The following is a 115,343-nucleotide window of genomic DNA, read 5'->3' on the forward strand; positions in this document are numbered from 1 at the left end:
TTGTTGGTAAAGGCGACACCCTCTCTACCCTGTTTGCAAAGGTCGGCCTGCCCGCCGCCTCAGTGCATGAAATTTTGGCCAGCGACAAGCAAGCCAAACAGTTCAGCCAACTCAAGCATGGTCAGAAGCTCGAATTCGAACTGAACCCTGAAGGCCAGTTGACCAACCTGCACAGCAAAGTCAGCGACCTCGAAAGCATCACCCTGACCAAGAACGACAAGGGTTATGTGTTCAACCGTATTACCGCCAAACCGACCGTACGCTCCGCCTACGTTCACGGTGTGATCAACAGCTCGCTGTCGCAGTCCGCGGCTCGCGCCGGCCTGTCCTACAGCCTGACCATGGACATGGCCAGTGTGTTTGGCTACGACGTCGACTTCGCCCAGGATATTCGCCAAGGCGACGAATTCGATGTGATCTACGAACAGAAAGTCGTCAACGGCAAGACTGTCGGCACTGGCCCGATCCTGTCCGCACGCTTCACCAACCGCGGCAAGACCTACACCGCCGTGCGTTACACCAACAAACAAGGCAACAGCAGCTATTACACGGCTGACGGCAACAGCATGCGCAAGGCATTCATCCGTACTCCGGTAGACTTCGCCCGCATCAGCTCGAAATTCTCCATGGGCCGCAAGCATCCGATCCTGAACAAGATCCGCGCGCACAAAGGTGTCGATTACGCAGCACCACGCGGTACGCCGATCAAGGCAACCGGTGACGGCAAAGTTCTGCTGGCCGGCCGCCGTGGTGGTTACGGCAACACCATCATCATTCAGCACGGCAACACCTACCGTACGTTGTACGGCCACATGCAAGGTTTCGCCAAAGGCGTGCAGACTGGCGGCAGCGTCAAACAAGGCCAGGTGATCGGCTACATCGGCACCACCGGCCTGTCGACCGGCCCGCACTTGCACTATGAATTCCAGGTCAATGGCGTGCATGTCGATCCACTGGGCCAGAAGCTGCCGATGGCTGACCCGATTGCCAAAGGCGAGCGCTCGCGCTTCCTCGCGCAAAGCCAGCCATTGATGGCTCGGATGGACCAAGAGAAGGCCACCATGCTCGCGTCGAGCAAACGCTAAGTATGGCGCTCTATATAGGCGTGATGTCCGGGACCAGCCTTGATGGCCTGGACATTGCGCTGATCGAGCAAACCCCGGCGATCAAACTGATCGCCACGCACTACATCCCCATGCCTGAATCCCTGCGCGCCGAGCTGCTTGGCTTGTGCGCCAGCGGCCCGGACGAGATTGCCCGCTCCGCCATCGCCCAACAGAACTGGGTGAATCTGGCAGCACAGGGCATTCACACCCTCCTCGATCAACAAAACCTGAAAGCCGAAGACATTCGCGCGATTGGCAGCCACGGCCAGACCATTCGCCACGAACCGGCACGCGGGTTCACGGTGCAAATCGGCAACCCCGCCCTGCTGACCGAGCTGACTGGCATCACCGTGGTCGGTGATTTCCGCAGTCGCGACGTCGCCGCAGGCGGCCAGGGCGCGCCACTGGTTCCAGCCTTTCACGAAGCCTTGTTTGAAGAACAGCCAGGCAACCGAGCAGTATTGAACGTCGGCGGTTTCAGTAACTTGAGCCTGATCGAGCCTGGCAAACCCGTAGCCGGTTTCGACTGCGGCCCGGGCAATGTGCTGCTGGATGCCTGGATTCACCAGCAACGCGGCGACAATTTCGATCGCGACGGCCGATGGGCAGCCAGCGGCAAGGTTGAACCCACCTTGTTGAGCGAGCTACTCAGTGATCCATTTTTCGTGACCAAAGGCCCCAAGAGCACCGGCCGCGAAGTGTTCAACCTGCCTTGGCTGACGCAGCACCTCTCGCACTTGCCCACCTTCGCTCCTGAAGATGTACAGGCGACCCTGCTCGAGCTGACCGCCCTGACCATTATTGAGTCACTGCAAAGTGCCCAATCAGATACCCGTGAATTACTGGTCTGCGGCGGCGGCGCCCACAACGCTACGCTGATGGCCCGCCTGGCGAGCCTGCTACCGAATGCCAAAGTCAGCAGCACCGCCGCTTACGGTGTCGACCCGGACTGGGTCGAAGCCATGGCCTTCGCCTGGCTGGCCCATTGCTGCCTCGAAGGCATCGCCGCCAACCGCCCAAGCGTCACCGGTGCCCGCGGCTTGCGCGTACTCGGCGCCATCTACCCTGCTTAAAGGCCAGACAGCAAAACGCCGCAGGGCTGTGAAACCCTGCGGCGCCTTGTAATTCGGTGATGCGCGATCAGATCGAGAACGAAGAACCGCAACCACAGGTGGTGCTGGCGTTCGGATTCTTGATCACGAACCGCGAACCTTCCAGACCTTCCTGATAATCCACCTCAGCACCTGCCAGGTACTGGAAGCTCATCGGGTCTACGACCAGACTCACACCTTCGCGCTCGACGATGGTGTCGTCATCGGCCACTTCTTCATCGAAGGTGAAGCCGTACTGAAAACCTGAACAACCACCGCCCGTAACAAATACGCGCAGCTTCAAGCGATCATTCCCCTCTTCATCGACCAGGCTCTTCACCTTGTGCGCGGCACCGTGGGTGAATTGCAAAGCCGTGGGGGTGAAGGATTCGACGCTCATGCTAACTATCTCCCGGCGTTACGCCGCCATAATGCGTGATGACGGGCATTATCCGCTTCTCCTAGAAAATTGGTCAACTATTAGAAGGAGCAGCGGCAAGCTTCAAGTCGTTAGCTTTAAGCTTAAGGCTTACAACTTGAAGCTTGTGGCTGCGCTTAAGGCAGCATGCCCGCGTGGGACAGACCCAAGCGTTCATCCAGCCCGAACAGGATGTTCAGGTTCTGCACCGCCTGGCCCGACGCGCCCTTGACCAGGTTATCGATCACTGACAACACCACCACCAGGTCACCATCCTGTGGACGATGCACGGCGATACGGCAAACGTTGGCACCGCGCACGCTGCGCGTTTCCGGATGGCTGCCGGCCGGCATCACATCGACGAACGGTTCGTTGGCATAACGCTTTTCAAACAGCGCCTGCAGATCCACTGAACGATCGACGACGGTCGCGTACAGCGTCGAGTGAATGCCGCGAATCATCGGCGTCAGGTGCGGAACGAAAGTCAGGCCGACGTCCTTGCCCGATGCGCGACGCAGACCCTGGCGAATTTCCGGCAGGTGACGGTGCCCTTTGACCGCGTAAGCCTTCATGCTTTCCGACGTCTCGGAGTACAAGGAACCTACCGCTGCGCCCCGACCGGCACCGCTGACACCCGACTTGCAGTCAGCGATCAAACGGGAAGTGTCCGCCAGACCGGCTTCGAGCAATGGCAGGAAACCCAACTGGGTTGCGGTTGGATAGCAACCCGGCACGGCGATCAGGCGCGCTTGCTTGATCTGCTCGCGATTGACTTCCGGCAGGCCATAGACCGCCTCTTCCAGCAACTCCGGCGCACCGTGCGGCTGGCCGTACCACTTGGCCCATTCATCAGCGTCTTGCAGACGGAAATCCGCCGACAGATCGATGACCTTGGTGCCGGCGGCCAGCAACTCACCGGCCAGGGCATGGGCAACACCGTGCGGCGTGGCGAAGAACACCACATCGCAGGCGCCCAGGGTCTTGATGTCCGGAACGCTGAACGCCAGGCCGTCGTAGTGGCCTCGCAGGTTCGGGTACATATCAGCCACGGCCAGACCGGCCTCGGATCGGGAAGTGATCACTACCACCTCAGCTTGCGGATGCTGTGCCAACAGACGCAGCAGTTCGACACCGGTGTAACCCGTGCCGCCGACGATACCGACCTTGACCATAAACCTGCCCTCAACGAACCCACTGGAAAGCCGTCGATAATAGGGCCCGTATCGTCCTGCGACAACCGGCAAGGTGACGTGCGGACGCTCAAGCCTCTACTATCCGGGCTACCGTGAACCTGGGAATAACTAAAAATGCTTTATCTGTGGCTCAAAGCGCTTCACATCGTCAGCATGGTCTGCTGGTTTGCCGGCCTGTTTTACCTGCCGCGACTGTTCGTCTATCACGCGCAAAGCGAAGACACCGTCAGCAAGGAACGCTTCAGCCTCATGGAGCGCAAGTTGTATCGGGGCATCATGGGCCCGGCGATGATCGCCACCCTGGTCTTCGGCCTTGCCCTGATCTACCTCAACCCGAGCATCTTCAGCCAGGGCGCCTGGATCCACGCCAAGTTGACCCTCGTGGTGATCCTGATCGGCTACCACCACATGTGCGGCGCCCAGGTAAAACGTTTTGCCCGTGGCGAAAACACCCGCAGCCATGTCTTTTATCGCTGGTTCAATGAAGTGCCGGTTCTGATATTGCTGGCTATCGTAATTCTGGTCGTCGTTCGACCGTTCTAATCCAATAAGCAAACATCTATCGGGGTACTTCCAATGTCGCTGCCCGCTCTGCTCGAACAACGTCTGCGCCTGCCGGTAGTGGCCGCGCCGATGTTCCTGATCTCCAATCCTCAGCTGGTGCTGGCCTGCTGCCGAAATGGCGTAGTGGGCAGTTTTCCTGCGCTGAACCAGCGCGAGAGCAGCGGCTTCAAGGCCTGGTTGGAAGAAATCGAAGCAGGCTTGGCGACACTGGAAAACCCGGCGCCGTACGCGGTGAACCTGATCGTCCACAACAGCAACCCGCGCCTGCAAGCGGATCTGGATATCTGCATCGAGCACAAGGTGCCGATCGTGATCACCAGCCTCGGTGCCGTGAAAGAACTGGTCGATGCTGTGCACAGCTATGGCGGCTTGGTGTTTCACGACGTGACGACGCGCCGTCACGCGGAGAAAGCCGCCGAGGCGGGTGTCGACGGTTTGATCGCGGTGGCGGCGGGAGCCGGCGGACACGCCGGAACCTGGAGCCCGTTTTCGCTGATTGCCGAGATTCGCCAGTTCTTTGACAAGACCCTGCTGCTGGCCGGCTGCCTGAACCATGGCCACGAGATTCTCGCCGCACAATTGCTCGGTGCGGATTTGGCCTACTTCGGCACGCGATTTATCGGCACCACTGAAAGTCACGCGCCTGACGCCTACAAGGAGATGTTGCTGACATCCAGAGCGGCGGACATTGTTCATACTCCAGCGGTGTCGGGTGTACCGGCGAGTTTCATGCGTCAGAGCCTGGAGGCCGCCGGCTTCGACATGGCCGCCTTGCAGGGCAAGGGTGAAGTGAACTTCGGTTCCAAGCTCAAGCCCATCAGCGATGAAGCCAAAGCCTGGAAAACCGTGTGGTCTGCCGGGCAGGGTGTAGGGGAAATCGATGACCTGCCGAGTGTCGATCAATTGGTCGCACGGCTGGACGCGGAATACCGCAAGGCGCTGGAGCTGGCGGCACAACTGCCAAAACGCTGGCCGCGCTGAGATGAAAATTTTGGCCAGCCCACCCGGCTGGCTTTACACTCCACACCTGTAACGTTTCCTAACTTAATTTCTCGCGACAAGGATGCCTCGCAATGAGCGACAACCGTTTCAAGATTGTTTTCGACGGCGCTCTGCTGCCAGGTGTTGATGTCACTACCGCCAAGTTTAATCTCGCCGAGCTGTATAAAAGCGAAGTGGCTGCCGTTGAACGGCTGTTCACCGGCAAGACGGTCACGCTCAAGCAAGGCTTGTCGCAGATCGACGCGCAAACCTACCTGCAGGCGCTGACGAAAACCGGTATCGATGCCCGAATCGAAAGCGAACCGTCGATAGAGCTCAATCTGGCCGATGCTCACGAGCATGTGCCCGCCAGCAGCCCACCAGTTTTCGCCGAGCCCTCCTCCCCTTACGCGCCGCCCCGAGCCGCTGTCGGCGAAAGCCTGCCGGCGTTTTCCACGCTCAAGCCCTTCGGCGTCGAAGGCCGCATCGGCCGCTTGCGCTATCTGGCGTGGACGATGGCCCTGACGCTGGTCATGCTGGCCGTAGGTTCCGTAGCGGCCCTACTGGCCATCGCGATCATCAGTGCCGATTCCACCGCAGGCTTGATTATTGGCGGCCTGATAGCGGTCATCCTGTGCTTCGTCCTCGCGGTCGTCAGTATTCAGATCAGCGTCCAGCGCCTGCACGACATCGGTTGGTCCGGCTGGCTCTGGCTGCTGAACCTTGTGCCGCTCCTGGGCAGTTTCTTCCCGTTCGTGATCATGGCGGTGCCCGGCAGCAACATTGCCAACCAATACGGTCCACCGCCTCCGCCGAACTCTACGGCGGTCAAGGTGCTGGCTTCGCTCTGGGTGGCCTTTATCGCGATCATGTTCGTTGGCGCACTGGCCGGCGGTTTCGCAGCTGTCCAGCAAGAGTACGAAACTGCGGCGCAAACCAGCTACGACAGTGGCTCGGTAACCACTGACGAGGTCGAAGCCGAGCCAGCTGACGAGGCCGTGCAAGCACCCGATTCCGCAGACGATGAAGCCGAAGAGGCCGAAGAAGCCCCGGCCCCTGTAGACTCTGCGAAAGAATGAACAGCGCTCCCCGCCCGTGACACCTGCGTCGCCGGCGCGGAGCTGTTGCGATGGAGAACTGCATGACCCGTTACGCTCTGATCACTGGCGCTTCCAGCGGTATCGGCCTGGCGATGGCCGAAGCGCTGGCCCGCCGTGGCCGCAGCCTGATTCTGGTGGCCCGACAGCGTGATCAGCTGGAAAGCATTGCGATTGAACTGACTCAGCGTTTTGGCGTGGAAGTGCTATTCCGCGCCTGCGATCTGGGCGAGCCCTTGAGGCTGTCTGGGTTCCTGCTGGAACTGGAAGAAGGTGATCGCCAGATCGATCTGCTGGTCAACTGCGCCGGTATCGGTACGTGCGGCCCATTCCTGGCCCAGGACTGGATGACCGAGCAGGACTTGATCGAGGTGAACATCCTCGCCCTCACCCGCCTGTGTCACGCCATCGGTAACAGCATGGCGTTGCAGGGCGGCGGGCAGATTCTGAATGTCGCCTCGGTGGCGGCGTTCCACCCCGGCCCGTGGATGAGCACTTACTACGCGAGCAAAGCGTACGTGCTGCACTTTTCCGAAGGCTTGCGCGTCGAGCTGAAGAAATGTGCGGTCAAGGTGTCAGTGCTGTGCCCAGGTCCCACGCGCACGGCGTTTTTCCACACGGCGCAACTGGACACCGTCAAAGTCACCGACAGTAGACTGCTGATGAGCCCCGAAGAAGTGGCGCTGTATACCGTGCGGGCCCTGGCCAAAAATCGCGCCATCATTATTCCTGGCCGACTTAATCGCTGGTTCGCCGTCCTGCCGCGATTCGGTTCGCGATGGCTGACCCGGACAATCGCCGGTATGGTCAACAAGGCTTACTGCCCGCGCTGAAACCCTTGAAGGTAATAAGCTGGGCTCGCGCCCACCCCATGGGTACACTCAGGCCAGCCCAAACAACGGAGAAAACAGCTGTGGATACTCTGTTCACCAAGATCATCAACCGGGAAATCCCGGCCAGGATCATCTACGAGGACGACCAGGTACTGGCCTTCCACGACATCGCCCCACAGGCACCGGTGCATTTTCTGGTCATCCCGAAAAAAGCGGTGCGCACCCTCAATGACCTGACCGAAGAGGACAAGGCATTGGCCGGGCATATCCTGTTCACCGCCCAACGCCTGGCGCTGGAGCTGGGCTGTGAAAAAGGTTTCCGCGTGGTCATGAACTGCAATGAAGACGGTGGGCAGACTGTCTACCACATTCATATGCATGTGCTCGGTCAGCGCCAGATGACCTGGCCGCCGGGCTGATTCAACACCTTCCCTTGTAGGAGCGAGGCTTGCCCGCGAAGAACGATAACGCGGTCTATCTGAATGACCGCGTCGCCCCTTTCGCGGGCAAGCCTTGCTCCTACAGGTCGCGGTGCTGCAATGACCCAGCGCAAACCTTCCCCGGCCGATTCGGTTAAACTGGCCGCCGAGATTCCCCCCCGGAGGTCAGCATGACTACCCAGCGTCACTACTCGCCGATTGACCGCCTTCTGCTGCAAGCCGATGCCGCGATGCGTACCCTGCTGCCGTTCAGTGGTCAGCCGTACCGTCCGTCGCCAGCCATCGTGCAGCCCGAAACGCAAATGAGCGATGAAGACACCCGGCACGTGGCCGGCCTGATGCGCATCAACCATACCGGCGAAGTCTGCGCCCAGGCGCTGTACCAGGGCCAGGCCCTGACCGCCAAGCTGCCGCACGTGCGCGCCGCGATGGAACATGCTGCCGAAGAAGAAATCGATCACCTGGTGTGGTGCGAACAACGTATCCACCAATTGGGCAGTCACACCAGCATTCTCAATCCGCTGTTTTATGGCATGTCGTTCGGGATTGGCGCTGTCGCCGGCTTGATCAGCGACAAGGTCAGCCTGGGGTTTGTGGCGGCTACCGAGCATCAGGTGTGCAAGCACTTGAATGAACATCTTGAACAGTTGCCGGCCGAGGATGAAAAATCCCGGGCGATTCTTGAGCAGATGCGCATTGATGAAGAACATCATGCGGAGAGCGCGCTGGACGCTGGCGGATTCCGCTTCCCGGCGCCGGTGAAGTTCGGAATGAGTTTGTTGGCCAAGGTGATGACCAAGAGTACGTATCGGATTTGATCCCTGCGAAACCCATAAAAAAGGCGACTACCCCGAGGTAGTCGCCTTTTTTTGTACTCGAAAATCTTAGCTCGGCATGTTGCGCGCGTAGAAGATTTCCAGCATTTCGTGTTTCACACGTTCAGTCACCTGGGCACGTTGCTCAGAGGACAGGCTGTTGGTCGCGTCGCCGAACAGGTAATCGTCCAGTTCGAAGTTCTTCAACAGCATTTTGGTGTGGAACAGGTTTTCCTGGTACACGTTCACGTCAGTCATCTGGTAACTGTCGCGGGTGTCTTCGGAGAGGTAGTTCTGGATCGAATTGATCTCGTGGTCGATGAAGTGCTTTTTGCCTTCAACGTCACGGGTGAATCCGCGCACGCGATAATCCACGGTCACGATGTCCGAATCGAACTGGTGAATCAGGAAGTTGAGCGCTTTAAGCGGTGAAATGACACCACAGGTCGACACGTCAATGTCCACACGGAATGTCGCGATACCGTCCACCGGATGGATTTCCGGGTAGGTGTGCACCGTAATGTGGCTCTTGTCGAGGTGGGCCAGGATAATCTCGGGCAACGGGCCCGGGGACTCTTCGATCTGGCTGTCGGTCGGGGTGACCGGCTCTTCAGAGATCAGAATCGTGACGCTGGCGCCCTGTGGATCGTAATCCTGACTGGCGATGTTCAGGATGTTGGCACCAATGATATCGACAACTTCTGTGAGGATCTGCGTCAGGCGCTTCGCGTTGTACTCTTCATTGATGTACTCGACGTAAGCCTGCTGGTCTTGCGGGGTTTCCGCGTAGCAGATGTCATAGATGTTGAAGCTCAAGGTCTTAGTCAGGTTATTGAACCCGTGGAGCTTGAGTCTGCTTTTCACCGTTAAAAACTCTCTATGTATTGCGGCCCGGGCCGCGTGATCAAGCATGCCCGTCAGATGCGAACAACGCAGCTGCGTAGGACGGTTAACACCTCTTCGCGATGGCGATTTTGGTTGTCTGTTCGGATCAGCGGCCTGTCGGTTGACGGGCCACGACCCTGAAAAAAGTGGCGCATTATGCAGACGTCAGCTATGGATCGCCAGAGTTTGCACTGCTTTTATGATAGTTGAATGTCGAATCAACCGAGTTCGATGATCTCGTAGTCGTGGGTAATCGCCACGCCAGCCGCGCCGAGCATGATCGAGGCCGAGCAATACTTCTCGGCGGACAGTTCGATAGCGCGTTTGACCTGGGCTTCTTTCAGGCCCCGGCCCTTGACCACGAAGTGCATGTGGATCTTGGTGAACACCTTGGGATCTTCGGTCGCGCGTTCGGCTTCGAGGAAGGCTTCGCAGCTTTCGATGGCCTGCCGGGACTTCTTGAGAATGCTGACCACATCGAAATTGCTGCAACCGCCGACACCCAGCAGGAGCATTTCCATCGGGCGTACACCCAGGTTGCGACCACCGGCGTCTGGCGGGCCGTCCATGACCACGACATGACCACTGCCGGATTCGCCGAGGAACATGGCTTCGCCAGCCCATTGGATGCGTGCCTTCATCGCCAAGACTCCACTGTATAAAAAAGGGTCGCCAGCTTAGCACAGGGTCTCGCAATGACAGCGCCTCGCCTTACTAGGACGGACGTGCCAATCTCCCACGTAAATTCTCGAATCCTGAAGGAATGTGTCTGTTAAGCTGGCGCCAATTCGCTGGCGCTTAGCCAACCCTGCAGCGTCGTCATCAGCAATTCATAAAAAAACCAACCACACCGTGCAGTCTTTTCGGGATACAACCATGGTTGCTATTACCCCAACACCCAAAATCAAGAACCTCGACAAGCTGTTGATGCACTGCCAGCGCCATCGTTATGCGGCCAAGAGCAACATCATCTGTGCCGGCGATCGTTCGGACACGCTGTTCTTCATCATCAAGGGCTCGGTCACCATCCTGATCGAGGACGATGACGGCCGCGAGATGATCATCTCCTACCTGAACGCCGGGGACTTTTTCGGCGAGCTCGGGCTGTTTGAACAGGCCGGCATGGAACAGCAACGCAGTGCCTGGGTACGCGCCAAGGTCGAATGCGAAGTCGCGGAAATCAGCTACGCGAAGTTCCGCGAACTGTCCCAGCAAGATCCAGACATTCTTTACGTACTGAGCGGACAAATCGCACAGCGCCTACGCAATACCACGCGCAAGGTCGGCGACCTGGCCTTCTTCGATGTGACCGGCCGTGTCGCCCGCTGCCTGCTGGAACTGTGCAAGCAGCCAGACGCCATGACCCACCCGGACGGCATGCAGATCAAGGTGACCCGTCAGGAAATCGGGCGGATTGTCGGGTGTTCCCGGGAGATGGTCGGTCGCGTGCTCAAGGATCTTGAGGAACGCAACCTGGTGGATGTCAAAGGCAAGACCATGGTGGTCTTCGGCACGCGTTAAGCCTCGAACATCTCTGCCAGCAACTGGCGGTACAGCGCATGGAGGCGCTCCAGCGCATCAGGCGCAGCGAACTTTTCATGCAAGGCGATGTGGCTTTCGGCACGAACCCGCTGTTCCAGGCCGCACGCTTCATTGAAGCGGTTGACCGCCGCGACCATCGATTCTCGTTCGTTATCCAGCAACAACGCCCCGTGCACCAAGCCTACCGGACGCGTTCCACCCTTGCTCTGACGCCAGCGCTGGGCGGTGCCGACCATCTTGCGCCCGTCGAGGTTGACGTTGAAGCGGCCATCACAGAAGGCGCCGTCGACCTCCCCCAATGACGAGACGCCGCCCAACTCATCCAGCAGCTGACACATCGGGTTGCAGAGTCGGCGGTAAGCGGTTTCGATGCGGTTTTGGTCACCTTCGCTGCGCGGTGCTGCATAGACCAGGGCAATGTTGATCGTTGCGGCCGATTGCGGCACCGGTTCACCGCCGGTTTCTCGCAGCAGCACCGGCCAGCCCGCCGCCGCCGACACCTTGCACGCGGCGTCGAAACCCGGAAGGCGATTCAACCGGCGCGGCATGACCAGCGCTCGATCGCTTGGCTGCCAAAACAGCAGGCCAAACTCTGAATCGCCGGTGCACACATGCGCCAACAGATCCTGCTCGGCAAGCAGGCCGGCTTCGACAGTCAGGGCAACGGGCTGGGTCATGGCAGCAAAATCCTTTGTCGGGGCTATAAAAAAGCCGGCATCGCCGGCTTCTTCATTGAATCAGGTTCAGTCGAGTGTAGAACCGCTGACCGCAGTACCGCGCTCTGGAAAGAACAAACGTTGCAGCTCGGTGCCCGGGCTTTCGGCGCGCATGAACGCTTCGCCAACCAGGAACGCATACACGTCGCTGATTTCCATCAGCTCGACATCGGCGCGATTGAAAATGCCGCTCTCGGTAATCACCAGGCGATCACGGGGGATGCGCGGCAACAGGTCGAGGGTGGTTTCCAGATTCACGTCGAAGGTGTGCAGGTTGCGGTTGTTCACGCCGACCAACGGCGTGTCGAGGGTTTTCAAGGCCCGCTCCAGCTCGTTGCCATCGTGGACTTCCACCAGCACATCGAGGCCGACGCTCTTGGCCACCGCCGCCAGTTCGGCCATTTTCACGTCGTCCAGAGCGGAGACGATCAACAGCACGCAGTCGGCGCCGAGGGCACGGGCTTCAACGATCTGGTAAGGATCGATCATGAAGTCCTTGCGGATCACCGGCAGCTTGCACGCGGCGCGCGCTTGTTGCAGATAGGCATCGGCACCCTGGAAAAAATCAATATCGGTGAGCACGGAGAGGCACGTGGCGCCGCCCTTCTCGTAGCTCTTGGCGATGTCGGCCGGCACGAAGTTCTCGCGGATCACGCCTTTGCTCGGCGAGGCCTTTTTGATTTCAGCAATCACCGCCGGCTGCTTGAGCTTGGCCTGGGCGATCAGTGCCCGGGCAAAACCACGGGGGGCATCGGCAGCCTTGGCCAGGCTTTCCAGCTCGGCCAGGCTGACACGGGCGCTACGCTCGGCAACTTCCTGGACCTTGCGGGCCAGAATGTTTTCCAGAACCGTCGGTACACTCATCCCTCATTCTCCACTCGAAATACCGCGGTAAACGCACCCAACTCCTCGAGTTTTTCCCGAGCGAGGCCGGTGTGCAGCGCGTCGTGCGCCAGGGCAACGCCCTCTTTCAAACTTGTTGCGTGGTCAGCGGCATACAGTGCGGCACCGGCATTGAGCACGATCATCTCGGCGGCTTTCTGGCCGTTCTCGGTCTTGCGTTTGCCCAGGGCATCGCGGATCAGTTCGAGGGAAGCGGCCGGGCTGTCCACCGCCAGGCCGTGCAGGCTCTGGCTCTTCATGCCCAGGTCTTCCGGCTCGACCCAATACTCGGTGATCTGATCGTTCTTCAGCTCCGCGACGAACGTCGGCGCTGCGAGGCTGAATTCGTCCAGGCCATCCTTCGAATGCACCACCAGCACATGTTTGCTGCCCAGACGCTGCAAGACTTCGGCCAATGGCCGGCACAGCGCCGGGTTGAACACGCCCACCACCTGATGCTTCACGCCGGCCGGATTCGTAAGCGGGCCGAGCATGTTGAACAGGGTACGCAGGCCAAGGTCCTTGCGCGGACCGGCGGCGTACTTCATGGCACTGTGGTGCGTCTGGGCGAACATGAAACCGATGCCGACGTTATCGATACAGCGCGCGACCTGAATTGGCGTCAGGTTCAAATAGATCCCGGCGGCTTCCAGCAAGTCAGCGCTGCCGCTTTTGCCCGAGACGGCACGGTTACCGTGCTTGGCCACCGTGCAACCAGCCGCTGCAACCACGAAGGAAGACGCGGTCGAGACGTTGAAGATATTGGCGCCGTCACCGCCGGTGCCGACCACATCGACCACGCCGTCGAGGGTCTTGAGTTCGACTTTGTCCGCCAGCTCACGCATGACCGATACCGCACCGACGATTTCGTCGATGCTTTCGCTCTTCATGCGCATGGCCATCATGAACGCGCCGATCTGCGCGTCCGAGCATTGCCCGGTCATGATTTCACGCATGACATCGCGCATTTCATCGGTGCTGAGGTCGAGGTGATCGACGATACGGCCCAGGGCTGTCTTGATGTTCATGAAAAGTCCTTAGCGCGTGCCGCCGGTTTGTTTGAGGAAGTTGGCGAACAGCTCGTGGCCCTGCTCGGTGAGGATCGATTCCGGGTGGAATTGCACACCCTCGATGTTCAGCGTCTTGTGGCGCAGGCCCATGATTTCGTCGACCGAGCCGTCTTCGAGCTGGGTCCAGGCGGTCAGCTCCAGGCACTCGGGCAAGGTTTCACGCTTGACGATCAACGAGTGGTATCGGGTGACGGTCAGCGGACGGTTCAGGCCTTCGAAAACACCCTTGTCCTCGTGGAATACCGGACTAGTCTTACCGTGCATCACCTGACGGGCGCGCACCACATCTCCGCCAAAGGCTTGGCCGATGGACTGGTGGCCGAGGCAGACACCGAGGATCGGCAGTTTGCCGGCGAAGTGTTTGATCGCTTCGATGGAGATGCCAGCTTCGGTCGGCGTGCAAGGACCGGGGGACACGACGATGCGCTCAGGATTGAGGGCCTCGATTTCGGCGATGGAGAGTTCATCGTTGCGCACGACTTTGACCTGGGAGCCAAGCTCACCAAGGTACTGCACAACGTTGTAAGTAAAAGAGTCGTAGTTATCGATCATCAGCAACATGGCGCTGGGAACCTCTTGAATTCACTGACTTTTAATACAGCCTTCGAATGATTACCCGCAGTGTGCTGCGCTTTGTCAGGTGCTGGAGTGGCGCCAGCAAAGCGGCATTTCAAACAGGTACAGAAGGCGAAGCGGGTACAGGTCCGGCGGGGCCGGCAAAAGAATTCAGGCGCGCCAACGCCAGCGGGCGTGTGCCTTGATGACTTGATCCAGGAGTTTGCTGATGATCAACACGGGAAAGGTCTCATTCATACGTCTCGGCACAGTAACTTAGCTGGGCAGAGCGTGCAATAAGGCGCACACCAAGGCTGGCGAAACAAATGAAGGCTTCGCGACAGATGGCAAAAGGCCGGAAGTTTTTGGTACTGTCGTTTCGTTCTCTACAACAATAATTAAACGGACTTGCACATGATCAAACAGACGTTGTTTGTACCGCTCGCCAGTTGCCTGCTCGCCATGGCCTGCGCCCAGGCGAATGCGGCGCCCAATCCTTACACGAGTTTCATCGTCTTCGGCGACAGCCTCAACGACGCCGGGACCTTCGCCGACACCGGCGGGCCTGCCGGGTCCACCCAGCGCTTCACCAACCGCACCGGCCCGGTCTACCTGGACGGCAGCGGTGAAGAACGCTCGCTCAACGCCACGCAAATTCTTGGGGGAAAACTGGGGTATTCGGCGGACCAGACAGCGTCCTCGTCTTCGGCAGTACGCGCCAACGAAGGCCAGCCCGACGGTAACAACTGGGCGGTCGGCGGTTATCGCACCGACCAGATCCTCGATTCGATCACCAGCACTTCCGCCACTGGCGAACGCACCCGCGCGGGCTATCTGCCGTCGAACGGCTTTCGCGCCGACCCGAATGCACTGTATTACCTCTCGGGCGGTGGTAACGACTTCCTGCAAGGTCGCGTGACCAGCCTGCCCCAGGCCAGCGCCGCCGCCGATCGCCTGGCCAGCAGCGCACAAGCCCTGCAACAGGCCGGCGCCCGTTACATCATGGTCTGGCTGCTGCCGGATATCGGCTTTACCCCGGCGTTCAATGGCTCGCCGTTGCAAGACTTCACGTCCCAACTGAGCAACCAGTTCAACACCGAACTGGTGAGCCAACTGCAGGGCATCAACGCCAACATCATCCCGCTGAACATTCCGGTGCTGCTCAAAGAGACGTTTGCCAACCCGGGGCAGTTCGGCCTGGCCACTGACCAAAACCTGAGCGCCACCTGCTTCAGCGGCAACAGTTGCACCGAGAACGCCCGCTACGGGATCAACAGTGCGACGCCGGATCCAACCAAACTGATCTACAACGACTCGGTGCACCCGACCGAAGCCGGGCAACGCCTGATTGCCGATTACGCCTACTCGCTGTTGTCCGCGCCATGGGAGGCGACCCTGTTGCCGCAAATGGCCCAGGGCACCTTGCGCTCCCACCAGGATGAACTGCGTAACCAGTGGCTGGCGGATTGGGAAAACTGGCAAGGCGTGGGTCAATGGCGGGCGATTGTCGCCGGTGGCGGCCAGCATCAAGACTTCGACAGCCAGCGCAGCGGCGCCAGTGCTGACGGCAATGGCGCCAACCTGAACATCGGTGGCAGCTACCGGCTGAATGACGCATGGCGCGTCGGCCTGGCTGCGGGTTTCTACAACCAGAAGCTGGAAGCCGGTGACAACGATTCGGACTACAAGCTCAACACCTACATGGGTACGGCGTTCGCTCAGTATCAGCAGAATCGTTGGTGGGGTGATGCGGCCGTGACGGCCGGGCATCTGGACTACGACAGCCTCAAACGCAAATTCCAATTGGGGGTCAACGAGCGCGGGGAGAAAGGCGATACCGACGGTTACCTGTTGGCTTTCAGTGGTCGCGTCGGTTACGACATCGCGCCACTGGCGAGCAGCCCATGGCACCTGTCGCCGTTCGTCAGCGCCGACTTCGCCAAGGTAGAGGTCGACGGTTACTCGGAGGATGGCGCCGACTCCACCGCCCTGACGTTCGATGACCAGTCACGCATCTCCCGGCGTCTTGGCATTGGCCTCCAGGGCAAGTATCAGATCACCTCGCAGACCCAGGTATTCGGCGAACTGGCCCACGAGCGTGAGTACAACGACGATACCCAGGACGTGACCATGAACCTCAACAGCCTGCCGGGCAACCGCTACACCCTGGCCGGCTACACCCCGCAAACCAATCTGAACCGTTTGAACCTGGGTGTGAGTCATAACCTCACCAAGGATTTGGCGTTGCGGGCGAGTTATGACATTCGCAAGGATGATGACTTTACCCAGCAGGGCGTGAACCTTGGGGTAAGCCTGGACTTCTAAATCGCTAGATCAAAAGATTGCAGCCTTCGGGGGGCGCGATCTTTTGGTGATCTGAATTGGCAGGCCATAAAAAACGCGGCGCCCTCACAGGCGCCGCGTTTTTTTATGCTGAACACTTATTGTGACGAGGGGGCTTGCCCCCGTTCGGCTGCGCAGCAGTCGCAAATCCAGACCGCTCGATAAACCTGAAAGAATGCAGGGGGCCGCTTCGCGCCCCAACGGGGGCAAGCCCCCTCGCCACACAAGCCAGCTCCCACAAGTTTTGTGTGAACTTAACTGTCCGGGGTTTGCTCGGCCAACGCGACCGCGCGGAACATCGCACGCCGTTTGTTCAGGGTTTCTTCCCATTCCAGCGCCGGCACCGAATCGGCGACGATGCCGCCACCGGCCTGCACGTGCAGTTCGCCGTCCTTGATCACCGCAGTGCGGATCGCAATCGCAGTGTCCATGTTGCCGTTCCAGGCGAAGTAACCCACCGCCCCGCCGTAGACGCCACGCTTGACCGGCTCCAGCTCGTCGATGATTTCCATCGCGCGAATCTTCGGTGCGCCGGACAAGGTGCCCGCCGGCAGAATCGCCCGCAGCGCGTCCATCGCCGTCAGCCCGGCCTTCAATTGCCCGGTGACGTTGGAGACGATGTGCATCACGTTCGAATAGCGCTCGATCACCATCTTCTCGGTGAGTTTCACCGAACCGATTTCCGAGACCCGGCCAGTGTCGTTGCGGCCAAGGTCAATCAGCATCAAGTGCTCGGCGATTTCCTTGTCGTCGGACAGCAGGTCTTTTTCCAGCGCCAGATCCGCTTCTTCGTTGGCCCCGCGTGGGCGGGTGCCGGCGATCGGGCGCACGGTGATCAGGTTGTCTTCGACCCGCACCAGCACTTCCGGCGAACTGCCGACGACGTGGAAGTCGCCGAAGTTGAAGAAGTACATGTAAGGCGTCGGGTTGAAGCAACGCAGCGCCCGGTACAGATCGATGGGCGCCGCCTTGAAGTCGATCGACATGCGCTGGGACGGCACGACCTGCATGCAGTCACCCGCCAGAATGTATTCCTTGATGGTGTCGACAGCTTTTTCGTAATCGTCCTGGGTGAAGCTCGAACGGAACACCGGGTCAGCCGACTGTTGCTTGCTGAAGTCCAGGCCACGACGCGGGGTGATTGGCTGGCGCAGTTTCTCCAGCAACTCTTCCAGACGTGCCTGACCTTGCTCGAAGGCATCGGCTTGCGCCGGGTCGGCAAGGACAATCGCGTGCATCTTGCCGGCGAGGTTGTCGAACACCACCACCGCGTCGGACACCATCAGCAGAATGTCCGGCACGCCCAGTGGATCGGGGTTCGGGCATTTGCCCAGACGCTTTTCCACATAACGCACGCAGTCATAACCGAAGTAACCCACCAGCCCGCCGTTGAAGCGCGGCAGCCCAGGGATGGTCGGGACGTTGTAGCGGGCTTTGAATGCTTCGACGAAGGCCAGTGGGTCTTCGGCCTCAAGGCTTTCGATCTCGACGCCGTCGTGGGTCACGCTGATGTGGTGATCGTGAACCCGCAGCACGGTGCGGCACGGCAGGCCGATGATCGAGTAACGGCCCCACTTCTCCCCGCCCTGCACCGATTCCAGCAGGTAGGAATTGGGCTCGTCGGCCAGTTTCAGGTAGATCGACAGCGGCGTGTCGAAGTCGGCCAGGGTTTCACAGGCCATCGGGATACGGTTATAGCCGGCAGCGGCCAAACGCAGGAATTCTTCGCGGATCATGGGGTAGCCTCGTGGCTTGAGGGTCTAACAGTCAGGTATGCAAACGCGCCGGGATGCCGGCCAGGAACAAGTCAGGCGCGCCAACGCCAGCGGGCCAGGGCCTTGATGACTTTCATCCAGAGTTTGCGAGTGACCACCACGATGGCGTTTCCAGAAGGGGGTTGAGCAGCGTCGGGCAACGTTATCTCAGCCGCCGGGTCCAGGCAACCGGGAATTAGCTTGCGCAGATCGTCGATCACCAGCGCCGGTGACTCTTCGGCAATCGGCCGGCCATGGTTGTAGCCATAACTCAGCGCCACGCACTTGACCCCCGCCGCTTTCGCCGCCAGCACATCACTGCGCGAATCGCCGACAAACAACGATTGCGACGCCGGAATGTTGGCCATTTTCATCACGAAAAACAGCGCGGCCGGGTCGGGTTTCTTCTGCGGCAGGGTGTCGCCGCCGATGATCCATTTGAAGTAACGGCCGATCTTCATCTGATCCAGCAGCGGCGCGACAAAGCGCTCCGGCTTGTTGGTGATCAGCGCCATCTCGACGCCCTGCTTGTGCAGCCATTTCAGGGTGTCGCGCACGCCGGGATAGACCACGGTCAGTTCATGGCTGCCACCGTAGGCTTCCATAAAAATCTCCAGCGCACCTTCGGCCTCACCGTCATCGACCGCCGAATGGTCGATGCCACCGGCCAGCGCGCGGCGAACCAACACCGGCGCACCGTTACCGACCCACTCGCGCACCGACTCAAGGCCGGCGGGTTCACGGCCCATTTTGAGCAGCATGTTATCCACGGCAACCGCGAGGTCGGGGACCGAATCGATCAGCGTGCCATCCAGATCGAACATCACCAGCCGCGGCAGACGCCCCGGGAACAGCTGCTCAAAGCCACTCATGGACGAGCCAGCGCCAGTTCGGCACGCATCTTCTCGATCACTTCCTGGTAGTTCGGCGCATTGAAGATCGCCGAGCCGGCCACGAAGGTGTCGGCGCCGGCAGCGGCGATTTCACGGATGTTGTTCACATTGACCCCGCCGTCGATTTCCAGGCGAATGTCGCGCCCCGAAGCATCGATCAGCGCACGGGCCTGACGCAGTTTGTCGAGGGTGCCAGGAATGAACTTCTGCCCGCCGAAGCCCGGGTTGACGCTCATCAGCAGGATCATGTCGACCTTGTCCATCACGTACTCAAGCACGCTCAGGGGAGTGGCTGGGTTGAACACCAGGCCCGCCTTGCAGCCGCCCTCGCGGATCAGTTGCAGGGAACGGTCGACGTGCTGGGTAGCTTCCGGATGGAAGGTGATGTAGGTCGCGCCGGCTTCAATGAAGTCACCGACGATGCGATCCACCGGGCTGACCATCAAGTGGGCGTCGATCGGCGCGGTCACGCCGTACTTGCGCAGTGCCGCGCAGACCATCGGGCCGATGGTCAGGTTGGGCACGTAATGATTGTCCATGACATCGAAGTGCACGAAGTCGGCGCCAGCGGCCAGGACGTTGTCCACTTCTTCGCCCAGGCGGGCGAAGTCGGCGGAGAGAATCGACGGAGCAATTACGAAGGGCTGCATGACGCACCTTTTCTGAGCAGAATCACGATGGCGCGCATTGTATACCTCATGCTTTGACGCGCGCGACGTGACCGCGATGATCAGTAGGCCGCTCGGTAGATCTTCTCGATATCGACGGCGCTCAACTTGCGTGGATTGTTGCGCATCAGGCGCTCGATCCCCGCCGCTTCCACGGCCATGGCCGGGATCGCGTCTTCGGGCACGCCGAAGCTGCGCAGGCCCAGGGGAATCTCCACCGCCAGGCACAACGCGGTCATCGCCTCCACGGCTTTGTCCGCGGCATCGATGGCGCTCAGGTGCGCGGTTTTCACGCCCATGGCCTCGGCAATATCCTGCATGCGCTCGACGCAGGCCAACTTGTTCCAGGTCATCACATACGGCAGCAGCAACGCATTACTGACGCCGTGGGCAATGTTGTAGCGCCCGCCCAGCGGGTACGCCAACGCATGCACCGCGCCGACCCCGGCATTGCCGAACGCCATGCCGGCCATCAGGCTGGCGGTGGCCATGTCTTCGCGGGCTTGCAGGTTGGCCGGGTTGGCGTAGGCCTTGGGCAGCGCCTGGGTAATCAGCTTGATCGCACCAATCGCCAAGGCATCGGTGATCGCCGAGGCATTCAGCGACAGGTAGGACTCGACCGCATGCACCAGCGCATCGACGCCACTGGCGGCAGTGACACTGCGCGGGCAGGTCAGGGTCATTTGCGGGCTGACCAGCGCCACGTCCGGTAATAGATAGTCGCTGACGATGCCTTTCTTCAGCTGCGCGAGCTTGTCGGAGAGGATGGCCACGTTGGTGACTTCCGATCCGGTGCCGGCGGTGGTCGGGATGGCGATCAGCGGCGGGCCTTTGCGCGGCACCTGATCGACGCCGAACAGATCTTCCAGCGCGCCGTGATAACCGGCATAAGCTGCGACACTTTTGGCGATATCGATGGCGCTGCCGCCACCCAGGCCAATCAACCCGTCATGCCCGCCTTCGCGGTAGACGCGCATGCAGTCTTCGACGATGGCGATTTCCGGGTCGGGCAGCACGCGGTCGAACACCTCATAGGTGCGGTCGCCCAGGTGCGCCAGCGCCAGCTCGACCGTGCCGGACTTGACCAGCGCGGCATCGGTGACGATCAGCGGGTTATCGACATCCAGGCGGGTCAGCTCGGCGGCCAGTTGCTCGATGGCACCGGCGCCGGTGATCAGTTTGTGGGCAATTTTGAAAGAGGAAAGACTCATGTGCGCAGCCTCTTATCGTTAGGGGAGCTGGGCACAATAGTAGCTGGGGATTGGGGTTTGTCGTTTATTCACGACGCGAATGATTGAGGTGACCTGTAGGAGCGAGGCTTGCCCGCGAAGACGGTGAGTCAGTCAACATAGATGTTTAATGTGCTGACGCCTTCGCGGGCAAGCCTCGCTCCTACAGGATTAGGTCCGATCATCCCCAAGGCATTCCCACGCAGAGCATGGGAACGATCAGCGGTGCAGGTCAGACCTGGGCGGTGCGCAGTTTTTCGCTGCGGCCACGCAGCCATTCCAGGGTCAGCAGCAGGATCACCGAGAAGGCAATCAGCAACGTCGCGGCGGCGGCAATCGTCGGGCTGAGGTTTTCGCGGATGCCGCTGAACATCTGCCGTGGCAGGGTCGCTTGCTCGGGACCGGCAAGGAACAGTGTCACCACAACCTCATCGAACGACGTCGCGAAAGCAAACAGCGCCCCGGAGATCACACCCGGCGCGATCAACGGCAAGGTCACCCGACGGAACGCGGTCAGCGGCGAGGCACCGAGGCTCGCAGCGGCACGCACCAGGTTGTGGTTGAACCCCTGCAACGTCGCCGACACCGTGATGATCACGAACGGCACGCCCAACACCGCATGCACCACGATCAGCGAAAAGAAGCTGTTACCCAAACCCAACGGCGCAAAGAACAGATAACTCGCCACACCAATGATCACCACCGGCACCACCATCGGCGAAATCACCAGCGCCATCACCAGCGCTTTGCCGGGGAAGTCGCCACGGGTCAGGCCAATCGCCGCCAGCGTGCCGAAAACCATGGCCAGCACCGTGGCCGCCGGGGCGACGATGATGCTGTTCTTCAACGAGCGCATCCATTCGGCCGAGGCGAAGAAGTCCTGATACCAGTGCAGCGAGAAGCCCTGCAGTGGGTACACCAGGAAACTGCCCGAGTTGAACGACAACGGAATGATCACCAGCACCGGCAGGATCAGGAACAGCAAAACCAAGCCGCAGAGAATCCGCAAACTGTAGAACCACACCCGCTCAATGGGCGACATATAAGGACTCAGCATTTCGTTCTCCCCTTAGCTCAGGCGCAGGCGACTGGCGCCCACCAGCCAGCTGTAAATCAGATAAAGCACCACGGTCGCCAACAGCAGCAGCCCACCGAGTGCGGTCGCCATGCCCCAGTTGATGCTGGTGTTGGTGTAGAAGGCGACGAAGTAACTGACCATCTGATCGTTCGGGCTGCCCAGCAACGCCGGAGTGATGTAGTAGCCGATGGCGAGGATGAACACCAACAGGCAACCGGCGCCGATACCGGCATAGGTCTGCGGGAAGTACACCCGCCAGAAACTGGCGAACGGATGGCAGCCGAGGGAAATCGCCGCCCGCATGTAAGTCGGCGAGATGCCTTTCATTACGCTGTAGATCGGCAGAATCATGAACGGCAGCAGGATGTGCACCATGGAGATGTAGACCCCGGTGCGGTTGAACACCAGCTCCAGCGGCTTATCGATAATGCCCATGGCCATCAGGCCGCTGTTGATCAGCCCGCCGGATTGCAGCAACACGATCCATGCGGCGACCCGCACCAGGATCGAGGTCCAGAACGGCAGCAGCACCAGAATCATCAACAGGTTACTTTGCCGTGATGGCAGGTTCGCCAGCAGGTAGGCCAACGGATAGGCCAGCAACAGGCAGATCACGGTGATGACCAGGCCCATCCAGAAGGTGCGGGCGAAGATGTCGAGGTAGATCGCCTGGTCCGGGGTGGCCGGGGCCACTTCGCCGAGGTCGTCGATCCGGTGATCCACCGCCGCCAGCAAGTAGTACGGGGTGATGCTGCTGGTGTTGCGGCGCACGGCCTGCCAATAGGCCGGATCGCCCCAGCGCTCGTCGAGCCCTTCCAGCGCTTCTTTATAAGAGGTCGGCTCGGTGGCGAACGGCAAGGCGCGGGCGGTTTTGGTCAGCAGGCTGCGGTAGCCGGCCAGTTCCATGTTCAAGCGCTTGGACAAGTCACCCAAGGTCTGGTTTTTGCGCGCTTCAGCGAGGTCTTCGCTGGCGGCCTTGTAAACCGGTTCAGCGGGCAGGCCACGGCCGTCCCAACTGGCGATAGCCGTCACGGTGCGCGGCATGCCGCCGACCACTTCCGGGTTACCGACACTTTTGTAGAGCAGCGCCACAATCGGCACCAGGAACACCAGCAGCAGAAACAGCACCAGCGGCGCAATCAAGGCCTGGGCCTTCCAGCGATTGATCCGCTCGGCGTGCTTGAGCCGCTGCTTCAAGGTGGGGTCAGTGCCCGCGTTCAGGGGAACGGCGATAGCCATGGCGTACTCCGGAAATCTTTGATCGTTACAGAGGCAGACAGGCCACCTCTGTTCTTCTTATCGATACATCACCCCTGTAGGAGCGAGGCTTGCCCGCGAAGGCGGTGTGTCAGTCAGCATTAATGTTGAATGTGCCGACGTCTTCGCGGGCAAGCCTCGCTTCTACAGGGTACTGAACGTTCCCACGCTCTGCGTCACAGGGACGCGGAGCGTCCCGGGCGGCATTCCCACGCAGAGCGTGGGAACGATCAATAAGCCCACGAGGTGGGCTTATTTCGCAGCCCAGGAATTGAAGCGCTGTTCCAGTTGCTCGCCGTTGTCAGCCCAGAAGCTGACGTCGATCTGCACCTGGTTGGCGATGTTTTCCGGGGTGGTCGGCATGTCTTTCAACACGTCCTTGGCCAGCAACGGAACGGCTTGAATGTTGGCCGGGCCGTAAGCGATGTTTTCCGAGTAGGTCTTCTGCTGCTGCGGGGCCACCGAGAACGCGATGAATTTCTTCGCCGCTTCGGCACGGGTTTTATCCAGGCCTTTTGGAATCGCCCACGCGTCGAAGTCGTAGATCCCGCCGTTCCACACCACTTTCAGGTTGCTTTCTTTCTGCACGGCGGCGATCCGACCGTTGTAGGCCGAGCTCATGACCACGTCACCGGAGGCGAGGTATTGCGGCGGTTGCGCGCCGGCTTCCCACCACTGGATGCTTGGCTTGAGTTCATCGAGTTTCTTGAACGCGCGGTCCTGGCCATCCTTGCCGGCCAGCACTTTGTAGACGTCTTTCGGCGCCACGCCGTCGGCCATCAGAGCGAATTCCAAGGTGTACTTGGCGCCTTTACGCAGACCACGCTTGCCCGGGAATTTCTTGGTGTCCCAGAAGTCCACCCAGCTAGTCGGTGCGGAAGCCAATTTGTCGGCGTTGTAGGCCAACACGGTCGACCACACGAAGAAGCCCACGCCGCACGGCTGGATCGCGCCTTTGACGTAGTCTTCAGTCTTGCCAAACAACTTCGGATCGAGCTGCTCGAACATGTCTTCGTCGCAACCACGGGACAGTTCTGGCGATTCAACTTCTACCAGGTCCCAGGACACGCTCTTGGTGTCGACCATGGCTTTGACCTTGGCCATCTCGCCGTTGTATTCGCCGGCGACGATCTTGCCGTTGCCCGCCGCTTCCCACGGTGCGTAGAACGCCTTGGTTTGCGCGGCCTTGTTCGCCCCGCCAAAGGACACCACGGTCAGGTCCGGGCCCGCAGCCATCGCGTGTGCCGCACCGATCATGCCCATGACCAAAGCGGTGAATTTCAGGGATCTCAACATTTATTGTTCTCTCCACGTGCAGGGTTGGTGTTGGTATTGCGGGGGGCGATCAATGCGCCTCTAAAAGAGGATCGAGCGCGCGAACGTGCTCGACCTGCCAGCCAAGCGGTACCACATCGCCAACCGCCAGCTCGGGATCGAGCTCGGCAATCGGCTGTTTCACGAAGAAGTCGGTCTTGCCGCAGACTTCCAGGCGCACCCGGACGTGGTCGCCCAGATAGATGAATTCCGCCACCCTCCCTGAGAAGCGGTTGACGCAGGACTCGCTCGAACCATTGAGGCTCACGCGTTCCGGGCGAATCGACAGGGTGACGGGCTCGCCGGTCTGGCCGACGTTGACCGCCAGGGCTTCAACTTTTTCACCACGGCCCAGTTCAACGATGCAGCGGTCGCCGGTGTGGCTGTGCAGGCGGCCGTTGAGGCGGTTGTTCTCGCCGATGAAATTGGCGACGAAAGTGTTTTTCGGTTCTTCGTAGAGCGTGCGCGGCGGCGCGATCTGCTGGATTTCGCCCTGATGGAACACCGCCACACGATCGGACATGGTCAGGGCTTCACCCTGGTCGTGGGTCACGTAGACCACGGTCACGCCGAGACGCTGGTGCAGGTGTTTGATTTCCATCTGCATGTGTTCGCGCAGCTGTTTATCCAGCGCGCCGAGGGGTTCATCCATCAGCACCAGTTGCGGTTCGAACACCAGGGCACGGGCCAGGGCCACACGTTGTTGCTGGCCACCGGAGAGTTGCGCCGGGTAACGCTGGGCGAACGCATCGAGCTGGACCATGCTCAGGACTTTCTTGACCTTGTCGCTGACGTCGCTCTTGTTCAAGCCGCGCACGGTCAGCGGGAACGCCAGATTCTCGGCCACGGTCATGTGTGGGAACAACGCGTAGTTCTGGAACACCATGCCGATGTCGCGCTTGTGCGGCGGCACGTTGTTGATGGAACGCCCGGCCAGCAGGATCTCCCCGGCGGTCGGGGTTTCGAAACCGGCGAGCATCATCAGGCTGGTGGTCTTGCCGGAGCCGGACGGCCCGAGCAAGGTGAGGAATTCGCCTTTGCGAATGTCCAGGTTGAGGTCTTTGACGATCAGGTTCTCGCCGTCGTAGCTTTTCTGCACTCCACGAAAGCTGACCAGAATGTCATTGGCCCCTGCACTTGAATCGACCTGGCTCATACCCACACCTTTGTTATTGATGACTGCTTGTGGACTAAGCCTAGTGGACGCTGGGGACCGCGCAAATCGGGGCGCAGGAGAGAATCGCCTCAGCGGGATGGAAGGTTGGGGGTAGGGATTGCCCTACAAGGATGGCGCGTTTGGGCAAACGCAGCGGCAGGCGGTCAGCTGCAAGCAGCAAGAACAGGCAAAAGCAGGTTTACGGGGTGTCGCAAATGGACATGCCACCGAGATCCCCGTGGGCGCGGGCTTGCTCGCGAAAGCGGTGTGTCAGGCAATATTGATACGACTGACACGCCCCCTTGTAGGAGCGAGGCTTGCCCGCGAAGCTTTTAGCGTCAGTGAGGACGCCTTCGCGGGCAAGCCTTGCTCCTAAAGGGTTCGTGGCGGGGTTTTAAAGGAGTTTATGTTCCATCGCGTACTTCACCAGTTCCGCCAGGGAGGTGATGTTGAGTTTCTGCATCAGCCGCGCCTTGTGGGTGCTGATGGTTTTGCTGCTCAGGGCCAGTTGCTGAGCGATGTCGTTGACGTTGGCGCCTTGGGCCAGGCGTTCGAACACCGAGAATTCGCGTTCCGACAATAACGAGTGCAACGGCCGGGAGTCGGTCAGACCGACCTCGAAGACCATGCGGTCGGCCAGGTCCGGGTCAATGTAACGCCCGCCCGCCGCGACTTTGCGGATCGCGGTCAGCAGCAGCGCCGGATCGCTGTCCTTGGTCGCATAACCAGCGGCGCCGACCTTCAACGCCCGGGCGGCCATTTGCGCTTCGTCGTGCATCGACAGCACCAGGATCGCCGGCGGATTGTTCAGCGCGCGGATCCGTGGAATCGCCTCCAGGCCATTGACCCCGGGCATGGAGATGTCCAGCAACACCACTTCGCAGGGCACGTGACGCAGGGTTTCGAGCAACTGCTCGCCGTTGCTCGCCTCCCCCACCACCAGCAAATCCTTGGCCAGGCCGATCAATTGCTTGATGCCTTCACGGACGATGGTGTGGTCTTCGGCTACCAGTACACGGATCACTAGCCTCTCCTCATTAAATGCGATCTTTCAGCGATCCAAAGGCACCCGCACACTTAGCGTCGTGCCCTCCCCCGGCTCACTTTCAAGCGACAACTGCCCGCCCATGATCAACACCCGCTCGCGCATACCCACGACACCAAAGGATGTTGACCGGCCAGTAGCGGGAACAAATCCTACGCCATCATCGCTGACGGTCAGGCACAACTCGTCGCCTTCCAGCGCCAATGTCAGTTCGACAGTATGCGCCTGGGCATGGCGCATGACATTGGTCAGCGCTTCCTGAAGGATGCGGAACAGGCCAATCGCCTTGGCATCACTGAGCAGCGGCAGGTTCTCCGGCACCTGCACCAGGCACGGGATCTGCGTACGCGCCTCGAAACGCCGGGCCTGCCACTCAATAGCCGAGGCGATCCCGGCATCGAGAATCGGAGGCCGCAGCGCCGTGGCCACATCCCGCACCAGTTGGAATAACTGAGCAATCAACCGCTTCATGCTGTTCAAGCGTTCCTGCAACCCAGGATCGAGCTGGGCGTACGCCAATTCACACATGGAGGTTTCAAGTTTCAACACGGTCAGCATCTGCCCCAGCTCATCGTGCACTTCCCGGGCAATGCGGGCCTTTTCCTCTTCCCGCACGCTTTCCAGGTGCGCCGACAACTCCCGCAGTTGCGCCCGGGAGCTGGCCAGTTCCAGTTCGATGCGCTTGCTTTCGCTGATGTCCCAGACGATCCCGTCCCACACATACGCGCCATCTTCCAGCCGCCGGGTGATGGCCTTGATCTCGGCCCAGCGCTGCTCGCCCGAACGCGTGAGGATTCGGCCCTGCCACGACCAGTCGCTGTCGGTATCCAGCGCATGATCCTGGGTCTGGTGATAACTGGCCTTGTCGTCCGGGTGCACCAGGCTGCGCAGACCTTTGTCCCGGTGGGCCAGGGTCGCCGGCGAATAACCAACCAGGCTCTCGCTGCCTTCACTGATGTAGGCAAAGTCGATCTGCCCGGTCACCGGCGCCCGCTCCAGGCGAAAGACCAATCCCGGCACGTTGGCTGCGATCCCTTGCAACCGCGCCTCGCTTTCCTGCAACGCGGCCAGGGCACGACGGCGTTCGGTGACGTCATTCAGGTACACCACCAAATATTCGCCATCGCGAAACCGCAGGAAGCTCAACGAAACATCCGCCGGCAAAACGCTGCCGTCGGCGCGAACGCAATTGGTTTCGAAACTTTGCGGCCCTTCTTCGCTGGCGCGGGCGCGTTTCCACAGGTTGAGCCAGCGGTCCATGTGCAGGCCGGGCTCGAAGTCGATCAACGGCCGGTCAATGATCCCGCCAGATGGATAGCCGAGCATGGCTTCGGCAGCGCGGTTGGCGTAACGCACATGGCTGTCCCAGTTGACCCAGAGGATGCCGACGGTGCTTTGATCGATGGAAAACTGGGTCAGGCGCAGGGCTTCCTCACTGGCCTGGCGCAGGGCGATGTCTTGCCGCGCCGCCAGCAGCCGTTGCTCCAGGCTGTGTTGCTGGCGCCGCTGCCAGAACACGATGGCCATGCTGCTCAGCAGCAACACCGCCAACAACAGGCACAGGTTCTGCCAGAATCCCGGCGACTCGGACAGCCGCGGGTATTTGGGTTGCAGCCATTGGTTGTGCAGTTGTTCCAGGTCCTTGGCCGGGATCGCCCGCAACGCGCTTTCGACGATGCCGGCCAGCTCCGGCCAGTCCCGGCGCGTGGCCACCCGCAGCAGTTGCGGCAGGCCGATATCACCGACCACCACCAGTCCGGCGAATTCAGGTTCGGCGGACAAACGCCCCAACTGTGCTTCATCAACCACCGCGTAACCGGCCTGCTGACTCAACAGCAACTGCAACGCCTGACGCTCGATCGGCACGCCTTGCAGGTTCAGGTGGGGAAAGTTACTGCGCAGGTAATCGGCGGTGACGCTGGGCATGCGTACGGCGACGCGGGTCTGGCTGTCGAGTTTTTCCAGCTCCACCACACCGGCGCCCTTCTGGTCGCTGACCACCAGTTGCGGCACGCGCATGTACGGGTCGGAAAATTGCCAGAGCTTGAGCCCGCCGGGAGTTTGGGTCAGCCCCGGGGCGATATCGACTTCGCCCTCGCGCACGGCTTGTTCCAGCTGTTCGACGTCGGGGAAGTTGCGCCAGCTCAACTCGATCTTGAGCGACTTGGCCAACCACTTCATCAACTCGACATTGACCCCGGACAAGCGCTGCAAGCGTCGATCGTATTGCGCATACGGCGCCTGCAACACCAGACCGACACGCAGTTCGCCATGCTCGGCCAGCCACTGCTGCTGGGCCGTCGACAACTGTGCAACGTGCGCAGGAGGCGCGGGCGCCGCCCAACTCATCAAGGGAAACCACAAACAGCCGATAACCCACAGACAGCGAAAATGCTTCATTGAAGTCTCACACACTGACAAATACTGACCAACCCATTAGGCTGCCGGAATAACTTCTGGCCTGGAATATCCGATGCCCCCTGTCTACCGCCTGGCACTGCCAGCATTGTGCCTGTCGCTGATCCTGCCTTGCGCCTTCTCCGTCGAGGCCGCCGACCCGGCTCCCGCCACGGAAAAACCTGCCGACGCAAAACCGGCCGAGCGCCAGCCGCTGCTTGAGCGTAGTCAGGAAGAAGCGACCGCACTTGAGCGCACCGTGCCGGCCCAGGAACAGCAACAACTCCAGGCCGGGGCCGATACGTTTCTCGCTTTGTGGAAGCCGGCCAACACCCCCGAACCCAAAGGCGCGGTGATTATCATCCCTGGCGCCGGCGAGACCGTTGACTGGCCGCAAGCAATCAGCCCTTTGCGCAACAAACTGCCAGACGCCGAGTGGAGCAGCCTGAGTATCACCTTGCCGGACCTGCAAAGCGATGCCATTGCGCCACGTGTCGCCGAAGTCCCGCCGACGATCAAAGCCCCTGAGACGGGCAGCAAAGACTCGACCACCGCGACGCCCATCGAGCAAGCGGCCAGCGGTGAAGCGGACGTCGCTGATAAAGCGGTCGTGGAAACCACCGAAGAACAGTCCAAAGCCGACGCCGAGCGCATCTTCGCCCGCATCGACGCCGCCATCGCCTTTGCCGAACAGCAAAGTGCGCGCCGCATCGTGGTGCTGGGGCATGGCACCGGCGCTTATTGGGCCGCGCGCTACCTCAGCGAGAAGCAGCCTTCGCAAGTGGAGAAATTCGTGATGGTCGCGGCGCAGACGCCGGCGGCCAGTAAACCGGAACTGGTAGAACTGACGCCAACCCTCAAGCTGCCGACTGCCGATCTCTTCTATATGGACAGGCCACTGGATCGCAATGCAGCACTCGCGCGCCTGCAAGCCAGTAAACGCCTGAAAACGTCTGCCTTCAGCCAGGTGTCGCTCAAGGCGTTGCCGGGCAATACCAAGGCTGAGCAGGAGCAATTGTTTCGCCGGGTGCGCGGGTGGTTGAATCCGCAGCCGGTGGCGGAGCCATAGACCGCGTCGCCCCCGTTCGCGGGCAAGCCTCGCGCCTACAAAGGGTATGTCGTTCCCATTTCCGGCGTACGACACAAACCCTGTAGAAGCGAGGCTTGCCCGCGAAGGCGACCTCACTGACAACACAACTATGTGCTGCTAGCGAAAATCCCGCCGCGCCTTGATCAACGTATAGGCGTTATGCAATTCCCGCGTCTTGTCCGTCGCCTCGCGCACCTGCAACGCCGTCGCCCCCGAACCGGCGATCTTGTCCGGATGATGACGACTGAGCAGGCGCCGATAGGCCCGTTTGATCTGTTCCGGCTCGCTGGTCGCCGATACCCCCAACAGCCGCATGGCGTCCTGATACGTCACGGCGCTGCTGACTTGCGGGCGTTTCTGTGGTTCATAGTCGTGCGCCAACGCCAGCACCTGCTGCGGCGTCCAGCCCAACCATTTACCCCATTGCGCCAGCAGTTCACGCTCACTGCTGCCCGCGCGACCATCGGCCCAGACCATCCGCCAACACGCGCGCAGCACGCCTTCGGCCGCATGGGGCTGGGCACTCAAGCGTCGCAGATAGCCACGCAACCGGTCGTGCCCGTTTTTGCCGCGATTGAACGCGGCAATCGCACGCCGCTGCGCCGACTCGGTCATGTCCAGCGAACGCATCTCCTGACGCGCCTGCTGAATATGACCATCCACCACCCGTCCATCACACTTGGCCAACCGGCCCAGCAACACGAACAACAGTTCATCGTTGCGAAGCGCCGGCCGACCGCCGAGTTTTTCCCGCAAATGCGCCCAGCTCTGCAAGTGCAAGCGCCGGTCCAGCGCCTGTCCCAACAAGGCGCCGAGCATGGCCCCCGGAATGCTGGCTATGGCAAAGCCCGCTCCGGCTCCGATCAGAGTCCCTGGCCACAACATGTCAGCGGCTCGCTTCTATCAGGGATTCGGCTTCGGCCAGGCGTTCGTATGTGCCGACATCTACCCAATGCCCAGACAGTCGCTCACCGGAGACTTGCCCCGCAGCCATGGCTTGGCGAAACAGCGGTGCGAGCTTGAATGCGCCGGCCGAGCAGCCTTCGAACAGCTTCGGGTGCAGCACCGCGATGCCGCTGTAGGTCAGGGTCTCGGCATCCGGTTGCCCGTCTCGTACCTGGCCATCGACCAGAACGAAATCCCCGGCCGGGTGATGGGCCGGGTTGTCCGCCAGTACCAGATGAGCCAACCCGGCAATGGGTTGGCGTAGCGCGCTGAAGTCGTAATCGGTCCAGATGTCGCCGTTGACCACCACAAACGCTTCGTCACCCAGCAACGGCAAGGCACGGAAAATCCCGCCACCGGTTTCCAGCGGTTCGCCTTCGGGCGAGTACTGGATGCCGACGCCGTAACGGGAACCGTCGCCCAGGTAGTCTTCGATCTGCTGACCGAGCCAGGCGTGGTTGATCACGATCTCGGTAAATCCGGCAGCTGCCAGGGCGTGCAGATGATATTCGATCAACGGCACGCCGCCGGCACGCACCAGCGGTTTGGGGGTGGTCAGGGTCAGCGGGCGCATGCGTTCGCCTTTGCCCGCCGCCAGAATCATTGCCTTCATGCCGGGGCTCCAGCACGCAGGCTGGCCAGCAGCACATCCAGCTCCGCCAGTTCGGGACGACGGGCGATCACCGCGTCTATATAAGCAAAGAAGCGTGGCACGTCAGCGAGGTAGCGCGGCTTGCCGTCGCGGTGGCAGATGCGCGCGAAGATGCCGATCACTTTCAGATGACGCTGCACGCCCATCAGGTCGCTGGCACGGTGGAACTCTTCGAAGTCAGGCTGCACCGGAATGCCCAGCGCTCCCGCCTGTTGCCAGTAATCCTGCAACCAGGCGTACACCCGCTCTTCAGGCCAACTGAGGAACGCATCCTTGAACAGGCACGTCACGTCGTAGGTCACCGGGCCGTAAACCGCGTCCTGGAAATCCAGCACACCGGGATTCGGCTCGCTGAGCATCAGGTTGCGCGGCATGTAGTCGCGGTGCACCAACACGGTCGGCTGGGCCAGGGCGCTGTCGATCAACAGATCGCTGGCCTGTTGCCAGAGCGTTTGCTGGGCGGCGTCAAACTCGATGCCCAGTTCGTGCTTGACGTACCACTCGGGGAACAGTTCCAGCTCGCGACGCAGCAGGGCCACGTCGTAACTTGGCAGCGGCGCCACCATCGGCAATTGCTGAAAAGCCAGCAACGCCTGCAGGGCATCCTTGAACAAATCGTCGGCATTTTCGCTGTCGATCACGTCCAGATACGTCTTGCTGCCCAGGTCATTGAGCAAAAGAAATCCGCGCTCGAGGTCCTCGGCATAAATTTTCGGCACATTTATTCCGGATTTCGCCAGCAGAAAAGCCATATCCACGAAGGGTTTGCAGTTTTCCTGGGGCGGCGGGGCGTCCATCACGATGAAACTTTTGCCCTCGCCTTCCCAGCGGAAATAGCGCCGAAAACTTGCGTCGCTACTGGCCGCGGTCAACGTGGCCGGGGGCACGACGCCCCAGCCTTGCTCGGCAAAGAGGGTCGCCAACTGTTCGTCGAGCCAAACTTTCAGGTGTTGCAAGCGTACATCTTGGTCAGGCATTACAAGGGTCTCCGACGGCGCTAGCCGTCAAGCGGGTCATGCTTTATTATCCAGCATCTTTTTCAGACCATCGAGAGGCGTGCGGCCCACCACCGCGGGCAGATGGCACGCAGGAAGCCCGGACTAATAAGATGGCATTGAAATCCCCCGCGTTTCGTAAAAAATTTCCGTTGTTGGTTACCGGCAGTCTGCTGGCCCTGCAACCCCTAGCCACTTCCTACGTGGTCGCCGCGGAACAGTATGACTGCTCAGTCTCTGCTTCGGGTGCCTGGGACTGTGCGCCCAAGTCGCCGGCAGCTGCCTTGCCGCCGCGACCCGTCCATGACGGCAGCGCAACAGCCACCGCGAACGGCGAAGCTCCAGCCCAGAACGGCTCCAGCGAAGACACCGGCGCCAAGCCTGTACTCGTTACCGAGTCCAAGGGCCGTGGCCTGAAGTCCCGTAGCGCAGACTACAGTCACCTCGACTGGGTTCCGCGCGAGAAGCTCACTGCTGCGCAGTTGGCCGAAACCGGTCCTTACTGCTCTGGTTCCTATATCGAACCGATTCGTCCTGGCATGAATGACAAGACGAATAAAAGTGACGCTCCGACCTTTATCGGCGCGAAAGCTTCGCGCTATAACACCGAAGATCAGGTCGGCACGCTGGCCGGTGACGTGGTATTGCGTCAGGGCAGCATGCAGGCCGAGGCCGATGAGGCCAGTCTGTACCAGGCCGAGAGCCGTGGTGAACTGAGCGGTAACGTCCGCATTCGCGACAATGGCGCACTGCTCGTGGGCGACCACGCAGACGTGCAGCTTGACACCGGTGAAGCCAAGGTCGACAACGCCGAATACGTGATGCACAAGTCCCGTATCCGCGGTAACGCGCTGTACGCCAAACGTGCCGAGAACGCGATCATCCGCCTCAAGGATGGTACGTACACCACGTGCGAACCGAACAGCAACGCCTGGCAGCTCAAGGGCAACAACATCACCTTGAACCCGGCCACCGGCTTCGGTACCGCGACGAACGTGACGCTGCGGGTCAAGGACATTCCGGTCCTGTACACGCCGTACATCTACTTCCCGATCGACGACCGTCGCCAATCCGGTTTCCTGCCGCCGACCATCGGCACCGGCAGCGATACCGGCTTCATGCTGGTCACCCCGTACTACTTCAACCTGGCACCGAACTACGACGCCACGTTGTACCCGCGCTACATGAGCAAGCGCGGCATGTTGGTGGAAGGCGAGTTCCGTTACCTGACCAAGTCCAGCGAAGGTCAGTTCGGCGCCGCGTACCTCAACGACGACGATACCGAACGCAGCAAGCAGACCGATTACGAAAAAAACCGCTACATGTACAACTGGCAGCACAAGGGTGGCCTCGATTCGCGCGTACTCACGCAAGTCGACTACACCAAGATCAGCGATCCGTACTACTTCCAGGATCTGCAGACTGACCAGATTGGTGTGAAAAGCGCGGATTACGTTAATCAACAGGCTTCCGTAACGTACCGTGGCGATAGCTATACCGCAGCGGTAAATGCCCAGGCTTATCAGCTGGCGACTGTCTCGAACATCACGCCGTACAACCGCTTGCCGCAGATCACCTTCAATGGTGCGCTGCCTTATCACCCGAACGGCCTGGCCTTCAACTACGAGACTGAGCTTGTTCGGTTCGATCGTGATTTGGAGAATGGCAACTTCGTAAACGAAGATGGCACTGTCGAGCCGCGTCTTGATAACAACGTACAAGGCTTGGCCCGTGCAACTGGCGACCGTTTGAATCTCAAACCGGGCGTCAGCCTGCCGATGAACTGGAGCTATGGTTTCCTGAAGCCATCGCTCAAGTATCAGTACACCCAATATCAGCTGGATCTGGATGGCACCGGCAAAGATCAAATCGTTGCTCAACAGAACGCAGCCGCAGCTGCTGGCACCGATTACGTCGGCGGAAAATTCGGTAGCAATCAGAACCGTGGCGTTCCAATCGCCAGCATTGACAGCGGCTTGTACTTCGACCGCAATACCCAGTGGTTCGGCAAGAATTACCGCCAGACCCTGGAACCGCGCCTGTTCTACCTCTATGTACCTGAGGAAGACCAGAAAGATATTCCGGTATTCGACACCAGCGAATACACCTTCAACTACGCGTCTCTGTTCCGCGACAACCGCTTCTCCGGCTCCGACCGCGTCGGTGACGAGAACAAGCTGTCGCTGGGCGTGACCAACCGCTGGATCGAAGACGACGGTTTCGAACGTCAACGCATCAGTGTCGGCCAGGCCCTGTACTTCAAGGACCGCGAAGTCCAGTTGCCAGGTATCGATGCAAAAACCCGCGACGATGCGCATTCCAACGTTTCTCCATACGCCCTGGAATACGAATATCGCTGGAACCGCGATTGGCGCACCACCGCCGATTACAACTGGGACCCGGACAGCCGCAGCCCTCGCTCGGGCAGCGCGATGTTCCACTACCAGCCTGAAGACAACCCGAACAAGGTCATCAACGCCGGTTATCGCTATCGCAATGACCAGGTCCGTTACGACCAGAACACCGGTAAATGGTCCGTGGGCGGCGGTGACTATGGCACCCCTGGCACTCCTGGCTACGTGAAGGACTACTACAAGATTCAACAGCACGACTTCTCGGTGATCTGGCCGATCGTGCCGCAATGGAACGCCATCAGCCGCTGGCAGTATGACTACAACCGCAACCGTACCCTGGAAGCCTTCGGTGGTTTCGAGTACGACAACTGCTGCTGGAAACTGCGCCTGATCAACCGTTACTGGGTCAGCTATGACGAATTCAGTCAGAACGCCCCGGAAAACGAAAAAGGCGACCATGGCGTCTTCCTCCAAATTGTTCTGAAGGGACTCGGCGGCCTCACTGGCGCCAAGGTAGAGAGCTTCCTCGACAAAGGCATCCAAGGTTATCGTGAACGTGAAGACCAAGCTTTCTGATTGTCTGCGCCCGCTAGTGCTGGGCGCGTTGTTCCTGGGTACCGCGGCTAACGCCGCGGTACAGTCCATCGATAAAGTGGTGGCCATCGTCGACAACGACGTGGTCATGCAGAGCCAACTGGACCAGCGGGTCCACGAAGTTCAGCAAACCATCGCCAAACGCGGTACTGCCGTGCCGCCGGCCAGCGTGCTGGATCAGCAGGTACTGGAACGCCTGATCGTCGAAAACCTGCAATTGCAGATCGGCGAACGTTCCGGCATCCGTATTACCGATGAAGAACTGAACCAGGCCGTCGGCACCATTGCACAGCGCAATAACATGTCGATCGATCAATTCCGTGCCGCACTGGCCCACGACGGTCTGTCTTATGACGACGCCCGTGACCAGATCCGTCGCGAAATGATCATCAGCCGTGTGCGCCAACGCCGTGTGGCCGAGCGCATCCAGGTGTCCGAACAGGAAGTGAAGAACTTCCTGGCATCTGACCTGGGCAAAATGCAGCTGTCCGAAGAATTCCGTCTGGCCAACATCCTGATTCCTACGCCGGAAAGCGCCAACTCCGACGCGATCCAGGCTGCGGCCAAACAAGCGGACGCGGTGTACCAGCAACTCAAGCAAGGCGCTGACTTCGGTCAGTTGGCAATCGCCAAATCCGCCAGCGAAACCGCGCTGGAAGGCGGCGACATGGGCTTCCGCAAAGCGGCTCAATTGCCACCTCCGTTCGATCGCATGCTGAGCACCATGGCTGTCGGCGACATCACTCAGCCAATGCGCACCCCGGGCGGCTTCATCATCCTGAAGATCCTCGACAAGCGTGGCGGCGCGACTCAGGTGCGTGACGAAGTGCACGTGCGTCATATCCTGGTCAAACCTAGCCCGATCCGCGATGAAGCAAAAACCAAAGCGTTGGCCGAGTCGCTCTACACCCGTATCGAAGCGGGCGAAGATTTCGGCGAACTGGCGAAAAGCTTCTCGGAAGATCCGGGTTCTGCCCTCAACGGTGGCGACCTGAACTGGATCGACCCGAACTCGTTGGTGCCCGAATTCCGCGAAGTGATGGCCAAGACCCCGCAAGGTCAGCTGTCCAAGCCATTCCAGACCCAATACGGCTGGCACGTTCTGGAAGTCCTTGGCCGTCGCGCCACCGACAGCACCACCCAGGCCCGTGAGCAGCAAGCGATGACTGTACTGCGTAACCGCAAATACGACGAAGAGCTGCAAACCTGGCTGCGTCAGATCCGTGACGAAGCGTATGTAGAGATCAAACTCCCTGGTGCAGACCAGGCAGCGCAGTGAAACCGAAGCGTTTCGCGCTGACACCCGGCGAGCCGGCCGGCATAGGTCCCGACCTGTGCCTGCTGCTCGCCTCGCAAGCCCAGCCACATCCCCTGATTGCCATTACCAGCCGCGACCTGCTCATCGAGCGGGCCGCGCAACTGGGCGTGGTCGTCGACCTGCTGCCGGTCACCCCGGATCACTGGCCGGACGCTCCTGCACCAGCCAACAGCCTGTATGTCTGGGATACGCCGCTCAGTGCACCGGTTACCGCCGGGCAACTGGACAAGGCCAACGCGGCGTTCGTCCTGGAAACCCTGACCCGTGCGGGCCAAGGCTGCATGGACGGGCATTTCGCCGGGATGATCACCGCGCCAGTGCACAAGGGCGTGATCAATGAATCCGGAATCGCTTTTTCCGGGCACACGGAATTCCTCGCCGACCTGACCCATACCGCCCAAGTGGTGATGATGCTCGCGACGCGCGGATTGCGCGTGGCACTGGTCACCACTCACCTGCCCCTGCGCGAGATTGCCGATGCAATCACCCCGGAGCGCCTGGAGCGGGTCACACGAATCCTGTACGCCGACCTGCAAGAAAAATTCGGCATTGCCCAGCCTCGTATCCTGGTCTGTGGGCTCAACCCCCACGCCGGTGAAGGCGGACACCTGGGCCATGAAGAAATCGACATCATCGAACCTACATTAGAGCGCCTGCGCGGCGAGGGCATGGACCTTCGCGGTCCCCTGCCCGCCGACACTCTGTTTACCCCCAAATATCTGGAGCACTGCGACGCGGTGCTGGCGATGTACCACGACCAGGGCCTGCCGGTGCTGAAGTACAAAGGCTTCGGCGCGGCAGTCAACGTGACCCTCGGCTTGCCGATCATCCGCACATCGGTGGACCACGGAACTGCCCTGGACTTGGCCGGTAGCGGCAACATCGACACCGGCAGCCTGCAAGTCGCCCTGGAAACCGCCTACCAGATGGCCGAGACCCGTTTATGACCGAGCATTACCAACACAAGGCGCGCAAACGCTTTGGCCAGAACTTCCTGCACGATGCCGGCGTTATCGACCGCATCCTGCGCGCCATCCGCGCCAAACCCGAAGACCGCCTGCTGGAAATCGGCCCGGGCCAGGGTGCACTGACCCAGGGCCTGCTCAACAGCGGCGCGCAACTGGACGTGGTGGAGCTGGACAAGGACCTGATCCCGATCCTCAACCAGCAATTTGCCGACAAGAGCAACTTCAACCTGCACCAGGGCGATGCGCTGAAATTCGACTTCAATAGCCTGAATGCCGCGCCGAACAGCCTGCGAGTGGTCGGCAACCTGCCGTACAACATCTCCACACCGCTGATTTTCCACCTGCTGAACAACGCCGGCATCATTCGCGACATGCACTTCATGCTGCAAAAAGAAGTGGTCGAGCGTCTGGCGGCAGGTCCTGGCGGTGGCGACTGGGGTCGCCTGTCGATCATGGTTCAGTACCATTGCCGGGTCGAACACCTGTTCAACGTCGGCCCGGGCGCGTTCAACCCGCCGCCGAAAGTCGATTCGGCCATCGTGCGCCTGGTGCCCCACGACGTGCTGCCGCACCCGGCCAAGGATCACAAGCTGCTGGAGCGCGTCGTTCGCGAAGCCTTCAACCAGCGCCGCAAAACCCTGCGCAATACCCTCAAGTTGCTGCTGAGCAACGACGAGATCGAAGCCGCCGGCGTCGATGGCAGCCTGCGTCCCGAGCAACTTGACCTGGCCGCCTTCGTGCGCCTGGCCGACAAGCTCAGCGAACAAGTCCTGCAGGCTCCCGTTGCCAACTGACAGGCGATGAGCGTTATCGGGTAGGACGCCAGACGCGATGTCTGGTTTACTACCCGATACTTGGCCTAGACTGAATCCCATCAGCTACGCCCCGCGTCCCGCTCCGTTTTTAAGGCCTCTTGCATGTCCGATCCTCGTTATCAGGTCGACGTCAGCGTCGTCACCCGCTATCTGGCAGAACAATCGCAACCCGAGCACAACCGCTTTGCCTTCGCCTACACCATCACCGTGCACAACAATGGCGAGCTACCGGCCAAACTGTTGTCGCGGCACTGGGTGATCACCGACGGTGACGGGCATGTGGAAGAGGTTCGCGGTGCGGGCGTCGTGGGTTTGCAGCCGCTGATCCAGGCCGGCGAAAACCACACCTACAGCAGCGGCACAGTGATGACCACCAAGGTCGGCACCATGCAAGGCACGTATCAGATGATTGCCGACGACGGTAAACACTTCGACGCCGTGATCTCGCCTTTCCGCCTGGCGGTGCCCGGAGCCCTGCACTGATGGCAACGTACGCCGTCGGCGACCTGCAAGGCTGCCTCGAACCGCTGCAATGCCTGCTCAAGCAAGTAGCCTTCGACCCTGCCCGGGACACACTGTGGCTGGTGGGCGACCTGGTCAACCGTGGCCCGCAGTCCCTGGAAACCTTGCGCTTCCTCTATAGCCTGCGCGAATCGCTGGTGTGCGTGCTTGGCAACCACGACCTGCACTTGCTGGCCGCCGGGCACAACATCGAACGCCTGAAGAAAAACGACACCCTGCGCGAGATCCTCGAAGCGCCGGATCGCGCGGAACTGCTGGAGTGGCTGCGTCAGCAAAAACTCATGCACTACGACGAACAGCGCGACATCGCCCTGGTTCATGCCGGCATACCACCCCAGTGGTCGCTGCGCAAAGCCTTGAAGTACGCCGGCGAAGTCGAAGCCGCCCTGCGCGACGACAACCTGCTCCCGCCTTATCTGGATGGCATGTACGGCAATGAGCCGGCCAAATGGAACAGCGACCTCACTGGCGTGGAACGCTTGCGGGTGATCACCAACTATTTCACCCGCATGCGCTTCTGCACCAGCGAGGGCAAGCTTGACCTCAAGGGCAAGGAAGGCGCCGACACCGCGCCACCGGGTTACGCCCCGTGGTTCAAGTACAAGGAGCGCAAGACCAAGGGCCTGAAGATCATCTTCGGTCATTGGGCGGCCCTTGAAGGCAAATGCGACGAGCCCGGCGTCTTCGCCCTCGACACCGGTTGCGTCTGGGGCGGCGCCATGACCCTGATGAACGTCGACACCCTCGAGCGCCTGAGCTGCAAATGCGACGAACAGGGCCACAGCAAGCCGTCAGTCGCCCCACCTATTCCCGATCAAACGTCAGCCAGCGCCCAGCGCTAGACTGCGCTTTCAGCCGAGCCACAGGAGCCCGCCATGAGCGAATTCAAACGTATCCCCCCAGAACAGGCCCAGGCCCTGCGCGAACAAGGCGCAGTGGTGGTCGATGTCCGTGATCCGCAAACTTATGCCGCGCTGCACATCGCCGGCTCGAAGCATCTGGACAACGTTTCCATCTCGGATTTCATCCGCGCCGCCGACCTCGATGCGCCGACCGTGGTGGTCTGCTATCACGGCAATTCCAGCCAGAGCGCCGCCGCCTACCTGATCAGCCAGGGCTTCTCCGACGTCTACAGCATGGATGGCGGTTTTGAGCTGTGGCGCACGACTTATCCCTCGGAAACGGCGCAAGGCACTTCCGAATAATTTTTTTGTAACGTGCAAGCCCCGGCCCCCGTGGGCTCGCGCGGTGGCAGACGAACGGTCTGCCACAACTAATTACGTATCTCGCCTTTACCTCCCGAATAAGCAACTATCCTTAAGCGCAGGCCATCCAAAACAGGGGAGAGCCGGTACACCGGCGCGCGGGTCATCGGGAGTAGCTTTCGGGGGAGTCCGCTCCGAAAGAGTTCTGGGGGGTAAACAGCGACTGCATATCCAGTGGCTGCCAGCATCGACTGAATGATCCGGCGTCGGCTCCACGTATCGAGCGAGGTGACGTCATGAGTATCTTTAGCCACTTCCAACAACGCTTCGAGTCCACACGCCAGGAAGAACTCTCGCTGCAAGAGTACCTGGAGCTCTGCAAGAAGGACCGCAGCGCCTACGTTTCCGCCGCCGAGCGCCTGCTGCTGGCCATCGGTGAACCGGAGCTGCTCGACACCTCGGCCAACTCGAGACTGTCGCGAATCTTCTCCAACAAGGTGATCCGCCGCTATCCGGCCTTTGAAGACTTCCACGGGATGGAAGAATGCATCGACCAGATCGTGTCGTATTTCCGCCATGCCGCCCAGGGCCTTGAGGAGAAGAAACAAATCCTCTACCTGCTCGGCCCCGTCGGTGGCGGTAAATCGTCCCTGGCCGAAAAGCTCAAACAGCTGATCGAGAAAGTGCCCTTCTACGCGATCAAGGGCTCTCCGGTATTCGAATCGCCCCTGGGTCTGTTCAACGCCACTGAAGATGGCGCGATCCTCGAGGAAGACTTCGGCATTCCACGGCGCTACGTGAATACCATCATGTCGCCCTGGGCGACCAAACGCCTGGCCGAATTCGGCGGCGACATCAGCCAGTTCCGGGTGGTGAAACTCTATCCGTCGATCCTCAACCAGATCGCCGTGGCCAAGACCGAGCCTGGGGATGAGAACAACCAGGACATCTCGGCGCTGGTGGGCAAGGTCGATATCCGCAAACTGGAAGAATTCCCGCAAAACGACGCCGACGCTTACAGCTACTCGGGCGCGCTGTGCCGGGCCAACCAGGGCCTGATGGAATTCGTCGAAATGTTCAAGGCGCCGATCAAGGTGCTGCACCCATTGCTGACGGCCACCCAGGAAGGTAACTACAACAGTACCGAAGGCCTGGGCGCGATTCCGTTCACCGGGATCCTGCTGGCTCACTCTAACGAATCGGAGTGGCACACCTTCCGCAACAACAAGAACAACGAAGCCTTCATCGACCGAATCTACATCGTCAAAGTGCCGTACTGCCTGCGGGTCAGCGACGAAGTGAAGATCTACGACAAGCTGCTGTTCAACAGTTCGCTGGCCAAGGCCCATTGCGCCCCCGACACCCTGAAAATGCTCGCCCAGTTCACCGTGCTCTCGCGCCTCAAGGAGCCGGAAAACTCGAACATCTACTCCAAGATGCGCGTGTATGACGGCGAGAACCTCAAGGACACCGACCCGAAAGCCAAGTCGATCCAGGAATACCGCGACAACGCCGGTGTAGATGAAGGCATGAACGGCCTGTCGACCCGGTTCGCGTTCAAGATCCTGTCGAAAGTCTTCAACTTCGACCCGCACGAAATCGCCGCCAACCCGGTGCACCTGCTCTACGTGCTGGAACAACAGATCGAACAGGAACAATTCCAGGCCGAAACCCGCGAACGCTATCTGCGCTTCCTCAAGGAATACCTGGCGCCGCGTTATATCGAATTCATCGGCAAGGAGATCCAGACCGCGTACCTCGAGTCTTACAGCGAGTACGGGCAGAACATCTTCGATCGCTACGTGCTGTACGCCGACTTCTGGATCCAGGACCAGGAATACCGCGACCCGGAAACCGGCGAAATCCTCAACCGCGTGGCACTGAACGAAGAACTGGAGAAAATCGAAAAACCGGCCGGCATCAGCAATCCGAAGGATTTCCGCAACGAAATCGTCAACTTCGTATTGCGCGCCCGGGCCAACAACAACGGCAAGAACCCAACCTGGCTCAGCTACGAAAAACTGCGGGTGGTCATCGAGAAGAAAATGTTCTCCAACACCGAGGACCTGCTGCCGGTCATCAGCTTCAATGCCAAAGCCAGCAAAGAGGACCAGCAGAAGCACAACGACTTTGTCACAAGGATGGTGGAGCGCGGCTACACCGACAAACAGGTACGGCTTCTTTCAGAATGGTACCTACGGGTCCGGAAGTCTCAGTGACGCAGCGGCAAGCTCCAAGCTGCAAGCGACAAGTGAGAAGCGCATAAGCCCTGATATCCGGGCAACTGCTTCTTCTTGCAGCTTGCAGCTCACAACTTGAAGCTGCCCGGAGGGCCCTATGAGCTATGTGATCGACCGACGTCTCAATGGCAAGAACAAGAGCACGGTGAACCGCCAGCGGTTTCTGCGGCGTTACCGTGATCACATCAAAAAGGCCGTCGAAGAGGCGGTCAGCCGGCGTTCCATTACCGATATGGAACATGGCGAACAGATCAGCATTCCCGGCCGCGACATCGACGAGCCGGTGCTTCACCACGGCCGCGGTGGCAAGCAGACCGTCGTGCACCCCGGCAACAAGGAATTCACCAGCGGCGAACACATCGCCCGGCCACCCGGCGGTGGCGGCGGCAGAGGTCCCGGCAAGGCCGGCAACTCTGGCGAAGGGATGGATGAGTTCGTCTTTCAGATCACCCAGGAGGAATTCCTCGAGTTCATGTTCGAGGACCTCGAGCTGCCGAACCTGGTCAAGCGCAACCTGACCGGCACCGACACCTTCAAGACCGTGCGCGCCGGCATCAGCAACGAGGGCAACCCGTCGCGGATCAACATCATCCGCACCCTGCGCTCGGCCCATGCCCGACGCATCGCCCTGTCCGGCAGCAGCCGTGCGCGACTGCGGGACGCCAAAGAGGAACTGGCCCGACTCAAACGGGAAGAACCGGACAACTTCGGCGATATCCAGGAAATCGAGGCGGAAATCGAGAAACTCAGCGCGCGGATTCACCGGGTGCCGTTCCTCGACACATTCGACCTCAAGTACAACTTGCTGATCAAGCAGCCCAACCCCAGCTCCAAAGCGGTGATGTTCTGCCTGATGGACGTGTCCGGCTCGATGACCCAGGCGACCAAGGACATCGCCAAGCGCTTCTTCATCCTGCTGTACCTGTTTCTCAAGCGTAACTACGACAAGATCGACGTCGTGTTCATCCGCCACCACACCAGCGCCCGGGAAGTGGACGAGGAGGAGTTCTTCTACTCGCGGGAAACCGGCGGCACCATCGTTTCCAGCGCCTTGAAACTGATGCAGGAGATCATGGCCGAGCGTTATCCGAGCAACGAGTGGAACATCTACGCCGCCCAGGCTTCCGACGGCGACAACTGGAACGACGACTCGCCGATCTGCCGTGACATCCTGATCAACCAGATCATGCCGTTTGTGCAGTACTACACTTACGTGGAGATCACCCCGCGCGAACACCAGGCCCTGTGGTTCGAATACGAACGCATCGCCGAAGCCTTCTCTGACACTTTTGCCCAGCAGCAACTGGTCTCGGCCGGGGATATCTACCCGGTCTTCCGTGAACTCTTCCAGCGCAGGTTAGTGACATGACCGCCAAAGAGCAGAAGCGCCAACCCATTTCCACCGGCTCCGAATGGACATTCGAGCTGATCCAGGCGTACGACAAGGAAATCAGTCGCCTGGCGGCCCGTTATGCCCTGGACACCTACCCCAACCAGATCGAAGTGATCACCGCCGAGCAGATGATGGACGCCTACGCGTCTGTCGGCATGCCGCTGGGCTATCACCATTGGTCCTACGGCAAGCACTTCCTCAGCACCGAAAAATCCTACACCCGTGGGCAGATGGGCCTGGCCTACGAGATCGTGATCAACTCCGACCCGTGCATCGCCTACCTGATGGAAGAAAACACCATCTGCATGCAGGCGCTGGTGGTGGCTCACGCGTGCTATGGCCACAACAGCTTCTTCAAGGGCAATTACCTGTTCCGCACCTGGACCGACGCCAGTTCGATCATTGATTACCTGGTGTTTGCCAAGCAGTACATCATGCAATGCGAAGAGCGCCACGGCATCGACGCGGTGGAAGACTTGCTCGATTCCTGCCACGCCCTGATGAACTACGGCGTTGACCGTTACAAACGTCCCTACCCGATTTCCGCCGAAGAAGAACGCCGGCGGCAGAAGGATCGCGAAGAGCATCTGCAGAAACAGATCAACGACCTGTGGCGCACCATCCCCAAAGGCGCGGACAAGTACAGCGACAAGGACAACGCACGCTTCCCCGCCGAACCTCAGGAAAACATCCTGTACTTCATCGAAAAACATGCGCCGCTGCTGGAACCGTGGCAGCGGGAAATCGTGCGGATCGTGCGCAAGATTGCCCAGTATTTCTATCCACAGCGCCAGACCCAGGTGATGAACGAAGGCTGGGCGACGTTCTGGCACTACACGCTGATGAATGACCTGTACGACGAAGGCCTGGTCACCGACGGCTTCATGATGGAATTCCTGACGTCCCACACCAGTGTGGTGATGCAGCCGGGTTTCGACAGTCCCTACTACAACGGCATCAACCCCTACGCTTTGGGCTTCGCCATGTACCGGGACATTCGGCGCATGTGTGAACACCCTACCGAGGAGGACTACCGCTGGTTCCCGGAAATCGCCGGCACCGATTGGTTGTCGAGCATCAAGTTCGCCATGAGCAGCTTCAAGGATGAGAGTTTCATCCTGCAATATTTGTCACCCCAGGTGATCCGCGACCTGAAGCTGTTCAGCATTCTCGATGACGACCAGAAGGATGATCTGCTGGTCCCGGCCATTCACGATGAACCCGGCTACCGGACCATCCGTGAAACCCTGGCCGCCCAGTACAACCTGGGCAATCGCGAGCCCAACGTGCAGATCTACAGCATCGATCGGCGTGGCGACCGCTCCCTGACCTTGCGTCACCAGCAACACGACCGCAAGCCACTGGGCGAGTCCACCGAGGAAGTGCTCAAGCACCTGCATCGGCTGTGGGGCTTCGACATTCACCTCGAAACCCTGCAAGGCGACCAAGTGATGAAAGTCCATCATGTTCCACCCAGAAGCGAGCACGCCGAAGGGGATTACGGTCGGCTCGACCTGGCTGTCATTCACCTGTGATTTTTGGTTTCTGCCTCCGGAAGTTCGACGCAACGGTTATTCTGTCGAGCTAACGGAGGTTTTTTATGCAGATCTATAAAGTTGGCGGCGCCGTACGCGATCGCCTGCTGGGCATACCGGTCACTGACGTCGACCGGGTTGTGGTCGGCGCGACCACCGAAGAAATGCTCGCCAAGGGTTTTCGCCCGGTGGGTGCGGACTTCCCGGTGTTTCTTCACCCCAAGACCGGCGAGGAATACGCCCTCGCCCGCACCGAGCGCAAAAGTGGACGTGGTTATGGCGGTTTCACTTTTCACGCCAGCCCCGAAGTCACCCTCGAAGAAGACCTGATTCGCCGCGACCTGACGATCAACGCCATGGCCGAAGATGATCAGCACAACCTGACTGATCCTTACCATGGCCAGCGCGATCTTGAAGCCCGTGTTCTGCGCCACGTTTCCCCCGCGTTCGCCGAAGATCCGCTCCGTGTCCTGCGCGTTGCCCGCTTTGCCGCGCGCTATGCCGGACTGGGTTTCACCGTGGCCCCCGAGACGCTGGAGTTGATGCGTCAACTGAGCGATTCAGGCGAACTCGAAGCCTTGACCGCAGAGCGTAGCTGGAAGGAAATCTCCCGCGCCCTGATGGAAGATCAGCCGCAGGTGTTCATCGAAGTACTGCGGGCGTGTGGCGCGCTCAAGGTGCTGATACCGGAGGTCGACGCGTTGTTCGGCGTGCCGCAGCCCGAAGCCCATCACCCGGAAATCGACACCGGCGTGCACACCTTGGGCGTGCTGGAGCAAGCGGCGCTGCACAAACAACCACTGACGGTACGCTGGGCTTGCCTGCTGCATGATTTGGGCAAAGGCCTGACCCCGAAAGAGGAATGGCCTCGGCATATCGCCCACGAGCACACGGGCCTGAAGCTGATAAAAGCGGTGAACGAACGGTTCAAGGCGCCGAAAGACTGTCAGGAACTGGCGCTGCTGGTGGGCCAATACCACACCCATGGGCATCGGGCCCTGGAGCTGAAGCCATCGACCTTGCTGGAGTTGCTGCAAAGCTTCGACGTCTACCGGCGGCCGCAGCGGTTTGAGGAATTTATTGCGGCGTGCGAGATGGATGCTCGCGGACGTAAAGGCCTGGAGCAGAGAAGTTATCCACAGGCGGATTATCTGCGCGGGGCAGCGGTTGCGGCGCGGGGCGTTGCGGTTCAGCCCTTGCTGGAGAAGGGATTCAAGGGGCCGGAGCTAGGTGAGGCGATCAAACGGGAACGGCTTAAGGCGTTGAAGGCCTACAAAGAGGCGGCGTCGGCCTGAAAAGCTTCGCGGGCAAGCCTCGCTCCTACAGGACTTGTGCAAACCCTTGTAGGAGCAAGGCTTGCCCGCGAAGGCGTCATCCGCCTCACAACAAATCTGAAGGCGTCAACGGCTGCCCACGCCACTCAAACGCCACCGGCGCCAATACCTGATCAATCTGCGCTTCGTCCCACAAGGTCGCAAAGCTTTTGCCTACACCCGGATGCACCCGATCTGGCGCAATCAGCGACAACGGCCACAGCACAAAGGCGTTTTTCAGAATTTCTGCCCGGGGCAGGATCAAGCCATCGAAGTTACCCACCAGATCGCCGAACAACAGCACGTCGATATCCAGCGGCAAACCCTTGCGGTCCGGCGCGTAACGGCCGTTGTCGGCCTCGATGAATTTCAGCCGGCGATCCAGCTCCATCAGCGGCAAGTCGGTAAAAGCCGACACCACGAAATTGAAGAACGGACCGCTCTTGATCCCCACCGGCTGGCTTTCGAACACCGCCGAGCAGCGGATATCCACCAGGAAACCCGCCAGGGCCTCCAGGCCAGCCTGCAAATGGGTTTCACGCTCGATATTGCTACCGAGCCCGAGGTACACCTGAGTCAGCGACATCCGCGCTCGATCTCCACGCCGACGCCGCCGGTGGCCGCCGGGACCGCGCCCGGCTTGGTCAGCTTGAGGCGCATCCATGTGATCTTGAATTCGCTCATCAGGACCTCAACCAAACGCTCGGCAAAGGTCTCGACCAGTTGGTATTGCGCCTGCTCGGCAAAGGCCTGGATACGCGACGAAACGCTCGCGTAGTCGAGCGCCAGGGTCAGGTCGTCACCCGCCGCTGCCGGGCGATTGTCCCAAGCGAAGCTCAGATCAAGTCGCAGGCATTGTCGGATGCCGCGCTCCCAGTCGTAGGCACCAATCACGGTGTCGACTTCCAGGCCCTCGATAAACACTCTGTCCAAGCACTTTTCTCCGCTGCACGACAAGGGCGCAATGCGCCGTTAGAATCAGGGCGTCCTCGCCCGGAATAGTTAGCATGTTTTGGTTATTGGCGACCTTCGCCTACCTGCTCGGCTCGCTGTCCTTCGCCATTTTGCTCAGCCGCCTGACCGGTAACCCCGATCCGCGAATGAGTGGCTCGGGCAATGCCGGCGCCACCAACATGTTGCGCCTGGCCGGCAAGAAACTCGCCGTCCTGACCTTGCTCGGCGATTTATGCAAAGGCTTGCTGCCGGTGCTGATCGCCGGTGTTGCAGGTCTTTCGCTGCAAGAACAGGCCTGGGTCGGCGTCTGCGCCGTAATCGGTCACCTGTTCCCACTGTACTTCCGCTTTCGCGGCGGCAAGGGTGTCGCCACCGCGGCCGGCATGTTGCTGGGCCTGTACCCGCCGGCAGCCTTGTTGGCGGTCTGTGCCTGGCTGCTGACGTTCTACCTGACCCGCACCAGCTCGCTGGCGGCGCTGATCGCCACACCGCTGACCCTGCCGCTGCTCGCCTGGCAAGAGCCGGCGGCATTGCTGCCCATGAGCGCACTCACGGCACTGATCGTCTGGCGTCATCGCGGCAATCTACGCGACCTGTTTGCCGGGCGCGAACGGCATTTTTAAATACCGCCCATGAGCGCCGCTCATCACAGCGCCGACAACTGCTCCATCGGCCAGCGCGCCTGCACGCTGATCGCCAAGCTTTCGTGCTGGCCCGCCTGCAAGCGCTGGCAACCGGCAAACGCAATCATCGCGCCGTTATCGGTGCAGAACTCGGGACGCGCATAAAACACGTCACCCTTCATGTCGCCGAGCATTTTCTCCAGGGAGGTGCGCAGTGCCTTATTGGCGCTGACGCCCCCAGCGATCACCAGGCGCTTCATGCCCGCCGCTTTCAGGGCGCGCTTGCACTTGATGGTCAAAGTCTCCACCACGGCCTGCTGGAACGCCAGAGAGATGTCGCAACGGGCTTGCTCGCTGTCGTCCCCGGCGCTGACGCATTGCTGCCAGGTGTTCAGGGCGGAGGTTTTCAAGCCGCTGAAGCTGAAGGCCAGGCCCGGGCGGTCGCACATTGGTCGCGGGAAGGTGAAACGTCCTGCAACCCCTTGCTCCGCCAGGCGCGCGATTTCCGGACCGCCCGGATAATTGAGCCCCATCATCTTCGCAGTCTTGTCGAATGCTTCGCCGGCGGCATCGTCAAGGGTCTCGCCCAACAACGTGTATTGGCCGATCCCGTCGACCTGAACCAGCTGCGTATGACCGCCTGATACCAACAAAGCGACGAACGGGAATTCCGGCGGTTGCGGCTCCAGCATCGGCGCCAGCAAATGGCCTTCCATGTGGTGTACGCCAAGGGCCGGAATGCCCCAGGCAAAGGCCAGCGCCTGGGCGCAGGACGCCCCGACCAGCAGCGCCCCGACCAGTCCGGGACCGGCGGTATAAGCGATGGCGTCGATCTCGGTCGGCACGCAGCCGGCCTCGGCCAACACCTGACGAATCAAGGGCAGCATGCGTTTGACGTGATCACGGGAGGCCAGCTCCGGCACCACGCCGCCATAGGCGCGATGCAGGTCGATCTGGCTGAACAGCGCGTCGGCCAGCAGGCCGCGTTCACTGTCATATAATGCGACACCGGTTTCGTCGCAGGAGGTTTCTAATCCCAGTACTAGCATGGGTTTGCGCCTTGTTTAGGCTGAATTCGAAGGCGCGCATAATAGTCGCCATGGGATGCCCCGACTAGCGGTTTTCGATCAGAGGCTTTGCATTCCGGTCGATGAGGAGTTAACATCCGCAACCCTTAAAAACCGACGTCTTCAAGTGCTCTTTTGCCGCGAGGATGTTGACCCCGGTAATGAATGAAGGTAGCTCTGGATGCCAGCCGTCAAAGTAAAAGAGAACGAACCCTTCGACGTAGCTCTGCGTCGTTTCAAGCGCTCCTGCGAAAAAGCCGGTGTACTGGCTGAAGTTCGTAGCCGCGAATTTTACGAGAAGCCAACTTCTGAGCGTAAGCGCAAAGCAGCAGCCGCTGTTAAGCGTCACGCCAAGAAAGTACAGCGCGAACAGCGCCGCGCCGTTCGTCTGTACTAATACACAGACGTTCGTAGCAAGCTTCTGCCAAGCCCGGCCCTCAGCCGGGCTTATGGCATTTGCGTAAAACGCTTGATGCTTTACCGTCAACGCCGCAGACGCGACCGAGACAAACCTGCTTCACAGCGTCAGACCTGGCTCTTTTGCCAGCGGTGCACGTCTTTTCTGACGAGCCTTCCAAGGCTACTGACGAGCACACCCACTGATTCCTCTCACGACGATCAGCCCAAGGCACCTTCTTGCGTGCCCGCTTATGAGCTATCCGAGGCCATCGACTGGCCGCAGCGGATTTCAGCGCAACACTTTCAAATAGTCGAATACTGATTGGTACTAACGTCAGTGGATTTTCGGCAGATACACTTCCCGACAGCGATTACGCAGACGACACCGGTCGAGCCGCACATTTTGCGTGCCTCAAACAATACCCTGTGTTCGCCAGCCTTTGTTTTGGGTCCATTTCAGATGACGAGAACGCCATGGCCGGGCTAATTCCCCAGAGCTTTATTGACGACCTTCTGAACCGCACCGACATCGTCGACGTGGTCAGCTCGCGCCTGCAAATGAAAAAAGCCGGCAAGAACTACACCGCCTGCTGCCCGTTTCACAAAGAGAAAACCCCGTCCTTCAGCGTCAGCCCCGACAAGCAGTTCTATTACTGCTTCGGTTGCGGTGCTGGCGGTAACGCCCTCGGCTTCATGATGGACCACGACAACCTGGATTTCGTCCAGGCGGTCGAAGAACTGGCCAAAGCCGCCGGCATGGAAATCCCCCGCGAAGAAAGCGGCCGCCCGCACAAGCCGCGGCAGCCGACCGATTCGCCGCTGTACCCGCTGCTCACCGCCGCCGCCGAGTTTTACCGGCAAGCACTGAAAAGCCACCCATCGCGCAAAGCCGCCGTGGACTACTTGAAAGGTCGCGGCCTGACCGGTGAAATCGCCCGGGACTTCGGCCTCGGCTTCGCCCCGCCCGGCTGGGACAATCTGTTCAAGCACTTGAGCAGCGACACCCTGCAACAAAAAGCCATGGTCGACGCCGGCCTGCTGATCGAGAACGCCGAAACCGGCAAACGCTATGACCGCTTCCGTGATCGCGTGATGTTCCCGATCCGCGACAGTCGCGGGCGCATCATTGCCTTCGGTGGCCGCGTGCTGGGCGACGACAAGCCGAAATACCTGAACTCACCGGAAACCCCGGTCTTCCATAAAGGCCAAGAGCTTTACGGCCTTTATGAAGCGCGCAAGAACAACCGCAACCTCGACGAAATCATCGTCGTCGAAGGCTACATGGACGTTATCGCCCTCGCCCAACAAGGCCTGCGCAATGCCGTCGCAACCCTGGGCACCGCCACCAGCGAAGAGCACTTGAAACGTCTGTTTCGCGTCGTGCCCAACGTATTGTTCTGTTTCGATGGTGACCAGGCCGGGCGAAATGCCGCCTGGCGAGCGCTGGAAGCGGCGCTGCCGTGCCTGCAGGATGGTCGGCGCGCACGTTTCCTGTTTCTGCCCGAAGGCGAAGACCCGGATACGCTGGTGCGCTCCGAAGGCACTGACGCCTTCCGCGCGCGGATCAATCAACACGCGCAACCACTGGCCGATTATTTTTTCCAGCAACTGACCGAAGAATCGGACCCGCGCTCGCTCGAAGGCAAGGCCCACATGGCCACCCTCGCCGCGCCGCTGATCGATAAAGTCCCGGGCGCCAACCTGCGCATCCTGATGCGCCAGCGACTGACCGAAATCACCGGCCTGACGGGCGAAGCCATGAGCCAGCTGGTGCAAAGCGCTCCTCAGGACGCGCCGCCGGCCTACGATCCGGGCATCGATTACGACGCCATGCCGGATTACAGCGACTACCATCAGCCTCAGGCACAAGACACGTACGCGCCGCAGCAGGAATGGACGCCGAAGAAACCCGGCGCCGGCGGCAAGAAGTGGGACAAGAAACCCTGGGACAAGAATGGCAAGCGTGGCGGCGATCGCGATCAACCGAGTGCGCCACGCACACCGATTGCCGTGGAAGCCCCGACGCTGATCGCGCTGCGCACGCTCATTCATCACCCGGACCTGGCCGGCAAGGTAGAAACCGCCGACCACTTCGCCAATGAGAGCAATACCTACGCGCAGTTGCTGGTCGCCCTGATCGGGGCCGTGCAAAAAAATCCTAAGCTAAACTCAATCCAGCTAATGGCCCGCTGGCACGGGACCGAACAGGGACGTTTGCTCAAGGCTTTGGCGGAAAAGGAATGGCTGATTGACGGTGACAACCTTGAACAACAGTTTTTAGACACCATTACTAGGTTATCGGCAACGCAACACACGGATAGCCTGGAAGCACTAATCAGGAAAGCAAGGCAGCCAGGACTGACCGCGGAGGAAGCAAATCAGATCGCAAATCAGATGCGCGACCTATTAAAACGCAATATGGCTGTATCAACCCCGACCTCAACTGGCGCGTGAGGTCATAGCTCAGGTATAATCCTCGGCTTGTTTTTTGCCCGCCAAGACCTTCAGTGGATAGGGTGTTATGTCCGGAAAAGCGCAACAGCAGTCTCGTATCAAAGAGTTGATCACACTTGGTCGTGAGCAGGGTTACCTGACTTACGCGGAGGTCAACGACCACCTGCCGGAGGATATTTCAGATCCGGAACAGGTGGAAGACATCATCCGCATGATCAACGACATGGGGATCAACGTATTCGAGGTTGCGCCAGATAAGGATTCCCTTATGCTGGCCGACGCCGATACCGACGAAGCTGCGGCCGAAGAGGCAGCAGCAGCGTTGGCAGCGGTCGAGACCGACATTGGTCGCACCACCGACCCAGTGCGCATGTACATGCGTGAAATGGGTACGGTAGAGCTCCTCACTCGTGAAGGCGAAATTGAAATCGCCAAGCGTATTGAAGAGGGCATCCGCGAAGTGATGGGCGCAATTGCGCACTTCCCTGGCACGGTTGACCACATTCTGTCCGAATACACTCGCGTCACCACCGAAGGTGGCCGCCTGTCCGACGTCCTGAGCGGTTATATCGACCCGGACGACGGCATTGCGCCGCCTGCAGCCGAAGTACCTCCGCCTGTCGATCCGAAAGCCGTGAAAGCGGATGACGACACCGACGACGAAGAAGCTGAAGCCAGCACCGACGACGAAGAAGAGGCCGAAAGCGGGCCGGATCCGGTCATCGCGGCACAGCGTTTTGGCGCTGTCTCCGATCAGATGGAAATCACCCGCAAAGCGCTGAAGAAGCACGGTCGTGGCAACAAGGCAGCGATTGCCGAACTGGTGCTGTTGGCTGAGCTGTTCATGCCGATCAAACTGGTGCCGAAGCAATTCGAAGGCCTGGTCGAGCGTGTTCGCAGTGCCTTGGATCGCCTGCGTCAGCAAGAGCGCGCAATCATGCAGCTTTGCGTTCGTGATGCGCGCATGCCGCGTGCTGATTTCCTGCGCCAGTTCCCGGGTAACGAAGTCGACGAAAGCTGGTCCGACGGCTTGGCCAAGGGCAAAGGCAAATACGCCGAAGCCATCGGTCGCCTGCAACCGGACATCATTCGTTGCCAGCAAAAGCTGATCGCGCTGCAAACCGAAACCGGTTTGACGATTGCCGAGATCAAGGACATCAACCGTCGCATGTCGATCGGCGAGGCCAAGGCCCGCCGCGCGAAGAAAGAGATGGTTGAAGCGAACTTGCGTCTGGTGATCTCCATCGCCAAGAAGTACACCAACCGTGGCCTGCAGTTCCTCGATCTGATCCAGGAAGGCAACATCGGTTTGATGAAAGCGGTAGACAAGTTCGAATACCGCCGCGGCTACAAATTCTCGACTTATGCCACCTGGTGGATCCGTCAGGCGATCACTCGCTCGATCGCTGACCAGGCCCGCACCATCCGTATTCCGGTGCACATGATCGAGACGATCAACAAGCTCAACCGTATTTCCCGGCAGATGTTGCAGGAAATGGGTCGCGAACCGACCCCGGAAGAGCTGGGCGAACGCATGGAAATGCCTGAGGACAAGATCCGCAAGGTATTGAAGATCGCTAAAGAGCCGATCTCCATGGAAACCCCGATCGGTGATGACGAAGACTCCCATCTGGGTGACTTCATCGAAGACTCGACCATGCAGTCGCCAATCGATGTTGCTACCGTTGAGAGCCTTAAAGAAGCGACTCGCGAAGTTCTCTCCGGCCTCACTGCCCGTGAAGCCAAGGTTCTGCGCATGCGCTTCGGTATCGACATGAATACCGACCACACCCTCGAGGAGGTTGGTAAGCAGTTCGACGTGACCCGTGAACGGATTCGTCAGATCGAAGCCAAGGCGCTGCGCAAGCTGCGCCACCCGACGAGAAGCGAGCATTTGCGCTCCTTCCTCGACGAGTGATCACAAAACCCCCGGCCCAGGCCGGGGGTTTTGCTTTATACAGATTAAATCCCCCGCACCACCCTCCCGCCGAATTGCCCGTCTACACTCGAAACATTCCCCCCGAGCCATAACGAGACCGTTATGCCCAGATTGCCGACCGTGCTTTTTTTGCTGTCGCTGATGACCTGGACCGCAACGGCTGGCGCGCTGACTCTGACCGACGAAGAACGTAGCTGGCTGGCGGCTCACCCGGACTTGCGTCTGGGCGTCGACGCGTCCTGGCCGCCCTTCGAGTTCCGCGACGAACAGGCGCGCTACCAGGGCCTGGCCGCGGACTATATCAACGTGATCCGCCAACGCCTGGACATCAAGCTCACCCCCATCGAGCCCGTAAGCTGGACGGTGGTGCTGGAACAGGTCAAACAGGGCAAGCTGGACCTGTTGCCCGGCATCATGTCGACCCCGGAACGCCAGACTTACCTGTCGTTCACCCGCCCCTACCTGGATTTTCCGATTGTCATCCTCGCCCATGTCGGAGGCGCCCAGCCGCGCAAAATCGAAGACCTGTACGGCCTGAAAATCGCCGTGGTGGAAAACTACGCCCCCCATGAGCTGCTACGCACCCATCATCCGGATCTGAACCTGGTGGCGATGCCCAACGTCAGCTCGGCGTTACAGGCGCTGGCCACCGACGAAGTGGATGCCGTGGTGGGTGATCTCGCCTCCAGCGTCTGGAGCCTGCGCCAGCTCAAGCTCGACGGGCTCTATGTCAGCGGCGAGACGCCTTATCGCTATCAATTGGCAATGGCGGTGCCGCCGAAAAACAAAATGCTCGTCGGCATCATCGATAAAGTCCTGGCGGACATGAGCCCGAGCGAAATCAGTGCGATTCAAGAGCATTGGGTCGGCAACGTCCTCGATCACCGGACTTTCTGGTCCGACTTGTTGGTCTACGGGCTGCCGGGCCTGGTATTGCTGATCATCATCCTGGCGGTGGTGATCCGGATCAATCGCCGCCTGAGCTCGGAAATCGCACGGCGAATCGATCTGGAACAGGAACTGCGCAGCAGCGAATACCACTATCGCGGGCTGGTAGAGAGCCTGTCGGCCATTGCCTGGGAAGCACGGATCAGCGATTTCACCTACAGCTACGTGTCGCCCCACGCCGAGGATCTGCTCGGCTATCCCCTGTCCCATTGGCTGATTCCGGGGTTCTGGCGCAACATCATCCACCCCGCGGACCTGACCCGCGCCCAGACCTTTTGCGACCATGAAGTGCTGGCCGGACGCGATCACAGCGTCGATTACCGGGTCATCACAGCCGATGGGCGCTGCCTGTGGGTGCGCGATATCGTCAGCCTGATCGAGCACGGCCATGAACCGGTGCTGCGCGGGCTGATGATCGACATCAGCGACGCCAAGCGTACGGAAGAGGCGCTGCGCCTGTCGGAACAGAAGTTCGCCTCGGTGTTCCAGCAATGCCCGGACATCCTGGTGATCGCGCGGCTGTCCGATGGCTGCCTGCTGGAGGTCAACGAAGCCTTTGAAGAGCAGATTGGCCTCAAGGCCCGGGACGTCATCGGCCAGACTGCCACCGATTTGAACATCTGGGGCATTCCGGGGGTTGGGCCGGGCTTGCTGCAACGGTTGCAGGCCGGCAGCATCCGCAATCTGGAGATGCCCTTTCGCCGCAACAACGGCCAGGTGTTCACCGGCCTTATTTCCGCCGAGCCGTTCGATCTCGATACGACGCCCGCACTGGTGGTCGTGGTGCGGGACATCAGTCAGCTCAAGGAAACCCAGCAACAGCTGCAAACCTCCGAAGAAAAGTTCGCCAAGGCCTTCCACGCCTCGCCTGACGGCTTATTGCTGTCGCGGCAGAGCGATGGCCTGCTGCTGGAGGTCAACGAGGGTTTCAGCCGCATTACGGGCTTCAACAGCGCGATGTCAGTGGATCGTTCGGCGCTGGACTTGGGGATCTGGGTCAATCTGAACGAACGCAAACAGATGCTCGACTTGCTGCATCGGGATGGCTTTGTCCGGGATTTCAGCTGCCACATCCGCCGCAATGACGGGCAGATCCGCCTCTGCGAAGTGTCCAGCCGGCCGCTGCCGATCGGCGATGAAGATTGCATGCTGACCATCGCCCGGGACATCACCGAGCGCCACCTGATGCAGGAGAAACTGCAACAGGCCGCCACGGTGTTCGAGAGCACCGCCGAAGGCGTGTTGATCACCGACACCCAGCAGCACATCAGCGCGGTCAATCGCGCTTTCACCGAAATCACCGGTTACAGCGAGAGCGAAGCACTGGGCCACACCCCTCGCCTGCTCGCTTCGGGCCTGCATGACAGCGCGTTCTACGCGGCGATGTGGCATCAATTGACCGACGAGGGCCATTGGCAGGGCGAGATCTCCAACCGGCGCAAGAACGGCGAACTGTACCCGAGCTGGCTGACCATCAGCGCCGTGCGCAACCGCGACAAGTTCATCACGCACTTTGTCGCCGTGTTCGCGGACATCTCCAGCCTCAAGCACGCCCAGGCCAAGCTCGATTACCAGGCGCACCACGACCCGCTCACTGGCCTGCCGAACCGCACGCTGTTCGAAAGCCGACTGCTGACCGCGCTCAACAACCAGCAGGAAAACGGCGGCCAAGGCGCGGTGTTGTTCCTCGACCTCGACCGCTTCAAGCACATCAATGACAGCCTCGGCCACCCGGTCGGCGACCTGCTCCTCAAAGGCATCGCCGTGCGCCTCAAGGAGCAGCTGCGGGACATCGACACGGTCGCGCGCCTGGGCGGCGACGAGTTCATCATTCTGCTGCCCGGCTTGCAGCAAGCCAGCGATGCCGACCACATCGCCACCAAACTGCTCAACTGCTTCTGCGCACCGTTCCAGGCCGGTGAACACGAGTTCTTCATCAGCGCCAGCATCGGCACCAGTCTTTATCCGAAGGACGGTTGTGACGTCGCCACGCTGGTCAAAAACGCCGATGCGGCGATGTACCGCTCCAAGGCCAAGGGGCGCAACCGGGTCGAAAGCTACACCCGCGACCTCACGGCCCAGGCCAGCGAGCGCATAGCGCTGGAACACGAACTGCGGCGCGCCATAGAGCGCAATGAATTGCACCTGTACTACCAACCGAAGATCAGCCTCGACGACCATCGCCTGGTGGGCGCCGAAGCGCTTATACGCTGGCGCCACCCGACCTTCGGTGACGTGCCCCCTGAGCACTTCATTCCCCTGGCTGAAGAAAACGGCATGATCCTGCAGATCGGCGATTGGGTACTCGAGACCGCGTGCCGGCAGATGTTTGAATGGAACCAGCTCTACGAAAGCCTCGGCCCACTGTCGGTCAACCTCGCCGGCGCACAACTGCGCCAGCCGAACCTGCTCGGCCGCATCGAACAACTGCTCAAGGACAACCGCCTCAAGCCCGGATTTCTGCAACTGGAAATTACCGAAAACTTCATCATGAGCCAGGCTGAAGAAGCGCTGGCCGTGCTGCACCAACTCAAACACCTGGGCGTACAACTGGCGATCGACGACTTCGGCACCGGTTATTCGTCCCTCAGTTACCTCAAGCGCCTGCCGCTGGACATCCTCAAGATCGACCAGTCCTTCGTCCGCGGACTGCCGGATGACCCCCACGACGCGGCCATTGTGCGAGCCATCATCGCCCTCGGCCGCAGCATGCAATTCACCATCATCGCCGAGGGCGTCGAAACCCAGGCCCAGCAAGAATTCCTCGCCCTCGAAGGCTGCGAACAGATCCAGGGCTACATCGTCAGCCTGCCCTTACCGCCTGAAGAATTCGCCGCGACGTTTCTTCGTATAGCCGTATCGGATTTTTCGGATAGCACAGCCGAGAAACCATCGCTATAATCCGCGGCCTACTGAGGGCCTATAGCTCAGTTGGTTAGAGCAGAGGACTCATAATCCTTTGGTCCACGGTTCAAGTCCGTGTGGGCCCACCATACTCAAAGCCGCGCATTGCGCGGCTTTCGTGTTTCTGGCGGAACCATGTCCGATGCAGTCCTATGGTCCAAGGGTACAATTTAGGTACAGTGCTGGTTCGCCAGCCGCCTAGGAGCACCCTCTCATGGCTACTCTCGTCAAAACCCCTTCCGGCACCTGGAAGGCGCTCATTCGTAAAAATGGCTGGCCCACTGTCGCCAAAACCTTCCGCACAAAGCGTGATGCGGAGGACTGGTCGAGGCGTACCGAAGAAGAAATGGTGCGTGGCGTGTACATCCGGCGTAGCGGCTCGGAGAAAATGACGCTAGAGGCTGCACTCAAGCGCTACCTGAGCGACATAACCCCCACCAAGAAGCCCACCACTCAGCGTGGCGAAACCTCGAAAGCCAAGAAGCTCATCGAGCACCTGGGCAAATACTCACTGGCTGCCCTCTCCGCTGAAATCATCGCCGGTTATCGTGACAAGCGCCTGAACGAACCCAGCCGTGGTGGGACCATCAGCAATAACACCGTGCGCCTCGAACTGGCCCTATTGAGCCACCTGTACACGGTAGCGATTCAGGAGTGGGGGTTGGGTCTGACCTTCAACCCAGTGCTGAACATCCGTAAGCCAAGCCCTGGGGATGGTCGTGACCGAAGGTTATCACCGGAGGAAGAACGCCTTCTGCTCGCGGCCGTGAATCGACACAGCAACCCTATGCTGGGCTGGATTGTTTGCATCGCTCTGGAAACGGGTATGCGCTCGTCAGAGATCTCATCCCTACGGCGACCCCAAGTGGATCTGGCAAAGCGTGTCATACGTCTCTCAGACACGAAGAACGACGGCTCTCGAACCGTTCCACTGAGCAAGCGCGCCACTGAAGTATTCAAAGCTGCGATGGATAACCCGGTGCGACCAATCGACTGCAATCTGGTGTTTTTCGGTGAGCCTGGGAAAGACGGGAAGCGTCGACCGTATACCTTCACCAAGATTTGGGGTCAGCTTAAGAAGAAACTTGATCTACCTGACTTCAGATTTCATGACCTGCGCCATGAAGCAGTAAGTCGGCTTGTCGAAGGCGGACTGTCCGACCAGGAGGTATCAGCTATCAGTGGGCATAAATCGATGCAGATGCTTAAGCGTTACACACACCTGCGAGCCGAAGACCTCGTCAGTAAACTGGACAAAATAACGAGACCTGGCGCTGAAGCTTACTAATTTAAGACGGGGGATTTTGGCCTCGCCCCCCCCCCCCTCATCTTCGGAGCTTTTCAGTATGCGAAATTGAACTCCACTTGACCATCTGACTACATTTTGACCAGCACGCTTCGTGACCATGAGCGGCAGAGAGCTGCGCATTGCTGTCGGTCGTGACCGGCAGCAATCAACCCGAAGCAATCATTTGAGAATGACCGCTGATGAGCGACTCTCCTGGCTGCGTAGGGTCGATTTTATCGAAAGCTCAGCATCTTTTTTCGGAATGGTATGCGTCTGAAGTTGAATCGTGTGTGGAGCATATAAGACTTATGACGCAGCCCCGCTATAGCTGGATGTAACATTTGGCACGTAGGTTGTGCTTGCTGCTATAAGGTACGCAAGCAGTGGGCAAAACCTAGCACCTGCACTCCTATGATCTAAGGACGACTTCATGAGTAGCATTTCCCCAATAATCCCAACTCAAAACTGCGAAAGATTCCAAGCATTCTGCGATTTTTTGCGCTCAGCTCCAGTAAAGCCTGTCACGGGTGTGATGATTGAGGCAAGCCCTAGGCACCATGAAGTCATCGAAGTGACTATGAATCCTCAGCCGGAAAGTCTGATTTCATACTGTTGGTACAACTGCATTGACCATACTTTATTGAAAGGAGGAAATGTTATATTTGGGTGGTTGCTTTGGGCGGATGCGGATTATTTCATTGCCCAACATCATGCTATATGGATGGATGATGAAGGAGCTCTTTTTGATATTACTCCAAATGCAATTTCGTCTGAAACTGTGCTGTTTATGCCAGACAATCGCGCCCCCTTTGATATTGATGAGCTGAGAGCGCCAGCAAGTTTGAGATGGAAATCACCGGATGAATATTTTTGGATCATGGGTCCACTCAAGAAAAAACATTTCTTCATAGGTCGTATGGAACCAACGGCAGAAGAATCTCAAAGAATTGAAACAACGCGACTGAATCTTGCGAGCCGACATGAACTAATTTCTACTCTTGAGATATCGGCCAGTAATATTTTATATAATTGCCTAATAAAAAATTTCGACGACATTGAGAAGCTAACCTCAGTTCAGAGCACTAAAGAATTTCAATTACTCATTCAATTAAATGAAATATTAAGCAAAACACCTCGCCCACACTTGACTAAAACCAGCTACGACTGGGAGACATTAGTAGGAGCCTGGAACGATCTTCATAATGCCGCAGGAATTTTAGACCGTGATCACAAAAATATTTTACATGAAATTTCTGAGCTGTTTCGAGTTAACTCCCCAGCTGCATTGATGCTACTAGGTAGTCTAGTGAATCATGACGTTCGCATCATCGGAAAACTAAGTATCGACAAGCGCCAAGAGTGCCAGGACTTGGTAAGAAAGGCCAACATAGCAATCCGTGATTTTAGACTTGCGCTACTCCAATACGGCTCAGTTGACGCCATGGACCGCTTTTTCGGAATGAGCCATGACATCGATCGGCGCGATGTGGAGTTTCAGACAATAGACGTGAAAGGTTTGGTTGTCTACTTGGATACAAATGCTGTATCGAATCTTTTGAAAAAAAAGGCGGGCAGAGCCATGTGCCTAGAAAAGCAGAAAAAAGGTTTGGTTTCATTTGTTTATAGCTCATACCTAGTCGCCGATGCAGTCAATATGAATCCTTTTTTCCTCAAAGACTACATAGACGAACTTTTGGCGCTTACCCAAGGGCAAATGATCGGTACCATAGATCATATACCCTGCTTTGTTAAGGAAGATATCACTCGCACCTTAGCAAGGACAGAAAGGCAGAAAGCAGCCGCCAAGGAATTTGAGAAACAAAAATTCATCAAGGTTATCGAGCATTATCATGAGTACCCTGAGTTCAGAAGGGGGAAAGCTTTAAGCAGTGCCTTGGCCGAATCTGGGGCCGATTTTTTTGCAAAGAGCGAGAATAAAATTCTCGCTGACCATGCGCAACTGCGAAGGAGCTTCCAGTTCCGTAAATATGCCACCGAGTTCATTGAGTCAGGAAGGGTGCAGGTGCTTGAGCCTCACGAGATAAGAGGCGCAATTCATGAATTGCTTGAGGTTCTGGACTTTTGTAACTATGGAACTGAGTCGGTAAATTTCTCGAATTTCAAAAGGATTGCAAGCAGCTATCGTGATAATGAACATATAGGCCATGCCCGAATTGCGGATTATTTTGTTACCGATGACGAAAAGTTGAAGGTTCGCGGCAACCTGATCTATCCTATCGTCGGCGCACGCACGCAGGTCATTGGCGTTAAAGATTTTCTTGATAAGTTGCCTACATTTTAACTCTCTCTGACTGCAATGATGCTAGTGTCGGCGAGCGGGCTTTGGGTCAAAACCTCGTTTGGATTGACTGCTTTTGGCCGCTCTCTGCCGGTCATCGCTGCGGCGTGTGTCAGTAAAATCGAATGCAACCCGGTTGTCGCCACGGATTCAATTAACTGGTCAGTGTCAATGCAAATGGGTGGTCAAGTCCATGCAGTTGCGCACTGTAAACGCATAGTGTGCAAAGAGCCGCCTATAAAAAGGCGGCTTTTTTGTATCTGAAATCGCTGATCTGAACTTTTCCGAACGGTATCAGCTCACATTTCTATCACAGCATATCGTGTCACCGAAAGCTAGCTGGCTAAGTTGATTTCCGCCGCCTCCACTCCATCAACATTGGCGCGAATGCCATAGCGAAAGCTGCACAAAATAATCCGTTTGCAACCTCAGCAAACGCGGGAAGCTCAAACACACCGTCGACTAGCTTGGCAACCAAACTCAGAGCCAACAGGCTCCCTGGCCATCGAGCATATCGGAGCGCTTCAAACCTCAGATTATCCAGCATCAATAGGTTGAGACGGACGCTTTTACTCTCAGGTACCGGGGCCGAGACCACAGCAACAAGTTCAAGTAGATCCAGGGTTCGATCAGCCTCGCTATTTGTTTCCTGTCTTTTGTGCAGTCGACGGTGATAAACCGTGTCTCTGACCAGGTCTTCAGACGGAAGATCCTTCAATTGATGCCATCTGAAGGACGCCACACCGTACTCCCGTAGCAACGTCACCGAGGTATAGGGTCTCTGGAGTACTTGCAGGTATCGCCCGTCTAACAGAGCGAACCACTCATCCTGCCGCGTTGCTGGCTCTATGAGCTGAATTCGTTTGGGAGCAGGATAATTCTGCTCATCAACCCAGGCAGCAATCGGTTTATTACCATGCGTACGCATGAATGCAACACGATGCTTACCTTCATGCGCAGTCAATATGGCCAAGGGCTTGTACCAGGTGTAAAGAGCCTTATTTGACCACGTAAAGTTAGTCGAGTAGCTCTCAATCCTCTCCGCTATCTCCTTTTCAGGGACGTCTTGAGGCTTCCCCTTGATGCTTGCACCAAGGACATAGCGAGGATCAACAAGGGTTTTGAATCGCTCCGACTGCGATTCCTCCCAGTCGAGAAAAGGCACAACAGTACGTAGAAATGAATGCCCCCAAAAAGCGCAGGTACCACTACTGTCCATCCAGTCGTTCTGATACTCCTGCTCAAAATAATATCGGGAGTTCATATCCATCGAGAATTTAATGGTGCACAACGCCCGTGAGGCCCCCATCATCCGATCAGAGACCCCAAGGGACAGAACGCCCACCTTGCCAGCCATCTCGCTCACTAGCACACTCCTTCCCTGCAACCAGAATTAGACAAGGGCACAACAATGTCGCAAGACGACGAACTATTCCATGTGCAGTTGGGCAAGGACCATCCTAACTACCAAAGCGTCGCCCTCCGCCGCAGGCCTGGCTACGTGAACTACGAGGTGGTAGAGGTCGACGTGGAGAAGCTGATCCACTATTCCAATCAGGACGTACGGGGGTATGTGCTTGCACCAGTAGAGGATTGGCAACCGGACAAGCGGGAAGGGATTTTTAGTTTCTTAGCACCACCTGGGCCTCGGGAGCAGCCAGTCGAAATGCCGGTCATCTCTTTCAATGAGCGGGATGTCGTTCAATACGAACGAAAATGGCGGTTTTTTAAGAAGGCCGTGGTGTATCGCTTGAAATACATCGGGTACACAAACGGTCGCCATCGCACGCGCTACCTGCATTTTGCAGGAGCGAAGCGGATACCCGTGATGTGCCACATTTCGGAGGTCAACGCATTGAAGGCCCACTGCGCGCCCTAGATCCGCTGCAGGCCTTCTAGATTTCACAGAAGCACGCATTTAGACCGAATACCTACGACATGCAGTAAACCTCCCTGCTCAGAGCTTTTCTGAACAGCATGAGCATCAAAAAAAACCATCTTTTTGCCAAAAAAATGAAATTAATTATAACCCCTTGAATTACTGGCAATTTTTCAAATCACAAAAAAGCCAAGATATACCACGCTGGTAGTTATATGGCGACACACCGAATACCAAACTTATCCATCTTGGGCAATCCGTGTCACCAACAAGTTTGACAGCAACTAACTTACGCTCATAATCGTCTAACTTCTCCACAAGCTTGCAGACTCCCGAGCGCTGCTCAACCTGCATCAACAAAGGTGAAAACCACGATGAACACTGAAGCATATTTGGTTGGAAAGTTTGGCGCACTAATGCAGCTGTCTGATTTGGCCGAGCTACTTGGACGCTCGACAGATGGGCTAAGGGTCTCACTCTACTCGGACACCGACCTATCGAGAAAACTTAAACCCACCATGATACGGATCGGCCGCCGCATATACTTTCGTACGCAGCAAGTCAATGTAGCACTACAGCTTGAAGCACCAAAAAGCGAAGCACACGTTCAATAATACTGACCTGAGGTAGATTTACTATGGGTCGGCAACGGACGATCAACGACAAGAAATTTTGGAACTCACCCAAGATGGCTGGGCGCACTCAAGAAGACCGAGCAACTCTCGTCTATCTATTAACATGCACCTCCAGCAACATTGTTGGTAGTTATTCTATCGTCCCACGGATTGCTGCGGCAGAAATGGGATGGGACACAGAGTCACAATTCATGCCAGTACTGAAACGCCTCTGTGACTCCGACTTCATAAAATACGACGCCGAAACCAGCTTCGTATGGGTTCGCATTTGGTGGGAACATAACTCCCCGAAAATGGCGCTAGCGCCAACGCTACGTCAGAAATCCATCAAGCAAATCAGAGAAATGCCTGCGCATTGGATATCAGACTATCTGGATGACATGGCGGAAAGACTGCAAGAGTGCGACGAGTATCGCGAGATGCTAATCCAGGAATTCCAAGCGTCGAGCCAAAGCGTTAATCAGGGAGAAAACCACCGCTGTGACGCTACCGATAGGGTATCGATACCCCATCGCCAGCCCATGGACAGGCCTGTGGATGACTATAGTTCCCAGATCAATGGAGAAAACAACAAGGCTACCATCCACCCCGAAGCCGGGGGTAGCCGGAGAGGGAAGCCAGAAGGTCATGCCCAAGAAAACAGGGTATCAGTACCCTATCTATCCCATATACCTAGGGGGGCGGGTAACTATAACCCTAACAATAACTATAAAAATAACAATACAACAACAAACCGCCTGATTTTCCCTCACGAACTGTCTCGGGCAGCACAGGCATCAATAGAAGAAGCCCTGCTACAGGTTTCAGATACAGACGCGCAAAAATTACTAGATGAGTTGGCGGCTGCGATTGCAGCCAAAAAAGTAAAGACAACCATCACGCAGTTATTCCACGGGCTTTTAAAAATTTACCACCAGGGGAAACTTCAACCTAGCAGTGGTGCAATAGCCATTGCAGACAAAAGGTCGCAGAACGGCGGTGTCGGGCAAGAAGCGATAGCAACTTTAAAAAGAAAGATGCTAATCAATTGACCAATGGAGCAACGACAATGCAGCTACAATTCAAGGAACTTGAAAACTACTGCGATAGCCTGGAGCACTCCGGCAACATCCAGGTCATTTTGCACGCGCATTATGCAAAAGGCTTCGCGCTGACTGTATCGGACGGCACAATCGAACACCCGGTAACGGATGAGCAAAACCATCCATACTGGTTCAGAACTGTAGAGATGGCATTGGATGAGCTTGCCAATATCCCCTACTTATCAGACAAAATAATGATAGACCGCACATCTTGGTCATAAGCTCTTCGCTGTAACGGAGAAGCATACTCATCAAGCAATCTTATTATTGAACGCAGTAAATTTTTTAATACCCTAAGAATGCTTCGGCGTACTGGGTGATGGGACTGAAAAGAAAGTCCCTGACAGGTGGGAACAGTAGCTCGATAGAAAGAGCCACCGGACAAGCAGCGGAAAGACGCGCCGTATAGACCACATCCCAAGAGCGCCGCAAAGGCGTACTGGATACGGGCCTTAGACAAGCCCTGACTGGCGGGAACAGTAGCTCGATAAAAAGAGTCGCCGGACAGCTGGAAAGACAGCTCTGCGTTCGCCCCAACCCGATTAGGAGCGACAACATGATTTTTCACCTGAGATCGTTCGCCATCATCAGCGCACTCACCGTACCAATATCTGCGCAGGCCCAAATCCCGGTAACCATCACCAGCGACATACCCGCAACGTTGAACCAAGTACAAACGATGGCTCAATGGACGCAGCAAATTGCCGGGATGAAGCAGCAGTACGACCAGATGCAAACGGATTATCAGCAGATGGTTCGCCAATATGAATCGACCACGGGCTCTCGTGATCTCGGCCAGATAATGAATAACCCCAAGCTGAGGAACTACCTGCCAAACGACTGGCAAGACGTTTACGACAGCGTGAAAAAAAGCGGTTATTCAGGGTTGAGCGGATCGGCCAAGAGCATCTATGAAAATAACCAAGCCTACGATGGATGCGCTCACATCGTGAGCGAGCTCGAGCGCACTTCTTGTGAAGCGCGATCAGTGAAGGGGGCTCAGGATAAAGGATTCGCCCTGGAAGCTTACGGCGCGGCCCAAGCACGTATGGGGCAGATTGATCAGCTCATGGCCGAAATCAACAACACTCAAGACCCCAAGGCCATCGCGGAGCTGCAAAGCCGCATTTCGGTTGAACAGGCAAACATTCAGAACGAGCAAACAAAGCTTCAGATGTACGGCATGGTCGCCGCCGCTGAAGACAGCCTACAACAGCAGCGGCAATCCGAACTCAATGCAAAGAGCAATGCACGTCGTGGATGGGTTCGTCCTCAGGCAGTCCAGCTCAACAGCCGTGGAGAATAGCCATGATCACCATCATCCATCTGCCTCTGATCCTGATCTGCTTCTTCATAGCATTTTCGATTCACCGATTCTGGGCCTGCGTCCGTCAAATGGGGTTCACGAAAGAGATTAATGCGCGAGCGCCGCTGATGGTTCACCGAGACGTATTCGCCGCCGCGTTGGTTCTAACACCCTTCATGATCGCAGTAGCCGACTGGTCCAGCCTTACCCTACCAGGGCACTCCACTCCGATCTCATCGACGCTGTCCGTATGGATATCGATTGGCCTCCTGGTAGCGAGCTTGTTCACATTGAGGGACTCCCTTGAACGTGTTGCTGGAAGCTGGGCCGGAACTCGTGAGAGCGTGCTGCGTACCGTTGCAGCGCTGCGCATCATAGACGACCTTACCCCCATCAAAGCTTCTGGCCTGGCTGAGGTACCTCACACGAAGGTTGAGCATCAGCCCCATCAACACCGCCAGGATCGTGGCGACCACGGAGTGGGAAAATGAGGACTTTTCTAACGTTTGTATCTCTGGCTGCCGCCCTCTCGGGCTGCGGGGATTCGAAAACTCATGATGTCGATTGGTATAAAAAACACGACGTCGAAAGGACGTCGGTGATTTCCAGTTGCAGCAACTCCCCTGGAACCCTGGCTATTTCTCCTAACTGCGTAAACGCAAAGCAGGCAGAAGCGCAGCTAGCCAACTCACGTCGAGGCTGGCTCAACCCAGCAACGACCAAAACAGAGGGGCGGTAAAAATGGATAGCCCTATGCTGTTCCAGTTTCTAGGAGAAAGCATCGATGCGGGCCTCAGCTCTTTCGTCGAGGCCACAGCGGGTAGTGTGATCAACTCGTTCACTACGCTGGCTGTGGCGTTTGCGACGCTCTACTACGTTTTAGTAGGTTTTATGATGATCACCGGCCGTGTAGAGCAGACCGGGTCCACATTCTTGATTTCATGCGGGAAGTTTCTGCTGATCGCAGGGTTCGCGCTCAACGTCGATAGTTACATGACCTGGGTCGCCCAAACCTTGCAGGGACTCGAAACAGGCGTCAGCTCCGCATGGGCCGGATCTAACGCAGACTACCAACCCAAATCCGTCTATGAGCTCATAGACGGAGCACTGGGCAAGGGCTGGGGGATATCCGGTGATCTTTGGGAGAGAGCGGGCAATCGAAGTTGGCAGGAAACCAACATGGCGTTCGGAGACTACTTCAACGCAGTGATCATTGCCCTTGCCACAGGAATTATCGCCATCCCGGCCGGGGGAATGATCGTCGTTGCGAAAGCGGCCTTGGTCATCATGTTGGGTATTGGCCCGATGTTCGTCATGTGCTTGATGTTCCCCGCCACGCAACGATATTTCGATTCGTGGCTCGGTCAGGTCATGACCTACATTTTTCGAATTGCTCTGATGGCTACGGTGCTCTCACTAGCCGTTGTGATCTTCAACAATCTCGTGTCGGCGGTTGACCTAGAGAGCGATCAGAATACCCTGTTCACATCATTCCTATTGATTGGTGCGACGGTGGTTCTAGCTCGCCTCCTTGACGAGATGAATACCGTCTCAGGGCAGTTAGCAGGCGGCATGTCATTAGCCACCTTAACCTTTGGCCGTATGGTGGCCGGAGCCACTTCACCACTGAGAGTGGCCGGCAACACAATAAATCGCCAATCGACAAGGCGCGATATGCAATCGGGCATGATGGTCACCGGGGGCAGGCTCAACCATTTGGCGGCGGGCAATACCATGTGGAACCCTGCGTATCGGCAACATGTCATGCAGAACATGGGGAAAAACTGGGGGCCAGCCGCAGGGGGCAAAACGAGTCAGTAAAGGGATCAACGACAATGGATCGACCTCGCCTAGGCGGGGTCTTTTTTACCCGTAGCAAGGAGCAACTCAATGCCCGTGATGTTCATGCCGGAATCGGGGAGAAACCGGTACTACGTCTACCATTTGATCAATACAGCCAACGAGCTTCCGTTCTACGTCGGGTACACCTCCGACCCTTATGGCAGGTATCGGACACATGTGAAGAAAAACCCTGGAACGCTTGAGGGCGCAGCACGCTGGAGGCTCATCAAAGCGTTGGCAGATGCAGGTTTGGGTTTTGATCTAGTGGTACGTCACTCATTTCGCTACAGGGGAGATGCAATGAGGCACGAAAGCGCGGCGATCAAGGAAATGCTGCTGAGAGGGGCCCCAATATTGAATTACCCAGCGAAAGACATCTATCAGAAGCTGGGCAAACACCTTGCAGGTCTCTCCAGAACTGAAGATCTATTCAAATAGCGTATGACGGGTCAAGGGGTTGGTGCGGCCCGCAGACGCGAAGCGGCGAGGACTCGGCCCCTTTACGTGGCAGAAGCGTCCAACGCTCACGGCATGGGTGCAGGGGATCAAGGCCGTAGGCCTTCCCCGGCCCCCTTGACGTCAGAGGGCGACTCGCTCCCTTCCCGCTTGCGGGAAGGGCGGGGGGATGGGTAATACTCGAAAACGCTAACCAATTATAAATAAACGATTAATCAGAAAAACAAGACAATTTCAGCGCGTACTTGACTCAGTTCCATACGTTTGAGAACACGAAACATGTTCTGGAGGCTCTATGCCCCGCAAACAAGCGCAATACGATTCTGACAACTCCGCGCCCTGCTTGGGCAACCCCTTCGGTTGCATCCCGTGTCCGAACTTGCCGGACTGGCTGCGGGGGCAGGTACGGCGGGCGGAGCCCTTGACCTCCCCCCTGGCGATAGGCTGACGCTTCCTGTGGTATCAAGGGTACGGCTACGCCCGGCATCCTCACCCGTTCGGTGCTCGCCTTCGGCTCCGCTCCGCATGCGGCTTCCGGTGCCGCCCTTGACACCACATCCAGCAAAAACCTTGGTACTTTGGTGCATACAAACAACGATGCAACCGAAGGCATACCTACGTTCAACCCAATAGCAAGGAGTCCGCATGACCTCAGAAAATCAAGAACCGAGTCAGCATCAAGGAAGCATCGAAACACGCAACATCGACGAACAGGGCAAGGAACATCAGCTGTCAGGCGCCGAGCAGAACAAACGCAAGGAAGCTGTCGCCTATGCAGCTGCCTCCATAGGTCTGTCTGGACTCAAAATCACAGAAAGTATGAGGCTTCTTGGCGAACGCTACATTGACGGCGACATTGGCCTGGAAGAGTTCGTGGCGCTCTCGCAGCAACAGCTCCCCCTATGATAACCAGGCCCGGCTGGCACCATATCTCTTGTTCATGAACAAGAACTGGACCAAGTGGAGATCTAGCGCAGGATAGGCATTCGCCGGGAAGCTGTGCCACACAACGTAATTTCTGCTACGCATTTTCTTCGTTCATGAACAAGGGCAGAACGAAGTAAAAACCTAGTGCAGGATAGGCTTTCACCGGAAAACTGTATTACACAACGTCATCTCCCCTAGGGAGTTTCCTTGTTCATGAACAAACTTTGAAGATGATGGAGCACTAGTGCAGGATAGGCTAACCGCCGGTTAAATGTGCGCACACATTTAGCACGGCATGGCCTTGCAAGTTTCGTTACCGTTGATGGGGGAGTATCTATGGAGAGCTCAAGTCGTGCCTTGAACATCCACCTGGGAGCAGATCTAAAAGCCCGCTGGGCGGATCACTGCCGTGCTTTGGGTAAGTCTCCAGGGGCTGCAATCAAAGCGGCCATTGAGCAACAACTGGCGCAAGCAGCAGCAAACCCAGAGCCAAAAACTTACCAGCAAGTCGCAGAGGCTCCGCCCCGCGATCCCAAGCAACGCTTTGAAATCCTGCTGACCGCTTCGGAAAAAGCAGCTATCACAGAGCGAGCACTGATAGAGCGGTGTTCCATGCGGCGCTGGATCATCGACGCAATCCGCACCGGCTTGACCCACGAGCCACAGTTCAGCATGGATGAAATCGACGCATTAGGTGAATCTAACTATCAACTTTTGACTCTAGGGCGAAATCTCAACCAGATTGCACGCCGCTTGAATGACGGCGAGAATGAGAAAGTAACTTTAGAGAGGATCGAAGCGTTGAGCGGATTGATTCGAAAGCATACTGAAGTCGTTAGCCGGTCCATTCGAGCAAGCCTTGAGCGATGGAACATCGAATGAGCGCTAGTTCGTTGGCACTATCCAATAGCGGTTAACGACCCATCTATTCTTGTGTGCACCTGAGCCACGAAACCAAAATAGAGACTCTTTCATAATGTCAAGAAAATTCTCAGTAGAGGGAGCCGTAAATCTCTACTCAAGTAGTCCAAGCATACTTTTCGCATCCGAGCTTTATTTAGCTAAGGAATACGACGAATTACGCAAAGATCTAGAACTTTGCAACCTGTACATCATCACGAATCGAAAGAAAATTCATATCGATCCCAGCTCATTAAAAGTAGAAGGCGCATGTATTAAAGGAATACTCATCGTCTGCAGGGATCAGGCATGGACGAGGCTAGAATTCAACTTCCCGATGCAAGCCGAGCATCATGCTGGCTCTCCAAGCGATGTAAAAATTCACAAAGAGTACTCAAGCAGTTACATCACGATCACAAACATAAATTCCCAAACAATTCGAATACCCACTTATATTTTGGTGGCAGGTAGCTGCGCAGACTTTCGCGAGGAAACCGATCTAGATGTTTTATATGTAGGAATAGGAATAGGAAAAACAAAACCGAGAATAGCAGTAGACCGCTTACTGACTCACTACCAACTTCAAAAGATACTAGCAAAAACCATCACCGACGAACCAGAAAGCGAAATAATTATTTTAATGTTTAGGTTCGAACACTCTCGAAAAATTCTAAGCAATGGTGGCGACTTAAGCTTAGACCCAACAGCTAGCGATGAAGAAGACGACGAGCATTTCACTAAACTACAAACTGCTAAACTCCCGAGGAAAAATAGAGTCCTTCTAGCAGAGGCAGCGCTAATAAATTACTTTAAGCCCCCTTATAACACGATGCATCGCAATACAAATTTCGCATCCCAAAAGAGAATGATCTTAACGAAAATGTTAGATGAGCAGGGGATTACAGGAGTAATCGTTGAGGTCTGCACCTCCAACATAAAATCCAGGCTAAAATCAGATACGAGACCTCCAAAAAGTCTTGAAGAGCTACTCCCTGGCGCTGACTTCAGCTGGCTAAGAGATGCAACCTTGGAGCAAAAAACCGCTGCACAAACTTGGTTAAGTGATGTTGCACATAGTTGCACAGTCAACATCCCGTTGACCTCCCCAAGTATTCGTAACACTTTCCTCCATGGTCTTTTTTAGAAATGTTAGACATTCAATTAGCACGCATTAATTAAACCATGCGACTATGATGTTACAACTGTACATTCCAAATAACGCTCTAATCCTGATGTGCAACAAACAGAACCAGCAGCTGTCAACTCAAGAGTTTCCACCTGATGTTTTATTCGGGCAACAATTGCTATTTTTTCAATTTTCATTGATGGTGCATTGTACAGTTCCAAAAACTCAACTAATGCATTATCAGTCGAGAGAACCTCCATCCGAGAAGTCGCATGTTCACCTAGCGGAATTTGACTTACAGTCACCCTACTTACAGTCAACCGGTCAACCTCAGGATCACGCGAGATCGCAGCATAGACAGTGGAAATATTGAATCCTACTTTTTTTAGACTTGCACCGTATTCAAACGCCTCCATCAACACCCGAACAAAACTCTTCAACGATACAGGGGGTTTTATTATCTTCAACAAAGACGCGTCTTCCGAAATTTGCATAACTGTGAAGTCAAAATAAACATATCGTACTAGCTTAATTTCTTCTACATCGCCAAAAGGAGTGTCCATCTCCTCAACAGTTTCAACCCTTTCAATGAAACGAGCGCGCACTATATCAGTGGTAATATCTACCAGTTCGAAACCCAAGCCGTTATCCCTTGAAAACGCATATTTCGCGATCGACGACACAACCGGTAAATCGTGATTTAAAATCAACCATTGCTGCTTACTTGACTTCATCTGATCCGCTCCCAGTAAATTCTTTACGGACAGCTTCGAGTGCAGCTATCGCCCCGCTTTCGAGCAATTTGAGCATTTTCTTCTCAACTGTTGCCTCACATGGCGTTCGATTTTTATTGTGAAATTCCTTATCATTAAATTTATATCTACCTCTAACGGCGTAGGAAAACTTCTCACAATGTTCAGGGTCCGAAAACTGAGCCTCTAGCTCATAAATGTCGGATTTTTCACTTGCGGCCAACGTGGTCCAAATGACTTTACATACATAGAATCCGGTTTTTAGCAGACTGCTTAGCTCTGGCGACGACAGCAAGCCCTCTCCTTTAAGCGAGGCTTTGGTGATATGAATACCTATATCATCTGAAGATGACGCGCTACCGGAAATTTTAGGGTTAAACACATAAACATCTGTAACATCTTTAAATACGTAGCCACTGAGGCTTTGCATCAGCCCTCTGAAAAATTGGGTCCGAAGCTTATTATCAGCTATAGAACGCATTTCGATTTCTTTAACAACTATTGTAGAGCCCCCACTATTTTTTGCGAGAAGGTCGACCAAAATAGATTTCGCGCCATCTATAAAATTATTTTGTGGACTTCTTATAGAAACACCTTCGTCAGTTGATTCAATCTCAAACACCCCCTCTCTCTCTACCGTTTGCTTAAACTCAGATTTATTACTATTATAATCCTCATATTTAATCCTTATCTCCATCTTTTTACCAACCCACACAAACTTCACCTCGGAGCCTGTCTCCTCCAACTTCTCTTTGAGTGCTTGGGCTACAACCTCTAATTTACTTTCACTAAAAGTGTTAGCCAAATGGGCTATGGTGCTTCTTTCTCTTCTATTATCAGAACCAAATATTCCCGCAATTTTCTGATGATCATAATAATCATGATTCAATCTACTGAAGTACATAGCAGATGTATCACGCTCAGTATCAGGAGAGATCAAAATCCCTCGACTCAAAAACAACTCCTTCATATCTGCATTTTTGAAATTATATTGAAGCAGCGCGTCATACACTGCTTTATCTGACGCGTAGTACAGATGACCACTCTTCATTGATATCTCCACGCCAAATGACCAGGCATATAATTAGGAACAGTAACATTCACCATTTCAAACTCTATCCGCTCCAATTCTGATCTTTTGTAAGAGTCCATCCCCCAGGCGGCCAAATATAGATTTTTTGCCATTTCAAACTTGCTATGCATATCAGGGCTTGGACTATGATGCGCAACCCGAATTTTTATAGAACACTTACCGCGCAATATTTGAAATCTTGATAGCGAATCTAACAAGTACCTAAATTCGTGCTCAGTCGACCCATCTTGATTATAATAAATAATATAGCCTTCGTTATCTGATCCTGAATCAGGTTCTGACGGATCAATTTGACTAGTACCTCCATGTTTTACAATCATATAGGGGGAGCACATCAATTCTATAGTCGCAGGTAGGTTATCTGGATCCCCATGAGATTTGTGCAGGTAAAGATCCGGATAGAAAAATGAATAGTCTTTTATGGGGAACTCATTCTCCGCGTATAAATTTTTCATATCCGCCACTACCGTATATAGATATCTGATCCTCAACGCATCCAGAATGTGCAAAACCTGCCCTTCCTGAAGGCCTATTTTATCGGTATTTATAGGCTCTATCATTTTAAGAAAATCATTATGATAATCGCCATCATGATTATATATAAACAGCAACCCTCTTATTTCATACGATCTAGAGTCTAATATGTATTTACCTTGCCACTCCGGGCTTGACCTTGCACAATCAATGGTCTTAGCCAAAGACTCTATAGCGCCAGTGATACTTGCCGTGCTGATACTTGTTTTAGCATAACTTTTTAAATCAGTATTAAGCATTACAACCTTATTAAGGTAGGGATCGAAATACTTAAAAACCACATCAACGGGATGGGTATAGTTTAAAACTGCGGGAGCCTTAGCCGGCTTTTTTTTCGGCGGCGGCTTGTGCTTTTCTACCTTATGGCAGTTAAAGTTCTCGTCCATTACAGGAGTCGCCTCCCATTTAAACCATTTAAATATATCCTTGGTCACCCTGACTGCGACTTCGGAAATATTTGCAACTTCTCCACTCATATATTCACACCTTAAACCTAATACTGCGAGACAGAATGACACACAGGAAAGCTAAGTACTTATCCCCGAACAGCCTGGATTCTCCAGAGCTTTTTGGCCACCGTTATCACTTGCTATATGGTTCACGGTGGAGGCTACTGACACGTTAACTCGCATCAGATGTATGCGATCGATAATAATACGCGCACAAAAAAGTTTGCGTTTATATAATCGAATATAACCGCAGCATTGAAATGGAAGAGACTCTTGCTGAGAATCTGACTTCCTGTCATAGAACCCGCTGATCAACATCGGTCCCGTCCACGCATCCGTGTTCACCATCAAAATACACGGAATGGTAGCGTACAGCCATCAACTGCGATCATCTCAGCCTCCAGCCGCAGTAAACGAAGCCCATCCCGTAAAAAGCTCCCATCCGTCGAGCGCACAACAAGGTAGAAAGGCCGCTACAGGATGAGTACTTTTGCAGTACAGTACGCAGCTTAGGTCAGTTTCTACAGATTACGCTCAACACCTTTAACTACGGGCCCTCCAGCTATGCCAACCTACGTTCACCTACGGACGGTTTCTCTAGGCATATCAGCTCGCCCAGCAACTCATAATCCTTTGGTCCACGGTTCAAGTCCGTGTGGGCCCACCAAACAAAAAAGCCGCGCTGATGCGCGGCTTTTTCGTGTCTGGCGTTCTGGTTTTTCAGATGATTTTTGCTTCAATAAAGCAGCGGAAATGTCCACAAAGTGTCCACATTGATTTCCAGCGACACGAAGTCATCCGTAGACACAAACTTGAAATTGACAAACCGAACTTGAACTTTAGGATGGCTCAACCTATAAATACTATAGAAAAATACATGAGCCCTCTTCTTCCTTTTCCACTGCCAAAAAAGAAAGCGCTTGAAATTATTCGTGAGCTTTCAGAGGTATCGGAACGCATCTTCTACTCCCCACACGCTAAGGCGCGGATGATTGAACGAGGCGTGAACATGCCGGACGTGATGGACTGTCTGGGTAAAGGGCAGATCACCGAGGGGCCGTTTCAGCAACCGGGAGGTGATTGGAGATTTACTATTTCCTGGTTCAAAGCTGAGTCACCTCTCCAGGTCGTCGGGGCAATCGACATCGATGACGACGGGACATTTCTCGTCATAGTGACCACGATACAAAAGAAGGGATGAATTTTATGTACCACTACGTAGAAAGCGGCCTACCGAACGTATGGCTTAGCAATGGCTTCGTGGTGAAGGAGACCGCCTATGGCGAGTCTGTCGCCATCACGGATGTGAAGGGCCTCCATGACGTAATCGGCAAAGCCATCGCGGAGAAACCTTCAGTACTAACAGGTGCTGAGTTCAGATTTTTGAGGAAGGAGCTTGGCCTGTCCCAGGAAAGCCTCGCCGAGATTGTTGGTTTGACAAGTCAGGCTGTAGCGATCTGGGAAAAAACCGACAAGATCCCGATGGTAAACGACCGTTACTTGCGAGGCCTTTATCTTGAAGCCAAAACGGGTGAAGCGGATCTGATGGCGGCTATCAATACCATCAACAAAATGGACCACGAACTCTACAAACTGAATCTGGAGTTTGAAGGCGAATGGCACAACCAAGCATGCGCTTGAGTCTGAATGTTCTGTAAAGCCCGGCAAAAAATGCCGGGCTTTTTCTTCACCTGCGACTCCCCTTACTCAGGCAACGCATAAGCAATCACATAATCCCCGCGATCCGATGACTGTCGCGCCCCACCCACCGTCAGCAAGATGTATTGCTTGCCAGTCTTCGGTGAAACGTAAGTCATCGGCCCGGACTGACTGCCCACCGGCAATCGCGACTTCCAGATCTCATTGCCATTACCGGTATCAAACGCCCGCAGATAGAAATCCTGAGTGCCGGCAAAGAACAACAACCCCGACTGAGTCGCCAGCGAAGCGCCCAGCGTCGGCATGCCAATCGGGATCTGCAAGTGCATGCGAATGCCCAGCGGCCCCGTGTCTTGCACGGTGCCGACCGGAACCTGCCACATCAGTTTGTGGGTCTTGAGGTCGATGGCGGACATCGTGCCAAACGGTGGTTTCTGGCACGGGATACCGGCCGCCGAGAGGAAACGTTCGCGCATGGCACCGAATGGCGTGCCTTCCTGTGGCACAACGCCCATTTCAATGCCGCTGGCTCCAGCGGCAATCTTGTTGCGCGGGATCATGTAGTTGGCCAGGCCCAGGCGCATGTCGTTGACGAACATGTAATTCGTGTTCGGATCAACCGACACGCTGCCCCAGTTCATGCCGCCCAGGGAGCCCGGGAATTGCAGTGCGCGATCAAGGCCCGGCGGGGTGTAGACGCCTTGGTGGCGCATGCCTTTGAACTGGATGCGGCACATCAATTGGTCGAACGGGGTGGCGCCCCACATGTCGGATTCGGTCAGTGTCTGGTTGCCGATTGACGGCATGTCCACCGAGAACGGCTGGGTCGGCGAATAACGTTCGCCGGGGACGTTGCCTTGCGGTACCGGGCGTTCTTCGACCCGGGCGATGGGCACGCCGGTTTCGCGGTTGAGCAGGAAGATCTCGCCCTGTTTGGTGACTTGCGCCAAGGCTGGCTGAGTGCCGCCCTTGTCGTCCGGCACATCGTAGAGCAGCGGTTGCGCCGGCAGGTCGAAGTCCCAGAGGTCGTGGTGGGTGGTCTGGAAGTGCCAGCGCACCTGACCAGTCCTCACGTCGATGGCGACGATGGATGAGTTCCACTTGTCATCGAAGGCCGTGCGTTGGCCACCGAAGAAGTCAGGCGTAGCGTTGCCGGTTGGCAGGTAGACCAGACCGAGTTTGGCGTCGTAGGACATGGCCGACCAGACGTTGGGCGTACCACGGGTATAGGTCTCGCCGGCCGGCGGGCGCTTGGTGGTGTTCGGGTTGCCCGGATCCCACGCCCACACCAGTTCACCACTGCGCACGTCGTAGGCACGGACCACGCCTGGTGGTTCACCGGTGGAATAGTTGTCGGCCACGCGTCCGCCGACGATCACCACATTGCCCGCGACCAGCGGGGTCGAGGTTTGCTGGTAGTAACCCGGTTTGACTTCGCCCATGTCGGTTTTCAGGTCGACGGTGCCTTTGTCGCCGAAGTCTTCACACGGCTTGCCGGTATCGGCATTGATGGCGATCAGACGGGCATCGCCCGTCGGCAGAAACAGACGTTTCGCACAGGCCGTTGGCTGGTTATCCGACGACACAGGGGTTTCGGAATAACCCAGGCCACGGCAACGCTGCCAGTTCGGCGCGGTGCCTTGAGGGTCGAACTTCCAGCGCTGGGTGCCGGTGTCGGCGTCCAGGGCGAAGACTTTGCCGTAGGCGGTGCAGGTGTAGACCGTGTCCCCGATTTGCAGCGGGGTGTTCTGGTCTTCGGCGCCAGCGCCGGTGCTTTGCGGGATGTCGCCGGTGTGGAAAGTCCAGGCCACCTGCAACTTGCCGATGTTGCCTTTGTTAATCTGGTCCAACGCGGCGAAACGATTGCCGGCGGTGGTGTTGCCCCAGTGGGCCCAGTCTTTCTGTTCGGTGCCCGGTTTCACCGGGGTCACCGCAGGTTCAATGCTGGCCCTGACCACGTGGGTCGGCACGAACATGTAGGCCAGCGTGGCGACGACGCCCACCCCCAGAATGCCTGCCAGACCGTAGGCGCCGCGCCCAGCATGAGCGCCGGAAGCACGCACCAGCGTGGGATAAATCAGCGCGACAACCAGGCCGATCACGGCAAACGTCAGTACCCGCGAAACCAGCGGCCAGTAGTCGAAACCGCTGTCCCACACCGCCCAGATCGCCGTCAGAATCAGCGCCAGAGCGTACAGCCACGCTCCTTGCGGCTTACGACGGGCAATCATCAGCCCGGACACCAGCATCGCCAGGCCCATCAGCAGGAAGTACCAACTCCCTCCCAACGCAATCAGGTAACCACCGCCACCGGCCAGACCGAGCCCAATCAACGCAATCAGGACACCCAGCCCCCACAGCAGCCATTTGCTGCCGGCGGCAGCCCCAGAATTATTCATGTCGGAAGTTTTCCCCATTTGTGACAAGCGCGAAATGATGTACTACCTAGTTACTTATGGCAATTTGTCGCGGGTGAAAAAGTTCTGAACGGTCCTGAGGCCAGATCAAACCTCCGCCGGGCAAGCCGTGCTGTAACATGCCAACCCACCGATTTATGTTGCTGGAGACGACCTTTGCCTGACACCCGCCCACCCGTGCTCGACGAAATCGACCGCCAGTTGATCGCGGCCTTGCAGATCAACGCCCGTGAAAGCGTGGCCATGCTCGCGCGGCAATTGGGCATCGCGCGCACCACGGTCACTTCGCGGCTGGCACGGCTGGAGAAGGCCAAGGTCATCACCGGTTATGGCGTGCGCTTGGGTCAGCGGGTGGTGGATGGCGGGTTGCAGGCGTATGTCGGCATCACGGTGCAGCCGCGCTCCGGCAAGGAAGTGTTGCGCCGGCTCAGTGCGATGGCTCAGGTGCAGCAGCTGTGCGCGGTGAGTGGTGAATTTGATTACGTGGCGTGGTTGCGTACGGATTCGCCGGAGCAGCTGGATCAGTTGCTGGACCAGATTGGCAGCGTGGATGGGGTGGAGAAGACGACCACTTCAATCATCTTGAGCAGCAAGATTGATCGGGGGCAGCCGGTTTGAGTTTTGGACTGGTTGTTTTGTAGTGTCTTTGAGGGCCTCTTCGCGGGCAAGCCTTGCTCCTACAGGGTCGATGTGTAGCGATAGATCGTCATATTGATCTATAAGATGGCAAAACGACGACATATTGCGTCTTATTAACGTGTTCTACGCTCTCTAGAATGGCTGCCATCTTTTCCTATACTCAGACGCGCATCCCGCGTCGGGTCGCCAGCAAGGTCAGCCATGAACAAGAATAATCGCCATCCTGCAGACGGTAAAAAACCAGTCACCATTTTCGGCCCGGATTTTCCGTTCGCCTTCGACGACTGGATCGAGCACCCGGCCGGCCTGGGCAGTATTCCCGAGCACAACCACGGTGCCGAAGTGGCAATCGTCGGTGGCGGGATTGCCGGTCTGGTGGCGGCCTACGAGTTGATGAAACTGGGCCTCAAACCGGTCGTTTATGAAGCCTCGAAGATGGGCGGCCGTCTGCGCTCCCAGGCGTTCAATGGCGCCGAAGGCATCGTCGCCGAGCTCGGCGGCATGCGCTTCCCGGTGTCGTCCACTGCGTTTTATCACTACGTCGACAAACTCGGCCTGGAGACCAAACCGTTCCCGAACCCGCTGACACCGGCGTCGGGCAGCACGGTGATCGACCTGGAAGGCCAGACCCATTACGCACAGAAGCTGTCGGATCTTCCTGCACTGTTCCAGGAAGTGGCTGACGCCTGGGCCGATGCGCTGGAAGACGGCTCGCGCTTCAAAGAGATCCAGCAAGCGATCCGCGACCGCGATGTACCGCGCCTCAAAGAACTGTGGAACACCCTGGTGCCGCTGTGGGACGACCGCACCTTCTACGATTTCGTCGCCACCTCCAAAGCCTTCGCCAAGCTGTCGTTCCATCACCGCGAAGTGTTCGGCCAGGTCGGTTTCGGCACCGGCGGCTGGGACTCGGACTTCCCCAACTCGATGCTGGAAATCTTCCGCGTGGTGATGACCAACTGCGACGATCACCAACACCTGGTGGTCGGCGGCGTCGAGCAAGTGCCGCTGGGCATCTGGCGTCATGTGCCGGAGCGCTGCGTACATTGGCCGGCAGGCACCAGCCTCAGCTCGTTGCACCGTGGCGCCCCGCGTTCCGGGGTGAAGAAAATCGCTCACGCGCCGAACGGCCGTTTCACCGTCACCGACAACTATGGCGATAGCCGCGAATACGCTGCCGTCCTGACCACCTGCCAGAGCTGGCTGCTGACCACCCAGATCGAATGCGATGAAACCCTGTTCTCGCAAAAGATGTGGATGGCCCTCGACCGCACTCGCTACATGCAATCGTCGAAGACCTTCGTGATGGTCGACCGCCCGTTCTGGAAGGACAAGGATCCGGAAACCGGCCGCGACCTGATGAGCATGACCCTCACCGATCGTCTGACCCGTGGCACTTACCTGTTCGATAACGGCGACGACAAGCCGGGGGTGATTTGCCTGTCGTACTCATGGATGAGCGACGCGCTGAAAATGCTGCCGCACCCGGTGGAAAAACGCGTGAAACTGGCGCTGGATGCGTTGAAAAAGATCTACCCGAAAGTCGACATCGCCGCGCGCATCATTGGCGATCCGATCACTGTGTCGTGGGAATCCGACCCGCACTTCCTCGGCGCTTTCAAAGGCGCCCTGCCCGGCCACTATCGCTACAACCAGCGCATGTACGCGCACTTCATGCAGGACGACATGCCGGCCGAGCAGCGCGGGATTTTCATCGCCGGCGACGATGTTTCGTGGACGCCAGCCTGGGTCGAAGGCGCGGTGCAGACCTCGCTCAACGCCGTGTGGGGCATCATGAAACACTTCGGCGGTGAAACTCACGCCGAGAACCCGGGTCCAGGAGATGTGTTCAACGAGATCGGTCCGATCGCCCTGCCCGAGTAAGAGGAATCCGAAATGCGCGTAGCCCTTTACCAATGTCCACCACTGCCCCTGGACGTCGCCGGCAATTTGCAACGTCTGCATCAATTGGCGCTGGAGGCCAAAGGCGCCGATGTGCTGGTTCTGCCGGAGATGTTCCTGACCGGCTACAACATCGGCGTCGATGCGGTCAGCGTCCTCGCCGAGGTGCACAACGGTGAATCGGCGCAGCAGATTGCGCGCATCGCGAAGACGGCCGGGATTGCCATTCTTTATGGCTACCCCGAGCGCACCGAAGACGGCCAGATTTACAACTCGGTGCAACTGATCGACGCCCATGGCGAACGCCTGTGCAACTACCGCAAGACTCATCTGTTCGGCGACCTCGATCACTCGATGTTCAGTGCCGGCGGGGATGATTTCCCGATTGTTGAGCTCAACGGCTGGAAGCTTGGATTCCTGATCTGCTACGACATGGAATTCCCGGAAAACGCCCGGCGCCTGGCCCTGGCCGGTGCCGAGCTGATCCTGGTGCCGACGGCGAACATGATTCCCTTCGACTTTGTCGCCGACATCACCGTTCGCGCCCGGGCCTTCGAAAACCAATGTTATGTGGCTTACGCCAACTATTGCGGCCACGAAGGCGATATCCAGTACTGCGGCCAAAGCAGCATCGCCGCGCCGGATGGCAGCCGTATCGCCCAGGCCGGTCTGGATGAAGCGTTGATTGTCGGTGAGCTGGATCGGCAGTTGATGGTCGATTCCCGCGCCGCCAATCGCTACCTCATTGATCGCCGTCCGGAGCTGTATGGCGAGCTGAACAAGCGCTGAGTTACCGTTATCCGCTAGCATTAGCGCTTCTCTGCTCTGGAAGTGCTCATGCCTGCGTTGAATCCCCCCCGCCCTCACACTGAAACCCTGGCCAACGGCCTGCGGGTGACGCTGCGCCATGCCCCGGATTTGAAGCGCAGCGCTGCGGCGTTGCGGGTCGCGGCCGGCAGTCATGACGTGCCATTGGCCTGGCCCGGACTGGCGCACTTTCTTGAGCATTTGCTGTTTCTCGGCACCGAGCGCTTTCCTACCGGCGAAGGGCTGATGGCCTACGTCCAGGGGCATGGCGGGCAGGTGAATGCGCGCACCAGTGAACGCACCACGGACTTCTTTTTTGAGTTGCCGCCTCAGGCATTTGGCGGTGGGCTGGAGCGTCTGTCAGACATGCTCGCTCACCCGTGTATGAATCTGGACGATCAGTTGCGGGAACGGGAGGTGTTGCAGGCGGAATTTGTGGCCTGGTCCCAGGACGCTGCCGCGCAACAGCAACTGGCCTTGTTTGATGGGCTATCCGGGGCGCACCCATTGCGGGCGTTTCATGCGGGCAACCGAGATAGCCTGCCGGTGCCGCAGCCTGAGTTTCAGCAGGCGTTGAAAGACTTTTATCAGCGGTTCTATCAGACCGGGCAGATGACGTTGAGTCTGGCAGGGCCGCAAAGTCTTGATGAGTTGAGGGCGATGGCCGAAGCGTTCGGCGCCGTCATGACCCTGGGTGAAAAAGCTCTACAGCAATCGCCGCTTCCACTGATGGACGCTTCCGACAAAAGTTATCAACAGGCCGGCGAACGTCGGCTGGATCTGCTGTTTACCTTCGAAGCGCTTCCCGGCGCGTCAGCCCAAGCGCTGGAGTTCCTGTGCCATTGGCTGAACGCCGCGAAACCCGGTGGGCTGCTGGCCAAGCTGCAAGACAACGGGTGCGCCAACAGCCTGAAAGCCACCCCGCTTTACCAGTTCGCCGGGCAAGCCGTGCTGCACATCGAATTCAAGCTGCCCACCCAGACAACAGGAATCCGTGAACAACTGATGGATTGGCTCGGGTTCTTCACCGCCCAACAAGACTGGAACGGGCTGCGCGACGAATACGCGGCCCTGCAACTACGCCAACAGCAGGTCAGCAGCGCCCTGCAACGGGCCCAACGGGACAGTGAACAACTCGAACCCCGGCTGTCCGAACAGGGCGTGGCCGCCCTCAAGGACATCCTGAAACAAATCGGAGCTGTGGATAACTTCACCGGCCAATGGCAACTGCCGGCGCCTAACCCGTTTTTGCGCGCTGAAGAACCGCTCGCCAATGCCGGACTGATCCGTGGCCAGACCAGCGCCCACCGTGGTTTGCGCACCTTTGCCCAGGATCGGTCCCGTGGTCGTCGTGAACGCTCGCCGATGCAGTTCAGCCAAGCGTTACCGGGGAACACTGATGAAGGTGCGATTTACGTGCGCTGGCGGCTGGAGTCGAAGCCTGAGAGCGGCCTTCAGTCAGGCCTGGAACTCAGCCTGCAACCCTTGCGCGAAGACGCCCGCCAGGCCGGTGTCGATTTTTCCTTCAGTGCCACGGGCAACGAATGGCTGCTAAAAATGACCGGTCTGCAGGAGCCGATGCCAATCGTCCTGGAGCACGCGCTAACGGTTCTGACAAAAACGAATGCCGATTTCCCACAAGCCGAAACGACAAACCTTGGGTTGATGCCGATCCGGCAACTGCTCAAAGCCTTGCCCGAACATTGCCTTGAACACGCCACCGTCTCAGCCGATCTGCAACAACTCTGGTTGAGCGCCCGTTGGGATGGTCTCGCCGTAGGCCTGTCCGCCCAGACCCAAGCCGCCATGGGCGTTGCCCTGAGTCGTATCCCGGGTGTTGCGGACACTCAACTGACACCACCGCCCTCGATCAACTCGCAGCACCTGTGGCACACCGTCGACACCGATTCAAGCGAACACGCGTTGCTGCTGTTCTGTCCGACAGCCACCCAGGAAATCTCTGACGAGGCCGCTTGGCACCTGCTGGCGCACCTGTGCCAGACGCCGTTCTACCAACGCCTGCGGGTCGAGCTTCAACTGGGTTACGCCGTGTTCAGCGGTCTACGCCAGATAAACGGCCAAACCGGGCTGCTGTTGGGTGTGCAATCACCCAATGTCGCTACTGCCGAATTGCTGAAACACATCGAACACTTCCTGAACGGACTGGCCGACGGCATCGAGGCATCGACTTACCTCGCCCAACGCCAAGCCCTCGCCGATCAATTCGACAGCACCACGTTGCCCACCCTCCAGGCCGCCGAATGGCTGTGGCAGGCCAAGCTTGCAGGCCACTCGTCGGATTACCTGACGCAACTTCCTGAAGCAATTTTAAAGATCGACCGACAAGCATTGCTCGCCGCCGCCCAACGCCTGAACAACGCCGAAGGCGGTTGGCGCTGCCTGGCCAACACCGCTTGCCCCGGCGCACCCTGGCAAGCGGCAAAATGATCATTACGAACGCTGCAATTAGCTTTCTCAAAGTTTCACGGGCAAGCGCTCGGTAATTTTGAGTAACATAGCCACCTAACTATCTGAACATCTCCGACTGGAGGTGGACTATATGTATAGGTCTCAACTGTCCCAACCACCTGAAAGGAGCACTCCCATGTCCTGGTCCAAACCTGCTTACACCGACCTGCGTATCGGCTTTGAAGTCACCATGTACTTCGCAAGCCGCTAAGTTTGTATCGTTGTGCAACGCCTCGGTCTGCCGAGGCGTTTTTATTTTCAGCGTTGAAATGATGGAGCGCCCATGTTTGTCCAAATTCTAGGTTCCGCTGCCGGCGGCGGTTTCCCGCAGTGGAATTGCAACTGCGTGAACTGCGCCGGTTTTCGCGACGGCAGCCTGAACGCCAAGGCGCGGACCCAGTCGTCCATCGCGATTTCCGATGACGGCGTGAACTGGGTGCTGTGCAACGCCTCGCCGGACATCCGCGCCCAACTCCAGGGCTTCAGCCCGATGCAACCGGGCCGCGCCCTGCGCGACACCGGGATCAGCGCGATCATCCTGATGGACAGCCAGATCGACCACACCACCGGCCTGCTCAGCCTGCGCGAAGGTTGCCCGCATCAAGTCTGGTGCACGGACATGGTCCACGAAGACCTGAGCACCGGTTTTCCGCTGTTCACCATGCTGACCCACTGGAACGGCGGGCTGAACTGGAACCGCATCGAACTCGACCAGAGTTTCACAGTACCGGCCTGCCCGAACCTGCGGTTCACCCCGCTGCCCCTGCGCAGCGCCGCCCCGCCTTACTCACCGCACCGCTTCGACCCGCACCCGGGCGACAACATCGGCCTGATCGTCGAAGACCTCAGCACCGGTGGCAAGCTGTTCTATGCGCCCGGCCTGGGCAAGGTCGACGCACCTTTGCTGGAAATCATGGCCGGCAGCGATTGCCTGCTGGTAGACGGCACGATGTGGGATGACGATGAAATGCAGCGTCGTGGCGTTGGCACCCGCACGGGTCGGGAAATGGGTCATTTGGCGCAGAACGGCCCCGGCGGCATGCTGGAAGTGCTGGAACAATTGCCCGAGCAGCGCAAAGTGCTTATCCACATCAACAACACCAACCCCATTCTCGATGAAAATTCACCGGAGCGGGCGGAGCTGAATCGGCGTGGGGTTGAAGTGGCGTATGACGGGATGGGTATTGTGTTGTAGCCAATGGCCCCTTCGCGGACAAGCCTCGCTCCTACAGGTTGATCGCTATCCCTTGTAGGAGCGAGGCTTGCCCGCGAAGACGTCAGACCCGACACCAAAGAACCCACCGGTCCTACCCGGAGAACCGAAATGACTGACACCGCAATGTCCCCCACCGAGTTCGAAGCCGCCCTGCGCGCCAAGGGCGCCTACTACCACATCTACCACCCGTATCACGTGGCGATGTACGAAGGCCGGGCGACCCGCGAGCAGATCCAGGGCTGGGTGGCCAACCGTTTCTACTATCAGGTGAACATCCCCCTGAAGGACGCCGCGATCCTCTCCAACTGCCCGGACCGCGAGATTCGCCGTGAGTGGATTCAGCGCCTGCTCGACCACGACGGCGCCCCCGGTGAAGACGGCGGCATTGAAGCCTGGCTGCGCCTCGGTCAAGCCGTCGGCCTCGACCCGGATCAATTGCGCTCCCAGGAACTGGTGCTGCCCGGCGTGCGTTTCGCCGTGGACGCCTACGTCAACTTCGCCCGCCGTGCCAGTTGGCAGGAAGCCGCCAGCAGCTCGCTGACTGAACTGTTCGCGCCGCAGATCCACCAATCGCGCCTCGACAGCTGGCCCCAGCATTACCCGTGGATCGACCCGGCCGGCTACGAGTATTTCCGCACTCGCCTGGGTCAGGCCCGTCGTGACGTCGAGCACGGTCTGGCGATTACCTTGCAGCACTACACGACGCGGGAAGGCCAGGAGCGCATGCTGGAAATTCTCCAGTTCAAACTGGACATTCTTTGGAGCATGCTCGATGCCATGACGATGGCCTACGAGTTGAATCGCCCGCCTTATCACAGCGTGACCGAGCAACGGGTCTGGCATAAAGGAATCACCTTATGAGTTTTGATCGCAGCAAGATCCCGACCTGGCGTCAGGGCTACCGCTACCAGTACGAACCCGCGCAAAAAGGCCACGTGCTGCTGTACCCCGAAGGCATGATCAAACTCAATGAAAGCGCCGCGCTGATCGGTGGTTTGATCGACGGCGAGCGTGATGTGGCGGCGATCATTGCCGAGCTGGACGCGCAGTTCCCCGGCGTGCCTGAACTCGGTGAAGACATCGAGCAATTCATGGAGGTCGCCCGTGCTCAGCACTGGATCGAACTTGCCTGATTCCGTGTCGGACAAGTTACCGCCCAAACCGGACATCGGCCTGCCGCTGTGGCTGCTGGCCGAATTGACCTACCGCTGCCCGCTGCAATGCCCGTACTGCTCCAATCCGCTAGATTTCGCCGAGCAGGGCAAAGAGCTGAGCACCGAGCAGTGGATCAAGGTGTTCCGCGAAGCCCGGGAGATGGGCGCGGCGCAGCTGGGTTTCTCCGGCGGTGAACCACTGGTGCGCCAAGACCTCGCCGAGCTGATCGCCGAGGCGCGCAAGCTGGGTTTCTACACCAACCTGATCACCTCCGGCATCGGCCTTACCGAGCAGAAAATCCGCGACTTCAAGAAGGCTGGTCTGGACCATATCCAGATCAGTTTCCAGGCCAGCGACGAACAGGTGAACAACCTGCTGGCCGGCTCGAAAAAAGCTTTCGCTCAGAAGCTGGAAATGGCCCGTGCGGTGAAGGCACACGGTTATCCGATGGTGCTGAACTTCGTGACCCATCGGCACAACATTGACAAGATCGACCGCATCATTGAGTTGTGCATCGCCCTCGAAGCGGACTTCGTCGAGCTCGCCACCTGCCAGTTCTACGGTTGGGCCCAGCTCAATCGTGTCGGCCTGCTGCCGACCAAGGAACAACTGGTCCGCGCCGAACGCATCACCAATGAATACCGCGCCAAGCTGGAAGCCGAAGGGCATCCGTGCAAGCTGATTTTCGTCACCCCGGACTACTACGAAGAACGCCCGAAAGCCTGCATGAATGGCTGGGGCAGTATTTTTCTGACAGTGACGCCGGACGGAACCGCCCTGCCCTGTCACGGTGCCCGACAGATGCCGGTGCAATTTCCCAACGTGCGCGACCACAGCATGCAGCACATCTGGTACGACTCGTTTGGCTTCAACCGCTTTCGCGGTTACGACTGGATGCCTGAGCCTTGCCGTTCGTGCGATGAAAAAGAGAAGGACTTCGGCGGTTGCCGTTGCCAAGCGTTCATGCTCACGGGCGATGCCAGCAATGCCGATCCGGTGTGCAGCAAATCGGAACATCACGGCGTGATTCTCAAGGCCCGCGAAGAAGCCGAGCACGCGACCCAAACCATCGAACAACTGGCCTTTCGCAATGAACGAAACTCACGCCTCATCGCCAAAAGCTGAACCCTTCAGCGCCATCCGGGCCGTCGCGGCCGGTATCGACTTCGCCGAGTTGCAACTCGGCCGCCATGGCTTGTTCTGGAACGAGTACCGGCCCGAGGATGCCGCGTGCCGAATCTGGCATTGGCACGAAGGCCAGGCGCAATGCCTGACGCCGCTGGGGTTTAGTGTGCGCAGTCGGGTGTACGAATATGGCGGTGGGGCGTTTTGTCTGACGGATGACGGGATTGTTTTCGTCAACGAGGCGGACCAGCAGTTGTATCGGCAATCGTTGAAGGGTGAGACGCCTGAGGTGCTGACGTCGGCTGAGTGCCGTTATGGCGATCTGCAGTTTGCCAATGGCCAGGTGTTGGCGGTTGAAGAGCATCACGATCAGCATCGATTGGTGGCCATCGACCTGGCGGACGGTGTGCGTCATTTGCTGGCCGAGGGCGCGGATTTTTATGCCGCGCCGACGCTGAGTCCTGACACAAAACGTTTGGCCTGGATCGAGTGGAGCCGGCCGGACCAGCCATGGACCGCGACCCGGTTGATGGTTGCCGAACGCCAGAACGAGGGCTTTGGTCCGCCGCGTTGCGTGGCCGGCGATGGTGCTGAAGAGTCGCTGCAACAACCCCGTTTCGATGCCACGGGTCGCTTGTATTGCCTGACTGATCGCGGCGGCTACTGGCAGCCATGGATGGAATCCGTAGAAGGACTGACCCCGCTGGCCAGCGCCGCGGCTGATCACGGACCCGCGCCGTGGCAGCTCGGTGGCAGCACTTGGTTACCGCTTGGCGAAAACGCTTATCTGGCGAGCTGGACCGAAGGCGGCTTTGGCCGACTGGGTCTGTGCGGCGACGCCCCTGAGGATTTCACCGGGAACTACAGCCGTTTCCGAAGTCTCGCACTGGATACGCAGTTTATTTACTGCATCGCCGCCTCGCCCATCAGCTCCTCGGCGGTGCTTGCCATCGACCGCAACACCCGGCAAGTCAACGTCCTCGCTGGCGGCATTGCCCCCTTGCCCGCCGAGCAGATCAGCCGCCCGCAAACCCTGCGCTACCCGAGCGGTTCGGGGGAGGCCCATGGCTTCTTCTACCCGGCGATGACCAGCGCTGCAAAACCGCCGCTGGTGGTGTTCATCCATGGCGGCCCGACTTCGGCCTGCTACCCGATGCTCGACCCGCGCATCCAGTATTGGGCGCAACGCGGCTTCGCCGTGGCGGACCTCAACTACCGTGGCAGCAGCGGCTATGGCCGGGATTATCGGCAGGCGCTGCACCTGAGTTGGGGCGATGTGGATGTGGAAGATGCCTGTGCCGTGGTCACTTACCTCGCCGAACGCGGGCTGATCGATGGCGACAAGGCCTTCATTCGTGGCGGCAGTGCCGGCGGTTACACCACCCTCTGCGCGCTGGCGTTTCACAAGGTCTTTCGCGCAGGGGCCAGCCTGTATGGCGTCAGTGATCCGGTTGCACTGGGCAAGGCAACCCACAAGTTCGAAGGCGACTATCTGGATTGGTTGATTGGCGATCCGCGTCAGGACGCCGAACGTTATGCCGCGCGAACACCGCTATTGCATGCGCGCAACATCGCAGTGCCGGTGATTTTCTTTCAGGGTGAGCTGGATGCCGTGGTGGTGCCACAGCAGACCCGCGACATGGTCACGGCGCTGGAGGACAACGGCATTCTGGTCGAGGCCCACTATTACGCTGATGAGCGTCATGGGTTTCGCAAGGCGGGGAATCAGGCCCATGCGCTGGAACAGGAGTGGTTGTTTTATCGGCGGGTGATGGAATTGGCCGATTGAAACCGCGGCGCGCCCTTCGCGGGCAAGTCGGAACGCCGCCCGCGAACGCTATCTACCTGACACCGAAAATGTCAGCGCTTGGCGATGATGTAAACCGCATGCACGATCCCCGGAATATACCCGCACAACGTCAGCAGAATATTCAGCCAGAACGCCCCGGCGAAACCGACTTGCAGAAACACACCCAGGGGCGGCAACAGAATGGCGATGATGATTCGAATAAAGTCCATGGGTCAGCTCCTGATTTGAAGTTGGCTCGTACGAGCCACACAACCAATCGACCTGCTCCGTTCGTCAGGGTTCAGTGCGGTTCTTCAGACCAACATTTCGCCGAGACAAAAAAAACGCCCCACACCAAAAGAATCAGGCATGGGGCGATGCGTTATTACCGCGAGACGGTTCGGGAATTCGTGTAGGACGGCTCTGATCAGACGGCAATCCCTTTGCGGCACTGCAATTGCGCGGTGCGCACTCGGGAGAACGCTCGGGTCAGGCGCAGCAGCATTTCGTCGATGTTGGCTTTGCTGACGGTGAGGGCCGGGGTGAAGCGCAGGCAATCGGGTTGTGGCGCGTTGAGGAGCAAGCCTTCGTGGAGTGCCGCTTTGACTACCGCGTCTGCTGAATCGTCGGACAGGCTCAGCCCCCAAAGCAGGCCTTGCCCGCGCAATTCGCCGTGGCCGTAGCGATGGGACAGACGCCGGAGGCCTTCGCGAAGGTGTTGACCGGTCTGGCGTACATGATCAAGAAATCCGTGGTCCTGCACGCTGCCCAACACGGCGAGGCCAGCCGCGGTCATCAGCGCATTGCCGTGATGGGTGCCGGTCATTTCACCGAGGTCGAAACAGCACGCCTTGCCCCGGGCCAGCAACGCTGCCAACGGCACGCCGCCGCCCAGGCCTTTGCCGAGCACAACGATATCCGCTCGTACGCCGTAGGATTGCTCCGCGAGCAAGGTGCCGCAGCGGCCAATCCCGGTTTGCACTTCGTCGAGAATCAGCAGGATGCCCAGTTCGCGGCACAAACGCTCGACACCCTTGAGGTAATGCTCGTCGGCCGGAATCACCCCGGCCTCACTCTGAACTGGCTCGAGCATGATCGCCACAGTCCGGGCGTCTACCGCGGCATGCAACGCTGGCAGGTCATTGAACGGGACATGACTGAAGCCCGGCAACTGCGGCTCGAATCGGTTGGTCAGGTTCGAACTGTCCGACGCCGAAATCGTCCCGAGACTACGACCATGGCAACCCTTGTTGGCGACGATGATCCGCGAAGCGCCGCCACGATGCAGTTGGCCCCACTTGCGAGCCAACTTGATCGCCGCATCGCAAGCTTCACTGCCACTGTTGAGCAGGTAGGCCTGGTCGCTGCCGGTACTGGCGCAGAGGCGTTCGGCGAGGTTGAGCATGCCGCGGTTATGCAGGCCGAAACCGGGGTTGATCAGTGCCCGGGCCTGATCCGAAATGGCGTTGACCAGCACGGATGGGCTGTGGCCCAAGCTGTTGGCGCCGCCGCCCTGAGTGAAATCCAGATAAGCGCGATCATCGCTGTCCCACAACCACGAGCCCTGGCCCCGGACAAAAATCTGTTGTGGTCGCTCGACGCTGGGCATCAGGCACTCGCTGGAGAGGTTGTCACTGTGGGAGGGCAATGAACCGTCCAGGACCAAGTCGTCCAGGCTGGGAGGGTTACGTCGCAAATTAAACAGATTCATCGCAAAAAGCCTCGTTTGAGGTTTTTTGTCTTTCCTATGTAAACACCATCGCTGCAAACGGTATTCATCGCTCGTTCTGGCCCTGTAAGCCTTATGAATGCGGTTAGACTAGGCTCAGGCACGGCGCTGAGCCATTTCGATTTCACAGCATTTTCGATAAGTATTACTTATGGATTTCAAACAACTGCGTTATTTCGTCGCGGTCTACGAAGAAGGCCATGTAGGCCGGGCGGCGGAGCGACTGTCCATCTCCCAACCGGCGCTGTCGCAACAGATCCGTCACCTCGAACAGAACCTCGATGTAAGCCTGTTCGAGCGCAGCAGCAAACGCCTGTTGCCGACTCTGGCGGCGCACACGTTGTACAACCACGCCTTGCCCCTGCTCGATGGTCTGCAACGGGCACGGGAGGCCTTGGGTAATTTCAAGGGTCAGGCACTGCGTACCCTGGCCATTGGCGTGTTGCAGACTGTGCACAGCAGCCTGGTGCCGCAGATGCTCGAACGGGTGCGCAAGGCGCAGCCGCATCTGGTGGTGCAGATCTACGAGCTGACCGGCCTCGAGATTGAGCGGCGCTTGCTCAACGGTTCCCTGGACATCGGCATCAGCTATTTGCCGCCGCGTCAGCCAGGGCTGCATGGCGTGATGCTGTACGAAGATGAACTGACCCTTGTCATCCCGGCGGATCATCCGCTGCGGGAATTCAAGAAAGTTTCCATGAGCCAGGCCGCGGAATTGCCGATGCTGCTGTTGGGCGAAGAGTTTCAGCTACGACAGATCTGGCAGACGCAATTGGCCAGCCTGGGCCGGCGTCCGCAAGTGCAAGCCGAGCTGAATAACATGGCGGGGATTCTCGACAGCCTGCCCCATACCCGACTGGCCACGGTGCTGCCCGGGCGCTCGCAAAAAGCCCTCGGCAACCATGAACTGCTGTGGAAACCACTGACCGAGCCGCGCGTACCGCTGAAAGTCGGCTTGGTGTGTCGAGATGTGCAACGGCAACAAGCCTCGCTGGCGCTGTTGCAGACATTGCTGGAAGAAGTACTGAATGGGCCCGATGACCGCTTGAACGGCCCGGTGACAATGACCTGAGCACTTTTCTGCAGGTAAAAGAAAACCCCGCCGAAGCGGGGCTTTGCAGACTGTTTCCCTGACATCCATTTCACTCCGCCGTCCTGGCAGAATCCTACGTGTCCGTGTTGTTGCTTTGCGCTTCCTGCGCGACGTCCATGTGAAGTAGATTAGCTCTGGATCCAATCGGCGCATATGGGAAAACAGCAGCACGTCATGTAAGAGAATGCTTACATGACGTTACATCGTCAGAACTGCGAGGCGTCCAGCAGGAACAACGATTCGCTACCGGCCTTCACCGACGCGCTCAACGAGTGAATCCGCGGCAGCAGACGGGCGAAATAGAACCGCGCGGTGCCAAGTTTGCTCGCGTAGAAATCGTCCTGCGCCTCTTTGCCGAAGGCCGCCTTGGCCATCAATGCCCACATGTAGGCATAGGCAACGTATCCAAATACTTGCAGATACTCGACCGACGCCGCGCCGATTTCATTCGGGTTGTTTTTCGCCCGGTCCAGCAGCCACGAAGTCAGCTCATCAAGGGTAGTCACCGCGTCGTTCAACGGCTTGGTGAACTCCGCCAGATCAGCGCTGGCGGTCGCGGTGAAGTGACGAATCTCGTCGGCGAACAGGTTGTAGAACGCCCCGCCGCTGCCAACAATCTTGCGTCCTACAAGGTCCAGCGCCTGAATACCGTTGGTGCCTTCATAAATCTGGGTGATCCGTACATCGCGAACCAGTTGTTCCTGGCCCCATTCACGGATGTAACCGTGGCCGCCGAACACTTGCTGGCCATGCACGGTGGTTTCCAGACCCAGATCGGTCAGGAAGGCCTTGGCCACTGGCGTCAGCAGAGCAACCAGATCTTCCGCGCGTTTACGGGTGGTCGGGTCTTCGCTGAACTTGGCGGTGTCCAACTGCATCGCCACGTACGTCGAGAAGGCACGGCCGCCTTCGTTCGAGGCTTTCATGGTGAGCAGCATGCGACGCACGTCCGGGTGGACGATGATCGGGTCTGCGACTTTGTCTTTGTTTTGCGCGCCGGTCGGCGAACGGCTTTGCAGGCGATCGCGGGCGTATTCGATGGCGTTCTGATACGAGCGTTCGCCGGTGGCCAAACCCTGGATACCGACGCCCAGACGTTCGTAGTTCATCATGGTGAACATCGCTGCCAGGCCTTTGTTCGGCTCGCCGACCAGGTAACCCACGGCTTCGTCGAAGTTCATCACGCAGGTCGCGGACGCCTGGATGCCCATTTTGTGTTCGATCGAACCGCAGTTCGCCGGGTTACGCGCGCCCAGGCTGCCATCGGCATTGACCATGAACTTCGGCACCAGGAACAGCGAGATGCCCTTCGGACCGGCCGGTGCGTCCGGCAGTTTGGCCAGCACCAAGTGGATGATGTTTTCGGTGAGGTCGTGTTCGCCACCCGTGATGAAAATCTTGGTGCCGCTGACTTTGTAGGAACCGTCGGCCTGAGGTTCGGCCTTGGTGCGGATGATCCCCAGGTCTGTACCGGCGTGCGGCTCGGTCAGGCACATGGAGCCGGCCCAGACGCCGGCGTACATGTTCGGCAGGTACGCGGCTTTCAGCTCGTCGCTGGCGTGGGCGTTGATCGACAGGCAGGCGCCAGCGGTCAGCATCGGGTACAGACCGAACGACAGGCTGGAGGAGTTGACCATCTCTTCGACTTGGGCCGACACAGCCTTGGGCATGCCCATGCCGCCGTAGGCCGGATCGCCACCAACACCGACCCAACCGCCTTCAGCGTAAGTCTGATAAGCCTGTGGGAAACCTGCCGGCGTGGTGACGGCACCGTCCGCCCAATGGCAACCTTCTTCGTCAGCCGCACGGCTCAGGGGCGCGATGCTTTTGCTGGTGACCTTGCCGGCTTCTTCGAGAATGGCTTCGACGGTTTCGGCATCGACGGTATCCGCCAGCGCCGGCAGCTCGGCCCAGAGTTTGGCGACCTCGAAAACTTCATTGAGGACGAAGCGCATATCGCGCAGGGGCGCTTTGTAGTCAGCCATGGCAAACCTCGCAGGATCTAAACGGGTGATTCGTAGGAATTGTGCTTTCGTTGGATTCGAGTGTAACCCAACAACTTTTACGACACATAGGGTCAGCTCATGACTGATTTGTAATGTTTAGTCATCAGCGTGTATCTGACAAACGCATTCGCGGGCAAGCCTCGCTCCTACAGGTTCTCTATCGTTCGCGAAGTCTGCGCACGGCGAGGATCTGTAGGAGCGAGGCTTGCCCGCGAAGCTCTTAAAAAACGACTACAGCGCAAACAACTCCGCCGGCAACTTCATCAGGCAATCACTCCCCGCCTCGATCGCCGCCCGATGTGCAGCAGTGCGTGGCAGCAATCGCTTGAAATAGAACTCGCAGGTCGCCAGTTTGCCGCGCAAATAATCCGCATCACCGCTGCCCGCGTCCAACTGCGCTTGAGCCACCAGCGCCATACGCAGCCACAGATAGCCGAGGATGATGTAACCGCTGTACATCAAGTAATCCACCGACGCCGCGCCGACTTCATCCGCATTCTTCATCGCAGCCATGCCGATTTTCGTCGTCACCTCGCCCCACTGCTGATTCAACTCGTTGAGCTGCGCCACGAAGCTACCCAACTGCGGATGCTCGGCGTTGGCCGCGCAGAACTTGTGGACGATTTTAGTGAAGCCGCGCAGCAGCTTGCCCTGGCTGCCGAGGACTTTGCGCCCCAGCAGGTCCAGTGCCTGAATGCCGTTGGTGCCCTCGTAGATCGGCGCAATCCGGCAGTCGCGCACCAGCTGCTCCATGCCCCACTCGCGGATAAAACCGTGGCCACCAAACACCTGCATGCCGTGGTTGGTCACTTCCAGGCCGGTGTCGGTCATGAAGGCTTTGCAGATCGGCGTCAGGAACGCCAGCAAGTCCTCGGCCTCCTGGCGCGCCGTGGCGTCCGCACTCAGGTGGGCGATATCCAGCAACTGTGCGGTGAAATAGGTCAGCGCCCGGTTGCCTTCGTTGAAGGCCTTCATCGTCAGCAACATCCGTCGTACGTCCGGGTGCACGATGATCGGGTCGGCGGCTTTTTCCGGGGCTTTCGGGCCGGTCAGCGAACGCATTTGCAGGCGGTCGTTGGCGTATTTGATCGCACCCTGGAAGCTCGCTTCACCCAGACACAAGCCCTGCATGCCGGTGCCCAGGCGCGCATGGTTCATCATGGTGAACATGCAGTTCAGGCCCTTGTTCGCTTCACCAATCAAATAGCCCTTGGCGTCGTCGAAATTGAGCACGCAGGTGGCCGAAGCCTTGATGCCCATTTTGTGTTCGATGGAGCCGCAGGAAACGCCGTTGCGCTCGCCCGCTTCGCCGTCAGCATCGGGTAGGAATTTGGGCACGATAAACAGCGAAATGCCCTTGGTCCCGGCCGGCGCGTCCGGCAACTTGGCCAACACCAAATGAATGATGTTGTCGCTCATGTCGTGTTCGCCGGCCGAGATGAAGATCTTGCTGCCGGAGATCGCGTAACTGCCGTCGGCCTGGGGCACGGCGCGGGTCTTGATGATGCCCAGGTCGGTGCCGCAATGGGCTTCGGTCAGGCACATGGTGCCGGTCCACTGGCCGGCGGTGAGTTTGCTCAGGTAGGTGTGTTTTTGTTCCTCGGTGCCATGGGCGTGGATCGCTGACATTGCACCGTGGGTCAGGCCAGGGTACATGCCCCAGGAGGTGTTGCTGGAGGCGACCATCTCACTGATGACCAGGCCCAGTGAGCTAGGCAAGCCTTGACCGCCGTAAACCGGATCAGCCGCCAGGCCGTGCCAGCCCGCCTCGACGTATTGTGCGAAGGCTTGCTTGAAGCCTGTAGGCGTTGTCACCACGCCGTTGTCGAAATGGCAGCCTTCTTCGTCACCGCTGCGATTAAGCGGTGCCAGAACGTTCTCACAGAATTTCGCGCCTTCTTCGAGGATCGCGTTGACCATGTCCGGGCTGGCATCGGTAGCGCCCAGCGCGGCGTAATTGCTGTGAAAGTCGAAGACGTGGTCGATCAGGAAGCGCATGTCGCGCAGGGGAGCTTTGTACTCGGGCATGGTCGTTTCTCCGGCGGCAGATTCTTCAAACCTACTGCCGCGCACCATGCCTCACAATCACAGTCCAGACGCTGAATGCGCCGTCATCACTCAACCCGCAGCGGCGTCCATGCGCACCGCGCCACGGCGGCTTTGACCGAACGCCACCACACAGTTGCGACCGGCGCCCTTGGCGCTGTAGAGCGCCTCGTCAGCGGACTTGAGCACTTGTTCGGGGGTGCGCTGCTCCAGGCGCTCGGCGACACCGATGCTGACCGTCACCGACACACTCGAAGCGCCGGAGCCGGCCCGGCGCTGGCGACCTTGCTGGTCGTCCTGGGGACGATCCGGATTGCGCAGTTGAATGTTGTAGGACGCAATCGACTCGCGAATGACTTCCAGATGCGGCATACACTCTTCCAGCGTCTTGCCCGCGAACACCAGGGCAAATTCCTCGCCACCGTAGCGATACGCCCTACCGCCGCCGCTGATTTTCGACAGCTTGCTCGCGACCAGTCGCAGCACCTGATCGCCGACATCGTGGCCGTGGGTGTCGTTGAATTTCTTGAAGTGATCGACGTCGCTCATCGCGAGCACGTAATTGCGCCCCAGGCGCTGCATGCGTTCGTTCAACGCGCGGCGCCCCGGCAGGCCGGTGAGTTCGTCGCGGAAGGCCATTTGATAGGCTTCGTGGGCCACAGCCGCGGCAATCATCAGCATCACCTGGCTGCACATGATGTTCAGGGTGAACGGCAGGATGAAGGTTTTCGGCAACATCCAGAACAGTCCCAACAATCCCACCAACTGCGCGGCGTGCAGAGGTCGCGGGTTGCGCCAGTATTGCCAGGCCAGAAGCAGGAACGAGGCGATGAAGACCGGGTAGGACAACTGGATCAGGCTCATCCAGGCGCCATGCAAGGCAGGCCAGCGAATCTCCGACAGCCACATCAACAACGCCTGTGGGTAACTTTGCTCAATGCCCAGTGCCACGCTGCCGAACGCCAGCAACACGGCGAAGCGCGCCACCATGTCCTGGAACAGGTGAGTACGCTCTTGCCACGCCGCGAACAGGCCGAACAGCAAGGGCAGCAGCAAACAACAGAGATGGAACACCACCGCCGCGTCTTCGCGAACCTTGCCGTTGTCGCGGTAATAATCGGTCTGGGTGTCGAGCAGGAAATAGGCGATGTACACCGTGACCATCAGGAACAGTTCACGCTGGCGTCGGTAAACCGCGCAGTACGCGCCGCCGAGCAGCAGCACCAGGGTGGGCAGCACGTTGAACAGCGACGTGAAGAAGACGTTGAGATCCTTGATGTACGCAGCCGAAAGCCCAGCGAGCAATAGCAGTAGTGAGGGCAAGAAATGACTGAAACGTACAGCGGAAGAACGCGGCAAGGGTAAAGCTCCGACCCGGCATAGCAATTGATGGCATTGTGCCTGCAATGCGCACGATTAAGCACACGAAATGTGATGCAGGTCACGTGAACGTCTCTTTAACGGCAGAAATGCCGAGTATCTGAGTCAATTGCCGAGGTTTTTTAATGCAACACACATGTTGTGGAGAGGGAGCTTGCTCCCGCTCCACAAAAGCCCCCTCGCCACCAATACCCGATGCTTCAGAGATCGTTGTAGAACGGCTGTAAAGGCCCCTCGGTGGCGGTGCGCCCTTCCGCACCAATCGGCTTGAGCGCAATCGGTGCATCCAGCGCCTGCCGGGTCGAAATCTTCGGACTCACAGGCCGTGCCGTTACCGCATTCTCATCACCGACGTGACCTTGGGGAATAACCAGCGACGGATGATCGAACGGCGCCTGCTCCCAGGCCACGCGCGGATCGGTCAACCCGACTTCCATAAACTTGACCAGCGCATCGACTTCCTCAGGGGTCAGGTTCAGCGAAGTCATATCCGGATCAAGGTTCGAGGCGTTGTGCTGATTCGCCGAAGGATGTTCGAAGCCGCTGGTGTTGCTCGCATCCTCACCACGCCGATCACCGCCGCGGTTGTAGAACTCCATGACCTGTTTGAGCGTCGCCCGGCTGCCATTGTGGAAATACGGCCCGGTCAAGGCGATGTTGCGCAGCGTCGGCGTCTTGAAAGCACCATCCACGGAATCACGGAAACCGACATTCGGTTTAAGCGTCGCATCACACGGCAACGCTGCACTCAATGGCGCTTCGAATGTGCAAACGTCGACATCCAGCGGGTCAGGCACGTTACCGCCCTGCAACAGGGTGTTGTACTGACGTGTGAAGGACCAAGGGTTGCCCCACGCGTCCGAACCACCTAGCGCCAAATCTTCCGACGTCGGCCGCACGCCAGTGTTGTAGAAGCCGTTGTCATAGAGCGTGGTGAGGTTGTCGGCCATCACCATGCGCTCGATGCGTTCACGCGGATGGAACAGCAAGCGGCTACCGGCGTTGGTCAGTTCCGCGCCACCATGGCAACTAACGCATTTGCCCTTGCCCAGGAACAGGTTCATGCCTTCGACCTGCTGGGCATTCATGGCCGAATGATCGCCCTGCAAGTAAGCGTCCAGCGGTGCCTTATCCGAGATCAGGGTGGATTCGTACATCTGGATCGCCAGGCCGAAGAACAGCGGGAAATTGGCCTCCATCTGAGTGTACGGCGCATCGCCCAACAGCACCTGCTGCGTGGCATTCCACAAACGTGGCTGGAACGCAGCCTTGATCAGTTCACGGTAAGTCGGCCGGCGCGCACCGGAAACGGAGGCCAGCACCGAATCGGTCGAGGAAATCCGTTGCTGCTTGAGCATCAGGGTGTCGAGCATGCGCCGGCCGATATCGGCAAAGGTGCGCCCGCCACAGGACATTTCCACCGGGCTGCCGGGAGGTCCCACCGCCTGCGAGGCCGCCGAGGCATCCTTGAGCGCCAGTCGCACTTTGGTGGCTACGCCGCCGCGATCACCGGTGACGAAAATCCCGGCATCGGGATCGCGATTGCCGAACGGCGAGAAGCCGTTGAACACGTTGTTCGCCCGGCCATCCCAGAAATTTCGCACATTGAACGCGGCGTTGATCACCGTCGGCGCGTTACGCCCGGTGCTGCGACGGACATTGATGCCGCCTACCTGGAATATGCCGTCTGGCTGCGCCGTGCACTTGTCGAAACGCGCTTGGTGTGGCTTGACGAAGTTGGCGTCGAACACGCCTTGGGAGCCGATCACATCGTCGGTGGAATAGAGAATCGGCGAATTGCGATCCAGTGGATCGGCCAGCACATGGGTCGGGAAGTCGCTTTTCTTCAGCGTGTAGTTCGGGCCGCCCTTGCCGCCGGATTTGGTCAAGTAGGAAGCGACGTCGCCCGGAATGTCGGACGCTACAAACGGCTTGTTGAAGATCGAAGAAACGTTTGAGTTGATGTTCGCCTGGCCAGGATTGATCTGGTTGGTGATGCGGTGATCGACACCCGCGTGGAAGTGGCAGGAGGCGCATGCGGTGGAACCGTCACTGCCGATCTCCATGTCCCAGAACAGCGCCTTGCCCAACAGAATCGCCGCTGAGCGGTTGAGGACGTAGTCGGTCATCAGGTCGACTTTGCGCCCGCCTTCGGTTCCAGAAGGGTCGGGTGGCGTCATGCCGTGCAACGACTGCAAGCTGGGGACGTCTACCACGGGTGTGACAACCTCTGGCGGGGACGCAGCGATGGCGCTCTCGCAAGCCAGACCGACAGCGATCAGGCCACCTGTGATCGAACAGGCCCAGCGGATAATACGAAGGATGCTCAAGGACTTCACCATGATGACATTCTCGATTCAGTACGGAGTAGCCAGGCTCCGGGATTATCCTGTTACGAGAGGAACTCATCACCAGGGATATTGCTGCTCGCACGACTAAACGCACCCACTGGAAGTTGGCCGATGCGAAACGAGGCCTAACTGGCAAAGTACTCTCTTGGCTCAGGCTTAATTGAAACGTTGCTTTTGTCGCGCCGTGAGGAGCGCTTAACTCAACTCTAGCTGTAACAAATAATTTCAACAAAAAAATTTAGTATTTTTTATCTCGACTGACCAACGCCTCAGTTAATAGCCATCGATCGGGAAGCCCATCCATGGTAACTGCAAGCACCCACTCCATTAGGGTGAACATCCCCCCCATTCTTGGGTGCCATTCCCCAACCACAATTGACAAGCGACAAAATACCCATATTTCACAACATGTTAAGTCTTAGCCATCAGAAAAATAATATTGGCAAAGTAATTGCTAATTCATAACTCGTAAGATAACCAGCACAGTCTTTGCAATTTTAGAGATCCGACACCTGGTTGAATGAGTCGTCACTAATCAAAAACAATACTCGTGCGCTAGTTGCACTGCGCGAGCTATTGTTTAATTTTTATATGGGTGCAAAAAAACAATTATTTCATAGACCTCTCTATATTCCACTTGCCATTCGATTGGTGTTAAGTGTATCTATAGACAACGGTTCTCAATTACTTGCTTATAACTGCCCGAAGGGTAATTAGTTCAGCACTCCCAAACGTGGGCGCCTAGCCCCCCCTACTTCGGTGCCATTCATATAGATATTGTTGCGTGCAATACCACAACATCCGCGCAGCCGCATTTATTGCTGGCAAACAACTGTTGGCGTCAATTCGGCACGACTAGTGCTTTACACGTTCCAGGCTCAAGGAATGTCTCTCGCGATTGTGTCCGGAACCGGCCAACGCATCGCCGATTGAATGCATCTGAAGGCTGAGTGCCAGGCATGTCGAAACCATGCTCAGACACTTGCCCTCTGGATCGAGCCCCAACTCGACGCGAGTCGATTGGCCGGCAACAGGTCCCGCAAGATTGTGGAGAGAACCATGAGCTTATCCCTACACGCAAAAGCGCTGGCATCAGCGCCGTTCCTCAAGCGACTCAACGGCACCTCAGGTCACCACGCACTGCTGGCCGGCGCTGTCGCCGTCGCACTCGCCATTGGAGGCGCAGGTGATGCACTTGCCCAAGGCGGCGGGACGGCCAAGCCAGTCAAGGGCGCACCCTCCCCGTTCTCGACCCCCACTTTGCCTAATCCGGTGTTTACCAATCCGGATGCGATTCATGGCTTTGACGTCACGGGTTTTATCCAGAGCATGACCCTGGATCCCACCAATGCGAATTGCCCCGGCACCAGCGATCCTGGTCGATTTGGCGGGACCGTCCAACTGAACGGCGTCACGATTACCGTCCCGTGCAATACGATTTTGCAAATGCCGGCCAATACCCTGACCTGGGCGGATTTTGTCAGGGGCGGGTCGCTGGCGCTCAACAAAGGACCGACTTCATACCCCTCTTTCGAGATCCACGTGGTGGGCAATACCGTCTCCAACAAGCAAATAGCCGGGCTGATCTTTGTCTCGCAGCAAGCGGCGAATGCCGGCAGCGGCTACATCACGCGGATCGACTACACCAACGGCAACCTCGAAGTGGATAGCGGCACGCCTCTGCAACCGACAATCATCCAGATCAACGACCCAAGCGGACGCTTTGGTCGTGCTCAAAGCCCCGATCCCCGGTTCTCCGTGGATGACGCCAACCCGACTATCCACGCTGCCACCGGTTACCCGATGTGCGTACCCCGCACCATTTCCGGGGACGATGCTCTCTGCCCTCAGAAAAACCGGCCAAAAGTCGTGACCCCGACCACCACAAATAACTGCCGAAACTTCAGCCAGGCGGGGGTCATCCCTCCGGCCAGCGGAGAGCTGTCCCCTCCGGTTCTGGGCCAGGTTTATTGCAGTCAGTTCGTCATGAAGCGCTTCAGCGATGCTTCGCGCACAGCGACCGACCCCGACCCGATGCAACAGGCACCGTTCGAAGTCGGCGACTTCATCAGCTACGCGGGTACGCTGTTCAAATCGGCCACAGCGGGTACTCCGGACTTTATCTCCGCCCACACGATTGAGGCCAACATCGGGATCTACACCCAACCCGGTACGCAACCCAGCTATCTGGCTATCGGGGAATTCGGTATCGGTACCGCCGACCCCTCGGCAACGGCCATCAACGGCGTAGCGCAGGAAACGCAGGACCGGATATTCCTGGAAGCATCGACAACCGACGTGAAAACACCCGTCGATATCTATCTGATAGATGTGAACCCTTCGACGGGCATACAAACCAATCGCTGGGTTACGCCTTATGAGATGACAGGTGAATGCAACCCTGCACAGTCCCTTCCCGCCAGTTGCTTTGGTGTCTCGGGTGGCATCACGAGCCAGAACATCGGCCCTCAACCACAACGCGCGAGAATTCGCGCGACCAAGGCACCGACCGGGCTTCTCAGCCAGCCGACCCGCACCTTGCGCGTTGTTGTACGGTCACTTTGTGTTCCACAACTGACCGCTTCCCAGACCGCCGTGGACAGTTGCATTCAAAATGCCGGCCGGTTGACGGTGGCCAATGGTCTGATCGCTGGACAGTACGTGGCGCCGGTGTTTGAGTTCATCTTTCCGGAAGGCGTCAAGCCTGGCGACCCGGTGGTCCCGAACGACTTCTGGCACCTGCCGTTCCTGCGTAACGGAGAAGGCGCAGGCACTCCGACCGGCGTCGGCCCTCTGGACCCGACCCCTTGGTAGGTAACGTCTGAGCAGTCAGGAAGAAGCAAAAAAAAACCGCCGCTCCCAAAAGAGCGGCGGTTTTTTTAGAACCGCGCGAAGGCTTAGTAACCCAGAGCGAAGTCTTCTTCTTTCATGTCCATCAGGTTGTTGGCGCCCGACAGCATGGTCACTACGTGAGTGCGGGTACGCGGCAGGATGCGCTGGAAGTAGAAGCGCGCAGTCTGCAGCTTGGCGGTGTAGAACGCGGTTTCGGTGGTGCCGGCAGCCAATTTCTCGGCAGCCAGGCGCGCCATGTCAGCCCAGAAGTAGGCCAGGCAGGCGTAACCGGAGTACATCAGGTAGTCCACCGAAGCGGCGCCGACTTCTTCGCGATCTTTCATGGCGGCCATACCGACCTTCATGGTCAGCTCGCCCCACTCTTTGTTCAGCGCGGCCAATGGCTCGACGAACTCTTTGACCGCTTCGTTGCCTTCGTTGGTCTGGCAAAACTTATGGACGATCTTGGTAAAGCCTTTGAGGGCCTCGCCTTGGGTCATCAGCACTTTGCGGCCCAGCAGGTCGAGTGCCTGGATACCGGTGGTGCCTTCGTACAGCATCGAAATACGGCTGTCGCGAACGTTCTGCTCCATGCCCCACTCGGCGATGAAACCGTGACCGCCGTAGATTTGCACGCCGTGGTTGGCAGATTCGAAGCCGACTTCAGTCATGAAGGCTTTGGCGATCGGAGTCATGAAGGCCAGCAGTGCGTCGGCTTTCTTCTTCTCTTCTTCGTCCACGCCGTATTTGACGATGTCGACTTGCTTGGCGGTGAAGTAGACCATCGCGCGGTTGCCTTCGGCGAACGCCTTCATGGTCAACAGCATGCGACGTACGTCAGGGTGCACGATGATTGGGTCAGCGGCTTTTTCCGGCGCTTTCGGGCCAGTCAGGGAGCGCATTTGCAGACGATCGCGAGCGTATTTCAGGCCGCCCTGGAAGCCGATCTCGGCGTGGGCCAGGCCTTGCAGCGCGGTGCCCAGGCGAGCGGTGTTCATAAAGGTGAACATGCAGTTCAGGCCTTTGTTCGCCGGGCCGATCAGGAAACCGGTGGCCGCGTCGAAGTTCATCACGCAAGTGGCGTTGCCGTGGATGCCCATTTTGTGTTCCAGGGAACCACAGGTCACGGCGTTGCGTGCGCCGATCGAACCGTCTTCATTCGGCATGAACTTCGGCACGATGAACAGCGAGATGCCTTTGGTGCCAGCCGGTGCGTCCGGCAGGCGGGCCAGCACGATGTGGACGATGTTGTCGGCCATGTCGTGTTCACCGGCCGAGATGAAGATCTTGGTGCCGGAAACTTTGTAGGAACCGTCGGCCTGAGGTTCGGCCTTGGTGCGCAACATGCCCAGGTCGGTGCCGCAGTGCGGTTCGGTCAGGCACATGGTGCCGGTCCATTCGCCGGAGACCAGTTTGGTCAGGTAGGCGTCTTGCTGCTCAGGCGTACCGTGCTCGGAAATGGTGTTCATCGCGCCATGGGACAGGCCTGGGTACATGCCCCACGACCAGTTGGCTTCGCCAACCATTTCGCTGACGGCCAGACCCAGGGACTCCGGCAGGCCTTGGCCGCCGTGCTCTACGTCGTGAGCCAGGCTTGGCCAGCCGCCTTCAACGAATTGTTTGTAGGCTTCTTTGAAGCCAGTCGGGGTTTTAACGCCGGACTCGCTCCAGGTGCAGCCTTCGGTGTCACCCACGCGGTTCAGCGGAGCCAGCACCTGCTCACAAAACTTGGCGCCTTCTTCGAGAATGGCGTCAACCATGTCCGGAGTTGCGTCTGCGCAAGCCGGAAGGCTCTGATAGTGCGCTTCGTAGCCGAGCAGTTCGTCACGAACGAAGCGAATATCACGCAAGGGGGCCTTGTAGTCAGGCATAGCGATAAACCTCTGCTGATGTAACCGGGAATGAACGACCGTGTTGATTTGTTGTGACGGTCAAACAGTTGTTTGAAACATACGTTTACGCCCAAATCTTGTCAAGCGCCGAGCCGATACCATTTGTCATCGAGCCTCTGTCGCTGAAACGGTAGCCCTACGCAATTAACGATAAAAGCTCGCCGCTCACCACTTAGCGTAGTGAAGTTGAAAAACGCGGCTGAACAGGTCGAGGTGACCCTGAACGCTTTATGCCCGACATACCTGAAAAAACATGAAAAACACTTTAATAGCTATAAAAAACTGTCACATCTGACAGTTACTGCGGAGGCAAAAAACACTTTCAATGTGACGAACGATAGCTTCGCGAACCTGCAATGAAGCTTCGAATTTGAACGTGCGTACTCGAGGAGAATGTCATGCCCCCTTCAACAAACGCTCAATCGCGCCAGGCTGGCGACATAGACAAGAGCTTTGGCACCGATGGATATCTTGATACCGGCGGCTTCAGTGAATTAGGCAGGACACTGACGATGGCCCTGTCCAAAAACGGCGTCATTACTCATGCGACAGAACTTTACGGAAAGATGTCGATTGGCCGCGCACTGATCGATGGAACAAAGGACGCGGGTTTCAACGCACAAAGATGGAATTTCGAGGAGGGTGACAACTCCCGCCCCAATCGCCTGCTTTTACAAAAGCTCACCGATAATGAACAAGACGAAAGGATTGTCATCGTTGGCGAGTCCTTAGTCAGGGATGAGCCAACGGGAATGCCTCGCTATCGACCTGCCGTTATGCGCTTGCTTGCAAACGGCAGTCCGGATCTGGTGTTCGGCCGCAGAATCCTGCCGCAACCGGACAATTCACATCCTGAATATGGTTTCGCCAGACCCACCAGCGATGGCTGCTTACAGCAAGATGGCAAAATTCTTATTACGGCGACTTACCTTACTGGCAGCCTGTACGAAAGCAACAGCAGGCTGTACTGCGTCACGAGAACCGGTGAGCTGGACAATCAATTTGGTCAGGGCGGTTTTGTTGAGATCCGGCTTCATGACAAACCATCACACGTTTGTGCCGTGCAGATTCAGAGCAATGGCAACATAGTCGTAGCGGGATACGACTCTGGCAATGTGACACTTGCCCGTTACTCACCTTCCGGGGTACTCGACAACTCCTTCGGGGATGACGGCTTTATTGATATACCCACCGAACCGACATCCGAAAAAGTCAGTGCCCCAACGACTTTAATCAATCTCCCGTCCCGGCTCCTTGTAATGGATGACAACCGAATAGTTTTCACGGGCTTCAGAAACACCTCCGGTAGAGACCAGGGTTTGATAATGCGACTGACCGCGGACGGTCGACCCGATTCGAGTTTCAACGGTGGCGAACTGGTGTATTTCGAGCGCGACTCGATGGACGTTGAGTTGACGACCGTCGCAATACAACCCGATCGAAAAATCGTAGTTGCAGGCAGAGGAGTCAACCGTGAACTCCCCTTGAATCAAATCTATGGTCATAAATGGCGGTTGCTCGAAAATGGCAGTCTCGACCCGACATTCAACAGCGAATCACTCAGGGGCGAATTTGCCGATATTGCCATCCAGACTAACGGACGCATTCTTCTCGCCGGCAGCAGCGGCTTCGCCTGGTCCTCACGCTTTCCGAAAATCACAGCGCTTACGGGTCAGTGAAAACCCCAGACAAAAAAAATGCGCTCATCCGAGCGCATTTTTTGCAGGGGACAACTTCACGCGTACGTATCAATCAACGTCCCCAGCATTTCATCGGAAGCCTTGGCCACTTTCGCGCCGAGCTCAACCTGAAACTTGCCTTGGGACATCTCGACCACATTGCTGGCGAGGTCGGCTTCCTGACTGCGATCAACCGAACGCAAACGATCGACCTGAGACTCGGAAGACTGGCTGGTCTGCGAACGTTCAATGACGGTGCTGGCGATCTGGCCGGCAGCCTGATCGACACGGTTCTGCCCGGTCTGAAGAGTGCTCAGACCGGCATAAAAAGCGGTGCTACCTGAGATTTCCATGGGAGAACTCGTCCTTATGAAGGATCAACAGCGGCCATTGAAGCAGACACCCACGCAAAACACCCGACAAAAACACTAATGGCACAGTGCCTTGTCATAGGCAAAAACATTAATCCAGCAGATCCAGCTGGAGATGCTCAGCCACCGCCTGCGCCGTCACCGACTTGAGTTTCGGCACCCGGCCCAGGCACGGCGCGGGTATCCGCTCGGCCAACGTGGCGAGGTTCTCCTCCAGGCGCGAAGTCTTCGGCTCAATGATGTTGGCCACCCATCCCGCCAACTGCAGCCCATCGTTGGCAATCGCCTCAGCCGTCAGCAATGCATGGTTGATGCAACCCAGGCGCACGCCGACCACCAGGATGACCGGCAGATCCAGGGCCATCGCCAGATCCGAAAGATTATCCTGATCCGCCAACGGCACGCGCCAGCCACCCGCACCTTCTATCAAGGTGAAGTCCGCGTTGAGGTCCAGGATTTCGCGCATCGGCGTCAATAAGGATTGCACCGTCAGCGCGATGCCCGCCTCTCGCGCCGCCAGGTGCGGGGCGATCGCTGGCTCGAACGCCACCGGATTGACCTGTGCATACGTCAGCGGCACCGAACATTGCGCCAACAACTCCAGTGCATCGGCGTTGCGCAACCCTTTGGGGGTCACCTCACAGCCGGAAGCGACCGGTTTGCCCGCCGCCGTACTCAGGCCCGCCAAGCGTGCGGCATGCAGCAAACCCGCCGCCACGGTGGTCTTGCCGACATCGGTGTCAGTGCCGGTGATGAAATACGCTGCGCTCATAAGGGTTTCTCCAACACGGCGTAAACCACTTGATAAGTCGCCGGCAGTCCCTGTGCCTGACGAAACTGCTCATACGCCTCGATCAAGCCGAGAATCCTTGCCCGGCCAGTCAAACCGCCAGGCCGACCGGGGTTCAGGTTATGCGCGCCCAACGCCTTGAGCTCGTGGGTCAAGCTGCGCACATCCGGGTAATGCAACACATGTGGACGGGTTTGCAGGCTGGCGACGTTCAAGCCACTGGCCGCGCACAGCTGTTGATATGTCTCGAATTCGCGGAAACGGTTGACGTGCACCATGCCATCCACCTGACGCCAACTGTCACGCAATTCGTACAACGTGCCGACACACAGGCTAGCAAACGCGAAAATTCCGCCCGGTTTCAATGCCCGATGCGCCTCGCTGAGCACGCCAGCAAAGTCCGAACACCACTGCACCGCGAGGCTGGAGAAGATCAGGTCACAGGTCGAATCCTGCAACGGCAACCGTTCGGCATCGCCGGCGATGAAATGCGTGGCACCGCCCAATGGCCGGGCGTGATTGAGCATACCTTCGGCGATGTCCAGCGCCACCCCGTGACTCGCCGCAAAACGCTCACCCAGCGCACGGCTGAAATGCCCGGTGCCGCAGCCCAGGTCCAGCCAGCGACCGGGCACAAAATCATCGGGTAACCGGCGCAACAACTCGCTGCCGACATCGCGCTGCAACTGCGCCACGCTGTCGTAGCTGGCCGCCGCACGGGAAAAGGACGCTGCCACCTGGCGCTTGTCGGGCAAGCCGCCGGGCAGGTTGGGAAGGGATAAATCAGTCATCACCGGACTCATGCAAAAAAGCCTGGATCGCCCCCGCCACACCGTGGGGGTCTTCCAGAAGAAACGCGTGGCTGGCCTGTTCGATCAGGCCGATTTCGACGTCTGGTAACAACGCCAGCAAGTCCCCCGCCGCTTCGGCCGGGACCAGCCCATCAAGGCCGGCGAACAGGTGCAGTTGCGGGCCACGAAACGCCTGCAACGCTTGCCGGGTATCCAGTTGCGCGAGCACTTCCAGGCCGCTCATCAACACCTGGGCCGACGTATGCGGCGCGCCGCCGAGCAACAATCGCGACAAACCGCGCGGGTCTTCGGCGCCTTGGGCGCAAAGCAGCGAGAACCGTTTCAAGGTCATGCGTGGATCGGCGCCACAACCCGCCAGAAACGCATCAAACGTTTCGCCGGGCATCGCACTCGGCCATTGCTCATGGGCGACAAACGAAGGATTGCTCGCCAGGGTCAGCAAGCCGCAGCAACGATCACCGCGCCGCGCCGCCAATTCCGAGGCGAGCATCCCGCCCAACGACCAACCACCGAGCCAAGTGTCCTGAGGCACGGTCGAGTCCAGCTCATCGAGCCACTCTTCAAGATCGCCCGACTCCAGCTCCGGCAACGGCTCGATCTCGACCCGCAGGTGTTCATCCAGTCCCTGCAACGCTGCCGCCAGCGGTTCCAGCGGCGAAACCCCGAGCCCCCAACCGGGCAGCAGAATCAGTCGATCACGCATGGCTTGGCTCCGGTCCCAGTTGTGCAAAACAATCGGCCAGTCCATTTAACAATAGCTGCACCTGTGCCTCGCCGTGGGCGGCGGTCAGGGTCACCCGCAGGCGGGCGCTGCCGGCCGGCACGGTCGGTGGGCGGATCGCGGTGACCATCAGGCCACGCTCGCGCAGCATCTGCGACAGTCGAACCGCGCGGCCGGCGTCGCCGATCATGATCGGTTGAATCGGGGTAAAGCTGTCCATGAGTTCCAGGCCGATCTGCTCGGCCCCTCGACGAAATTGACGGATCAGCACCTTAAGGTGCTCGCGCCGCCAATGCTCGCTGCGCAGTAATTCGAGACTTTTCAGCGTCGCACAGGCCAGGGCCGGCGGTTGGCTGGTGGTGTAGATGTAGGGACGGGCGAACTGGATCAGGCTTTCGACCAACTCTTCGCTGCCCGCCACAAACGCACCGGCCGTGCCGAACGCCTTGCCGAGGGTGCCGACCAACACCGGCACATCTTCCTGACTCAAACCAAAATGCTCGACGATCCCTGCGCCATTGGCGCCCAGCGGGCCAAAGCCGTGGGCGTCATCCACCATCAGCCACGCGCCTTTGGCCTTGGTTTCCCGGGCCAGCGCCGGCAGGTCGGCGAGATCGCCGTCCATGCTGAACACGCCATCGGTGACCACCAGCGTGTTGCCGGTGGCTTTTTCCAGGCGCTTGGCCAGACTGACGGCGTCGTTGTGCAGGTAGCGATTGAACCGCGCGCCGGACAACAGGCCCGCATCGAGCAACGACGCGTGATTGAGCCGGTCTTCCAGCACCGTATCGCCCTGCCCGACCAGCGCAGTGACCGCGCCGAGGTTGGCCATGTAACCGGTGGTGAACAGCAGCGCCCGCGGACGACCGGTCAAGTCGGCCAGCGCTTCTTCCAGCTCATGATGCGGCGTGCTGTGACCAATGACCAAGTGCGACGCCCCACCGCCGACGCCCCACCGCGCCGCACCGGCGCGCCAGGCTTCGATCACTTGCGGGTGATTGGCTAAACCCAGGTAATCGTTGTTACAGAACGCCAGCAATGGCTGACCGTCGACCACCACTTCCGGGCCTTGAGGGCTTTCGAGCAGTGGACGTTGGCGATAGAGATTTTCGGCACGACGGGCAATAAGACGCGCGCTGAGATCGAAAGACATGCAGACCTCGCGAGTAGGAAAGAGGTATAGCCCCTGTAGGAGCGAGGCTTGCCCGCGAAGGCATCACCGCGGTCATTCAGATAGACCTAGGTGTCTCATTCGCGGGCAAGCCTCGCTCCTACAGAAAGCGGTCAAACAGCGGCGTTATAGAACTGCTCGCTGCTCTTCTGCTCGACCAATGCCTGCTCGATGGCCGCTTGATGCACTTCATCGGCGTGCTCTTCGCGAGCTTCCGGCAGGATCCCCAGGCGCCCGAACAGTTGCATGTCCTTGTCAGCCTGTGGGTTGGCGGTGGTCAGCAGTTTGTCGCCGTAGAAAATCGAGTTGGCGCCGGCGAAGAAGGCCAGGGCCTGCATCTGCTCGTTCATCGCTTCGCGGCCGGCGGACAGGCGCACGTGGGATTGCGGCATCAGGATGCGGGCGACAGCGAGCATGCGGATGAAGTCGAACGGGTCGATGTCATCGGCGTTTTCCAGCGGCGTACCAGCGACTTTCACCAGCATGTTGATCGGCACCGACTCCGGATGCTCCGGCAGGTTGGCCAACTGGATCAGCAGGTTGGCGCGGTCGTCGAGGGACTCGCCCATGCCGAGGATGCCGCCGGAGCAGATCTTCATCCCCGATTCCCGCACGTAAGCCAGGGTTTGCAGGCGCTCGCCGTAGGTGCGGGTGGTGATGATGCTGCCGTAGAACTCCGGCGAGGTGTCGAGGTTGTGGTTGTAGTAGTCGAGGCCGGCGTCGGCCAGCGCAACGGTCTGGTCCTGGTCGAGGCGACCGAGGGTCATGCAGGTTTCAAGGCCCATGGCTTTCACGCCCTTGACCATCTCCAGCACGTACGGCATGTCTTTGGCCGACGGATGTTTCCACGCCGCGCCCATGCAGAAACGGGTCGAACCGATGGCCTTGGCGCGAGCGGCCTCTTCGAGGACCTTCTGCACTTCCATCAGCTTTTCTTTTTCCAGGCCGGTGTTGTAGTGACCGGACTGCGGACAATATTTGCAATCTTCCGGGCAGGCGCCGGTTTTGATCGACAGCAGCGTCGAAACCTGGACCCGATTGGCGTCGAAATGCGCGCGATGCACCGTCTGGGCCTGGAACAACAGGTCATTGAATGGCTGAACGAAGAGTGCTTTGACTTCGGCCAAAGACCAGTCATGACGCAGGGTTGCAGAGGTACTGGCGCTCATGGGCGTTTCCTTTGTTTTATGCTTGGCAAGCGGCCGGGGGAATGGAATACCCACAGGCGCGACACGGATGTTCGGCATATTTAAGGAAGAGCGATGCGCTGTCAACCACGTTACGATGGACCGGTTTACATCTGGTTAAAAAACAAACAATCCTGCCTGCTCTGTTCAGAGCCTGCCGACCACACCACGCCCCTGTGCATCGCCTGCGAAACCGAGCTGCCCTGGCTCGGCGATCACTGCCAGACCTGCGCCCTGCCCTTGCCGGCTTCCGGCCTGACGTGCGGCCAATGCCTGCAACAGCCGCCGGCCTTCGAGCGAGTGGCGGCGCCCTGGACCTACAGCTTTCCGCTGGACACGCTGATTACACGTTTCAAACACAACGCCAAGTGGCCACTTGGCCGCTTGCTCGGCGAACTGCTTGCCCAATTCCTGCAACATCGCTTCGATGAAGACCTGGAGCGACCCGATGCGCTGATCCCCGTGCCGCTGGCCACCCGGCGTCTGCGCCAACGCGGCTTCAACCAGGCGGCGATGCTCGCGCGCTGGCTGAGTGAAAGCCTGACTATTCCTTGCGATGAAACGTTGTTGCTGAGAACTCAGGACACCAGCGCCCAACAGGACCTGAATGCCCAGGCGCGCAAACGCAACCTGCGCCACGCCTTCACCCTGGCGCCCGGCGCAGCGGTCGCGGGCCGGCATCTGGCCTTGATCGATGACGTGCTGACCACCGGCGCTACCGCGCAAACCCTGGCTCGCTTGCTGATGGACGCCGGTGCCGCCCGGGTCGATGTCTATTGCCTGGCCCGCACCCCCAAACCCGGCGAGTGACCCGACTTGACTCCCGAGCCCCAAGTCGCCAACGTCCTCTCATTGCCACCGCCCAAAGCACCTCGCCATGTCCTTGCCTACGTTGTTGTCCCAACACATTGTCCGTCGCCCGCAGCGCATCGCCCTGCTGCAACACATCGCCGAACAGGGCTCGATCACCCGCGCCGCGAAAAGCGCGGGCCTGAGTTACAAAGCGGCGTGGGATGCCATCGACGAACTGAACAACCTCGCACAAAAACCCCTGGTGGAACGCAGTGTCGGCGGCAAGGGTGGCGGTGGCGCGAAGTTGTCCGAAGAGGGTCAACGGGTCCTGCGCTTGTATCAAAAGCTGCAAGTGTTGCAGGCCCAGGTGCTGGAAGCGGCCGAAGACGCCAGCGATCTCGACCTGCTGGGTCGGCTGATGTTGCGCACCAGCGCGCGCAATCAACTGCACGGCAAAGTCGTGGCGATCGAGTCCCAGGGGCGCAATGACCGCATTCGTCTTGAGCTGGCTGAAGGCCTGAACATCGACGCGCAGATCACTCACGACAGCACCCTGCGCCTGGAGCTGCAAAGCGGCACCGAGGTCGTAGCTCTGATCAAGGCCGGATGGCTGGAACTGCTGGCCATCGAGCAGACTGCAACACCTGGCAACAATTGCCTGAACGGCATAATCGAGGAGATTCTCGATGCCGAAGATGGCCCCAGCGAAGTGCGCATCGGCCTGCCCAATGGCCAGACACTCTGCGCCCTGGCCGAGCCACTGCATTTGAGAACCTCCGGCCTTGGCGTCGACCGACCGGTGCGGGTGCAGTTTGCGCCGTCCAACGTCCTGCTCGGCACGCCGCTCTGAAACAAAACCTTCACTGACGCTCATTAAGGTGACTGCAAAAACCCGCAGGGAGCCTGATGTGAGCCTATTAGAAGAAAACCAACCCACCGACCTGGAAAAAATGGTCGGCCTCAGCCGTCGTGGCTTCATCAGCGCCGGCGCCCTCTGCGGTGCGGCGATGTTCCTCGGCGGCAACCTGCTGAGCCGCAGCGTGCTGGCCGCCAGTGTCAGCGCCGGCTCCAGCAAACTGCTGGGCTTCAACAGCATCGCCGCCGCCACGACCGACACCATCACCCTGCCACCGGGTTACAAATCCTCGGTGTTGATCAGTTGGGGCCAGCCGCTGCAAAAGAACGGTCCGGCCTTCGACCCCAGCGGCAACGGCACCGCCCAGGCCCAGGAAGTCCAATTCGGCGACAACAACGACGGCATGAGCCTGTTCGAGTTTCCCGGCGACAAAGACCGGGCGCTGATGGCGATCAACAACGAATACACCAACTACCGCTACCTCTACCCCCACGGCGGCATGCCGCAATCGGCGGAAGATGTGCGTAAAGCACTGGCCTGTGAAGGTGTTTCGGTGATTGAAGTGCAGCGTCGCCGTGGCCAGTGGGAATTCGTCCAGGGCTCGCGCTACAACCGACGCATTCACGGTAACTCGCCACTGCGCTTGAGCGGCCCGGCCGCCGGTCACGAACTGCTGAAAACCAGCGCTGACAAGCACGGCAAGAAAGTCCTCGGCACCTTCCAGAACTGCGCCAACGGCAAGACGCCATGGGGCACCTACCTGACCTGCGAAGAAAACTTCACTGATTGCTTCGGTAGCAGCAATGCCGAGCAAAAATTCGATGCCGCGCAAAAACGCTACGGCGCCGTGGCCGCCAGTAAAGAAATCAATTGGCACCCACACGACCCGCGTTTCGACCTGGCGAAGAACCCCAACGAACTCAACCGTCACGGCTGGGTGGTGGAAATCGACCCGTTCGACCCGCAATCGACCCCGGTCAAACGCACCGCCCTGGGTCGCTTCAAGCATGAAAACGCCGCCCTGGCCGAAACCAGTGACGGGCGCGCCGTGGTCTACATGGGCGACGATGAGCGCGGCGAGTTCATCTACAAATTCGTCAGCCGCGACAGGATCAATCACCGCAACCCCAAGGCCAACCGCGACCTGCTGGACCACGGCACGTTATACGTCGCGCGTTTCGACGCGGGTGACGGCAATGCCGATCACCCGAAAGGCCAGGGCCAGTGGATCGAGCTGACCCACGGCAAAAACGGCATCGACGCCAGCAGCGGCTTTGCCGATCAGGCCGAAGTGCTGATTCACGCGCGCCTCGCCGCCAGCGTGGTCAACGCCACGCGCA

Annotated in this window: 100 protein-coding genes and 1 tRNA gene (2 of these 101 running past the window's edge); 59 read left to right on the top strand and 42 right to left on the bottom strand. The window is 58.2% G+C overall.

Annotation, left to right across the window (positions count from 1 at the left end):
* On the top strand, positions 1-1,085 hold the 3' portion of the coding sequence (locus ACY4LX_RS30450; RefSeq protein ID WP_348132850.1) for a peptidoglycan DD-metalloendopeptidase family protein. 334 nt of this gene lie to the left of the window's left edge; only the last 1,085 of its 1,419 coding nucleotides appear in the window; its start codon lies beyond the left edge, outside the window; the stop codon is at positions 1,083-1,085.
* A 2-nt stretch (positions 1,086-1,087) separates the two neighbouring features.
* Positions 1,088-2,179, top strand: coding sequence for an anhydro-N-acetylmuramic acid kinase (locus ACY4LX_RS30455; protein WP_149659542.1), 1,092 nt, complete (start codon positions 1,088-1,090; stop codon positions 2,177-2,179).
* 67 nt (positions 2,180-2,246) lie between these two features.
* On the opposite strand, the gene erpA is transcribed toward ACY4LX_RS30455, so the two are convergent.
* Together erpA and argC are read right to left on the bottom strand one after the other, a co-directional pair.
* Complete coding sequence (erpA, locus tag ACY4LX_RS30460; protein WP_007947969.1) at positions 2,247-2,597, bottom strand: iron-sulfur cluster insertion protein ErpA; 351 nt, start codon at positions 2,595-2,597, stop codon at positions 2,247-2,249.
* 155 nt (positions 2,598-2,752) lie between these two features.
* A complete protein-coding gene (gene argC / locus ACY4LX_RS30465) occupies positions 2,753-3,787 on the bottom strand; it encodes an N-acetyl-gamma-glutamyl-phosphate reductase (protein WP_123512992.1) in 1,035 nt (344 codons plus the stop codon).
* 135 nt (positions 3,788-3,922) lie between these two features.
* On the opposite strand from argC, the gene hemJ reads away from it, so the two are divergent.
* The 6 genes from hemJ (at position 3,923) to coq7 (ending at position 8,541) form a co-directional block, all read left to right on the top strand.
* The gene (gene hemJ, locus ACY4LX_RS30470; RefSeq protein ID WP_149659544.1) at positions 3,923-4,351 is read left to right on the top strand and encodes a protoporphyrinogen oxidase HemJ; all 429 of its coding nucleotides are present in this window, start codon (positions 3,923-3,925) and stop codon (positions 4,349-4,351) included.
* A gap of 33 nt (positions 4,352-4,384) precedes the next feature.
* Positions 4,385-5,353, top strand: a complete 969-nt coding sequence (locus tag ACY4LX_RS30475; protein WP_149659545.1) for an NAD(P)H-dependent flavin oxidoreductase — start codon at positions 4,385-4,387, stop codon at positions 5,351-5,353.
* 92 nt (positions 5,354-5,445) lie between these two features.
* Positions 5,446-6,432, top strand: coding sequence for a DUF805 domain-containing protein (locus ACY4LX_RS30480; RefSeq protein ID WP_463258623.1), 987 nt, complete (start codon positions 5,446-5,448; stop codon positions 6,430-6,432).
* A gap of 62 nt (positions 6,433-6,494) precedes the next feature.
* On the top strand, positions 6,495-7,283 hold the full coding sequence (locus ACY4LX_RS30485) for an SDR family NAD(P)-dependent oxidoreductase (protein WP_149659547.1): 789 nt from the start codon (positions 6,495-6,497) through the stop codon (positions 7,281-7,283).
* Positions 7,284-7,363: 80 nt separating this feature from the next.
* Positions 7,364-7,702 carry a histidine triad nucleotide-binding protein gene (locus ACY4LX_RS30490; protein WP_149659548.1) on the top strand — a complete coding sequence of 113 codons (339 nt, stop codon included), beginning with the start codon at positions 7,364-7,366 and terminating at the stop codon, positions 7,700-7,702.
* A gap of 191 nt (positions 7,703-7,893) precedes the next feature.
* Positions 7,894-8,541, top strand: a complete 648-nt coding sequence (coq7, locus tag ACY4LX_RS30495; RefSeq protein ID WP_123410512.1) for a 2-polyprenyl-3-methyl-6-methoxy-1,4-benzoquinone monooxygenase — start codon at positions 7,894-7,896, stop codon at positions 8,539-8,541.
* Positions 8,542-8,607: 66 nt separating this feature from the next.
* Here coq7 and speD read toward each other — a convergent pair whose 3' ends face one another.
* Together speD and ACY4LX_RS30505 are read right to left on the bottom strand one after the other, a co-directional pair.
* Positions 8,608-9,402, bottom strand: coding sequence for an adenosylmethionine decarboxylase (gene speD, locus ACY4LX_RS30500; RefSeq protein ID WP_149659549.1), 795 nt, complete (start codon positions 9,400-9,402; stop codon positions 8,608-8,610).
* A 239-nt stretch (positions 9,403-9,641) separates the two neighbouring features.
* Positions 9,642-10,064 (bottom strand): OsmC family protein, encoded by a 423-nt coding sequence (locus ACY4LX_RS30505; RefSeq protein WP_424480796.1) that lies wholly within the window; start codon positions 10,062-10,064, stop codon positions 9,642-9,644.
* 235 nt (positions 10,065-10,299) lie between these two features.
* On the opposite strand from ACY4LX_RS30505, the gene crp reads away from it, so the two are divergent.
* Positions 10,300-10,944 (top strand): cAMP-activated global transcriptional regulator CRP, encoded by a 645-nt coding sequence (crp, locus tag ACY4LX_RS30510; protein ID WP_149659550.1) that lies wholly within the window; start codon positions 10,300-10,302, stop codon positions 10,942-10,944.
* On the opposite strand, the gene ACY4LX_RS30515 is transcribed toward crp, so the two are convergent.
* From ACY4LX_RS30515 to ACY4LX_RS30530, 4 genes are all read right to left on the bottom strand, one after another.
* Positions 10,941-11,642: a lipoate--protein ligase family protein gene (locus tag ACY4LX_RS30515; RefSeq protein WP_463258624.1), complete on the bottom strand. Its 702-nt coding sequence runs from the start codon at positions 11,640-11,642 to the stop codon at positions 10,941-10,943. The two genes, crp and ACY4LX_RS30515, sit on opposite strands and share 4 nt — an antisense overlap.
* 66 nt (positions 11,643-11,708) lie before the next feature.
* Positions 11,709-12,545 carry an indole-3-glycerol phosphate synthase TrpC gene (gene trpC, locus ACY4LX_RS30520; RefSeq protein WP_149659552.1) on the bottom strand — a complete coding sequence of 279 codons (837 nt, stop codon included), beginning with the start codon at positions 12,543-12,545 and terminating at the stop codon, positions 11,709-11,711.
* Positions 12,542-13,591, bottom strand: a complete 1,050-nt coding sequence (gene trpD / locus ACY4LX_RS30525) for an anthranilate phosphoribosyltransferase (RefSeq protein ID WP_149659553.1) — start codon at positions 13,589-13,591, stop codon at positions 12,542-12,544. Before trpD ends, trpC begins: the two co-directional genes overlap by 4 nt.
* A gap of 9 nt (positions 13,592-13,600) precedes the next feature.
* Positions 13,601-14,194 carry an aminodeoxychorismate/anthranilate synthase component II gene (locus ACY4LX_RS30530; RefSeq protein WP_463258625.1) on the bottom strand — a complete coding sequence of 198 codons (594 nt, stop codon included), beginning with the start codon at positions 14,192-14,194 and terminating at the stop codon, positions 13,601-13,603.
* A 408-nt stretch (positions 14,195-14,602) separates the two neighbouring features.
* Between ACY4LX_RS30530 and estP the strand changes: the two genes are divergently transcribed.
* Positions 14,603-16,513 carry an esterase EstP gene (gene estP / locus ACY4LX_RS30535; protein WP_463258626.1) on the top strand — a complete coding sequence of 637 codons (1,911 nt, stop codon included), beginning with the start codon at positions 14,603-14,605 and terminating at the stop codon, positions 16,511-16,513.
* 272 nt (positions 16,514-16,785) lie between these two features.
* Here the strand turns inward: estP and trpE are convergent, their stop codons facing one another.
* The 10 genes from trpE to ACY4LX_RS30585 form a co-directional block, all read right to left on the bottom strand.
* A complete protein-coding gene (gene trpE / locus ACY4LX_RS30540; protein WP_463258627.1) occupies positions 16,786-18,267 on the bottom strand; it encodes an anthranilate synthase component I in 1,482 nt (493 codons plus the stop codon).
* A gap of 71 nt (positions 18,268-18,338) precedes the next feature.
* Complete coding sequence (locus ACY4LX_RS30545; protein WP_149659557.1) at positions 18,339-19,157, bottom strand: phosphoglycolate phosphatase; 819 nt, start codon at positions 19,155-19,157, stop codon at positions 18,339-18,341.
* A complete protein-coding gene (rpe, locus tag ACY4LX_RS30550) occupies positions 19,154-19,828 on the bottom strand; it encodes a ribulose-phosphate 3-epimerase (protein WP_123410522.1) in 675 nt (224 codons plus the stop codon). Before rpe ends, ACY4LX_RS30545 begins: the two co-directional genes overlap by 4 nt.
* A gap of 80 nt (positions 19,829-19,908) precedes the next feature.
* A complete protein-coding gene (locus ACY4LX_RS30555) occupies positions 19,909-21,057 on the bottom strand; it encodes an iron-containing alcohol dehydrogenase (RefSeq protein ID WP_149659558.1) in 1,149 nt (382 codons plus the stop codon).
* 250 nt (positions 21,058-21,307) lie between these two features.
* Positions 21,308-22,132, bottom strand: coding sequence for an ABC transporter permease (locus ACY4LX_RS30560; protein WP_133835769.1), 825 nt, complete (start codon positions 22,130-22,132; stop codon positions 21,308-21,310).
* Positions 22,133-22,144: 12 nt separating this feature from the next.
* Positions 22,145-23,392, bottom strand: coding sequence for an ABC transporter permease (locus ACY4LX_RS30565; RefSeq protein WP_149659559.1), 1,248 nt, complete (start codon positions 23,390-23,392; stop codon positions 22,145-22,147).
* Between the two features lie 270 nt (positions 23,393-23,662).
* Positions 23,663-24,706, bottom strand: coding sequence for an ABC transporter substrate-binding protein (locus ACY4LX_RS30570; RefSeq protein WP_463258628.1), 1,044 nt, complete (start codon positions 24,704-24,706; stop codon positions 23,663-23,665).
* 49 nt (positions 24,707-24,755) lie between these two features.
* Positions 24,756-25,880 carry an ABC transporter ATP-binding protein gene (locus ACY4LX_RS30575; protein WP_123410527.1) on the bottom strand — a complete coding sequence of 375 codons (1,125 nt, stop codon included), beginning with the start codon at positions 25,878-25,880 and terminating at the stop codon, positions 24,756-24,758.
* A gap of 394 nt (positions 25,881-26,274) precedes the next feature.
* A complete protein-coding gene (locus tag ACY4LX_RS30580) occupies positions 26,275-26,904 on the bottom strand; it encodes a response regulator (RefSeq protein ID WP_003210977.1) in 630 nt (209 codons plus the stop codon).
* A gap of 27 nt (positions 26,905-26,931) precedes the next feature.
* Entirely contained in the window at positions 26,932-29,325 is a 2,394-nt protein-coding gene (locus ACY4LX_RS30585) for a PAS domain-containing sensor histidine kinase (RefSeq protein ID WP_463258629.1), read from the bottom strand.
* Between the two features lie 73 nt (positions 29,326-29,398).
* Here ACY4LX_RS30585 and ACY4LX_RS30590 point away from each other — a divergent pair, with 73 nt between their 5' ends.
* Entirely contained in the window at positions 29,399-30,391 is a 993-nt protein-coding gene (locus ACY4LX_RS30590; protein ID WP_463258630.1) for an alpha/beta hydrolase family protein, read from the top strand.
* A 138-nt stretch (positions 30,392-30,529) separates the two neighbouring features.
* Here ACY4LX_RS30590 and ACY4LX_RS30595 read toward each other — a convergent pair whose 3' ends face one another.
* From ACY4LX_RS30595 to ACY4LX_RS30605, 3 genes are read right to left on the bottom strand one after another with little or no spacing between them, the layout of a single operon-like run.
* The gene (locus ACY4LX_RS30595) at positions 30,530-31,297 is read right to left on the bottom strand and encodes a TerB family tellurite resistance protein (protein ID WP_149659564.1); all 768 of its coding nucleotides are present in this window, start codon (positions 31,295-31,297) and stop codon (positions 30,530-30,532) included.
* A 1-nt stretch (position 31,298) separates the two neighbouring features.
* Positions 31,299-31,970, bottom strand: a complete 672-nt coding sequence (gene murU, locus ACY4LX_RS30600; RefSeq protein ID WP_463258631.1) for an N-acetylmuramate alpha-1-phosphate uridylyltransferase MurU — start codon at positions 31,968-31,970, stop codon at positions 31,299-31,301.
* Positions 31,967-32,986, bottom strand: coding sequence for an aminoglycoside phosphotransferase family protein (locus ACY4LX_RS30605; protein ID WP_463258632.1), 1,020 nt, complete (start codon positions 32,984-32,986; stop codon positions 31,967-31,969). Before ACY4LX_RS30605 ends, murU begins: the two co-directional genes overlap by 4 nt.
* A 131-nt stretch (positions 32,987-33,117) precedes the next feature.
* On the opposite strand from ACY4LX_RS30605, the gene ACY4LX_RS30610 reads away from it, so the two are divergent.
* From ACY4LX_RS30610 to ACY4LX_RS30660, 11 genes are all read left to right on the top strand, one after another.
* Complete coding sequence (locus ACY4LX_RS30610; RefSeq protein ID WP_463258633.1) at positions 33,118-35,934, top strand: LPS-assembly protein LptD; 2,817 nt, start codon at positions 33,118-33,120, stop codon at positions 35,932-35,934.
* A complete protein-coding gene (gene surA / locus ACY4LX_RS30615; protein WP_178129144.1) occupies positions 35,909-37,231 on the top strand; it encodes a peptidylprolyl isomerase SurA in 1,323 nt (440 codons plus the stop codon). The genes ACY4LX_RS30610 and surA overlap by 26 nt, the downstream gene beginning before the upstream one ends.
* Entirely contained in the window at positions 37,228-38,217 is a 990-nt protein-coding gene (pdxA, locus tag ACY4LX_RS30620) for a 4-hydroxythreonine-4-phosphate dehydrogenase PdxA (RefSeq protein WP_463258634.1), read from the top strand. Before surA ends, pdxA begins: the two co-directional genes overlap by 4 nt.
* On the top strand, positions 38,214-39,032 hold the full coding sequence (gene rsmA / locus ACY4LX_RS30625; protein ID WP_463258635.1) for a 16S rRNA (adenine(1518)-N(6)/adenine(1519)-N(6))-dimethyltransferase RsmA: 819 nt from the start codon (positions 38,214-38,216) through the stop codon (positions 39,030-39,032). The genes pdxA and rsmA overlap by 4 nt, the downstream gene beginning before the upstream one ends.
* Positions 39,033-39,155: 123 nt before the next feature.
* A complete protein-coding gene (gene apaG / locus ACY4LX_RS30630) occupies positions 39,156-39,536 on the top strand; it encodes a Co2+/Mg2+ efflux protein ApaG (RefSeq protein WP_149659571.1) in 381 nt (126 codons plus the stop codon).
* The gene (locus ACY4LX_RS30635) at positions 39,536-40,417 is read left to right on the top strand and encodes a symmetrical bis(5'-nucleosyl)-tetraphosphatase (RefSeq protein WP_463258636.1); all 882 of its coding nucleotides are present in this window, start codon (positions 39,536-39,538) and stop codon (positions 40,415-40,417) included. The genes apaG and ACY4LX_RS30635 overlap by 1 nt, the downstream gene beginning before the upstream one ends.
* A gap of 33 nt (positions 40,418-40,450) precedes the next feature.
* On the top strand, positions 40,451-40,780 hold the full coding sequence (gene glpE, locus ACY4LX_RS30640) for a thiosulfate sulfurtransferase GlpE (RefSeq protein ID WP_149659573.1): 330 nt from the start codon (positions 40,451-40,453) through the stop codon (positions 40,778-40,780).
* Positions 40,781-41,076: 296 nt separating this feature from the next.
* Positions 41,077-42,999: a PrkA family serine protein kinase gene (locus ACY4LX_RS30645; RefSeq protein WP_054044143.1), complete on the top strand. Its 1,923-nt coding sequence runs from the start codon at positions 41,077-41,079 to the stop codon at positions 42,997-42,999.
* A 118-nt stretch (positions 43,000-43,117) separates the two neighbouring features.
* The gene (locus tag ACY4LX_RS30650; RefSeq protein WP_054616829.1) at positions 43,118-44,389 is read left to right on the top strand and encodes a YeaH/YhbH family protein; all 1,272 of its coding nucleotides are present in this window, start codon (positions 43,118-43,120) and stop codon (positions 44,387-44,389) included.
* Positions 44,386-45,948 carry a SpoVR family protein gene (locus ACY4LX_RS30655; protein WP_133835752.1) on the top strand — a complete coding sequence of 521 codons (1,563 nt, stop codon included), beginning with the start codon at positions 44,386-44,388 and terminating at the stop codon, positions 45,946-45,948. Before ACY4LX_RS30650 ends, ACY4LX_RS30655 begins: the two co-directional genes overlap by 4 nt.
* Before the next feature lie 65 nt (positions 45,949-46,013).
* Positions 46,014-47,243, top strand: a complete 1,230-nt coding sequence (locus ACY4LX_RS30660; RefSeq protein WP_463258637.1) for a multifunctional CCA addition/repair protein — start codon at positions 46,014-46,016, stop codon at positions 47,241-47,243.
* A gap of 85 nt (positions 47,244-47,328) precedes the next feature.
* Here the strand turns inward: ACY4LX_RS30660 and folK are convergent, their stop codons facing one another.
* Positions 47,329-47,847 carry a 2-amino-4-hydroxy-6-hydroxymethyldihydropteridine diphosphokinase gene (gene folK / locus ACY4LX_RS30665; RefSeq protein ID WP_463258638.1) on the bottom strand — a complete coding sequence of 173 codons (519 nt, stop codon included), beginning with the start codon at positions 47,845-47,847 and terminating at the stop codon, positions 47,329-47,331.
* The gene (gene folB / locus ACY4LX_RS30670; RefSeq protein WP_015097071.1) at positions 47,838-48,194 is read right to left on the bottom strand and encodes a dihydroneopterin aldolase; all 357 of its coding nucleotides are present in this window, start codon (positions 48,192-48,194) and stop codon (positions 47,838-47,840) included. The genes folK and folB overlap by 10 nt, the downstream gene beginning before the upstream one ends.
* A 74-nt stretch (positions 48,195-48,268) precedes the next feature.
* On the opposite strand from folB, the gene plsY reads away from it, so the two are divergent.
* Positions 48,269-48,838, top strand: coding sequence for a glycerol-3-phosphate 1-O-acyltransferase PlsY (gene plsY, locus ACY4LX_RS30675; protein WP_149659577.1), 570 nt, complete (start codon positions 48,269-48,271; stop codon positions 48,836-48,838).
* A 23-nt stretch (positions 48,839-48,861) separates the two neighbouring features.
* On the opposite strand, the gene tsaD is transcribed toward plsY, so the two are convergent.
* Complete coding sequence (gene tsaD, locus ACY4LX_RS30680; protein ID WP_149659578.1) at positions 48,862-49,887, bottom strand: tRNA (adenosine(37)-N6)-threonylcarbamoyltransferase complex transferase subunit TsaD; 1,026 nt, start codon at positions 49,885-49,887, stop codon at positions 48,862-48,864.
* A gap of 199 nt (positions 49,888-50,086) precedes the next feature.
* On the opposite strand from tsaD, the gene rpsU reads away from it, so the two are divergent.
* The 7 genes from rpsU to ACY4LX_RS30715 all read left to right on the top strand — a co-directional run bounded on the left by rpsU (position 50,087) and on the right by ACY4LX_RS30715 (position 62,139).
* Positions 50,087-50,302: a 30S ribosomal protein S21 gene (gene rpsU / locus ACY4LX_RS30685; protein WP_002551877.1), complete on the top strand. Its 216-nt coding sequence runs from the start codon at positions 50,087-50,089 to the stop codon at positions 50,300-50,302.
* Positions 50,303-50,778: 476 nt separating this feature from the next.
* Positions 50,779-52,758: a DNA primase gene (dnaG, locus tag ACY4LX_RS30690; protein WP_133835747.1), complete on the top strand. Its 1,980-nt coding sequence runs from the start codon at positions 50,779-50,781 to the stop codon at positions 52,756-52,758.
* A gap of 67 nt (positions 52,759-52,825) precedes the next feature.
* Positions 52,826-54,676 carry an RNA polymerase sigma factor RpoD gene (gene rpoD / locus ACY4LX_RS30695; RefSeq protein ID WP_054044152.1) on the top strand — a complete coding sequence of 617 codons (1,851 nt, stop codon included), beginning with the start codon at positions 52,826-52,828 and terminating at the stop codon, positions 54,674-54,676.
* Positions 54,677-54,799: 123 nt separating this feature from the next.
* Positions 54,800-58,546, top strand: a complete 3,747-nt coding sequence (locus tag ACY4LX_RS30700; RefSeq protein ID WP_463258639.1) for a bifunctional diguanylate cyclase/phosphodiesterase — start codon at positions 54,800-54,802, stop codon at positions 58,544-58,546.
* 15 nt (positions 58,547-58,561) lie between these two features.
* Positions 58,562-58,638, top strand: a tRNA-Ile gene (locus tag ACY4LX_RS30705).
* A gap of 125 nt (positions 58,639-58,763) precedes the next feature.
* Entirely contained in the window at positions 58,764-59,837 is a 1,074-nt protein-coding gene (locus ACY4LX_RS30710) for a site-specific integrase (protein ID WP_463258640.1), read from the top strand.
* A gap of 430 nt (positions 59,838-60,267) precedes the next feature.
* Entirely contained in the window at positions 60,268-62,139 is a 1,872-nt protein-coding gene (locus ACY4LX_RS30715; protein ID WP_463258641.1) for a hypothetical protein, read from the top strand.
* 340 nt (positions 62,140-62,479) lie between these two features.
* On the opposite strand, the gene ACY4LX_RS30720 is transcribed toward ACY4LX_RS30715, so the two are convergent.
* Positions 62,480-63,502 carry a hypothetical protein gene (locus ACY4LX_RS30720; protein ID WP_463258642.1) on the bottom strand — a complete coding sequence of 341 codons (1,023 nt, stop codon included), beginning with the start codon at positions 63,500-63,502 and terminating at the stop codon, positions 62,480-62,482.
* A 45-nt stretch (positions 63,503-63,547) separates the two neighbouring features.
* On the opposite strand from ACY4LX_RS30720, the gene ACY4LX_RS30725 reads away from it, so the two are divergent.
* From ACY4LX_RS30725 to ACY4LX_RS30775, 11 genes are all read left to right on the top strand, one after another.
* The gene (locus tag ACY4LX_RS30725) at positions 63,548-64,015 is read left to right on the top strand and encodes a plasmid fertility inhibition factor family protein (RefSeq protein ID WP_463258643.1); all 468 of its coding nucleotides are present in this window, start codon (positions 63,548-63,550) and stop codon (positions 64,013-64,015) included.
* 826 nt (positions 64,016-64,841) lie between these two features.
* Positions 64,842-65,681, top strand: a complete 840-nt coding sequence (locus ACY4LX_RS30730) for a hypothetical protein (RefSeq protein WP_463258644.1) — start codon at positions 64,842-64,844, stop codon at positions 65,679-65,681.
* A 17-nt stretch (positions 65,682-65,698) separates the two neighbouring features.
* Positions 65,699-65,953 (top strand): hypothetical protein, encoded by a 255-nt coding sequence (locus ACY4LX_RS30735; protein ID WP_463258645.1) that lies wholly within the window; start codon positions 65,699-65,701, stop codon positions 65,951-65,953.
* Between the two features lie 335 nt (positions 65,954-66,288).
* Positions 66,289-67,038, top strand: coding sequence for a P-type DNA transfer protein VirB5 (virB5, locus tag ACY4LX_RS30740; RefSeq protein ID WP_463258646.1), 750 nt, complete (start codon positions 66,289-66,291; stop codon positions 67,036-67,038).
* 2 nt (positions 67,039-67,040) lie between these two features.
* Positions 67,041-67,529: a hypothetical protein gene (locus ACY4LX_RS30745; RefSeq protein WP_463258647.1), complete on the top strand. Its 489-nt coding sequence runs from the start codon at positions 67,041-67,043 to the stop codon at positions 67,527-67,529.
* Positions 67,526-67,777: an EexN family lipoprotein gene (locus ACY4LX_RS30750; protein ID WP_463258648.1), complete on the top strand. Its 252-nt coding sequence runs from the start codon at positions 67,526-67,528 to the stop codon at positions 67,775-67,777. Before ACY4LX_RS30745 ends, ACY4LX_RS30750 begins: the two co-directional genes overlap by 4 nt.
* A gap of 14 nt (positions 67,778-67,791) precedes the next feature.
* The gene (locus tag ACY4LX_RS30755) at positions 67,792-68,859 is read left to right on the top strand and encodes a TrbL/VirB6 family protein (RefSeq protein WP_463258649.1); all 1,068 of its coding nucleotides are present in this window, start codon (positions 67,792-67,794) and stop codon (positions 68,857-68,859) included.
* Between the two features lie 69 nt (positions 68,860-68,928).
* Positions 68,929-69,318, top strand: a complete 390-nt coding sequence (locus ACY4LX_RS30760; protein WP_463258650.1) for a GIY-YIG nuclease family protein — start codon at positions 68,929-68,931, stop codon at positions 69,316-69,318.
* 663 nt (positions 69,319-69,981) lie between these two features.
* Entirely contained in the window at positions 69,982-70,242 is a 261-nt protein-coding gene (locus tag ACY4LX_RS30765; protein ID WP_463258651.1) for an antitoxin VbhA family protein, read from the top strand.
* A gap of 357 nt (positions 70,243-70,599) precedes the next feature.
* Positions 70,600-71,145 (top strand): plasmid mobilization relaxosome protein MobC, encoded by a 546-nt coding sequence (locus tag ACY4LX_RS30770; protein ID WP_463258652.1) that lies wholly within the window; start codon positions 70,600-70,602, stop codon positions 71,143-71,145.
* A 94-nt stretch (positions 71,146-71,239) separates the two neighbouring features.
* Complete coding sequence (locus ACY4LX_RS30775) at positions 71,240-72,307, top strand: hypothetical protein (protein ID WP_463258653.1); 1,068 nt, start codon at positions 71,240-71,242, stop codon at positions 72,305-72,307.
* Positions 72,308-72,351: 44 nt separating this feature from the next.
* Here the strand turns inward: ACY4LX_RS30775 and ACY4LX_RS30780 are convergent, their stop codons facing one another.
* Genes ACY4LX_RS30780 through ACY4LX_RS30790 form a run of 3 tightly spaced genes read right to left on the bottom strand, consistent with a single transcriptional unit; the run spans position 72,352 to position 75,144 of the window.
* Positions 72,352-73,023: a hypothetical protein gene (locus tag ACY4LX_RS30780; protein ID WP_463258654.1), complete on the bottom strand. Its 672-nt coding sequence runs from the start codon at positions 73,021-73,023 to the stop codon at positions 72,352-72,354.
* Positions 73,010-74,092, bottom strand: coding sequence for a hypothetical protein (locus ACY4LX_RS30785; protein ID WP_463258655.1), 1,083 nt, complete (start codon positions 74,090-74,092; stop codon positions 73,010-73,012). The genes ACY4LX_RS30780 and ACY4LX_RS30785 overlap by 14 nt, the downstream gene beginning before the upstream one ends.
* Positions 74,089-75,144 carry a hypothetical protein gene (locus ACY4LX_RS30790; RefSeq protein WP_093429960.1) on the bottom strand — a complete coding sequence of 352 codons (1,056 nt, stop codon included), beginning with the start codon at positions 75,142-75,144 and terminating at the stop codon, positions 74,089-74,091. Before ACY4LX_RS30790 ends, ACY4LX_RS30785 begins: the two co-directional genes overlap by 4 nt.
* A 628-nt stretch (positions 75,145-75,772) precedes the next feature.
* On the opposite strand from ACY4LX_RS30790, the gene ACY4LX_RS30795 reads away from it, so the two are divergent.
* On the top strand, positions 75,773-76,318 hold the full coding sequence (locus ACY4LX_RS30795) for a DUF4258 domain-containing protein (RefSeq protein ID WP_463258656.1): 546 nt from the start codon (positions 75,773-75,775) through the stop codon (positions 76,316-76,318).
* A 5-nt stretch (positions 76,319-76,323) separates the two neighbouring features.
* The gene (locus tag ACY4LX_RS30800; RefSeq protein ID WP_149659581.1) at positions 76,324-76,758 is read left to right on the top strand and encodes a transcriptional regulator; all 435 of its coding nucleotides are present in this window, start codon (positions 76,324-76,326) and stop codon (positions 76,756-76,758) included.
* Between the two features lie 62 nt (positions 76,759-76,820).
* Here the strand turns inward: ACY4LX_RS30800 and ACY4LX_RS30805 are convergent, their stop codons facing one another.
* On the bottom strand, positions 76,821-79,175 hold the full coding sequence (locus tag ACY4LX_RS30805) for a glucose/quinate/shikimate family membrane-bound PQQ-dependent dehydrogenase (RefSeq protein WP_463258657.1): 2,355 nt from the start codon (positions 79,173-79,175) through the stop codon (positions 76,821-76,823).
* Between the two features lie 174 nt (positions 79,176-79,349).
* Between ACY4LX_RS30805 and ACY4LX_RS30810 the strand changes: the two genes are divergently transcribed.
* The 10 genes from ACY4LX_RS30810 (at position 79,350) to ACY4LX_RS30855 (ending at position 90,295) form a co-directional block, all read left to right on the top strand.
* Positions 79,350-79,811 carry an Lrp/AsnC family transcriptional regulator gene (locus ACY4LX_RS30810; protein ID WP_007980298.1) on the top strand — a complete coding sequence of 154 codons (462 nt, stop codon included), beginning with the start codon at positions 79,350-79,352 and terminating at the stop codon, positions 79,809-79,811.
* Between the two features lie 222 nt (positions 79,812-80,033).
* Complete coding sequence (locus tag ACY4LX_RS30815) at positions 80,034-81,716, top strand: flavin monoamine oxidase family protein (RefSeq protein ID WP_149659583.1); 1,683 nt, start codon at positions 80,034-80,036, stop codon at positions 81,714-81,716.
* 12 nt (positions 81,717-81,728) lie between these two features.
* On the top strand, positions 81,729-82,523 hold the full coding sequence (locus ACY4LX_RS30820) for a carbon-nitrogen hydrolase family protein (protein WP_149659584.1): 795 nt from the start codon (positions 81,729-81,731) through the stop codon (positions 82,521-82,523).
* Between the two features lie 48 nt (positions 82,524-82,571).
* Positions 82,572-84,989: a pyrroloquinoline quinone biosynthesis protein PqqF gene (gene pqqF, locus ACY4LX_RS30825; RefSeq protein ID WP_463258658.1), complete on the top strand. Its 2,418-nt coding sequence runs from the start codon at positions 82,572-82,574 to the stop codon at positions 84,987-84,989.
* 157 nt (positions 84,990-85,146) lie between these two features.
* Positions 85,147-85,221 (top strand): pyrroloquinoline quinone precursor peptide PqqA, encoded by a 75-nt coding sequence (gene pqqA / locus ACY4LX_RS30830; protein WP_009045898.1) that lies wholly within the window; start codon positions 85,147-85,149, stop codon positions 85,219-85,221.
* A 72-nt stretch (positions 85,222-85,293) separates the two neighbouring features.
* A complete protein-coding gene (pqqB, locus tag ACY4LX_RS30835) occupies positions 85,294-86,205 on the top strand; it encodes a pyrroloquinoline quinone biosynthesis protein PqqB (protein WP_149659586.1) in 912 nt (303 codons plus the stop codon).
* 129 nt (positions 86,206-86,334) lie between these two features.
* Entirely contained in the window at positions 86,335-87,087 is a 753-nt protein-coding gene (gene pqqC, locus ACY4LX_RS30840) for a pyrroloquinoline-quinone synthase PqqC (RefSeq protein WP_463258659.1), read from the top strand.
* Positions 87,084-87,359, top strand: coding sequence for a pyrroloquinoline quinone biosynthesis peptide chaperone PqqD (gene pqqD / locus ACY4LX_RS30845; protein ID WP_463258660.1), 276 nt, complete (start codon positions 87,084-87,086; stop codon positions 87,357-87,359). The genes pqqC and pqqD overlap by 4 nt, the downstream gene beginning before the upstream one ends.
* A 4-nt stretch (positions 87,360-87,363) precedes the next feature.
* The gene (gene pqqE, locus ACY4LX_RS30850) at positions 87,364-88,506 is read left to right on the top strand and encodes a pyrroloquinoline quinone biosynthesis protein PqqE (protein ID WP_178129146.1); all 1,143 of its coding nucleotides are present in this window, start codon (positions 87,364-87,366) and stop codon (positions 88,504-88,506) included.
* Positions 88,472-90,295 carry a S9 family peptidase gene (locus tag ACY4LX_RS30855; protein ID WP_463258661.1) on the top strand — a complete coding sequence of 608 codons (1,824 nt, stop codon included), beginning with the start codon at positions 88,472-88,474 and terminating at the stop codon, positions 90,293-90,295. Before pqqE ends, ACY4LX_RS30855 begins: the two co-directional genes overlap by 35 nt.
* Positions 90,296-90,366: 71 nt before the next feature.
* Here the strand turns inward: ACY4LX_RS30855 and ACY4LX_RS30860 are convergent, their stop codons facing one another.
* The gene (locus ACY4LX_RS30860) at positions 90,367-90,525 is read right to left on the bottom strand and encodes a YqaE/Pmp3 family membrane protein (RefSeq protein WP_007904205.1); all 159 of its coding nucleotides are present in this window, start codon (positions 90,523-90,525) and stop codon (positions 90,367-90,369) included.
* A gap of 197 nt (positions 90,526-90,722) precedes the next feature.
* Positions 90,723-92,006, bottom strand: a complete 1,284-nt coding sequence (locus ACY4LX_RS30865) for an aspartate aminotransferase family protein (RefSeq protein WP_463258662.1) — start codon at positions 92,004-92,006, stop codon at positions 90,723-90,725.
* 169 nt (positions 92,007-92,175) lie between these two features.
* Between ACY4LX_RS30865 and ACY4LX_RS30870 the strand changes: the two genes are divergently transcribed.
* Positions 92,176-93,096 (top strand): LysR family transcriptional regulator, encoded by a 921-nt coding sequence (locus tag ACY4LX_RS30870; protein WP_463258663.1) that lies wholly within the window; start codon positions 92,176-92,178, stop codon positions 93,094-93,096.
* Positions 93,097-93,323: 227 nt separating this feature from the next.
* Here the strand turns inward: ACY4LX_RS30870 and ACY4LX_RS30875 are convergent, their stop codons facing one another.
* From ACY4LX_RS30875 to ACY4LX_RS30890, 4 genes are all read right to left on the bottom strand, one after another.
* Positions 93,324-95,102 (bottom strand): acyl-CoA dehydrogenase C-terminal domain-containing protein, encoded by a 1,779-nt coding sequence (locus tag ACY4LX_RS30875; protein ID WP_463258664.1) that lies wholly within the window; start codon positions 95,100-95,102, stop codon positions 93,324-93,326.
* A gap of 252 nt (positions 95,103-95,354) precedes the next feature.
* Positions 95,355-97,151 carry an acyl-CoA dehydrogenase C-terminal domain-containing protein gene (locus ACY4LX_RS30880; protein WP_463258665.1) on the bottom strand — a complete coding sequence of 599 codons (1,797 nt, stop codon included), beginning with the start codon at positions 97,149-97,151 and terminating at the stop codon, positions 95,355-95,357.
* 90 nt (positions 97,152-97,241) lie between these two features.
* Entirely contained in the window at positions 97,242-98,528 is a 1,287-nt protein-coding gene (locus tag ACY4LX_RS30885) for a GGDEF domain-containing protein (RefSeq protein ID WP_149659594.1), read from the bottom strand.
* Positions 98,529-98,749: 221 nt separating this feature from the next.
* On the bottom strand, positions 98,750-100,828 hold the full coding sequence (locus tag ACY4LX_RS30890) for a cytochrome-c peroxidase (RefSeq protein WP_463260657.1): 2,079 nt from the start codon (positions 100,826-100,828) through the stop codon (positions 98,750-98,752).
* 1,131 nt (positions 100,829-101,959) lie between these two features.
* Here ACY4LX_RS30890 and ACY4LX_RS30895 point away from each other — a divergent pair.
* Complete coding sequence (locus tag ACY4LX_RS30895; protein ID WP_149659595.1) at positions 101,960-103,714, top strand: hypothetical protein; 1,755 nt, start codon at positions 101,960-101,962, stop codon at positions 103,712-103,714.
* A gap of 83 nt (positions 103,715-103,797) precedes the next feature.
* On the opposite strand, the gene ACY4LX_RS30900 is transcribed toward ACY4LX_RS30895, so the two are convergent.
* On the bottom strand, positions 103,798-105,603 hold the full coding sequence (locus ACY4LX_RS30900) for a phenylacyl-CoA dehydrogenase (protein ID WP_463258666.1): 1,806 nt from the start codon (positions 105,601-105,603) through the stop codon (positions 103,798-103,800).
* Between the two features lie 419 nt (positions 105,604-106,022).
* Between ACY4LX_RS30900 and ACY4LX_RS30905 the strand changes: the two genes are divergently transcribed.
* On the top strand, positions 106,023-107,303 hold the full coding sequence (locus ACY4LX_RS30905; RefSeq protein WP_463258667.1) for an NHL repeat-containing protein: 1,281 nt from the start codon (positions 106,023-106,025) through the stop codon (positions 107,301-107,303).
* Positions 107,304-107,359: 56 nt separating this feature from the next.
* Here ACY4LX_RS30905 and ACY4LX_RS30910 read toward each other — a convergent pair whose 3' ends face one another.
* The 6 genes from ACY4LX_RS30910 to bioB all read right to left on the bottom strand — a co-directional run bounded on the left by ACY4LX_RS30910 (position 107,360) and on the right by bioB (position 112,337).
* Positions 107,360-107,656, bottom strand: coding sequence for a pyrroloquinoline quinone biosynthesis protein PqqE (locus tag ACY4LX_RS30910; protein WP_463258668.1), 297 nt, complete (start codon positions 107,654-107,656; stop codon positions 107,360-107,362).
* Positions 107,657-107,765: 109 nt separating this feature from the next.
* Positions 107,766-108,446, bottom strand: coding sequence for a dethiobiotin synthase (bioD, locus tag ACY4LX_RS30915; RefSeq protein WP_463258669.1), 681 nt, complete (start codon positions 108,444-108,446; stop codon positions 107,766-107,768).
* Positions 108,443-109,255, bottom strand: coding sequence for a malonyl-ACP O-methyltransferase BioC (gene bioC, locus ACY4LX_RS30920; protein WP_463258670.1), 813 nt, complete (start codon positions 109,253-109,255; stop codon positions 108,443-108,445). Before bioC ends, bioD begins: the two co-directional genes overlap by 4 nt.
* Positions 109,248-109,979, bottom strand: a complete 732-nt coding sequence (locus ACY4LX_RS30925) for an alpha/beta fold hydrolase (protein WP_149659601.1) — start codon at positions 109,977-109,979, stop codon at positions 109,248-109,250. Before ACY4LX_RS30925 ends, bioC begins: the two co-directional genes overlap by 8 nt.
* Positions 109,972-111,150, bottom strand: a complete 1,179-nt coding sequence (gene bioF, locus ACY4LX_RS30930; protein WP_463258671.1) for an 8-amino-7-oxononanoate synthase — start codon at positions 111,148-111,150, stop codon at positions 109,972-109,974. Before bioF ends, ACY4LX_RS30925 begins: the two co-directional genes overlap by 8 nt.
* Positions 111,151-111,281: 131 nt before the next feature.
* Positions 111,282-112,337, bottom strand: coding sequence for a biotin synthase BioB (gene bioB, locus ACY4LX_RS30935; protein ID WP_123513110.1), 1,056 nt, complete (start codon positions 112,335-112,337; stop codon positions 111,282-111,284).
* Positions 112,338-112,430: 93 nt separating this feature from the next.
* On the opposite strand from bioB, the gene ACY4LX_RS30940 reads away from it, so the two are divergent.
* The 3 genes from ACY4LX_RS30940 to ACY4LX_RS30950 form a co-directional block, all read left to right on the top strand.
* On the top strand, positions 112,431-113,165 hold the full coding sequence (locus tag ACY4LX_RS30940; protein ID WP_463258672.1) for a double zinc ribbon domain-containing protein: 735 nt from the start codon (positions 112,431-112,433) through the stop codon (positions 113,163-113,165).
* A 67-nt stretch (positions 113,166-113,232) separates the two neighbouring features.
* Complete coding sequence (locus ACY4LX_RS30945) at positions 113,233-113,997, top strand: TOBE domain-containing protein (RefSeq protein ID WP_463258673.1); 765 nt, start codon at positions 113,233-113,235, stop codon at positions 113,995-113,997.
* Positions 113,998-114,055: 58 nt separating this feature from the next.
* Positions 114,056-115,343 carry the 5' portion of a PhoX family protein gene (locus ACY4LX_RS30950; protein ID WP_463258674.1) on the top strand. Its footprint extends 614 nt past the window's final position, so only the first 1,288 of its 1,902 coding nucleotides appear in the window; it begins with the start codon at positions 114,056-114,058; the stop codon falls past the right edge of the window.

The organism is Pseudomonas sp. Emmai (assembly GCF_055179735.1).

Bases quoted from the DNA above. Each gene is read 5' to 3' on its own strand.
- ACY4LX_RS30455 (WP_149659542.1), top strand. From the start codon at position 1,088: ATGGCGCTCTATATAGGCGTGATGTCCGGGACCAGCCTTGATGGCCTG.
- ACY4LX_RS30790 (WP_093429960.1), bottom strand. From the start codon at position 75,144: ATGAGTGGAGAAGTTGCAAATATTTCCGAAGTCGCAGTCAGGGTGACC.
- estP (WP_463258626.1), top strand. From the start codon at position 14,603: ATGATCAAACAGACGTTGTTTGTACCGCTCGCCAGTTGCCTGCTCGCC.
- erpA (WP_007947969.1), bottom strand. From the start codon at position 2,597: ATGAGCGTCGAATCCTTCACCCCCACGGCTTTGCAATTCACCCACGGT.
- ACY4LX_RS30875 (WP_463258664.1), bottom strand. From the start codon at position 95,102: ATGGCTGACTACAAAGCGCCCCTGCGCGATATGCGCTTCGTCCTCAAT.
- ACY4LX_RS30755 (WP_463258649.1), top strand. From the start codon at position 67,792: ATGCTGTTCCAGTTTCTAGGAGAAAGCATCGATGCGGGCCTCAGCTCT.
- ACY4LX_RS30505 (WP_424480796.1), bottom strand. From the start codon at position 10,064: ATGAAGGCACGCATCCAATGGGCTGGCGAAGCCATGTTCCTCGGCGAA.
- pqqC (WP_463258659.1), top strand. From the start codon at position 86,335: ATGACTGACACCGCAATGTCCCCCACCGAGTTCGAAGCCGCCCTGCGC.
- ACY4LX_RS30730 (WP_463258644.1), top strand. From the start codon at position 64,842: ATGCCAGTACTGAAACGCCTCTGTGACTCCGACTTCATAAAATACGAC.
- ACY4LX_RS30485 (WP_149659547.1), top strand. From the start codon at position 6,495: ATGACCCGTTACGCTCTGATCACTGGCGCTTCCAGCGGTATCGGCCTG.
- ACY4LX_RS30865 (WP_463258662.1), bottom strand. From the start codon at position 92,006: ATGAATCTGTTTAATTTGCGACGTAACCCTCCCAGCCTGGACGACTTG.
- ACY4LX_RS30805 (WP_463258657.1), bottom strand. From the start codon at position 79,175: ATGAATAATTCTGGGGCTGCCGCCGGCAGCAAATGGCTGCTGTGGGGG.
- murU (WP_463258631.1), bottom strand. From the start codon at position 31,970: ATGAAGGCAATGATTCTGGCGGCGGGCAAAGGCGAACGCATGCGCCCG.
- ACY4LX_RS30530 (WP_463258625.1), bottom strand. From the start codon at position 14,194: ATGTTGCTGATGATCGATAACTACGACTCTTTTACTTACAACGTTGTG.
- crp (WP_149659550.1), top strand. From the start codon at position 10,300: ATGGTTGCTATTACCCCAACACCCAAAATCAAGAACCTCGACAAGCTG.
- ACY4LX_RS30700 (WP_463258639.1), top strand. From the start codon at position 54,800: ATGCCCAGATTGCCGACCGTGCTTTTTTTGCTGTCGCTGATGACCTGG.
- ACY4LX_RS30780 (WP_463258654.1), bottom strand. From the start codon at position 73,023: ATGAAGTCAAGTAAGCAGCAATGGTTGATTTTAAATCACGATTTACCG.
- ACY4LX_RS30860 (WP_007904205.1), bottom strand. From the start codon at position 90,525: ATGGACTTTATTCGAATCATCATCGCCATTCTGTTGCCGCCCCTGGGT.
- tsaD (WP_149659578.1), bottom strand. From the start codon at position 49,887: ATGCTAGTACTGGGATTAGAAACCTCCTGCGACGAAACCGGTGTCGCA.
- ACY4LX_RS30785 (WP_463258655.1), bottom strand. From the start codon at position 74,092: ATGAAGAGTGGTCATCTGTACTACGCGTCAGATAAAGCAGTGTATGAC.
- ACY4LX_RS30820 (WP_149659584.1), top strand. From the start codon at position 81,729: ATGCGCGTAGCCCTTTACCAATGTCCACCACTGCCCCTGGACGTCGCC.
- ACY4LX_RS30610 (WP_463258633.1), top strand. From the start codon at position 33,118: ATGGCATTGAAATCCCCCGCGTTTCGTAAAAAATTTCCGTTGTTGGTT.
- plsY (WP_149659577.1), top strand. From the start codon at position 48,269: ATGTTTTGGTTATTGGCGACCTTCGCCTACCTGCTCGGCTCGCTGTCC.
- ACY4LX_RS30570 (WP_463258628.1), bottom strand. From the start codon at position 24,706: ATGTTGAGATCCCTGAAATTCACCGCTTTGGTCATGGGCATGATCGGT.
- hemJ (WP_149659544.1), top strand. From the start codon at position 3,923: ATGCTTTATCTGTGGCTCAAAGCGCTTCACATCGTCAGCATGGTCTGC.
- ACY4LX_RS30575 (WP_123410527.1), bottom strand. From the start codon at position 25,880: ATGAGCCAGGTCGATTCAAGTGCAGGGGCCAATGACATTCTGGTCAGC.
- rsmA (WP_463258635.1), top strand. From the start codon at position 38,214: ATGACCGAGCATTACCAACACAAGGCGCGCAAACGCTTTGGCCAGAAC.
- rpe (WP_123410522.1), bottom strand. From the start codon at position 19,828: ATGCAGCCCTTCGTAATTGCTCCGTCGATTCTCTCCGCCGACTTCGCC.
- ACY4LX_RS30710 (WP_463258640.1), top strand. From the start codon at position 58,764: ATGGCTACTCTCGTCAAAACCCCTTCCGGCACCTGGAAGGCGCTCATT.
- ACY4LX_RS30925 (WP_149659601.1), bottom strand. From the start codon at position 109,979: ATGCGTGATCGACTGATTCTGCTGCCCGGTTGGGGGCTCGGGGTTTCG.
- ACY4LX_RS30585 (WP_463258629.1), bottom strand. From the start codon at position 29,325: ATGAAGCATTTTCGCTGTCTGTGGGTTATCGGCTGTTTGTGGTTTCCC.
- ACY4LX_RS30800 (WP_149659581.1), top strand. From the start codon at position 76,324: ATGTACCACTACGTAGAAAGCGGCCTACCGAACGTATGGCTTAGCAAT.
- trpD (WP_149659553.1), bottom strand. From the start codon at position 13,591: ATGAACATCAAGACAGCCCTGGGCCGTATCGTCGATCACCTCGACCTC.
- ACY4LX_RS30895 (WP_149659595.1), top strand. From the start codon at position 101,960: ATGAGCTTATCCCTACACGCAAAAGCGCTGGCATCAGCGCCGTTCCTC.
- ACY4LX_RS30725 (WP_463258643.1), top strand. From the start codon at position 63,548: ATGTCGCAAGACGACGAACTATTCCATGTGCAGTTGGGCAAGGACCAT.
- ACY4LX_RS30855 (WP_463258661.1), top strand. From the start codon at position 88,472: ATGAACGAAACTCACGCCTCATCGCCAAAAGCTGAACCCTTCAGCGCC.
- ACY4LX_RS30555 (WP_149659558.1), bottom strand. From the start codon at position 21,057: ATGAGTCTTTCCTCTTTCAAAATTGCCCACAAACTGATCACCGGCGCC.
- ACY4LX_RS30635 (WP_463258636.1), top strand. From the start codon at position 39,536: ATGGCAACGTACGCCGTCGGCGACCTGCAAGGCTGCCTCGAACCGCTG.
- pqqF (WP_463258658.1), top strand. From the start codon at position 82,572: ATGCCTGCGTTGAATCCCCCCCGCCCTCACACTGAAACCCTGGCCAAC.
- argC (WP_123512992.1), bottom strand. From the start codon at position 3,787: ATGGTCAAGGTCGGTATCGTCGGCGGCACGGGTTACACCGGTGTCGAA.
- pqqB (WP_149659586.1), top strand. From the start codon at position 85,294: ATGTTTGTCCAAATTCTAGGTTCCGCTGCCGGCGGCGGTTTCCCGCAG.
- ACY4LX_RS30940 (WP_463258672.1), top strand. From the start codon at position 112,431: ATGCGCTGTCAACCACGTTACGATGGACCGGTTTACATCTGGTTAAAA.
- ACY4LX_RS30590 (WP_463258630.1), top strand. From the start codon at position 29,399: ATGCCCCCTGTCTACCGCCTGGCACTGCCAGCATTGTGCCTGTCGCTG.
- bioD (WP_463258669.1), bottom strand. From the start codon at position 108,446: ATGAGCGCAGCGTATTTCATCACCGGCACTGACACCGATGTCGGCAAG.
- dnaG (WP_133835747.1), top strand. From the start codon at position 50,779: ATGGCCGGGCTAATTCCCCAGAGCTTTATTGACGACCTTCTGAACCGC.
- rpsU (WP_002551877.1), top strand. From the start codon at position 50,087: ATGCCAGCCGTCAAAGTAAAAGAGAACGAACCCTTCGACGTAGCTCTG.
- bioF (WP_463258671.1), bottom strand. From the start codon at position 111,150: ATGTCTTTCGATCTCAGCGCGCGTCTTATTGCCCGTCGTGCCGAAAAT.
- ACY4LX_RS30655 (WP_133835752.1), top strand. From the start codon at position 44,386: ATGACCGCCAAAGAGCAGAAGCGCCAACCCATTTCCACCGGCTCCGAA.
- ACY4LX_RS30770 (WP_463258652.1), top strand. From the start codon at position 70,600: ATGGAGAGCTCAAGTCGTGCCTTGAACATCCACCTGGGAGCAGATCTA.
- ACY4LX_RS30945 (WP_463258673.1), top strand. From the start codon at position 113,233: ATGTCCTTGCCTACGTTGTTGTCCCAACACATTGTCCGTCGCCCGCAG.
- ACY4LX_RS30750 (WP_463258648.1), top strand. From the start codon at position 67,526: ATGAGGACTTTTCTAACGTTTGTATCTCTGGCTGCCGCCCTCTCGGGC.
- ACY4LX_RS30480 (WP_463258623.1), top strand. From the start codon at position 5,446: ATGAGCGACAACCGTTTCAAGATTGTTTTCGACGGCGCTCTGCTGCCA.
- virB5 (WP_463258646.1), top strand. From the start codon at position 66,289: ATGATTTTTCACCTGAGATCGTTCGCCATCATCAGCGCACTCACCGTA.
- coq7 (WP_123410512.1), top strand. From the start codon at position 7,894: ATGACTACCCAGCGTCACTACTCGCCGATTGACCGCCTTCTGCTGCAA.
- ACY4LX_RS30595 (WP_149659564.1), bottom strand. From the start codon at position 31,297: ATGTTGTGGCCAGGGACTCTGATCGGAGCCGGAGCGGGCTTTGCCATA.
- bioC (WP_463258670.1), bottom strand. From the start codon at position 109,255: ATGACTGATTTATCCCTTCCCAACCTGCCCGGCGGCTTGCCCGACAAG.
- ACY4LX_RS30650 (WP_054616829.1), top strand. From the start codon at position 43,118: ATGAGCTATGTGATCGACCGACGTCTCAATGGCAAGAACAAGAGCACG.
- folK (WP_463258638.1), bottom strand. From the start codon at position 47,847: ATGTCGCTGACTCAGGTGTACCTCGGGCTCGGTAGCAATATCGAGCGT.
- ACY4LX_RS30870 (WP_463258663.1), top strand. From the start codon at position 92,176: ATGGATTTCAAACAACTGCGTTATTTCGTCGCGGTCTACGAAGAAGGC.
- ACY4LX_RS30775 (WP_463258653.1), top strand. From the start codon at position 71,240: ATGTCAAGAAAATTCTCAGTAGAGGGAGCCGTAAATCTCTACTCAAGT.
- bioB (WP_123513110.1), bottom strand. From the start codon at position 112,337: ATGAGCGCCAGTACCTCTGCAACCCTGCGTCATGACTGGTCTTTGGCC.
- ACY4LX_RS30765 (WP_463258651.1), top strand. From the start codon at position 69,982: ATGACCTCAGAAAATCAAGAACCGAGTCAGCATCAAGGAAGCATCGAA.
- ACY4LX_RS30715 (WP_463258641.1), top strand. From the start codon at position 60,268: ATGAGTAGCATTTCCCCAATAATCCCAACTCAAAACTGCGAAAGATTC.
- ACY4LX_RS30545 (WP_149659557.1), bottom strand. From the start codon at position 19,157: ATGAGTGGCTTTGAGCAGCTGTTCCCGGGGCGTCTGCCGCGGCTGGTG.
- ACY4LX_RS30475 (WP_149659545.1), top strand. From the start codon at position 4,385: ATGTCGCTGCCCGCTCTGCTCGAACAACGTCTGCGCCTGCCGGTAGTG.
- ACY4LX_RS30910 (WP_463258668.1), bottom strand. From the start codon at position 107,656: ATGGAAATCTCAGGTAGCACCGCTTTTTATGCCGGTCTGAGCACTCTT.
- trpC (WP_149659552.1), bottom strand. From the start codon at position 12,545: ATGAGTGTACCGACGGTTCTGGAAAACATTCTGGCCCGCAAGGTCCAG.
- ACY4LX_RS30565 (WP_149659559.1), bottom strand. From the start codon at position 23,392: ATGGCTATCGCCGTTCCCCTGAACGCGGGCACTGACCCCACCTTGAAG.
- pqqD (WP_463258660.1), top strand. From the start codon at position 87,084: ATGAGTTTTGATCGCAGCAAGATCCCGACCTGGCGTCAGGGCTACCGC.
- ACY4LX_RS30645 (WP_054044143.1), top strand. From the start codon at position 41,077: ATGAGTATCTTTAGCCACTTCCAACAACGCTTCGAGTCCACACGCCAG.
- ACY4LX_RS30515 (WP_463258624.1), bottom strand. From the start codon at position 11,642: ATGACCCAGCCCGTTGCCCTGACTGTCGAAGCCGGCCTGCTTGCCGAG.
- rpoD (WP_054044152.1), top strand. From the start codon at position 52,826: ATGTCCGGAAAAGCGCAACAGCAGTCTCGTATCAAAGAGTTGATCACA.
- ACY4LX_RS30660 (WP_463258637.1), top strand. From the start codon at position 46,014: ATGCAGATCTATAAAGTTGGCGGCGCCGTACGCGATCGCCTGCTGGGC.
- ACY4LX_RS30605 (WP_463258632.1), bottom strand. From the start codon at position 32,986: ATGCCTGACCAAGATGTACGCTTGCAACACCTGAAAGTTTGGCTCGAC.
- trpE (WP_463258627.1), bottom strand. From the start codon at position 18,267: ATGATCCGCGAAGAATTCCTGCGTTTGGCCGCTGCCGGCTATAACCGT.
- ACY4LX_RS30745 (WP_463258647.1), top strand. From the start codon at position 67,041: ATGATCACCATCATCCATCTGCCTCTGATCCTGATCTGCTTCTTCATA.
- ACY4LX_RS30760 (WP_463258650.1), top strand. From the start codon at position 68,929: ATGCCCGTGATGTTCATGCCGGAATCGGGGAGAAACCGGTACTACGTC.
- glpE (WP_149659573.1), top strand. From the start codon at position 40,451: ATGAGCGAATTCAAACGTATCCCCCCAGAACAGGCCCAGGCCCTGCGC.
- ACY4LX_RS30905 (WP_463258667.1), top strand. From the start codon at position 106,023: ATGCCCCCTTCAACAAACGCTCAATCGCGCCAGGCTGGCGACATAGAC.
- apaG (WP_149659571.1), top strand. From the start codon at position 39,156: ATGTCCGATCCTCGTTATCAGGTCGACGTCAGCGTCGTCACCCGCTAT.
- ACY4LX_RS30815 (WP_149659583.1), top strand. From the start codon at position 80,034: ATGAACAAGAATAATCGCCATCCTGCAGACGGTAAAAAACCAGTCACC.
- ACY4LX_RS30735 (WP_463258645.1), top strand. From the start codon at position 65,699: ATGCAGCTACAATTCAAGGAACTTGAAAACTACTGCGATAGCCTGGAG.
- ACY4LX_RS30900 (WP_463258666.1), bottom strand. From the start codon at position 105,603: ATGCCTGACTACAAGGCCCCCTTGCGTGATATTCGCTTCGTTCGTGAC.
- ACY4LX_RS30560 (WP_133835769.1), bottom strand. From the start codon at position 22,132: ATGCTGAGTCCTTATATGTCGCCCATTGAGCGGGTGTGGTTCTACAGT.
- ACY4LX_RS30880 (WP_463258665.1), bottom strand. From the start codon at position 97,151: ATGCCCGAGTACAAAGCTCCCCTGCGCGACATGCGCTTCCTGATCGAC.